The sequence below is a fragment of the Pseudonocardia kunmingensis genome, assembly GCF_006716445.1.
In the GTDB taxonomy this organism is placed as follows: domain Bacteria; phylum Actinomycetota; class Actinomycetes; order Mycobacteriales; family Pseudonocardiaceae; genus Pseudonocardia; species Pseudonocardia kunmingensis.
In genome coordinates this window covers 457,499-570,174 of the sequence record NZ_VFPA01000005.1, presented here as the reverse complement: position 1 = coordinate 570,174, position 112,676 = coordinate 457,499, and the positions used below count along the sequence as shown (strand labels likewise).

Annotated in this window: 109 protein-coding genes (2 of these 109 running past the window's edge); 50 read left to right on the top strand and 59 right to left on the bottom strand. The window is 74.6% G+C overall.

Translation table 11 applies throughout. The features are described 5' to 3' along the window. Positions 1-1,972, bottom strand: partial view of a xanthine dehydrogenase subunit D gene (gene pucD, locus FB558_RS36250; RefSeq protein ID WP_142061620.1) — the 5' portion only. The gene continues 386 nt to the left of window position 1, outside the view; the window shows 1,972 of its 2,358 coding nt (coding positions 1-1,972); the start codon lies at positions 1,970-1,972; its stop codon lies beyond the left edge, outside the window. A 259-nt stretch (positions 1,973-2,231) separates the two neighbouring features. Between pucD (FB558_RS36250) and FB558_RS36245 the strand changes: the two genes are divergently transcribed. Further along, positions 2,232-3,308: a LacI family DNA-binding transcriptional regulator gene (locus FB558_RS36245; protein ID WP_142061617.1), complete on the top strand. Its 1,077-nt coding sequence runs from the start codon at positions 2,232-2,234 to the stop codon at positions 3,306-3,308. 43 nt (positions 3,309-3,351) lie between these two features. Beyond that, complete coding sequence (locus FB558_RS36240) at positions 3,352-4,083, top strand: GntR family transcriptional regulator (RefSeq protein WP_142061614.1); 732 nt, start codon at positions 3,352-3,354, stop codon at positions 4,081-4,083. A gap of 41 nt (positions 4,084-4,124) precedes the next feature. On the opposite strand, the gene FB558_RS36235 is transcribed toward FB558_RS36240, so the two are convergent. After that, positions 4,125-5,111, bottom strand: coding sequence for an amidohydrolase family protein (locus FB558_RS36235; protein ID WP_142061611.1), 987 nt, complete (start codon positions 5,109-5,111; stop codon positions 4,125-4,127). Positions 5,112-5,492: 381 nt separating this feature from the next. On the opposite strand from FB558_RS36235, the gene FB558_RS36230 reads away from it, so the two are divergent. The 10 genes from FB558_RS36230 to pucL all read left to right on the top strand — a co-directional run bounded on the left by FB558_RS36230 (position 5,493) and on the right by pucL (position 16,620). Beyond that, positions 5,493-6,911, top strand: coding sequence for an amidohydrolase family protein (locus FB558_RS36230; protein ID WP_142061608.1), 1,419 nt, complete (start codon positions 5,493-5,495; stop codon positions 6,909-6,911). A gap of 37 nt (positions 6,912-6,948) precedes the next feature. Continuing rightward, on the top strand, positions 6,949-8,325 hold the full coding sequence (locus tag FB558_RS36225) for a nucleobase:cation symporter-2 family protein (RefSeq protein ID WP_142061606.1): 1,377 nt from the start codon (positions 6,949-6,951) through the stop codon (positions 8,323-8,325). A 37-nt stretch (positions 8,326-8,362) separates the two neighbouring features. Next, entirely contained in the window at positions 8,363-9,718 is a 1,356-nt protein-coding gene (locus FB558_RS36220) for a nucleobase:cation symporter-2 family protein (protein ID WP_170231703.1), read from the top strand. After that, positions 9,715-10,350 carry a UbiX family flavin prenyltransferase gene (locus tag FB558_RS36215; protein WP_142061600.1) on the top strand — a complete coding sequence of 212 codons (636 nt, stop codon included), beginning with the start codon at positions 9,715-9,717 and terminating at the stop codon, positions 10,348-10,350. Before FB558_RS36220 ends, FB558_RS36215 begins: the two co-directional genes overlap by 4 nt. Continuing rightward, positions 10,347-11,717, top strand: a complete 1,371-nt coding sequence (locus FB558_RS36210; RefSeq protein ID WP_142061597.1) for a UbiD family decarboxylase — start codon at positions 10,347-10,349, stop codon at positions 11,715-11,717. Before FB558_RS36215 ends, FB558_RS36210 begins: the two co-directional genes overlap by 4 nt. After that, positions 11,714-12,697, top strand: a complete 984-nt coding sequence (locus FB558_RS36205) for a CobW family GTP-binding protein (RefSeq protein ID WP_142061593.1) — start codon at positions 11,714-11,716, stop codon at positions 12,695-12,697. Before FB558_RS36210 ends, FB558_RS36205 begins: the two co-directional genes overlap by 4 nt. Positions 12,698-13,061: 364 nt before the next feature. Then, positions 13,062-14,984: a 2-oxo-4-hydroxy-4-carboxy-5-ureidoimidazoline decarboxylase gene (gene uraD / locus FB558_RS36200; RefSeq protein ID WP_142061589.1), complete on the top strand. Its 1,923-nt coding sequence runs from the start codon at positions 13,062-13,064 to the stop codon at positions 14,982-14,984. After that, entirely contained in the window at positions 14,981-15,454 is a 474-nt protein-coding gene (uraD, locus tag FB558_RS36195; protein ID WP_142061585.1) for a 2-oxo-4-hydroxy-4-carboxy-5-ureidoimidazoline decarboxylase, read from the top strand. The genes uraD (FB558_RS36200) and uraD (FB558_RS36195) overlap by 4 nt, the downstream gene beginning before the upstream one ends. After that, positions 15,451-15,771 carry a hydroxyisourate hydrolase gene (uraH, locus tag FB558_RS36190; protein ID WP_142061581.1) on the top strand — a complete coding sequence of 107 codons (321 nt, stop codon included), beginning with the start codon at positions 15,451-15,453 and terminating at the stop codon, positions 15,769-15,771. Before uraD (FB558_RS36195) ends, uraH begins: the two co-directional genes overlap by 4 nt. A 3-nt stretch (positions 15,772-15,774) precedes the next feature. Then, the gene (pucL, locus tag FB558_RS36185) at positions 15,775-16,620 is read left to right on the top strand and encodes a factor-independent urate hydroxylase (protein WP_142061578.1); all 846 of its coding nucleotides are present in this window, start codon (positions 15,775-15,777) and stop codon (positions 16,618-16,620) included. A gap of 16 nt (positions 16,621-16,636) precedes the next feature. Here the strand turns inward: pucL and FB558_RS36180 are convergent, their stop codons facing one another. Next, positions 16,637-17,245 (bottom strand): dihydrofolate reductase family protein, encoded by a 609-nt coding sequence (locus FB558_RS36180; RefSeq protein ID WP_142061575.1) that lies wholly within the window; start codon positions 17,243-17,245, stop codon positions 16,637-16,639. Between the two features lie 218 nt (positions 17,246-17,463). Between FB558_RS36180 and FB558_RS36175 the strand changes: the two genes are divergently transcribed. Further along, the gene (locus tag FB558_RS36175; protein WP_142061572.1) at positions 17,464-18,129 is read left to right on the top strand and encodes a TetR/AcrR family transcriptional regulator; all 666 of its coding nucleotides are present in this window, start codon (positions 17,464-17,466) and stop codon (positions 18,127-18,129) included. A 26-nt stretch (positions 18,130-18,155) separates the two neighbouring features. Here the strand turns inward: FB558_RS36175 and FB558_RS36170 are convergent, their stop codons facing one another. From FB558_RS36170 to FB558_RS36160, 3 genes are all read right to left on the bottom strand, one after another. Then, positions 18,156-18,659 (bottom strand): GNAT family N-acetyltransferase, encoded by a 504-nt coding sequence (locus FB558_RS36170; RefSeq protein ID WP_211367068.1) that lies wholly within the window; start codon positions 18,657-18,659, stop codon positions 18,156-18,158. A gap of 91 nt (positions 18,660-18,750) precedes the next feature. Then, positions 18,751-19,329, bottom strand: coding sequence for a TetR/AcrR family transcriptional regulator (locus FB558_RS36165; protein ID WP_142061566.1), 579 nt, complete (start codon positions 19,327-19,329; stop codon positions 18,751-18,753). A gap of 31 nt (positions 19,330-19,360) precedes the next feature. After that, entirely contained in the window at positions 19,361-20,980 is a 1,620-nt protein-coding gene (locus FB558_RS36160) for a PucR family transcriptional regulator (protein ID WP_142061563.1), read from the bottom strand. Between the two features lie 92 nt (positions 20,981-21,072). Between FB558_RS36160 and FB558_RS36155 the strand changes: the two genes are divergently transcribed. The 8 genes from FB558_RS36155 (at position 21,073) to FB558_RS36120 (ending at position 29,530) form a co-directional block, all read left to right on the top strand. Continuing rightward, on the top strand, positions 21,073-21,945 hold the full coding sequence (locus tag FB558_RS36155; RefSeq protein WP_142061560.1) for an FAD binding domain-containing protein: 873 nt from the start codon (positions 21,073-21,075) through the stop codon (positions 21,943-21,945). Then, a complete protein-coding gene (locus FB558_RS36150) occupies positions 21,945-22,409 on the top strand; it encodes a (2Fe-2S)-binding protein (RefSeq protein ID WP_142061557.1) in 465 nt (154 codons plus the stop codon). The genes FB558_RS36155 and FB558_RS36150 overlap by 1 nt, the downstream gene beginning before the upstream one ends. Then, a complete protein-coding gene (locus FB558_RS36145; protein ID WP_142061554.1) occupies positions 22,406-23,746 on the top strand; it encodes an 8-oxoguanine deaminase in 1,341 nt (446 codons plus the stop codon). The genes FB558_RS36150 and FB558_RS36145 overlap by 4 nt, the downstream gene beginning before the upstream one ends. Further along, positions 23,743-26,016 (top strand): xanthine dehydrogenase subunit D, encoded by a 2,274-nt coding sequence (gene pucD / locus FB558_RS36140; protein ID WP_142061551.1) that lies wholly within the window; start codon positions 23,743-23,745, stop codon positions 26,014-26,016. The genes FB558_RS36145 and pucD (FB558_RS36140) overlap by 4 nt, the downstream gene beginning before the upstream one ends. A gap of 69 nt (positions 26,017-26,085) precedes the next feature. Then, positions 26,086-26,463, top strand: coding sequence for an allophanate hydrolase-related protein (locus FB558_RS36135; protein WP_142061548.1), 378 nt, complete (start codon positions 26,086-26,088; stop codon positions 26,461-26,463). After that, positions 26,460-27,794: an allantoinase AllB gene (gene allB, locus FB558_RS36130; RefSeq protein WP_142061546.1), complete on the top strand. Its 1,335-nt coding sequence runs from the start codon at positions 26,460-26,462 to the stop codon at positions 27,792-27,794. The genes FB558_RS36135 and allB overlap by 4 nt, the downstream gene beginning before the upstream one ends. Before the next feature lie 54 nt (positions 27,795-27,848). Continuing rightward, on the top strand, positions 27,849-28,646 hold the full coding sequence (locus tag FB558_RS36125; RefSeq protein WP_142061544.1) for a hydroxypyruvate isomerase family protein: 798 nt from the start codon (positions 27,849-27,851) through the stop codon (positions 28,644-28,646). Continuing rightward, on the top strand, positions 28,643-29,530 hold the full coding sequence (locus FB558_RS36120; RefSeq protein WP_142061543.1) for a 2-hydroxy-3-oxopropionate reductase: 888 nt from the start codon (positions 28,643-28,645) through the stop codon (positions 29,528-29,530). The genes FB558_RS36125 and FB558_RS36120 overlap by 4 nt, the downstream gene beginning before the upstream one ends. A gap of 92 nt (positions 29,531-29,622) precedes the next feature. Here the strand turns inward: FB558_RS36120 and FB558_RS36115 are convergent, their stop codons facing one another. Both FB558_RS36115 and FB558_RS36110 read right to left on the bottom strand, forming a co-directional pair. Continuing rightward, positions 29,623-32,079 carry a putative bifunctional diguanylate cyclase/phosphodiesterase gene (locus FB558_RS36115; protein ID WP_142061541.1) on the bottom strand — a complete coding sequence of 819 codons (2,457 nt, stop codon included), beginning with the start codon at positions 32,077-32,079 and terminating at the stop codon, positions 29,623-29,625. A gap of 135 nt (positions 32,080-32,214) precedes the next feature. Next, positions 32,215-33,465 carry an ROK family protein gene (locus FB558_RS36110; protein WP_142061539.1) on the bottom strand — a complete coding sequence of 417 codons (1,251 nt, stop codon included), beginning with the start codon at positions 33,463-33,465 and terminating at the stop codon, positions 32,215-32,217. A gap of 266 nt (positions 33,466-33,731) precedes the next feature. Here FB558_RS36110 and FB558_RS36105 point away from each other — a divergent pair, with 266 nt between their 5' ends. From FB558_RS36105 to FB558_RS36085, 5 genes are read left to right on the top strand one after another with little or no spacing between them, the layout of a single operon-like run. Next, on the top strand, positions 33,732-35,237 hold the full coding sequence (locus FB558_RS36105; protein WP_211367067.1) for a sugar ABC transporter ATP-binding protein: 1,506 nt from the start codon (positions 33,732-33,734) through the stop codon (positions 35,235-35,237). Next, the gene (locus tag FB558_RS36100; protein WP_246107008.1) at positions 35,234-36,292 is read left to right on the top strand and encodes an ABC transporter permease; all 1,059 of its coding nucleotides are present in this window, start codon (positions 35,234-35,236) and stop codon (positions 36,290-36,292) included. The genes FB558_RS36105 and FB558_RS36100 overlap by 4 nt, the downstream gene beginning before the upstream one ends. Before the next feature lie 20 nt (positions 36,293-36,312). Next, entirely contained in the window at positions 36,313-37,380 is a 1,068-nt protein-coding gene (locus FB558_RS36095) for a substrate-binding domain-containing protein (RefSeq protein ID WP_142061537.1), read from the top strand. After that, positions 37,377-38,570, top strand: a complete 1,194-nt coding sequence (locus tag FB558_RS36090) for a Gfo/Idh/MocA family protein (protein WP_142061535.1) — start codon at positions 37,377-37,379, stop codon at positions 38,568-38,570. The genes FB558_RS36095 and FB558_RS36090 overlap by 4 nt, the downstream gene beginning before the upstream one ends. After that, on the top strand, positions 38,570-39,580 hold the full coding sequence (locus tag FB558_RS36085) for a sugar phosphate isomerase/epimerase family protein (protein ID WP_142061533.1): 1,011 nt from the start codon (positions 38,570-38,572) through the stop codon (positions 39,578-39,580). The genes FB558_RS36090 and FB558_RS36085 overlap by 1 nt, the downstream gene beginning before the upstream one ends. A gap of 147 nt (positions 39,581-39,727) precedes the next feature. Here the strand turns inward: FB558_RS36085 and FB558_RS36080 are convergent, their stop codons facing one another. Continuing rightward, entirely contained in the window at positions 39,728-40,432 is a 705-nt protein-coding gene (locus FB558_RS36080) for a MerR family transcriptional regulator (RefSeq protein WP_142061531.1), read from the bottom strand. A 170-nt stretch (positions 40,433-40,602) separates the two neighbouring features. Between FB558_RS36080 and FB558_RS36075 the strand changes: the two genes are divergently transcribed. The 4 genes from FB558_RS36075 to FB558_RS36060 all read left to right on the top strand — a co-directional run bounded on the left by FB558_RS36075 (position 40,603) and on the right by FB558_RS36060 (position 44,192). Beyond that, complete coding sequence (locus tag FB558_RS36075; RefSeq protein ID WP_246107007.1) at positions 40,603-41,430, top strand: SDR family oxidoreductase; 828 nt, start codon at positions 40,603-40,605, stop codon at positions 41,428-41,430. 82 nt (positions 41,431-41,512) lie between these two features. Beyond that, on the top strand, positions 41,513-42,325 hold the full coding sequence (locus tag FB558_RS36070) for a mycofactocin-coupled SDR family oxidoreductase (RefSeq protein WP_142061528.1): 813 nt from the start codon (positions 41,513-41,515) through the stop codon (positions 42,323-42,325). Beyond that, positions 42,322-43,212 (top strand): AAA family ATPase, encoded by an 891-nt coding sequence (locus FB558_RS36065; RefSeq protein ID WP_142061527.1) that lies wholly within the window; start codon positions 42,322-42,324, stop codon positions 43,210-43,212. Before FB558_RS36070 ends, FB558_RS36065 begins: the two co-directional genes overlap by 4 nt. Before the next feature lie 14 nt (positions 43,213-43,226). Beyond that, the gene (locus tag FB558_RS36060; RefSeq protein ID WP_246107006.1) at positions 43,227-44,192 is read left to right on the top strand and encodes a VWA domain-containing protein; all 966 of its coding nucleotides are present in this window, start codon (positions 43,227-43,229) and stop codon (positions 44,190-44,192) included. On the opposite strand, the gene FB558_RS36055 is transcribed toward FB558_RS36060, so the two are convergent. Then, positions 44,173-44,715: a GNAT family N-acetyltransferase gene (locus FB558_RS36055; protein ID WP_211367066.1), complete on the bottom strand. Its 543-nt coding sequence runs from the start codon at positions 44,713-44,715 to the stop codon at positions 44,173-44,175. The two genes, FB558_RS36060 and FB558_RS36055, sit on opposite strands and share 20 nt — an antisense overlap. 279 nt (positions 44,716-44,994) lie before the next feature. Between FB558_RS36055 and FB558_RS36050 the strand changes: the two genes are divergently transcribed. From FB558_RS36050 to FB558_RS36030, 5 genes are all read left to right on the top strand, one after another. Next, complete coding sequence (locus tag FB558_RS36050; RefSeq protein WP_142062060.1) at positions 44,995-46,002, top strand: sensor histidine kinase; 1,008 nt, start codon at positions 44,995-44,997, stop codon at positions 46,000-46,002. After that, complete coding sequence (locus tag FB558_RS36045) at positions 45,999-46,778, top strand: LytR/AlgR family response regulator transcription factor (RefSeq protein ID WP_142061525.1); 780 nt, start codon at positions 45,999-46,001, stop codon at positions 46,776-46,778. Before FB558_RS36050 ends, FB558_RS36045 begins: the two co-directional genes overlap by 4 nt. Next, positions 46,775-47,146 carry a hypothetical protein gene (locus FB558_RS36040; RefSeq protein WP_142061523.1) on the top strand — a complete coding sequence of 124 codons (372 nt, stop codon included), beginning with the start codon at positions 46,775-46,777 and terminating at the stop codon, positions 47,144-47,146. Before FB558_RS36045 ends, FB558_RS36040 begins: the two co-directional genes overlap by 4 nt. Beyond that, entirely contained in the window at positions 47,143-48,807 is a 1,665-nt protein-coding gene (locus FB558_RS36035; protein WP_246107005.1) for a sodium/solute symporter, read from the top strand. Before FB558_RS36040 ends, FB558_RS36035 begins: the two co-directional genes overlap by 4 nt. A 150-nt stretch (positions 48,808-48,957) precedes the next feature. Next, positions 48,958-49,278 (top strand): hypothetical protein, encoded by a 321-nt coding sequence (locus tag FB558_RS36030; RefSeq protein WP_142061521.1) that lies wholly within the window; start codon positions 48,958-48,960, stop codon positions 49,276-49,278. A 97-nt stretch (positions 49,279-49,375) separates the two neighbouring features. Here FB558_RS36030 and FB558_RS36025 read toward each other — a convergent pair whose 3' ends face one another. From FB558_RS36025 to FB558_RS35980, 10 genes are all read right to left on the bottom strand, one after another. Then, positions 49,376-51,397: a hypothetical protein gene (locus FB558_RS36025; RefSeq protein ID WP_142061519.1), complete on the bottom strand. Its 2,022-nt coding sequence runs from the start codon at positions 51,395-51,397 to the stop codon at positions 49,376-49,378. Between the two features lie 100 nt (positions 51,398-51,497). Continuing rightward, entirely contained in the window at positions 51,498-52,940 is a 1,443-nt protein-coding gene (locus FB558_RS36020) for a GH1 family beta-glucosidase (RefSeq protein WP_246107004.1), read from the bottom strand. A 39-nt stretch (positions 52,941-52,979) separates the two neighbouring features. Next, entirely contained in the window at positions 52,980-53,825 is an 846-nt protein-coding gene (locus tag FB558_RS36015; RefSeq protein WP_425468138.1) for a carbohydrate ABC transporter permease, read from the bottom strand. 50 nt (positions 53,826-53,875) lie between these two features. Further along, the gene (locus FB558_RS36010) at positions 53,876-54,865 is read right to left on the bottom strand and encodes a carbohydrate ABC transporter permease (RefSeq protein ID WP_142061517.1); all 990 of its coding nucleotides are present in this window, start codon (positions 54,863-54,865) and stop codon (positions 53,876-53,878) included. Continuing rightward, a complete protein-coding gene (locus tag FB558_RS36005) occupies positions 54,862-56,169 on the bottom strand; it encodes an extracellular solute-binding protein (RefSeq protein WP_142061515.1) in 1,308 nt (435 codons plus the stop codon). Before FB558_RS36005 ends, FB558_RS36010 begins: the two co-directional genes overlap by 4 nt. Before the next feature lie 176 nt (positions 56,170-56,345). Continuing rightward, positions 56,346-57,371: a LacI family DNA-binding transcriptional regulator gene (locus FB558_RS36000; RefSeq protein ID WP_142061513.1), complete on the bottom strand. Its 1,026-nt coding sequence runs from the start codon at positions 57,369-57,371 to the stop codon at positions 56,346-56,348. Between the two features lie 19 nt (positions 57,372-57,390). Then, positions 57,391-58,413 carry a LacI family DNA-binding transcriptional regulator gene (locus tag FB558_RS35995; RefSeq protein ID WP_142061511.1) on the bottom strand — a complete coding sequence of 341 codons (1,023 nt, stop codon included), beginning with the start codon at positions 58,411-58,413 and terminating at the stop codon, positions 57,391-57,393. A gap of 67 nt (positions 58,414-58,480) precedes the next feature. Further along, on the bottom strand, positions 58,481-59,434 hold the full coding sequence (locus tag FB558_RS35990; RefSeq protein ID WP_142061509.1) for a pseudouridine synthase: 954 nt from the start codon (positions 59,432-59,434) through the stop codon (positions 58,481-58,483). 9 nt (positions 59,435-59,443) lie between these two features. Beyond that, positions 59,444-60,373: a helix-turn-helix domain-containing protein gene (locus FB558_RS35985; RefSeq protein WP_142061507.1), complete on the bottom strand. Its 930-nt coding sequence runs from the start codon at positions 60,371-60,373 to the stop codon at positions 59,444-59,446. Between the two features lie 106 nt (positions 60,374-60,479). Further along, the gene (locus tag FB558_RS35980; protein ID WP_425468133.1) at positions 60,480-60,737 is read right to left on the bottom strand and encodes a DUF397 domain-containing protein; all 258 of its coding nucleotides are present in this window, start codon (positions 60,735-60,737) and stop codon (positions 60,480-60,482) included. Between the two features lie 108 nt (positions 60,738-60,845). Here FB558_RS35980 and FB558_RS35975 point away from each other — a divergent pair, with 108 nt between their 5' ends. Further along, positions 60,846-61,190 carry a hypothetical protein gene (locus tag FB558_RS35975; protein ID WP_142061506.1) on the top strand — a complete coding sequence of 115 codons (345 nt, stop codon included), beginning with the start codon at positions 60,846-60,848 and terminating at the stop codon, positions 61,188-61,190. A 215-nt stretch (positions 61,191-61,405) separates the two neighbouring features. Here FB558_RS35975 and FB558_RS35970 read toward each other — a convergent pair whose 3' ends face one another. The 3 genes from FB558_RS35970 to FB558_RS35960 all read right to left on the bottom strand — a co-directional run bounded on the left by FB558_RS35970 (position 61,406) and on the right by FB558_RS35960 (position 64,670). Next, a complete protein-coding gene (locus FB558_RS35970; protein ID WP_142061504.1) occupies positions 61,406-62,980 on the bottom strand; it encodes an AMP-binding protein in 1,575 nt (524 codons plus the stop codon). A gap of 83 nt (positions 62,981-63,063) precedes the next feature. After that, positions 63,064-64,014, bottom strand: a complete 951-nt coding sequence (locus FB558_RS35965; RefSeq protein WP_142061502.1) for an MBL fold metallo-hydrolase — start codon at positions 64,012-64,014, stop codon at positions 63,064-63,066. Continuing rightward, positions 64,011-64,670: a TetR/AcrR family transcriptional regulator gene (locus FB558_RS35960; protein WP_142061499.1), complete on the bottom strand. Its 660-nt coding sequence runs from the start codon at positions 64,668-64,670 to the stop codon at positions 64,011-64,013. The genes FB558_RS35965 and FB558_RS35960 overlap by 4 nt, the downstream gene beginning before the upstream one ends. 88 nt (positions 64,671-64,758) lie before the next feature. On the opposite strand from FB558_RS35960, the gene FB558_RS35955 reads away from it, so the two are divergent. After that, positions 64,759-65,433: an ArsR/SmtB family transcription factor gene (locus FB558_RS35955; protein WP_142061496.1), complete on the top strand. Its 675-nt coding sequence runs from the start codon at positions 64,759-64,761 to the stop codon at positions 65,431-65,433. 28 nt (positions 65,434-65,461) lie between these two features. On the opposite strand, the gene FB558_RS35950 is transcribed toward FB558_RS35955, so the two are convergent. The 7 genes from FB558_RS35950 to araB form a co-directional block, all read right to left on the bottom strand. Next, on the bottom strand, positions 65,462-66,286 hold the full coding sequence (locus FB558_RS35950; protein WP_142061493.1) for a sugar phosphate nucleotidyltransferase: 825 nt from the start codon (positions 66,284-66,286) through the stop codon (positions 65,462-65,464). A 92-nt stretch (positions 66,287-66,378) separates the two neighbouring features. Then, entirely contained in the window at positions 66,379-67,287 is a 909-nt protein-coding gene (locus tag FB558_RS35945) for a DMT family transporter (RefSeq protein WP_142061490.1), read from the bottom strand. 256 nt (positions 67,288-67,543) lie between these two features. After that, the gene (locus FB558_RS35940) at positions 67,544-69,319 is read right to left on the bottom strand and encodes a protein kinase domain-containing protein (protein WP_142061487.1); all 1,776 of its coding nucleotides are present in this window, start codon (positions 69,317-69,319) and stop codon (positions 67,544-67,546) included. A 71-nt stretch (positions 69,320-69,390) separates the two neighbouring features. Then, positions 69,391-70,386: an aldose epimerase family protein gene (locus FB558_RS35935; protein WP_142061484.1), complete on the bottom strand. Its 996-nt coding sequence runs from the start codon at positions 70,384-70,386 to the stop codon at positions 69,391-69,393. Between the two features lie 15 nt (positions 70,387-70,401). Then, positions 70,402-71,889, bottom strand: a complete 1,488-nt coding sequence (araA, locus tag FB558_RS35930) for an L-arabinose isomerase (RefSeq protein WP_142061480.1) — start codon at positions 71,887-71,889, stop codon at positions 70,402-70,404. After that, positions 71,886-72,575 (bottom strand): L-ribulose-5-phosphate 4-epimerase, encoded by a 690-nt coding sequence (locus FB558_RS35925; RefSeq protein WP_211367065.1) that lies wholly within the window; start codon positions 72,573-72,575, stop codon positions 71,886-71,888. Before FB558_RS35925 ends, araA begins: the two co-directional genes overlap by 4 nt. Further along, positions 72,572-74,248 carry a ribulokinase gene (gene araB, locus FB558_RS35920; RefSeq protein ID WP_142061477.1) on the bottom strand — a complete coding sequence of 559 codons (1,677 nt, stop codon included), beginning with the start codon at positions 74,246-74,248 and terminating at the stop codon, positions 72,572-72,574. Before araB ends, FB558_RS35925 begins: the two co-directional genes overlap by 4 nt. A 194-nt stretch (positions 74,249-74,442) precedes the next feature. On the opposite strand from araB, the gene FB558_RS35915 reads away from it, so the two are divergent. After that, entirely contained in the window at positions 74,443-74,676 is a 234-nt protein-coding gene (locus tag FB558_RS35915; protein ID WP_142061474.1) for a hypothetical protein, read from the top strand. Between the two features lie 62 nt (positions 74,677-74,738). Here the strand turns inward: FB558_RS35915 and FB558_RS35910 are convergent, their stop codons facing one another. Beyond that, the gene (locus tag FB558_RS35910) at positions 74,739-75,791 is read right to left on the bottom strand and encodes a LacI family DNA-binding transcriptional regulator (protein WP_142061471.1); all 1,053 of its coding nucleotides are present in this window, start codon (positions 75,789-75,791) and stop codon (positions 74,739-74,741) included. 63 nt (positions 75,792-75,854) lie between these two features. Between FB558_RS35910 and FB558_RS35905 the strand changes: the two genes are divergently transcribed. After that, complete coding sequence (locus FB558_RS35905) at positions 75,855-76,061, top strand: hypothetical protein (protein ID WP_142061468.1); 207 nt, start codon at positions 75,855-75,857, stop codon at positions 76,059-76,061. A 21-nt stretch (positions 76,062-76,082) separates the two neighbouring features. Here the strand turns inward: FB558_RS35905 and FB558_RS35900 are convergent, their stop codons facing one another. Genes FB558_RS35900 through FB558_RS35880 form a run of 5 tightly spaced genes read right to left on the bottom strand, consistent with a single transcriptional unit; the run spans position 76,083 to position 80,299 of the window. Next, entirely contained in the window at positions 76,083-76,442 is a 360-nt protein-coding gene (locus FB558_RS35900; RefSeq protein WP_142061465.1) for a DUF2784 domain-containing protein, read from the bottom strand. A gap of 23 nt (positions 76,443-76,465) precedes the next feature. Next, the gene (gene larA / locus FB558_RS35895) at positions 76,466-77,749 is read right to left on the bottom strand and encodes a nickel-dependent lactate racemase (protein WP_142061462.1); all 1,284 of its coding nucleotides are present in this window, start codon (positions 77,747-77,749) and stop codon (positions 76,466-76,468) included. Next, a complete protein-coding gene (locus tag FB558_RS35890; protein WP_142061459.1) occupies positions 77,746-78,531 on the bottom strand; it encodes a 5-formyltetrahydrofolate cyclo-ligase in 786 nt (261 codons plus the stop codon). Before FB558_RS35890 ends, larA begins: the two co-directional genes overlap by 4 nt. Next, entirely contained in the window at positions 78,528-79,328 is an 801-nt protein-coding gene (locus FB558_RS35885) for an SDR family oxidoreductase (RefSeq protein WP_142061456.1), read from the bottom strand. The genes FB558_RS35890 and FB558_RS35885 overlap by 4 nt, the downstream gene beginning before the upstream one ends. 50 nt (positions 79,329-79,378) lie before the next feature. Beyond that, entirely contained in the window at positions 79,379-80,299 is a 921-nt protein-coding gene (locus FB558_RS35880; RefSeq protein WP_142061453.1) for an NADP-dependent oxidoreductase, read from the bottom strand. Positions 80,300-80,407: 108 nt separating this feature from the next. Between FB558_RS35880 and FB558_RS35875 the strand changes: the two genes are divergently transcribed. Further along, positions 80,408-81,328 (top strand): AraC family transcriptional regulator, encoded by a 921-nt coding sequence (locus FB558_RS35875; RefSeq protein ID WP_170231702.1) that lies wholly within the window; start codon positions 80,408-80,410, stop codon positions 81,326-81,328. Between the two features lie 61 nt (positions 81,329-81,389). Further along, a complete protein-coding gene (locus tag FB558_RS35870) occupies positions 81,390-82,085 on the top strand; it encodes a nucleotidyltransferase domain-containing protein (protein ID WP_142061446.1) in 696 nt (231 codons plus the stop codon). Between the two features lie 1,070 nt (positions 82,086-83,155). On the opposite strand, the gene FB558_RS35865 is transcribed toward FB558_RS35870, so the two are convergent. The 7 genes from FB558_RS35865 to FB558_RS35835 form a co-directional block, all read right to left on the bottom strand. Then, positions 83,156-83,998 carry a transposase family protein gene (locus FB558_RS35865; protein WP_170231701.1) on the bottom strand — a complete coding sequence of 281 codons (843 nt, stop codon included), beginning with the start codon at positions 83,996-83,998 and terminating at the stop codon, positions 83,156-83,158. A gap of 463 nt (positions 83,999-84,461) precedes the next feature. Continuing rightward, positions 84,462-85,403, bottom strand: coding sequence for a phosphotransferase (locus tag FB558_RS35860; RefSeq protein ID WP_170231700.1), 942 nt, complete (start codon positions 85,401-85,403; stop codon positions 84,462-84,464). 43 nt (positions 85,404-85,446) lie between these two features. Then, the gene (locus FB558_RS35855; RefSeq protein ID WP_142061440.1) at positions 85,447-87,036 is read right to left on the bottom strand and encodes an alpha-amylase family protein; all 1,590 of its coding nucleotides are present in this window, start codon (positions 87,034-87,036) and stop codon (positions 85,447-85,449) included. Beyond that, on the bottom strand, positions 87,033-88,010 hold the full coding sequence (locus FB558_RS35850; RefSeq protein WP_142061437.1) for a TIGR03885 family FMN-dependent LLM class oxidoreductase: 978 nt from the start codon (positions 88,008-88,010) through the stop codon (positions 87,033-87,035). Before FB558_RS35850 ends, FB558_RS35855 begins: the two co-directional genes overlap by 4 nt. A gap of 51 nt (positions 88,011-88,061) precedes the next feature. After that, positions 88,062-88,508: a DUF2795 domain-containing protein gene (locus FB558_RS44150; protein WP_211367064.1), complete on the bottom strand. Its 447-nt coding sequence runs from the start codon at positions 88,506-88,508 to the stop codon at positions 88,062-88,064. Between the two features lie 43 nt (positions 88,509-88,551). Beyond that, entirely contained in the window at positions 88,552-89,781 is a 1,230-nt protein-coding gene (locus FB558_RS35840) for a GNAT family N-acetyltransferase (RefSeq protein WP_170231699.1), read from the bottom strand. Positions 89,782-89,851: 70 nt separating this feature from the next. Then, positions 89,852-90,976, bottom strand: a complete 1,125-nt coding sequence (locus tag FB558_RS35835) for a glycosyltransferase (protein ID WP_142061431.1) — start codon at positions 90,974-90,976, stop codon at positions 89,852-89,854. Positions 90,977-91,045: 69 nt separating this feature from the next. Here FB558_RS35835 and FB558_RS35830 point away from each other — a divergent pair, with 69 nt between their 5' ends. Continuing rightward, entirely contained in the window at positions 91,046-92,179 is a 1,134-nt protein-coding gene (locus FB558_RS35830) for a CaiB/BaiF CoA transferase family protein (RefSeq protein WP_246107002.1), read from the top strand. Positions 92,180-92,186: 7 nt separating this feature from the next. Here the strand turns inward: FB558_RS35830 and FB558_RS35825 are convergent, their stop codons facing one another. After that, complete coding sequence (locus FB558_RS35825; RefSeq protein ID WP_142061428.1) at positions 92,187-93,038, bottom strand: metallophosphoesterase; 852 nt, start codon at positions 93,036-93,038, stop codon at positions 92,187-92,189. A gap of 59 nt (positions 93,039-93,097) precedes the next feature. Between FB558_RS35825 and FB558_RS35820 the strand changes: the two genes are divergently transcribed. Beyond that, positions 93,098-94,387, top strand: a complete 1,290-nt coding sequence (locus FB558_RS35820) for an MFS transporter (RefSeq protein ID WP_246107001.1) — start codon at positions 93,098-93,100, stop codon at positions 94,385-94,387. 10 nt (positions 94,388-94,397) lie between these two features. On the opposite strand, the gene hrpB is transcribed toward FB558_RS35820, so the two are convergent. The 6 genes from hrpB to FB558_RS35790 all read right to left on the bottom strand — a co-directional run bounded on the left by hrpB (position 94,398) and on the right by FB558_RS35790 (position 100,858). Then, positions 94,398-96,866: an ATP-dependent helicase HrpB gene (gene hrpB / locus FB558_RS35815; protein WP_142061425.1), complete on the bottom strand. Its 2,469-nt coding sequence runs from the start codon at positions 96,864-96,866 to the stop codon at positions 94,398-94,400. 16 nt (positions 96,867-96,882) lie between these two features. Continuing rightward, a complete protein-coding gene (locus tag FB558_RS35810; RefSeq protein WP_170231698.1) occupies positions 96,883-97,932 on the bottom strand; it encodes an iron-containing redox enzyme family protein in 1,050 nt (349 codons plus the stop codon). Further along, positions 97,919-98,137, bottom strand: coding sequence for a CDGSH iron-sulfur domain-containing protein (locus FB558_RS35805; protein ID WP_142061422.1), 219 nt, complete (start codon positions 98,135-98,137; stop codon positions 97,919-97,921). The genes FB558_RS35810 and FB558_RS35805 overlap by 14 nt, the downstream gene beginning before the upstream one ends. Then, positions 98,130-98,789 (bottom strand): HemK2/MTQ2 family protein methyltransferase, encoded by a 660-nt coding sequence (locus tag FB558_RS35800; RefSeq protein ID WP_342787650.1) that lies wholly within the window; start codon positions 98,787-98,789, stop codon positions 98,130-98,132. Before FB558_RS35800 ends, FB558_RS35805 begins: the two co-directional genes overlap by 8 nt. 46 nt (positions 98,790-98,835) lie before the next feature. Next, positions 98,836-99,846 carry a ferritin-like domain-containing protein gene (locus FB558_RS35795; protein ID WP_142061420.1) on the bottom strand — a complete coding sequence of 337 codons (1,011 nt, stop codon included), beginning with the start codon at positions 99,844-99,846 and terminating at the stop codon, positions 98,836-98,838. Between the two features lie 73 nt (positions 99,847-99,919). After that, the gene (locus FB558_RS35790) at positions 99,920-100,858 is read right to left on the bottom strand and encodes a hypothetical protein (protein ID WP_142061417.1); all 939 of its coding nucleotides are present in this window, start codon (positions 100,856-100,858) and stop codon (positions 99,920-99,922) included. A gap of 169 nt (positions 100,859-101,027) precedes the next feature. Here FB558_RS35790 and ligD point away from each other — a divergent pair, with 169 nt between their 5' ends. Next, positions 101,028-102,044: a non-homologous end-joining DNA ligase gene (gene ligD, locus FB558_RS35785; RefSeq protein WP_342787649.1), complete on the top strand. Its 1,017-nt coding sequence runs from the start codon at positions 101,028-101,030 to the stop codon at positions 102,042-102,044. Positions 102,045-102,191: 147 nt separating this feature from the next. Here the strand turns inward: ligD and FB558_RS43590 are convergent, their stop codons facing one another. Genes FB558_RS43590 through FB558_RS35775 form a run of 3 tightly spaced genes read right to left on the bottom strand, consistent with a single transcriptional unit; the run spans position 102,192 to position 103,265 of the window. Then, positions 102,192-102,362, bottom strand: coding sequence for a hypothetical protein (locus tag FB558_RS43590; protein ID WP_170231697.1), 171 nt, complete (start codon positions 102,360-102,362; stop codon positions 102,192-102,194). Further along, positions 102,349-102,774 carry a DUF3618 domain-containing protein gene (locus tag FB558_RS35780; protein WP_142061414.1) on the bottom strand — a complete coding sequence of 142 codons (426 nt, stop codon included), beginning with the start codon at positions 102,772-102,774 and terminating at the stop codon, positions 102,349-102,351. Before FB558_RS35780 ends, FB558_RS43590 begins: the two co-directional genes overlap by 14 nt. Continuing rightward, positions 102,771-103,265 carry a phage holin family protein gene (locus FB558_RS35775; RefSeq protein WP_142061411.1) on the bottom strand — a complete coding sequence of 165 codons (495 nt, stop codon included), beginning with the start codon at positions 103,263-103,265 and terminating at the stop codon, positions 102,771-102,773. The genes FB558_RS35780 and FB558_RS35775 overlap by 4 nt, the downstream gene beginning before the upstream one ends. Before the next feature lie 164 nt (positions 103,266-103,429). On the opposite strand from FB558_RS35775, the gene FB558_RS35770 reads away from it, so the two are divergent. The 4 genes from FB558_RS35770 (at position 103,430) to FB558_RS35755 (ending at position 105,116) form a co-directional block, all read left to right on the top strand. After that, entirely contained in the window at positions 103,430-103,876 is a 447-nt protein-coding gene (locus tag FB558_RS35770; protein ID WP_142061407.1) for a DUF4383 domain-containing protein, read from the top strand. Between the two features lie 83 nt (positions 103,877-103,959). Continuing rightward, positions 103,960-104,175: a hypothetical protein gene (locus tag FB558_RS35765; RefSeq protein WP_142061404.1), complete on the top strand. Its 216-nt coding sequence runs from the start codon at positions 103,960-103,962 to the stop codon at positions 104,173-104,175. 162 nt (positions 104,176-104,337) lie between these two features. Further along, entirely contained in the window at positions 104,338-104,781 is a 444-nt protein-coding gene (locus FB558_RS35760) for an ATP-binding protein (protein WP_142061401.1), read from the top strand. A gap of 53 nt (positions 104,782-104,834) precedes the next feature. Beyond that, the gene (locus FB558_RS35755; protein ID WP_142061398.1) at positions 104,835-105,116 is read left to right on the top strand and encodes a hypothetical protein; all 282 of its coding nucleotides are present in this window, start codon (positions 104,835-104,837) and stop codon (positions 105,114-105,116) included. A 12-nt stretch (positions 105,117-105,128) separates the two neighbouring features. Here the strand turns inward: FB558_RS35755 and FB558_RS35750 are convergent, their stop codons facing one another. Continuing rightward, complete coding sequence (locus FB558_RS35750) at positions 105,129-106,601, bottom strand: pyridoxal-dependent decarboxylase (RefSeq protein ID WP_142061395.1); 1,473 nt, start codon at positions 106,599-106,601, stop codon at positions 105,129-105,131. A 94-nt stretch (positions 106,602-106,695) separates the two neighbouring features. Here FB558_RS35750 and FB558_RS35745 point away from each other — a divergent pair, with 94 nt between their 5' ends. Both FB558_RS35745 and FB558_RS35740 read left to right on the top strand, forming a co-directional pair. Continuing rightward, positions 106,696-107,898 (top strand): MFS transporter, encoded by a 1,203-nt coding sequence (locus FB558_RS35745; protein ID WP_142061392.1) that lies wholly within the window; start codon positions 106,696-106,698, stop codon positions 107,896-107,898. A gap of 54 nt (positions 107,899-107,952) precedes the next feature. Continuing rightward, complete coding sequence (locus tag FB558_RS35740; RefSeq protein WP_142061389.1) at positions 107,953-108,714, top strand: 3-hydroxyacyl-CoA dehydrogenase; 762 nt, start codon at positions 107,953-107,955, stop codon at positions 108,712-108,714. A 73-nt stretch (positions 108,715-108,787) separates the two neighbouring features. Here the strand turns inward: FB558_RS35740 and FB558_RS35735 are convergent, their stop codons facing one another. The 5 genes from FB558_RS35735 to folP all read right to left on the bottom strand — a co-directional run. Beyond that, complete coding sequence (locus tag FB558_RS35735; protein WP_142061386.1) at positions 108,788-109,123, bottom strand: histone-like nucleoid-structuring protein Lsr2; 336 nt, start codon at positions 109,121-109,123, stop codon at positions 108,788-108,790. A gap of 252 nt (positions 109,124-109,375) precedes the next feature. Further along, positions 109,376-110,695: an acyl-CoA dehydrogenase family protein gene (locus FB558_RS35730; protein ID WP_246107000.1), complete on the bottom strand. Its 1,320-nt coding sequence runs from the start codon at positions 110,693-110,695 to the stop codon at positions 109,376-109,378. A 97-nt stretch (positions 110,696-110,792) separates the two neighbouring features. Further along, the gene (locus FB558_RS35725; RefSeq protein WP_142061383.1) at positions 110,793-111,236 is read right to left on the bottom strand and encodes a GNAT family N-acetyltransferase; all 444 of its coding nucleotides are present in this window, start codon (positions 111,234-111,236) and stop codon (positions 110,793-110,795) included. A 1-nt stretch (position 111,237) separates the two neighbouring features. Continuing rightward, entirely contained in the window at positions 111,238-111,981 is a 744-nt protein-coding gene (locus FB558_RS35720; protein ID WP_142061380.1) for a dihydrofolate reductase family protein, read from the bottom strand. Further along, positions 111,981-112,676: the 3' portion of a dihydropteroate synthase gene (gene folP, locus FB558_RS35715; protein WP_142062017.1), read on the bottom strand. 114 nt of this gene lie beyond the right edge of the window; 696 of the gene's 810 nt are visible here — the last part of the coding sequence; the start codon falls outside the window, past its right edge; it ends in the stop codon at positions 111,981-111,983. The genes FB558_RS35720 and folP overlap by 1 nt, the downstream gene beginning before the upstream one ends.

Genomic DNA, 112,676 nt, shown 5'->3' with positions numbered 1-112,676 from the left:
CCCGGCCGACGTCCTGCGCGGTGGCGAGCTCCACCACCTTCACCAGGCCCAGCTCGACGTCGACGTCCACCACGGCGCGGTGGGCCGCGAACGCGAACGCGATGTGGGCGTCGCCCTGCCCGGTCTCCGGGTCGATGCCCTGCGTCGGGCGGTGGTGGTAGGTGAAGGTCTGCTCGACGGTGGTGTCGCCGACGAGCGCGGCCACCGTGGCCACCGGCGCGCCGGTGCGGTCCACCACGTGGCCGTCGCGCAGCGCAAGGGCGCTCGGCGACAGTCCGGTGGCGCTCGCGGCGCGGCGCAGGAGCTCCCGCGCCACCGCGCGGCACGCGCCCTGCACCGCGCCCCCGGACATCCACGTCATCCGCGACGCGGACGCGGACCCGGCGTCACCGATCCGCGTGTCCGCCGGCAGCACCACCACGCGTGACACCCCGAGCTCGGTGTGCGCGATCTGCGCCTGGACGGTGGTGACACCCTGCCCGCACTCGGCCGCCGCCGTGTGCACCGAGACGGACGGCTCCCCGCCGACGACGGTGAGCGACACCCGCGCGGTCGACGTGTCGTCGACGCCGCCGGAGTAGCCGATGGCCTTCACGCCGACGGCGTAGCCGACCCCGCGGCGCACGCCCTCGCCGTCGGTGGTGTTGCCGACGCCACCGGGAAGGTCACGCAGGTCCCGCTCGCCGTCCGGGGCCGGCGGGAGCGGCCGGTCGCGCAGGCTCGCCAGCAGCTCGCGCACCGGAGCCGGGCCGTCCACCGCCTGCCCGGTCGGCAGCACGGTGCCGGTCGTCATGGCGTTGCGCATGCGCAGCTCGAGGGGGTCCGTGCCCAGCGCCCGGGCGAGCTCGTCCATGTTGGACTCACAGCCGTACGTGGACTGCACGGCGCCGAACCCGCGCATCGCCCCGCACGGGGGGTTGTTGGTGAACACGGCGACGCCGTCGATCTCGGCGTGCGGCACGGCGTAGGCGCCGGCGACGAAGTAGGCGGCGTTGGCGATCACCACGGGCGAGGTCGAGGTGTAGGCGCCGCCGTCGAGCAGCAGGTGCGCCTTCACGTAGACGAGCGTGCCGTCCCGGCGTGCGCCGTGCTCGTAGCGCATCCGGGCCGGGTGCCGGTGCACGTGGCCGAAGAACGACTCGTAGCGGTTGTAGACCATCCGCACCGGCCTGCCCAGGCGCAGGGCGAGCATGCAGGCGTGCACGTGCACGGACAGGTCCTCGCGGCCGCCGAAGGCGCCCCCGACCCCGGCGAGCGTGAGCCGGACCTTCTCGGGAGGCAGACCGAGGCACGGCGCGATCTGCTCGAGGTCCTTGTGCAGCCACTGCGAGGACACGTACAGCTCGACGCCGCCGTCCTCGGCGGGGACGGCGAGGCCGGACTCCGGGCCGAGGAAGGCCTGGTCCTGCATCCCGACCTCGTACTCCCCGGTGACGACCACCTCCGCCTGCTCGCGCGCCAGCGCCATGTCGCCGTGGCGGATCTTCACGTGCCGGACGAGGTTGCCGTCCGGGTGGACGCCCCGGGTGCCGGTGTCGAGCGCCGTGGTGGGGTCGGTGACCGGGGTCAGGAGCTCGTACTCGACGCGCACCAGCTTCGCGGCCCGGCGCGCGGCCTCCGCGTCGTCGGCGGCCACGAGCGCGACGGGCTCGCCCTGGTAACGCACCTCGTCGACGGCGAGCACGGGCTGGTCGGCCACCTTCATGCCGTAGGTCGCGGCTCCCGGGACGTCCTCGTGCGTCAGCACGGCGTGCACGCCCGGGCGGGCGAGCGCCGCGGAGACGTCGATCGAGCGGATGCGGGCCGCCGCGTGCGGGCTGCGCACGGTCGTGGCGAACACCGTGCCGTCGAGCCAGAGGTCGGAGGAGTAGGCGAACTGGCCGGTCACCTTCAGGGTGCCGTCCGGGCGCGGGGCACTGCGGCCGACGGCGCCGGCCTGCCGGGTCTCGGCCCCGTTGGTCAACGGGCTCATCGCACGGCCTCGCTGGCGCTCGGCCGGCCCATCGGGGAACAACGCAGCGCGTGGGCGCTGTGCTGATGATTCGCTCGCTGACGCTCGCTCACTGCGACTCCTCGAGGTGCGACGGGGGGACACCGAGGCGACCCACCCCCCTCCCGGCTGCGACGCAGCCCATTCCCGGGCGGAAGCTCTCGCGGTGGTCAACACGTGTAGATGACCGGAGTCAACTCGTGTAGATGCGGCGCTGTCAAGGGACCGATAGCCTGCTCCCGTGGTGACCCGGGACGACGTCGCGCGCCGTGCGGGCACGTCCCCTGCGGTCGTCAGCTACGTCGTCAACGACGGCCCGCGCCCGGTCGCCGCGGCGACGAGGGCCCGCGTCGAGGCCGCGATGGTGGAGCTGGGCTACCGGCCGAACCTCGTGGCGAGGGCGCTGCGGTCCGCGCGCAGCCGCACGATCGGGCTCGTGGTGCCCGACAGCACGGAGGCGTTCTTCACCGAGCTCGTGCACGCCGTCGAGCGGGCCGCCCACGCCGAGGGCGTGCTCGTGCTGCTCGGCAACTCCGGATTCTCCCGCCGCCAGGAGCAGCGCTACGTGCAGGCGCTCGCCGGGATGCAGGTCGACGGCCTGCTGCTCGTGCAGGCCGAGGTCGCCGATCCCGTGCCGCCGCTCGATCTCCCCGGCGTCCCGCTGGTGTACCTCAACCACCGCGCGCCCCGTGGTGTCGCGGCCCCGTCGGTCGTGCTGGCCAACCGCCGCGGCGGGGGACTGGCCGCCGAGCACCTCCTGGCACACGGCCACCGCCGGATCGGCTGCCTGACCGGCGACGCGCGCTCCGGCCCGGTCGCCGACCGGGCCCGCGGCTGCGCCGCGGCACTGCACCGGGCCGGGCTCGAGCCGGGGGCCGTGCTGCGCACCGGGCTGGACCGCCACACCACCCGGGCGCAGGTCCGCGACTGGCTCGCGGGGCCGGACCGGCCGGAGGCGGTCGTGGCCACAGCCGACGGCCTGGCGGTGGACGTGCTGAGCGTCGCCCAGGAGCTGTGGATCCGGGTGCCGGACGACCTGGCCGTGACGGGTTTCGGTGCCACCGCGGCGGGCGCCCACACCTGGCCGCCGCTCAGCACCGTCGGGCATCCGCTGGAGGACGTGGGACGGGCCGCCGTGGCGACGCTGGCCGCCGTCCGGCAGGGGGCGGAGCCGGTGCCGGACCGCGTGCTGGACGTCGCGTTCGTGGCGCGTCGCAGCTGCGGGTGTCGACCCCGACCGGACGAACGGCACATTCGTCGGCTAGGAAGCGACGAAAGTGCCGTTCGTTCGTCAGGCGGAGCGAACGGACAGCGCTGAGCGGTATCCTCCGCCCGTCCAGCCGAGTTGATCGAGGTCCGTCATGTCCGTGCCCCGCGCGCTCGACCGGTTGGAGCAGGGCGGGCAGCTGGCCGAGCGCACCTACGAGGCGGTCAAGTCGGCCATCCTGGTCAACCGGCTGCCTCCGGGCACCCCGCTGAGCGTCCCCGAGCTCGCGCGCCAGCTCGGGGTGAGCCGCAGCCCCGTCCGCGAGGCCGTGCAGCGGCTGATCTACGACGGGCTCGCCACGCACGCCCCGAACCGGGGCGCGGAGGTCAGCCGCGTCGACATCGACGACCTGCGGCAGCTCTACCTGGTGCGGGAGCAGCTCGAAGGGCTCGCGGCCCGGCTGGCCACCGAGCACCTCGACGCCGACTCGCTGGCCGGCCTGCGTGAGATCCTCGCCGAGCACGAGGCGGCGCTCGCGACGTCGTCGGGGGAGGACATCCTGGCGCACATCGACCTCGACCGGCGCTTCCACCGCACGTTGCGCGAGCTCGCCGCCAACCCGCACCTCACGGCGGCCCTGGAACCGATGGCCGGGCGCTCGCACTTCGCCCTGCACTCGCTGTGGCGCAGCCCCGACGCGCCGCGACTCGCGCTGGACGAGCACCGGCAGATCGTCGAGGCGATGGTGGCGGGCGACCCGGAGCTGGCCGCCGAAGCGGCCCGGCGGCACATCGCCCGCCTGCGCACCCGCCTGTCGCAGGCCAAACCGCTGAGCCCGGACCCGGTTGGGCGCCGCCGTCGTACGAACGGCCCGTCCGTCCGATAGAGCGGGACGGACGGGCCGTTCGTGCGGTGCGGGCCGCCGGGTCAGCGCGCGGCCGCCGCCTCCGCCCAGGCCGACGGGGTGTAGCCGGAGTACGCGTCGGCGTGCGTGTTCGCCGCCGAGGCCTGCACCACCTCGCCGCGCAGGTAGGCCTCGGCCTCGGCGACGTCCTTCGGCGGCGGGGTGGGCGCCAGGCCCAGCAGCTTCGCCATGTTGTTGCCGAGGTAGCCCTCGAGGTCGTCCTCGGAGAGCGCGAGGCCCTGCGGGGGCTCGTGGCAGAGCACCTCCAGCTCGCGGGCCCACATCCACGGCTCGTTCGGCGGCGAGTCCGTGCCGAACACGAGGTCGCTCTTCTTCATCTCCTTGGCGAACTCCACGATCCGCGACTGCAGCAGCCAACCGGACTCGCCGATCACGTTGGGCGTGTCCTGGATCATCCAGAACGCCTCGAAGCAGTACACGCCGCCGGTCTGGATGCCGAAGTGGCCGATGATGAACGTGACGTCCGGGAACTCGCGGATGATCGGGTAGAACTGCGTGGGGATCGAGTAGGGCCCGTCGCCGGTGTGCAGCAGCACGATCACGCCGAGCTCGTCGCACACCCGCAGGGCCGGCCGCAGCCAGTCCAGCGCCCGGTCCGGGCGGTAGGAGTGCATGTTGGCGTGCAGCTTCATCATCTTGTAGCCGTGCTCCTTCACGTGGAAGGCCAGCTCGGCCGCGCCGTTCTCGGGCCCGAAGCGCGGGTTGTAGATGAAGTTGCCGACGAACCGGTCGGGGTAGGCCTGCACCAGCGACGTGACGTAGGCCTGGTAGTCGCGGATGCCCTCGCGGCCGGTCCGGTTGCCCTCGCGCCACTGGGTGTTGCCGGGCGGGGGCATGATGCAGGAGACGTCGACGCGGCGCGGCTTGCCGTTGATCGGGAACGGGCCGTCCATCATCGCGAGCGTGCGCTCGCCGGTGAACGGTGTGCCGGTGTGGCGCCACGCCTCGTCGACCAGGTCGGTCGGGTGCACGTGCGTATCGATGATCACGAGAGGCTCCTCGGGCATCTGGTCGTCGGACTTCCCCGGCCGCGACTCATCGCACCTACGGGCCGCCGCGTCGTCCGCGGCTCGCCCGATTCGACCACCGCCCGGTGCACGTGTCAACGATCTGCATGTAATTTGCGGCGGTCCGGTCCGGCCGCGATCCCGGAAGCGCCCGGGTCCCGGAGCGGGATCGGATCGGCGGTCCTGTGACGTGCAGGTTCGCGACGCGTTCTTGACACCCGCCGCCGAGTGTCGTTACATGCGTTCACGCCGGTGACCTCCCTTCCGGGTTAAACCGTTCGGCGCCCCACCGCCCCCTCACGGGGCGGCGCAGGAGTGCGCTACGGGAATCAGGGCGGTCGCACCGCCCGGGAAGCGGGCGTGATGACCGACGGGATCACCGGGCCGACGACCGTGCACTGCGACCTCCTCCTCACCGGGGGAGCCGTCGTGACCGTCGACGACGACCGCACCGTCCACGACTCCGGCGCGGTCGCGGTCCGCGGCGACCGCATCGTCGCGGTCGGCCCGGACGCGCGGATGGCGCACTGGCGCGCGGAGACCGTGGTCGACTGCCGCGGCAAGGCGGTGCTCCCGGGCTTCGTCGACGGCCACAACCACCTCTACCAGGCACTGGCCCGCGGACTGGGCGAAGGCATGTCGATCGTGCCGTGGCTGTGCGGGTTCATGTGGCCGTACTCGATCGCGATCACCGGCGCGGAGGCCGTGGCGGGCGCCCGGCTCGGAGCGGTGGAGGCCCTGCGGTCCGGGATCACGACGGTGGTCGACAACCACTACGCCCCGAGCGATCTCGCCACCACCCTCGCCGTGGCCGACGTGATCGAGCAGGCCGGGCTGCGCGGCGCGGTCGCCCGCGGCGTGGTCGGGCAGCCCAGCGAGATCGCCCGCAGGCGCGGCCAGCCCGAGGAGCTGTTCCGGTACTCGGCCGCGGACGAGCTCGCGATCACCCGGGAGGCGGTGGGGCAGCGCCCGCCCGGGTCGAGGGTCGAGGTCTGGCCGGCCCCGCTGAACCTCACCTACGTCGACCAGCACCTGCTGCGGGCCGCGATCGAGCTGGCCCGCGAGCTCGGCACCCGCTGGCACACGCACTGCTGCGAGGGCAGCGGCGACCCGGCGAGCTACCGCGAGGCCTACGGCGCGACGCCCGTCCAGTGGCTCGCGGCCGAGGGCCTGCTCGACGGGCGCGCGACGCTCGCGCACGCGGTCTGGCTCGACGACAAGGACGTCGATCTGATCGGCGAGGCCGGGGCGGGCGTCGCGCACAACCCCACCTCGAACGCCTACCTGGCCTCGGGCACCCTGCGGCTGCGCGACCTGCGGGACCGGGGCGTCGCCGTCGCCCTCGGCACCGACGGCCCGAGCTGCGGGCACCGGCAGGACGCCTTCGAGTGCATGAAGCAGGCGGTCTTCGCCCAGCGGCTCGCCACGCTCGACCCGACGAGCGCCCGCGCCGAGGACGCCATCGAGCTGGCCACCCGGGACGGTGCGCGCTACGCCGGTGTCGACGCCGGCGTGCTGGAGCCCGGGCGGCTGGCCGACATCGTCGTCGTCGACCTCGACCGGCCCCACCTGCGCCCGCTGCACCGCGTCGTGAGCCAGCTCGTGTACTCCGCCCGTGGCGGCGACGTGCACATGACCATCGCGGGCGGCGAGATCGTCTACGCCGACGGCCGGTGCCTGCGCCTCGACGAGGACGAGGTCATGGCCGACGCCCAGCGCCACGCCGACGCCCTGCTCGCGCGGGCGGGCATGGCCGGCCTGCGCACCCCCTGGATCTCCTGACCCAGTCCACGACCGCCGGCGTTCCAATGGAGGAACGATGCGCTTCCGTGCCCGATCCACCGCCCGCACGTCTGCTGCGAACCCCCACCCCGTCGACGCGGTCCCGCCGATCCGGCAGCTCGTGCCGCTGGGACTGCAGCACGTCCTCGTCGCCTACTCCGGGATGGTCACCACGCCCCTGCTGATCGGGCTCGGGCTCGGGCTGCCGACCGACCGGATCGCCCTGCTCGTGAGCGCGAACGTGCTGGTGAGCGGGGTGGCGACGCTCCTGCAGACCATCGGCGTGCTGAACATCGGAGCCCGGCTGCCGATGGTCATGGGCTCGACGTTCACCGGGATAGCGCCCGCGATCACCGTCGGCGCGGAGGGCGGGCTGGGCGCGGTGTTCGGTGCCACCATCGTCGCCGGCCTCGTCGGCTGGCTGGTGGCGCCGTGGTTCTCCCGGCTGCTGCCGTTCTTCCCGCCGATCGTCACCGGCACGATCATCGCCATCATCGGCTTCTCCCTGCTGCCGAAGACGTCGAACCTCATCGCGGGATCCGATCCCACCGCCCCCGGGTACGGGTCGGCCGACAAGCTGCTGCTGGCCCTGGGGACGATCGGGTTGGTGCTGGCGATCGAGCGGTTCGGGCCCGCGGCCCTGCGCCGGTTCGGCATCCTGATCGCGCTGCTGGTCGGCACCGTCGTGGCGGTCCCGCTCGGCATGGCCGACTTCTCGGCGGTGGCCGAGGCCGACGTGTTCGGCATGGTCACGCCGTTCGCGTTCGGGCCGCCGACGTTCCTGCTCGCCGCGATCGTGCCGATGCTGATCGTCCAGGCCGTCAACATGGTCGAGACCACCGGCCACACGCTCGCGATCGGCGAGATCACCGACCGCCGGATCGACCAGCGGACGATGGCGGGTGCGCTGCGCGCCGACGGCGTCTCGGCCGCGCTGGCGGGTGTGTTCAACTCGTTCACGATCGTGACGTTCGGCAACAACGTCGGGGTCGTGAGCATCACCCGGGTCGTGAGCCGCTTCGTCGTGGCCACCGCGGGCGTGATCCTCATCGTCATGGGCCTGATGCCCCAGCTCGGGGCGGTCATCGCGTCCCTGCCCGGCCCGGTGCTGGGCGGCGTCGGGGTGGTCATGTTCGGCACGGTGGGCGTGATCGGCCTGAAGATCGCCGCCCAGGCGGACCTGGGCAACGCGCGCAACATGATGATCGTGGCGATCTCCTTCGGCTTCGGGATGATGCCCGGCGGCGCCCCGGAGTTCTACGCAGGCCTGCCCGCCTCGGTGGAGACCGTGCTCGGCAGCGGCATCGCCGCGGGCGGCCTCTGCGCGATCGCGCTCAACCTGCTGCTGAACCACCGGCGGCCGAAGGAGCACACGTGCCCGGCCCCCGTGGGCGAGCCCTGTACGTGTTCGTGACCCCCCGCTCCCGATGACCGACGAGGTGAGGGATCCCATGGCTCAGCACGACGCACACTCCTCCGCCACTCCCGGGTCCGGCGCGTCCGCGGTCGACGAGCGCCTTCCGGTGGGCCCGACCGTCCTGCTGGGCCTCCAGCACGTGCTGGTGATGTACGCCGGCGTCGTGGTCGTGCCGATCGTCGTCGGCGCGGGCCTCGGCCTCTCCGGGGAGCAGATCGCCGCGCTGGTCAGCATCGACCTGGTGCTGGCCGGCATCGGCACCCTGCTGCAGGCTCTGGGCCTGTGGCGCTTCGGCATCCGGATGCCGCTCGTGGTCGGTGCCGCGTCGAACGGCATCGTGCCGATGATCCTCATCGGGCAGAGCCACGGCCTCGGCACCGTCTACGGCTCGCTGCTGGTGGCCGGGATCGTCTGGATCCTGGTCGCCCCGTACTTCAGCAGGGTCCTCGCGTTCTTCCCGCCGGTGGTCACCGGCACCGTGATCGCGCTGATCGGGTTGACCCTGATCCCGGTGGGCCTCGAGCTCATCGCGGGCGACCCGGGCGAGGCAGGCCACGGCGACCTCGGCAGGCTCGGCCTGGCGGCGTTCACGGTCGCGCTGATGGTGGTGTTCTACCGCTTCCTGCGCGGCCTGCTCGGCCAGCTGTCGATCCTGCTCGCCATCGTCCTCGGCGCGGTCACCGGATGGGTCGCCGGGTTCGGGGACCTGAGCGCGGTCGGCGCGGGACCGGTGGTCGGCATGGTCGCCCCGTTCCACTTCGGCGCGCTGGCCTTCCACGTCCCGTCGATCCTCCTGGTGCTGATCATCGTCTTCGTCCTCATGGTCGAGGGGTCGGGGCAGGGCCTCGCGGTCGGTGAGGTCGTCGGCAAGCCGGTCGGGCCCCGCGACATCGCGGCCCTGCTCCGGGTGGACGGCCTGCTGACGGCCGTCAGCGGGGTGTTCAGCGGTTTCGTCTACACCACGTTCGGGCAGAACATCGGGCTGATCGCGCTGACCGGGGTGCGCAGCCGCTACCCGGTGGCCGTCGGCGGCGTGATCCTGATCGTGCTCGGTGTCGTCCAGCCGGTCGGCCGGGTGGTCGCCGCGATCCCGGAACCGGTGGTCGGCGCGGCAGCGCTCGTGACGTTCGGCGCGCTGGCCGTCTCGGGGATCCAGCTGCTGTCACGGGTGGACTTCTCCGCGCCCGGCAACCTGCTGATCGTGATGCTCGCCCTCGGGCTCGGGCTGGTGCCGGCGACCGTGCCGGAGTTCTTCGCGCAGATGCCCGAGGTCCTGCAGACGGTCCTGCACAGCGGCGTGGCCATCGGCACGATCGTCGCCGTCGGGCTCAACCTGGTCTTCCACGTGCGGGCCCGCTCCCGGGACGCCGAGGGGGCCCGGCCGGCATGACCAGGTTCTCGCCCGCCCGGCCCCGCCTGGTCGTCGGGATCACCGGCGCCAGCGCCCCGCACCTGGGCATCCACCTGCTGCGGTGCCTGCGCGACCTCGGCACCGTCGAGACCCACCTGGTGATCTCGCAGGCCGCGCACCGCACCATCGAGCTCGAGACGACCATGTGCCCGTCCGAGGTGGCCGCGCTCGCCGACGTCGTGCACCGCAGGGGCGACATCGCCGCGTCGATCGCCTCCGGCTCGTTCCCGACGCTGGGCATGGCCGTGGCGCCATGCTCGATGAGGACCCTCGCCGGCATCGCCCACGGCTACGGCGACGACCTGCTCACGCGCGCCGCCGACGTCTGCCTCAAGGAGCGCCGCCCGCTGGTCCTCGTGGCCCGCGAGACGCCGCTCAGCCTCGTGCACCTGCGCAACATGGTGGCGGTGACCGAGGCAGGCGCGACGGTGCTGCCGCCGATGCCCGCGTTCTACCAGCGGCCGTCCTCCGTCGAGGACGTGCTCGCCCACCTGTCCGGAAAGGTGCTCGACCAGTTCGGGATCGAGCACGACGTCTACCCGCGTTGGCACGGCCCCGTCCCCCCGCGCCCCGGGATCACGGTGCAGCCCGTGGAAGGAGCGGTGTCATGACCCAGGATCCCCACGAGTTCCTCGCGTCCTACCTCGCCGACCATCCCGACGACGTCCTCGTCGTCGACGACGCCGTGTCCGCCGACGAGGGCGTCACGGGGCTGATCTACGAGCTCACGGCCGCGGGGCGCGACGAGATGGTGCTGTGCCGCAAGGTCGACGGGCTGGACGTCCCGGTGCTCAGCAACGTGTTCGCCTCACGGCGGCGCATCGCGCGGTTGCTCGGCTGCACGCCGGAGCGGCTGCACGCGACCTACCAGGAGCGCACCGCGACGCCGCTGCCGCCGCGGGTGGTGGACGACGGCCCGGTGTGCGAGGTGGTGCGGCGCGGCGACGAGGTCGACCTCGCCACGGTGCCGATGCTGCGCCACTTCGCCTCGGACCGGGCGCCCTACGTCACGAGCGGGATCATCGTCGCGGAAGACCCGGACTCGGGGGTGGGCAACCTGAGCTACCACCGCTCGATGGTGCACTCGCGCACCGAGCTCGCCACGAGCCTGCACTCCCGCGGGGACCTGTGGCGGATGCTCGGCCGCTACGCCGAGCGCGGCGAGCCGATGCCGGTGGCGATGGTGATCGGCGGGCACCCGCTGTTCATGCTCGCCGCCTCCGCCCGGGTCGGCTACGACGTGGACGAGCGGGCGCTGGCCGGTGCGCTGTTCGGCGAACCGCTCGAGGTGGTGCGCACCCCCCGGCACGGGATCGGCGTGCCCGCGTGGGCCGACATCGTCCTCGAGGGCACCGTCGACCCGGCCGCGCGGGCGGAGGAGGGCCCGTTCGGCGAGTTCTCCGGCTACTCGTCGAACCGGTCGACGAACAACGTGCTGCGCGTCGACACGATCCTGCGCCGCGCCGAGCCGCTGCTGATCGACGTCGAGGGCGGCAACACGGCCGAGCACCTCAACCTCGCCCGGATCCCGCGCGAGGCCGAGATGGCCGCGCAGCTCATGGCGCGCTTCCCCGACGTCACCGCGTTGCACTACCCGACGTCGGGCACCCACTTCCACTGCTACGTGGCGCTGCGGCAGCGCCGGCCCGGGCAGGCGCGGCAGGTCATGCTGGGCCTGCTCGGCTGGGACCCCTACCTCAAGACCGTGATCGCCGTGGACGAGGACGTCGACGTCACCGACGACGCCGAGGTCCTCTGGGCGCTCGCCACGCACTTCCAGCCCCATCGCGATCTGTTCGTCGTCGACGGCCTGCCCGGCTCGCCGCTGGATCCCTCGTCGGGCAGCGACGGCACCACGTCGCGGATGGGCCTGGACGCCACCCGCGGCCCGGACTTCCACGGCGACCGCATCGTCGTCTCCGACCACGCCCGCGCCGCCGCGCGGCGGCTGCTCGCTCCCACCGGAGGAACCGCATGATCCCCGTCACCGTCCTGACCGGCTTCCTCGGCTCGGGCAAGACCACGTTGGTCAACCACATCCTCACCGCGAACCACGGCCACCGGATCGCAGTGATCGAGAACGAGTTCGGCGAGATCGGGATCGACAACGACCTCGTCATCGGCGGGGACGAGAAGATCATCGAGATGAGCAACGGCTGCTGCCTGTGCTGCACCGCCCGCACCGACCTCATCGAGATCCTGCGTTCGCTGCTGGAGCGGCGCGAGCGGTTCGACCGGATCCTCATCGAGACCTCCGGCATGGCCGACCCGAACCCGGTGGCCCAGACGTTCTTCGTCGACGACGAGATCGCCCGCCACTTCCAGCTGGACGCGATCGTGACACTGGTGGATGCCCAGCACGTCGGCCGCCACCTCGACGAGGTGGACCCCGACGGCGTCGGCGACCACGTGGTCGACCAGATCGCGTTCGCCGACCGGCTCGTGGTCAACAAGGTCGACCTGGTCACGCCCGGCGAGCTGCAGGCCGTGCAGCGGCGGCTGCGCGGCATCAACGCCACCGCGGAGGTGCTGACGTCCAGCCACGCGCGGGTCGACCTGTCCCGGATCCTCGGGATCGCCGCCTTCGACCTGAACCGCGAGCTGCAGAACCGCCCCGGCTGGCTCGACGAGCCCGAGCACCTGCACGACCCGGCGCTGGACTCGGTGGGCATCGAGGTCGGCGGCGAGCTGGACCGCGTGGCGTTCGAGGGGTGGCTGCGGCGGCTCGTCGACGCGCGCGGCGACGACTTCTACCGGTTCAAGGGCATGATCGCGGTGTCCGGCGACGAGCGCCGGCTCGTCGTCCAGGGGGTGCACCGGCTCTACGACGTGCAGCCGGGCGCGCCGTGGGGCAGCGACCCGCGCCGCAGCCGGATGGTGGTCATCGGGCGCGGGCTCGACCGCGAGGAGCTGACCCGCGGGCTGGCGGCCTGCGCGCCCGCCGGGGCGGCGCCGTGACCCGGATCGGCATGATCACCCGTCCTCGAACACCGGTTCCCTGATCACGCGCGCGACGGCTGCGGGGGGACGGCGCAGGCTCCGTTCGCGCAGATCTCGAAGGCCGGGTCCTTCGTCGCCCAGCCCCGCCGGACCAGCCGGGCGTCTCGGGAAGCAGCCCGCAGGTGGGAGCGTATCGGCGGGGGCGCGGCGTGCAACCACGTCGACGCACCCGCGGACCGTTCCCCGTGGAGGGCGCCCTGTCGGATCACACAGGGCCACCGCACCCCGCGCCGGACGGTTTGTGGGTTCGGAGGGTGTCGGGCGCCACTCGCGGCCGGTCATCGTTCTTCCCGTCCCCGCCGCCTGCACAGCGAGGTGTCCTGTGAGCGGAACTGCCGTGAAGCGCCGTCCCCATCCCGTCGACGAGGTGCTGCCCCCGGGCAAGCTCGCGGTCTACGGGTTCCAGCACGTGCTCGCGTTCTACGCGGGCGCCGTCATCGTCCCGATCCTGCTGGCCGGCGCGATCGGCCTGTCGGACCGCGAGCTCATCCACCTGATCAACGCCGACCTGTTCACCTGCGGGATCGCGTCGATCATCCAGGCCGCCGGGTTCTGGAAGGTCGGGGTGCGCCTGCCGTTGCTGCAGGGCGTCACGTTCACCGCCGTCTCGCCCATGATCGCCATCGGGTTGGCGGCCGGGGGCGGCACGGACGGGTTGCTCGTGATCTACGGGGCGGTGATCGTCGCCGGGCTCGCCACGTTCCTCGTCGCCCCGTTCTTCGGCCGCCTGATCCGGTTCTTCCCGCCGGTCGTCACCGGGTCGGTCATCCTGATCATCGGGCTGGCGCTGCTCCCGGTGGCCGCGCTGGACTCCGTCGGAGGCGGCTCCGACCCGCAGCCGGGCAACCCGCGCCACCTCGCCTACGCGCTCGGCACCCTCGCGGTCATCGTGGCGATCCAGCGGCTGTTCCGCGGGTTCATGGCCACGGTCGCGGTGCTGGTCGGGCTCGTGCTCGGCACGGGCGTCGCGTGGCTGCTGGGTGACGCCCACTTCGACCAGGTGGGGGAGTCGGCCTGGGTCGGCGTCACGACCCCGTTCCACTTCGGGTGGCCGCAGTTCAGCATCGCGGCGATCGTGTCCATGATCGTGGTCATGCTCATCACCGCGGTGGAGACCACCGGGGACGTCTTCGCGACCGGCGAGATCGTGGACAAGCGGGTCGGGCGCGAGGACGTCACGCGGGCGCTGCGCGCGGACGGGCTCTCCACCACGATCGGTGGCGTCCTCAACTCCTTCCCCTACACGTGCTTCGCCGAGAACGTCGGGCTCGTGCGGCTGACGCAGGTCAAGAGCAGGTGGGTGGTCGTCGCCGCCGGCGGGTTCATGATCGTGCTGGGGCTGCTGCCCAAGGCGGGGGCGATCGTGGCCGGCATCCCGCACCCGGTGCTGGGCGGCGCGGCGCTGGCGATGTTCGCGACGGTCGCCGTGGTCGGCATCCAGACGCTCGCCCGCGTGGACTTCCACGACCACCGCAACGTCGTGATCGTGGGTTCCAGCGTGGGGCTCGCGATGCTGGTGACCGCACAGCCGGACGTCGCGACCGCCGTGCCGGGGTGGGCGCAGATCGTGTTCGGCTCGGGCATCACGCTGGGCAGCATCACCGCGATCGGGCTCAACGTCGTGTTCCACCACGTCGGACGGGGACGCGGCCCGGCGGTCGCCGGCACGCCGGGCGCGGGCACCGTGCGGCTGGAGCAGGTCAACCGCATGACCCGCGAGGAGTTCGTCGCGACGTTCGGGCGGCTGTTCCAGGGCCCGACGGACGTGGTCGCGCGCGCCTACGACCACCGGCCCTTCGGCGACACCGCGAACCTGCGCGCGGCGTTCCAGGAGGCGTTGTTCGCCGCTCCCGCCGACGCGCAGCGCGCACTGATGTCGGCCTACCCGGACCTGGGCGGTGACCGCGTGGCCGACGGCGACGAGGGCGAGGACTCCGCACGCGACCAGTCGTGCGCGGGCCTCACCCGGCTCGCCGACGACGACCGGGAGGAGTTCGCGGCACTGGCCGCGGCCTACCGGGAGCGCTTCGGCATCCCGCTGATCGTGTGCGTGCGCGAGGCCGCCACCCGGGACCGGATACTGGCCGAGGGGCAGCGGCGCCTGGGGAACTCCCCGGCCCAGGAGCACGCCGCCGCACTGATCGAGATCGCCAAGGTCGCCAACCACCGCTTCGCCGACCTCGTGGCCGGCGCGAACCCGATCGCGACGGCCCGGGCGCGGGCCTTCGGGAGAGGAGACACATGAAGATCGCGCAGTTCGACGCGCTGGATGCCGGCGAGGCCGAGCGGGAGCTGCTCGGCGTGTGCCGGGCGCCCCGCTGGGCGCGGCAGGTCGCGGCCGGGCGGCCGTACCGGTCGGTCGCAGCGCTGCAGGAGACCGCCGCGGCCGCCCTCACCGACGCCGACCTGGACGAGGCGATGGCCGGCCACCCGCGCATCGGCGACCGGGTGGCGGCCGGGGCGTCGCGGCGCGAGCAGAGCGCGGTCGCCACGGCCGAGGCCGGCGTGCGCACCGCGCTCGCCGAGGGCAACCGCGCCTACGAGGAGCGGTTCGGGCACGTCTACCTGGTCTGCGCCTCCGGGCGCAGCGCCGAGGACCTGCTCACGACCCTGCACGCCCGGTTGGGCAACGACCCGGCCACCGAGCGCGCCGTGGCGCTGCGCGAGCTGGCGGCGATCAACCGGCTGCGGATCGAACGGCTGGTGGCCCCATGAGTCTCTCGACGCACATCCTCGACGCCACCCGCGGTGCGCCCGCCGCCGGGGTCCGCGTCCGGCTCGCCGCCGTCGACGGGACCGAGCTCGCCGCCGGCGTCACCGACGACGACGGCCGGATCGCCCGGCTCGCCGCGACGCTGGCCGAGGGCGACTACCGGATCACGTTCGACACGGCGGCCTACTTCGCAGCCACCGGGCAGCAGGGGTTCTACCCCGAGGTCACCGTCACCTTCACCGTCACCGACGCGGGGCGCCACCACCACGTGCCGCTGCTGCTGTCGCCGTTCGCCTACTCGACCTACCGCGGGAGCTGAGGGATGGGCATCACGCTGGGCGCCAACCAGTACGGCAAGGCGGAGAACCGCCTCGTGCGGATCTACCGCGACACCCCGCGCCACGAGATCCGCGACGTCACCGTGTCGACCTCGCTGCGCGGCGACTTCGCGGCCGCGCACCTGGCGGGCGACCAGTCCGCCGTGCTGCCGACCGACACCCAGAAGAACACCGCCTACGCGTTCGCGAAGGAGCACGGGCTGCGCGCGATCGAGGACTACGCGATCACGCTGGCCCGCCACTTCGTCGACGACGTGGAGCCGGTGCGCGGCGCGCGGATCGGCGTGGAGGAGCACGCGTGGGACCGCGTGCCGGTCGGCCCCCAGGAGCACGACCACACGTGGGTGCGGCGCGGCCAGGACGTCCGCACGACGGTGGTGGACGTGTCCGACGCCGGGACGGAGGTCGTCTCGGGCCTGCGCGACCTCGTGCTGCTGAAGTCGACGGGGTCGGAGTTCCGCGGGTTCCTCACCGACGGCTACACCACGCTGCCCGAGACCGACGACCGCATCATGTCCACGGCGCTGGTGGCGCAGTGGCGCTACAGCGGCACGGCCGTGGACTGGGACGCGACGTGGGCCGACGTCCGGCGCATCCTGCTCGAGCAGTTCGCGGTCGTGCACTCCCGCGCCCTGCAGCAGACGCTCTGGGAGATGGGCCGCGCGGCGCTGGAGAAGCACCCGGAGATCGCCGAGATCAGCCTGCAGGCACCGAACAAGCACCACTTCGTCGTGGACCTGTCCCCGTTCGGGCTGGAGAACCCGAACGAGGTGTTCTACGCCGCCGACCGCCCGTACGGGTTGATCGAGGCGACGGTGACGCGGGACTGATCGGCAGGCGGCCGCCTCACGATCTCGTGGGCGCGTAGGTGACCAGCATCGCGCCGCCCGCGAACGTGTCGACGCCGACGAGCCGGAGATCCGTGCGGCCCTCGAGGTCGTCGAACAGCCGCCTGCCCTCGTTCACGAGTACCGGATGGACGATGATCCGGTACTCGTCGACCAGTCCGGCGTTCGTGAGGGACTGCACCAGGACGGGGCTGCCGAACGTGATGATGTCACCGCCGTCGCGCCTGCGGAGCTCCTCGATCTGCTCGGCGACGGCGGCACCGGTGATCTGGATCGGCGGCTCGAACCCGCCCCACGCGAGGGTGCCGAGCGGATGCCGCCCGGTCACGACGACCTTCTGAGTGGTGTTGATCTTCTCTCCGATGCGGAGGGCGACGTCGGACACGTCCGGCCATTCCCCGACGAGGGGCCACTTCCGCACCAGGTCCTCGTAGGTGCCGCGACCGAGCAGGATGGTGTCGACGCCGTCCAGGGACTCGAGGAACCTGTCCAGGGAGTCCTCGATGCCGGGGTGCGCCCACTGCATGAAGTCGGTCTCGTCGCCCGACGGTGGCCCGGTGACGATGTTGTTGGCCGTGCTGTGGATGGAGACGACGAGCTTGCGCATGGTCCTGGCCCTTCGCGTCGCAGGTGGGGGGAAGGTCCGGTCGGGGCGGCGCGTGGTTCTCGAGCGCCAGGACGAGCGGCCGCGGCAGGCGCCTCTCGCCGACAGATGCCGGTGTCGCTTCGGGTCAACGCTTCTCCCCGATCAACTCGTACTTCCGTGTACGGCTTGCAGGATCGGCACTGTAGCTCGTACGAACTCGTACGAGCTAGGGTGTTCTCGTGGGATCTGCACCGAGCGACGGTCCAGCGGCACGCTCGGCCGCGCCGCCGCGGCCACGACGGGCCGACGCGCAGCGCAGCATCGCCCGGATCGTGGCCGCGGCCCGACGCGAGCTGGGCCGGGATCCGGCCGCGACCGTGGACGACGTCGCCCGCGCGGCCGGGGTCGGCCGGATGACGCTCTACGGCCACTTCCCGACCCGCGCCGCTCTGGTCGAGGCCGCTCTGGTCGACGCCTTGCTCGCGGGCGAGCAGGTCCTGTCCGGGGTCGACCTGTCCGGTGATGCTCGGCAGGCCGTGCACCGGCTGCTCACTGCGTCCTGGTCGCTGGTCGCCGAGTCCGTCGGGCTGCTGGCTGCCGCGGAGGGGACCGTGCCTGCCGAGCGCCTGCACCGGCTGCACGGCCCGCACGCCCGTCGTGTCGAGACCCTGATCCGCCGCGGTCAGCGCGAGGGCGTGTTCCGCACCGACCTGCCGTTGGCGTGGCTGACGAATGCGGCGCACCTGCTGGTGCACGGCGCTGCAGGCGAGGTCCTCGCCGGACGCCTCGCCGGCGCCGACGCCTCACGCGTGGTCAGCGCCTCCGTTCTCGGCGTCCTGGCGCCACCCGATCCGTTCCGGGTGCCGGAGACCGCCCCGAGCCGGCAGCCCGGTGATCCCGGATGAGCTGATGCCCGTCGTCCGGTCCCGCGTCAGCGCACGAGGTCGGCGATCAGGTCCTCGTGCGTCACCGTCCACGCGGCTGGTCCGATCGGGGCGGCGAACTGCACCGTGTCGCCGTCGAACCAGGGCCGGGCCCAGGGCAGGACCCGGGCGGCGAGGCCGCGCATGGCGATGTTCTCCGGCAGGATGCTGCCGCGCAGCTCGCTGTAGCCGATCTCCTCGGCGCGGGCCGCCAGTGCGGTGAGCAGTTCGCGGCCGACGCCACGCCGCTGCCAGGCGTCCACCACGGCGACGGCGACCTCGCCCGCGCCGGTGCCGTCGCCGATCACCCGGGCGATGCCGATCGGCCTGCCGCAGGCGGACGCCACCACTGCGGCCTGGCGCCGGCCGTCGACGTCGCCGAGCCGGTCCCGCACGGCCGCGGGCAGGCGCGGGATCGGCGAGTGGAAGCGCAGGTAGCGGCTGCGTGGGGAGAGGCCGGCGAAGACGGTGTCGACGGCGGCCGCGGCGTCCGCGCGGTCGAGCGGCCGCACGATCGGCGTCCGAGCAGGCGGCATAGCAGTACGAACGATCGTGCTATTTCGGGACGGTAGGACGATCACGGAAGGCCTCCGGGGTGTGGGGTCAGGCGGCGGCGTCGAGGAGCGCGGCGAGGGCGCGGCGGGCGCGGTCGGCGGCGGCGGGATCGGCGAGCAGGCGGCTCGCCAGGTGGTAGGCGAGCATCACGCCCTGCACGTCCTGCGAGAACTGGTGCGGGTCGGCGTCGGGCCGGAAGTGGCCCTCGGAGATCCCGCTGGTGAAGACCATGGTGAGGGTCTCGGTCCAGTCGCGTTGCACCCGCACGAGGCGCTCGCGGACGGGCCCGGGCTGGTCGTCCAGCTCGAACGAGGCGGCGACGAGCGGGCAGCCGCCCTCCGCCGAGTCCCACTCGAGCCAGCGCTCGAACAGGTCGCGCACGCGGGGGATGCCGCGCGGGGACCGGAGCGCGGGCCGGATGACCTCGTCGACGAACCGTTCGGTGCTGTGCTCGAGCACCTGCAGCTGCAGTGACTCCTTCGAGCCGAAGTGGGCGAACAGCCCGCTCTTGCTCATCCCCGTCTGGGTGGCGAGCGAGCCGATCGTGAGGCCGCCGAGGCCGACGCGGCGTGCCAGCCGGCCTGCCTCGTCGAGGATGACCCCGCGGGTCGCCTGCCCCTTGCTCATGGGACCAGTTATAGCACGATCGTTCGTCTCGCTACAGCGAGCGGAGCGCCAGGTACACGTCCACGCGGTCGCCGAACTCGCCCAGGTCGCGGCCGGTGAGCTCCTCGACCCGGCCGATCCGGTACCGGACCGTGTTGACGTGCAGGTGCAGCCGCTGCGCCGCCCGGCTCCACGAACCGGAGCAGTCGAGGAACGCCTCGAGGGTCTCGCGCAGCCCGGCGCCGGTGCGGGAGTCGTAGGCGAGCACCGGCTCCAGCACGCGGACGGCGAACGCGCGCCGCACCTCGTCGGGCACGGCGGCGAGCAGCGCGACGTGCGAGGTGACCTCGGCGCCGGTGACGACGTGCACCGGACCGGGGCGCAGCGCGGCGAGGTCGCGCGCGTGCCGGGCCTCCTGCAGCGCTCCGGACAGGGCGTCGGCGGTGGCGGGCCTGCTGACCCCGACCGTGAGGCGCTCGGCGCCGAGACCCGGACCGAGGCGACCCAGCGCGGTGCGCAGCGCTACGTCGACCGGGGCCACATCGACCGGGGCCACATCGACCGGGGCCACATCGACCGGGGCCGCATCGGTGGAGGTGTCCGCCGGGCCCGCGGGCAGCAGCGCGACCGCCAGACCGTCGTGCACCCCGACGACGGGCGGGCCGACGTGCGCCGCCGCGTCGGCGAGCACCGCACGAGCGGTCTCCACCGACCCGCCGTCGCGGAAGCCGGCCACCGCCACCACGAGCGGGTGCGCCGCGTCGAGGCCGGCCTGGCGCAGCCGGACCGCCGTCTCCGGGCGATCCCCCGCGCCACCGGCGACCAGCGCGACCGCGTCCTCGGCGATGTCGCGTGCCACCCGCAGGCCCTCGCTGCGGCGGGCCCGGTCGAGCGCCGCGATCGCGACGAGCTCGCCGACGGTGTCGCCGGTCTCGGCGTCCCAGCGGGTGCAGTCGCCGTCGACGGTGACGAACCAGGACGTGATCCGCGGCTCGGAGGCCGGCCCCACCGGGAACACCGACCGGGCCGTCCCGGGCACCACGGCCGGGAGCCGGTCGGCGGAGAGGAAGGTGGTGACGGCCGCGTCGAGCGCGTCGGCCGGCAGCGGGGCAGGCCCGGGGACGAGGGCGCGGCCGGTGGCGCTGAGCACGCGGATCGCCGCGCCGGTGGTGGCCGACACGTCGGCGGCGAGCTCGTCGAGCCCGAGCCCGCCCGCGACGGCCGACAGCAGCCGCCGCTGGCGGCCGAGGGTGTGCGCGAGCCGCTCCCCCCGGGCGGCGCTCAGCGCGCCGACGACCACCTCGGTGACCGCGGCGAACGACACGTGCTCCGGCACGGCGAGCAGCGGCAGGTCGTGGCGGCGGCACGCGGCGACGAGGTCGTCGGGGATCCCGTGGAACACCGCGGCCCCCGCCGCGAGCGCCACGGCGCCCGCGTCGGCGACGGCCGCCACGAACCGCTCGCTGTCGGCCTCTTCGCGCCGCCACACGAGCCCGCTGATCACCAGCTCGCCGCCGCCGAGGTAGCGGGCCGGGTCGAGGAGGTCGGTGGTGTAGACCCAGCGCACCGGCCGTTCCAGCGCCGCCTCCGGGTCCCGCCCGGCGTGCAGCAGCTGCAGGCCCAGGTCGGGCCGGGCGAGGAGGTCGCGCAGCAACAACAACGGCGGCCGCATTGGAGGAACCTACAACCCGATGCGGTGACGCGGTGGGTGATTCGTCACCTCGGCGACTTCAGCGCCACCAGTCGGCACGCTGTACTTCTCGCATGGACTTCCTCGCCCCGACGACGTGGCCCGACGCCCTCGCGGCGAAGGCCGAGCAGCCGGACGCCGTGCCGGTGGCGGGGGGCACCGACGTCATGGTCGAGATCAACTTCGACCACCGGCGCCCGCCCGCCCTGCTCGACCTCACCCGCGTGCCCGACCTGCGGGAGTGGGGCACCGAGACCGACGGGCGCGTGCGGCTCGGCGCCGGTGTCACCTACACCCGCGTCATCGACGAGCTCGGTGCGCTGCTGCCGGGCCTCGCGATGGCCGCGCGGACGGTCGGGTCGCCGCAGATCCGCAACCGCGGCACCGTGGGCGGGAACCTCGGTGCGGCCTCGCCGGCAGGCGACAGCCACCCGCCGCTGCTCGCCGCCGACGCGGAGGTGGAGGTGGCCTCGGTGCGGGGCGTGCGGCGCATCCCCGCCGCGGAGTTCTACACCGGCGTGAAGCGCACCGCCCTCGCTCCGGACGAGCTGATCGCGGCGGTGCTGGTCGCCCCGGCCGCCGGGCCGCAGCAGTTCTGCAAGATCGGCACCCGCAACGCCATGGTGATCGCGGTGTCGGCGTTCGGGCTGGCCCTGCACCCGCAGCGGAGGGCCGTCGGCACCGGCATCGGCTCGGCCGCGCCGACCCCGCGCCGGGCGGACGCGGCGGCGGAGTTCCTGGCAGGCGAGCTGGACGCGGCCGGGCTGTGGGAGTCCCGCGGCGCGCTCCCCGAAGCGCTCGCCGTGGAGTTCGGGCGGAAGGTGCGCGACGCCGCCGCCCCCATCGACGACGTGCGCGGCACCGCCGCGTACCGGCTCCACTCCCTGTCGGTGATGGCGCGCCGCGCCGCCACCTGGGCGTGGGACGACTACCGGAAGGCGGCCTGATGAGGATCGAGCTGACGGTCAACGGCGAGCGCCGCGAGGCCGACGACGTGTGGGAGGGCGAGAGCCTGCTCTACGCCCTGCGCGAGCGGCTCGGCCTGCCCGGGTCGAAGAACGCGTGCGAGCAGGGCGAGTGCGGCTCCTGCACCGTCTACCTCGACGGCACCCCGGTGTGCGCGTGCCTGGTGGCCGCGGGCCAGGCGCAGGGACGGGAGGTCACCACCGTCGAGGGGCTCGGGTCGGCGGAATCGCTGGACCCGGTGCAGCAGGCGTTCCTGGAACGCGGCGCCGTGCAGTGCGGGTTCTGCACGCCCGGCTTGATCGTCTCCACCCACGACCTGCTGCAGCGCAACCCGAACCCGTCGGACCCGGAGATCCGGGAGGCCCTGGCGGGGAACCTGTGCCGCTGCACGGGCTACGAGAAGATCATGGATGCGGTCAGGACCGCGGCGGAGGCCACCCGATGATCATCGAGGGCGCGCACGTCGTCACCGTCTCCGGCGACGAGTTCGCGGGCGGGCACGTCGTCGTCGAGGGCAACCGGATCACGGCCGTCGGCGCCGGTCCGGCCCCGGACCGCGCGGGCAACGAGGTCGTCGACGGGCGCGGCTGCCTGCTCACCCCGGGCTTCGTCAACACCCACCACCACCTCTACCAGTGGGTCACGCGCGGCCTCGCCGTCGACGCCACGCTCTTCGAGTGGCTCACCACGCTCTACCCGGTGTGGGCGGGCATCGACGAGCACGCCGTGCACACCGGCGCCCGCGGCGCGCTGGCCCAGCTCGCGCGCACCGGCTGCACGACCACCACCGACCACCACTACGTCTTCCCCCGCGAGGGCGGCGACCTGCTGGGCGCCGAGATCCGCGCCGCGGCCGAGGTGGGCCTGCGGTTCCACCCGACGCGCGGGTCGATGGACCTCGGGCAGCGCGACGGCGGCCTGCCACCCGACCACGTCGTGGAGGACCGCGACGCGATCCTCGCCGCCTCGCAGGACGCGATCGACCGCTGGCACGACCCGTCCGCCGGCTCGATGCTGCGGATCGCGCTCGCGCCGTGCTCGCCGTTCTCCGTGACGGGCGAGCTGATGCGGGAGTCGGCCGAGCTGGCCCGGCGGCGCGGCGTGCGGCTGCACACCCACCTCGCCGAGACCGTCGACGAGGAGGACTTCTGCCGCGAGCGGTTCGGCTGCTCGCCGCTGGAGTACGTCGAGGGGCTCGGCTGGACCGGTGACGACGTGTGGTTCGCCCACGCCGTCCACCTCGACGACGCCGCCGTGAAGAAGGTGGCCGCCACCGGCACCGGGGTGGCGCACTGCCCCTCGTCCAACGCGCGCCTGGGCGCCGGGATCGCCCGCACCCGGGACCTGCGCGACGCCGGCGCCCGCGTCGGCCTCGGCGTCGACGGCGCCGCCAGCAACGAGGCCGCGAGCCTGCTCGAGGAGGTGCGGCACGCGCTGCTGTTCGCCCGCGCCGTCGGCGGGCCCACGGCGCTCGGCGTCCGGGACGCACTGGAGCTGGCCACCGCAGGCGGCGCGGCCGTGCTCGGGCGCGGGGACGAGATCGGCACGATCGAGGCGGGCAAGCTCGCCGACCTCGCCCTGTGGCGCATCGACGGCCCGGAGCACGTCGACGTCGCCGACCCGGTCGCCGCGCTCGTGCTCGGCTCGCCGCCGCCGCTGGAGCTGCTGCTCGTGAACGGCCGAGCCGTCGTCGAGCGTGGCCGGGTGCTCACCGTCGACGAGGAGGCCGTCGGGCGCGAGTGCGCCGCGGTCCACCGGAACCTCCTGGAGAAAGCCTCATGACCAGTACCGAAGCGAGGACGCAGGGCCGCATCGGCGACAGCCCGCTGCGCCCGGACGGCACGCTCAAGGTCACCGGCGAGTTCGCCTACGCCAGCGACCTGTGGCACGACGACATGGTCTGGGGCGTCACGCTGCGCAGCCCGCACCCGCACGCCCGGATCGTCGCGATCGACATCACCGAGGCGCTGCGGGTCCCGGGCGTGTGCGCGGTGCTCACCGCCGACGACGTGCCGGGCGAGAACGCCGTGGGCCTCGAGCACCTCGACCAGCCCGCCCTCGCGACCGGCGTGGTGCGCTACCAGGGCGAGCCGGTCGCGCTGGTGGCCGCGGACCACCCGGAGACCGCGCGCCGGGCCGCGAAGCGGATCGTGGTGACCTACGAGGAACTGCCCGCCGTCACCGACCCCCGCCGCGCGCTCGACCCGGACGCGCCGCTGGTGCAGGAAGGCGGGAACCTCGTCCGCGAGGTGCGCATCCGCCGTGGCGAGGAGGAGCCGACCGCACCGGTGGTCGTGGCGCTGGACTTCGAGGTCGGCATGCAGGACCAGGCCTTCCTCGGGCCGGAGTCCGGGCTCGCGGTGCCGGCCGAGGACGGCGGCGTCGACCTGTACGTGGCCACCCAGTGGCTGCACGTCGACCAGGCGCAGGTCTGCCGCGTGCTCGGGATGCCCGAGGAGAAGGTGCGGTTGCACCTGGCCGGCGTCGGCGGTGCGTTCGGCGGGCGCGAGGACCTGTCGATGCACGTCCACGCCTGCCTGCTCGCGCTGCACACCGGGAAGCCGGTGAAGATGAGCTACAACCGCGAGGAGTCGTTCTTCGGCCACGTGCACCGCCACCCGGCGTGGCTGCGCTACGAGTTCGGCGCCGAGCGCGACGGCACGCTCGTCTACGCGGCGGCCGACATCCTGTTCGACGGCGGCGCCTACGCGTCCTCGACCGGGGCCGTGGTGGGCAACGGGGGCACCCTCGGCCTGGGTCCCTACCGCATCCCGAACGTCCGCGTCGACGCGCGCGGCGTGTACACGCACAACCCGCCGTGCGGGGCGATGCGCGGGTTCGGCTGCGTGCAGGCCGCGTTCGCGCACGAGGCGCTGATGGACTCACTCGCCGACACCGTGGGCGTCGACCGGGTGGAGATCCGCGCCCGCAACGGCATGCGCGAGGGCGATGTCAACATCACCGGCCAGCTGATCGACTCGGCCGCCCCGGTGGCGGAGCTGATCCGGATCGTGCGCGACCTGCCGCTGCCGCCCGAGCCCGCCGAGGCGCGCGACCTGCGCGAGCTGCCGGGCGGAGTCTCCAACACCACGCACGGCGAGGGCGTCGTGCGCGGGGTCGGCTACGCGGTGACCTACAAGAACGTCGGGTTCTCCGAGGGCTTCGACGACTACTCGACCGCGCGGGTGCGGCTGCAGATCACCGGCGGCGAGCCGGTGGCCACCGTGCAGACGGCCGCCGCCGAGGTGGGCCAGGGGCTCATCACGGTCGAGCAGCAGATCGTGCGCACCGAGCTGGGCGTCGAGCGGGTCGTGGTGGCGCCGAAGGACACCTCCGTCGGCTCCGGTGGGTCGACCTCGGCGTCGCGGCAGACCTACGTCACCGGTGGCGCGGTCAAGGCGGCCTGCGAGGCGGTGCGCGCGGCCGTGCTCCGGCGGGCCGCCGCGCAGCTGGAGCGCTCCGACCTGCGACTGGACGGCGACAAGCTCGTCTCCGACGGCGGCGAGGTGCTCGCGGGCCTCGCGGAGGTCCTCGGCGACGACGTCGTCGAGGAGACCGTCGAGTGGCGCCACCGCCCCACGCACCCGATCGACCCGGAGACCGGCCAGGGTGACGCCCACGTGCAGTACGCGTTCTCCGCGCACCGCGCCGTGGTGGACGTCGACGTGGAGCTGGGGCTGGTGAAGGTCGTCGCCCTGGACACCGCGCAGGACGTCGGCAAGGCGATCAACCCGGACGCCGTGGTCGGCCAGATCCAGGGCGGCAGCGCACAGGGCATGGGGCTGGCGTTGATGGAGGAGGTCGTGGTCACCGACGGGGCCGTGCGGAACCCGTCCTTCACCGACTACCTGATCCCCACGATCCTCGACATGCCGCCGATGAAGATCGAGGTCCTCGAGTACGCCGACCCGCACGCGCCCTACGGTGTGCGGGGGGTCGGCGAACCGCCGACGATCTCCAGCGGCCCGGCCGTGGCCGCCGCGATCCGGGCGGCGACGGGACGCGCGCTGCGGCGGGTCCCGATCCGGCCGGAACACATCGTCGGCGCCTGACGGCGCCCCGTGAGTGGATACGGGTGCTCCGGCACCCGTATCCACTCACGACCTTGGGAGGAGCTCTCGATGCCGCGCATGTTCCTGAACGGCACCGCCATGTCCGGCGGCGCCGACCACCACCTCGTGGGCGGCGCCCCGCTCGTCGCGCGCACCAGCACCGCGCCGCGCTACCGCTTCCACGCCGTCGGCGGCCGCTACCCGGCCCTCGAGGACGTCGGCGAGGGTGGCGCCGCCGTCGAGGGCGAGGTCTACGACCTGTCCTACGAGCAGCTGCGCGAGGTGCTGCTGCCCGGCGAGCCGGACGGCCTGGAGCTGGGCGTCATCGAGCTGGCCGACGGCAGCGGGTCGCTGGCCATGGTGCTGCGGCGCGAGTACCCGGCCCTGCCGGAGCTCACCGACATCTCCGGGCTGGCGAGCTGGCGGGCCTACCAGGAGCGGTCGTGATCGTCGTCCGGGCGCAGCGGGCCGTCGTCGACGGCACCGAGCGGCCGGCGGCGGTGCTCGTGGCCGGGGAGCGGATCGAGGCGGTGCTACCCGTCGACCTCCCGGTGGAGGCGGCCGAGGAGGTGGTCCTCGCCGACGACGAGGTGCTGCTGCCGGGGCTGGTCGACACGCACGTGCACGTCAACGAGCCCGGCCGCACCGAGTGGGAGGGCTTCGCCACGGCCACCCGGGCGGCGGCGGCCGGTGGCGTCACGACGATCGTGGACATGCCGCTCAACGCGCTGCCGCCCACCGTCGACGTGGCGGCCCTGCAGACCAAGCGGGCGGCCGCCGCGGGGCAGTGCGCGGTGGACGTCGGGTTCTGGGGCGGGGCGGTGCCCGGCAACGCGGGCGAGCTGGCCGCGCTGCACGCCGAGGGCGTGTTCGGCGTCAAGTGCTTCCTGCTCGACAGCGGTGTGCCGGAGTTCCCGCCGCTGTCGGTCGACGACCTGGTGACGGCGTGCACGGCGGTGGCGGCCCACGGCGGACTCCTGATCGCGCACGCCGAGGACGGCGAGCTCGTCCGGGCCGCGGCAGGCCGGCGCTACGCCGACTTCGTGGCGTCCCGCCCGCCCGAGGCCGAGGACGGCGCGATCGCGACGCTGCTGCGGGTCGCCCGCGAGACCGGGGCGCGGGTGCACGTGGTGCACCTGTCGGCGGCCTCCGCGCTGCCGCGGCTCGCCGCCGCCCGCGCCGAAGGCCTGCCGGTGACGGTCGAGACCTGCCCGCACTACCTGGCCCTCACCGCCGAGGAGGTGCCCGACGGCGACACCCGGTTCAAGTGCTGCCCGCCCGTGCGCGAGGCCGCGAACCGGGACGCGCTCTGGCAGGGGCTGGCCGACGGCGTGATCGACATGGTGGTCTCGGACCACTCGCCGTCACCGCCCGCGCTCAAGCACCTGGAGACCGGCGACTTCGGCACGGCCTGGGGCGGCATCGCGTCGCTGCAGGTCGGGCTCCCGGTCGTGTGGACCGAGGCCCGCCGGCGCGGCCACGGGCTCGCCGACGTCGTCCGGTGGATGGCGGAGCGGCCCGCCGCGCTCGTCGGGCTGCCGCACAAGGGCCGGATCGCCGCGGGCGGCGACGCCGACCTCGTCGTCTTCGCGCCGGACGCGCCGTTCGCGGTGGGGGACCTGCACCACCGCCACCCCGTCACCCCGTACGCCGGACGGGAGCTCGCGGGCGTGGTGCGGAGGACGTGGCTGCGCGGCAGGCCGGTCGACGCCACGCCCCGCGGCCGGCTCCTGCGGCGCGAGGGGGCTTCCCGAAGTCCGGGAAAGCCACTTTCATGAACGTGCAGGACAGCGATGTGGCTTTCCTGAACCCCCCACCGACCCGAGGATGCGATGACCCGCACGACCCGCTCGACACCACGCTGGACCGTCAACTGCTCCATCCTGTTCACCGAGCTCCCCCTGCTCGAGCGCCCCGCCGCGGCCCGCGCGGCCGGCTTCGAGGCCGTCGAGTTCTGGTGGCCGTTCCCCACCGCGGCCCCCGCTGACGCCGAGGTCGAGCGCTTCGTCCGGGCCGTCGAGGACGCCGGTGTGCAGCTGACCGGCCTCAACCTCGCCGCGGGCGACATGCCCGCCGGTGACCGCGGGCTCGCCTCGTGGCCGGGGCGCGAGACCGAGTTCCGCGACAGCATCGACATCGCCGCCGCCGTCGGGAAGCGGCTGGGCACGCGCGTGTTCAACGCCCTCTACGGCAACCGCGTCGACGGCGCCGACCCGCGCGACCAGGACGAGCTCGCCACGCAGAACCTCGCGCGTGCCGCCGCGCTGCTGGAGGGCACCGTGGTGCTGGAGCCGCTGAGCGGGCCCCAGCCCTACCCCCTGCGCACCGCCGCCGACGCCCTCGCCGTGGCCGACCGGGTCGGCTCCGCGAACATCGCCCTGCTCGCCGACCTCTACCACCTCACCGTGAACGGCGACGATGTCGCCGCCGTGATCCGCGAGCACGGCGCCCGCATCGGGCACGTCCAGATCGCCGACGCCCCCGGCCGGCACGAGCCGGGCACCGGCGAGATCCCGTTCGACGCGCACCTGGCCGCCCTGCACGACGCCGGGTACGACGGCTGGATCGGGCTGGAGTACGCGCCGACCACCACCACCGAGCAGGCATTCGACTGGCTGGAGCAGAAGTGAGCACGATCGCGTTCATCGGCCTCGGGATCATGGGTGCCCCGATGGCGGGCCACCTGATCGACGCCGGGCACGACGTCGTCGGTCACAACCGCTCGCGTCCCGCGGTCGACGCACTGGTGGAGCGGGGCGGGCGGGGCGCGGACAGCACCGCCGACGCCGTCCGCGACGCCGACGTCGTGATCACGATGGTGCCCGACGGCCCGGACGTCGAGGCCGTCGCGCTGGGCGACGACGGGATCTACTCCTGCGCCAAGCCCGGCACGCTGCACGTCGACTGCTCGACGATCCGCCCCGACGTCACCCGTGCGCTCGCCGAGGCGGGGGCGGAGCGCGGCATCCGGGTCGTCGACGCGCCCGTGAGCGGTGGCGAGGCCGGCGCGAAGGAGGGCACGCTGTCGATCATGGTCGGCGGCGCGGAGGACGACGTGGCGGCCGCGCGCCCGTACCTGGAGGTCGTCGGCGGCACGGTCGTGCACGTCGGCCCCGCCGGTGCGGGCCAGACGGTCAAGGCGGCCAACCAGCTCATCGTCGCCGGCAACATCCAACTGCTCGCCGAGGCGCTGGTGCTGCTGGAGGCGCAGGGCGTGGACACCGCGGCCGCCACCGAGGTGCTGGGCGGCGGGCTGGCCGGCAGCACCGTGCTGCAGCGCAAGGCGGCCGGGATGCGGGCGCGGGAGTTCGCGCCCGGCTTCCGGATCGACCTGCACCACAAGGACATGGGCATCGTCACCGCCGCCGCCCGCGAGGCCGGCGTGGCCATCCCGCTCGGTGCGCACGTCGCGCAGCTCGTCGGTGCGCTGCGCGCGATGGGGCACGGCGACCTCGACCACAGCGCCCTGCTGCTGCTCGTCGAGCAGCTCTCGGGGCGCGGCGAGCGCGCCTGACCGGGACGCCCCAGGCTCCCACCCGGACGAACGGCACTTTCGTCGGTTCCTAGCCGACGAAAGTGCCGTTCGTCATGCGGATCCCGTTGTCGTCAGCCGGGCTCGGAGGCGGGGCGGAACCAGCGGCCCGCGCCGAGCGGCTGGTCGCTCGCCCGGATGCCGCGCAGGTGCGGGGGCAGGACGGGCAGGTCGGCCAGCACCGCGGGAGTCAGCCGTGCGCCGGTGGCCGGGCGGGCGACGAAGTGGCCCTGCACCAGGTCGCAGCCCTGGCGGCGCAGCTCGTGCAGCTGCCCGGCGCGCTCGACGCCCTCGGCCACCGTGCGCAGTCCGAGGTGGCGGGCCAGGTCGAGGATGCCGCGCAGGAACCAGCGTTGCTGCTCGTCGTGGTCGATGTGCGCCACGAACGACCGGTCGATCTTGACGGTGTCCGCGGGGGTGCGGGCCAGGCGGGAGAGCGTGCTGTAGCCGGTGCCGAAGTCGTCGAGCGCGACCCGGACGCCGAGCGCCCGCAGCCGGCGCATCACGTCGACGGCGCTGCCGGGGCGGTTGTTCACCGCGGTCTCGGTCATCTCGAGCGCGAGCTGCCCGGGGGACAGGCCGTGGCGGCGCAGGACGCCCGCGACCCGGTCGGGCAGCCCCTCGTCGCCGAACTCGGTGGGGTCGACGTTGACCGCGATGCGCAGCCGCCGGTGCGCGAGCCCCGCGGTCCACGCGGCGAGCTGGGCGCACCCCTGCTCGAGCATGAGCGCCGTCAGCTGCCCGGACAGGCCGGCCTCGGCGCACGCGGGCATGAACTCCGACGGCGGGACGGCGACCCCCTCGTGCGTCCACCGCGCCAGCACCTCGAGCGCGGAGATCCGCCCCGAGACGGGGTCGACGACGGGCTGGTAGATCGCGTGCACCTCGTGGCGCTGCAGCGCGGTGGCGAACGCCGCGGACAGACCCGGCCCCCGGCGCAGGGTGCCGCGCCGGGCGGCCGGGTGCACCGGGTCGGGGCGCCGCCCCGCGGGCAGGTCGGCGGAGTGCGCCGCGACGTCGCCCTTCCCGGACGCCTTCACCGCGTACATCGCCACGTCGGCGCGGTGCAGGAGGGTGGCGGCGCGGGTGGCGGCGTGGGTGCCGGGGCCGGTGTCCTGGTCGGCGTCGAGGCCGGCCACCCCGATGCTCGCCGACACCTCCACGGACCGCCCGTGGACGTGGAAGGGCGTGCCGAGCGCGGCGAGCAGCCTGCGGGCGACCACCGTGGCGTCGTCGCCCTGCTCGACGAGCACCGCGAACTCGTCACCGCCGAGCCGGGCGAGGGTGTCGGAGCTGCGCAGCGCACCGCGCAGCCGGGTGGCGACGCCGGTGAGCAGGGCGTCGCCCGCGGCGTGGCCCAGCGTGTCGTTGACGGCCTTGAAGCCGTCGAGGTCGACGAACGCGACCGACACCGACTGCCCCGAGCGCTCGGCCCGCTCGAGGGCGTGCTCGAGCCGGTCGAGGAACAGCGCGCGGTTGGCGAGGCCGGTGAGGGGGTCGTGGAAGGCGAGGTGGTGCAGCTGCACCTCGCGTTCCTGCACGGCGCGGGTGAGCTCCTGGTTCTCCCGCACGGTGACGTACTGGCGCGCGAGCACCAGCAGCACCAGCCCGACGACCAGCGCGACCTCGAGCATGTCGGGTCCGGCGTCGACGAGCGAGTCGAGGGCGGCGAACACGGCCGCGGCGGTGAGCGGCACGTAGGGCAGCAGGAGTGCGGCCCGCCCGGACTCGCGGGGCGGGGGAGCGGCCGAGGTGAAGGGCGAGGAGTCGCGCTGCACGAGGGCACCGGCGATCGCGAGCAGGCAGAACGCGGCCCGCCAGCCCCACTCGCCGATCGTGCCGACGGTGTGGCCGCCCGCGGCGATCTGGTAGGCGAACGCGGCGTCGGACGCGGTCATGGCGAGCAGCGCTCCGCCGAGCAGGCCCCAGCGCAGCGGCGCGTCGCGCGTCTGCGCGACGGTGAGCACGGCGACGGTGAGCAGGACGGCGTCGGCGACGGGGTAGACGAGCGACGGCGCGACCTCGTGCACCGCGGTGCCGGAGCGGGCGACGACGGTGTCGAGCACGCTGACCCAGGCCACGAGCCCGATCGCGCAGCCGAACACGAGCGCGTCCAGCAGCCGGCGCGGCGTGGCCATTCCCGCGCCCGGCGGCGCGAGCCGGGCCAGGCCGACGAGCGCCGCGGCGGGGAAGACGAGGAAACCGACGTCGGCCGCCGACGGGTACGCGGTGCCCGGCCCCGCCATGCTCTCGTGGACGGTCCACACCGCCTGCCCCGCGGCCCACGACCAGCACGCCACGGTGAGCGCAGCCCAGCCGCGCCGCGCCTGCGCGCGGCTGCGGCGCGCCGCGCGCAGGCAGCACGCCCCGCCCGCGGCGGCGAGCAGCAGGACCCCGAGGTTGGCCGCCAGCCGTTGCGCGTCGCCGTCGAGGGCGAGGTCGAGCCCGCCGAGGACGACGAGGGCCGCGGCGGCACCGGCTGCGGCACTCGCGCCCGGGCGGGGGGTCCGCGCCGGAGGGGCTGCGGTCATCGAGCTCCGTTCTCCCGGGACGGGTGCAGGTGGACAGTGAATCGGCCTCCGTGCCCGGCGCGTCGTCCGGGTCCCCGGTTCCACCCGATCCGGTGCATCCCGGCCGGCTGCATCCCGATCAGTCGCACATCCCGGTCAGTGCCCCCGCGCGAGGAGCAGTCCGATCGACTCGGTCGACAGCACCCGCTCGATCCCCAGCACGGTCGCACCGGCCAGCCCGGCGTACTCGCCGAGGACGCTGTTGGTGAGGACCAGGTTGCGGGTGGCCAGTGGCAGGGCGCGCTGGTAGGCGACGCTGCGCACGCCGGCCAGCAGCTCGTCGCTCGCGGCGGACAGGCCGCCGCCGATCGTCACGCGCGCCGGGTTGTAGAAGTGCACGAGCGTGGCGACGAGCTCGCCGATCAGCCCGGCCGCCTCCCGCACCGCCGCGACGGCGGCCGGGTCGCCGCGGGCGAGCAGCGCGCGGACCTCCTCGATCGGGACCGGCGGGCCGGGCTCGCCGAGCCGGCGCGCGATCGCCCCCGCGGACGCGACCGCCTCGATGCAGCCCACGTTGCCGCAGACGCAGGCGTCGTCGGGGGCCCCGCGCACCCGGACGTGCCCGATGTCGCCCGCCGCGCCGTCGGCGCCGTGGTGCAGCACGCCCTCGCGCCCGACGAGGCCGCCGCCGATGCCGGTGCCGACCTTGACGAACAGCAGCGGCGTCTGGTCGGCGGGCAGTGCGCGGGCCTCCCCGAGCGCGCGGAGGTTGACGTCGTTCTCCAGCACGGCCGGGCAGCCGAAGGTCCGCGACAGCCGCGCGGCGACGGGGTAGGCGTGCCAGCCGGGCATGATCGGTGGCCGCACCGGCACCCCGCGGGTGCCGTCGACCGGCCCGGGCAGGCCGATCACGACCGCACGCACCGGGACCCCGGCCGCCCCTGCCTCGGGTGCCAACCCGCGCAGCGCGGTGAGCTCGGTCTCCACCGTCCGGAGCACGGCGTCGGGGCCGTCGCGGACGTCCACCGCCACGTGCGTGCGGGCGAGAACCCGCTGGGACAGGTCGACGACGGCGAGGTGCGCGCTGCTCGCCCCGACGTCGGCGAGCAGGACGTGGCCGCCGCGCGGGGAGAGCGCGAGCCGGTCCGCCGGCCTGCCGCGCCCCGCCGTCGGCCGGGTGCCGTCGACGTGCAGCAGGCCCCGGTCGAGCAGCTCGTCGACCGCGGTGCTCACGGTGGTGCGCGCCAGGCCGGCCGCGGGCACGAGGTCGGCCTTGCTCACGGCCGCGCCGGAGGCGACCAACCGGGCCACCGTGCTGAGCGTGACGGCGGCCTCGATGCGCCCGGACAGCGGGGGCGCGGACAGCCGCAGCGGCGGCAGCGGCTCCTGCGGGGTCGGTGGGAGCATCACGGTCCGATATCGACGGAAATCTGACGGAAAGAGGCATTATTCCGTCGTTGCACGGCACTGGTCAATGCTCCTAGCGTTCCCGGCGCCACGAGCGCAGTTCTGATGCTCGCTCCGCAAGCTCCGCAGGGCGCAGATGCTCGCTCCGCAAGCTCCGCAGGGCGCAGATGCTCGCTCCGCAAGCTCCGCAGGGCGCAGATGCTCGCTCCGCAAGCTCCGCAGGGCCCAGATGCTCGCTCCGCAAGCTCCGCTCGGTGAGGTGCCACATGACAGCAGACCCGCTGCTCGCGATGCGCGGCATCGTGAAGCAGTTCCCCGGCGTGCGCGCTCTCGACGGCGTCGACCTGGATGTCGCTGCGGGCGAGGTGCACTGCCTGCTGGGGCAGAACGGCGCGGGCAAGTCCACGCTGATCAAGGTGCTCGCCGGGGCGCACCGCCCGGACGCGGGCGAGATCGTCTGGGCGGGCGACCCGGTGTCCTTCGGGGCGCCGCAGGCCGCCGACGCCGCCGGGATCGCGACGATCTACCAGGAGCTGGACCTGGTGCCCGGCCTGTCGGTCGCGGAGAACATCGTGCTCGGCCACGAGCCCTCGCGCATGGGCTTCAGCCGGTTGCGGGCCGCCGAGGACACCGCACGGGAGCTGCTGCGCCGCCTCGGGCACCCCGAGATCCCCCCGCGGCGCGAGCTGGGCCGGCTGTCGGCCGCCGGGCAGCAGGTGGTGAGCATGGCGCGGGCACTCGCCCGCGACGCCCGGCTGATCGTCATGGACGAGCCGTCGGCCGTGCTGGACCCGGAGGAGGTCCAGAACCTGTTCCGGGTGATCCGCGAGCTCACCGCGGACGGCGTCGCCGTCGTCTACATCTCCCACCGGCTCGAGGAGATCCGCGAGATCGGCGACCGCGTCACCGTGCTGAAGGACGGCCGCACCGTCGCCCGCAACCTGCCGGCCCGCGACACCCCGACCGCCGACGTCATCCGCCTGATGACCGGCCGGACCATCGAGTACGTCTTCCCCGAGCGCGCGGCCGCGCCGTCCGACGAGGTCGTGCTGGAGGTCGAGGGCCTCTCGCGCACCGGCGAGTTCGCCGACGTCTCCTTCCGCGTGCGCGCGGGCGAGGTCCTCGGGCTCGCCGGCCTGGTGGGCTCCGGGCGCTCGGAGATCCTGGAGACCGTCTACGGCGCGCGCAAGGCGAGCGCGGGCACCGTCCGGGTCGCGGGCAAGGCGCTGCGCGCGGGCTCGGTGCCCGCCGCCGTCCGCGCGGGGATGGGCCTGGCCCCCGAGGAGCGCAAGAGCCAGGGCCTGCTGCTGGGCGAGCCGGTGTTCCGCAACGTGACGCTGTCGGCTCTCGCGCGCTTCGCGCGCGGCGGCTTCCTGGGTCCGCAGGCCGACCTCGGCCCGGCGGCGCAGGTCACCGCCCAGCTCGACGTGCGCCCGGCCGACGCCACCCGGCCCGTGCGCACGCTCTCCGGCGGCAACCAGCAGAAGGTCGTGCTCGCCCGCTGGCTCCTGCAGGGCTGTTCGGTCCTGCTGCTGGACGAGCCGACCCGCGGCGTCGACGTGGGCGCGCGCAGCGAGATCTACGCGCTCGTCCGGCGGCTCGCGGCGGAGGGAGCGGCGATCGTGCTGGTGTCCAGCGAGGTGCCCGAGGTGCTGGGCCTGGCCGACCGCGTGCTGGTGGTGCGGGAGGGCCGGGTGGTCCACGAGGCCCCGGCCGGCGAGCTCGACGAGGGTCGCGTGCTCGACCTGGTCATGGAAGGGAGCAGGACATGACGAAACCGGACATGACGAAACCGACCACCGGGCAGGCCGCCGCCCCCGCGGTCGACGAGCACGGGCGCGTGGAGCAGGCCGCCCGCGAGGCGGAGCCGCCCCCCTCGCCGCTGCGGCGGGTGCTCGACAGCGGCGCGGGGCGCAACCTCGGCCTCGTCGCCGTGCTGGTGCTGCTGGCGCTGGTCGGCGCCGCCACCGCCGACACGTTCCTCACGGCGTCGAACCTGCTGACGGTCCTGACCCAGGCCTCGATCATCGGCGTGCTCACCGTCGGCGTCACCTTCGTGATCATCGGCGGCGGGATCGACCTGTCGGTCGGCAAGGTGATGGCGCTGGCCTCGGTGTGGGCCACGACCGTGGCGACGCAGTCGTTCGGCCCGCTCGTGATGATCTTCTGCGCGATCGCCGTCGGCGTCGGCGCCGGGATGGTCAACGGCCTGCTCATCGCCTACGGGCGGATCGTGCCGTTCATCGTCACGCTGGCCATGCTGATCTCGGCGCAGGGCCTCGCGGAGCAGATCTCGGGCCGGCGCAGCCAGATCGTCACCGACCCGGTGATCGCCGGCATCGCGAACACCCGGCTGCTGGGCATCCCGCTGCTGGTCTACATCTTCGCGGCGGTGGTGGCCGTCGGGTGGGTGGTGCTCAACCGCACCACCTTCGGCCGCCGCACGTTCGCCATCGGGGGCAACCCGGAGGCCGCGCGGCTGGCCGGCCTCGACGTCAAGCGGCACACGATCCTGCTCTACATGGTGTCCGGGCTGTGCTGCGGCATCGCCGCGATCATGATCGCGTCGCTGACCACCACCGGCTCGAGCACCCACGGCACGCTCTACGAGCTCGACGCCATCGCCGCGGTGATCATCGGCGGCACGCTGCTGTCCGGCGGTCGCGGCACGCTGGTCGGCTCGATCCTGGGTGTGCTCGTGTTCACCACCATCACGAACCTGTTCGTGCTCAACAACCTGGCGACCGAGGTCCAGAACATCGCGAAGGGCGCGATCATCGTCGTCGCCGTGCTGATCCAGGCCCGCGCCCAGCGCTCGTCCGGTTGAACTCACCAAAGGAGTGGACAATGTCGGATCCCACCCGGGGCCTGCATCGGCGCAGGTTCCTCACCGGCGCGCTCGGAGTCGGTGCCGGCGCGGCGCTCACCGCGTGCACCAGCAACGAGGCCCCGGCCCCCGCCGGCGGCGCCCCCGTCGCCCCGGCACCCGCCGCGGGCAGCGCCGCCGAGCCCGGTCCCCCCGTCACCATCGGCTTCTCCGCTCCCGCCGCCGACCACGGCTGGATCGCCGCCATCGCGAACAACGCGCAGGCGCAGGCCGACCAGTACCCGGACGTGACGTTCGAGCCGGTCAACCCGACCAACGACATCGCCCAGCAGATCGCCGCCATCGAGACACTGATCAACCAGGGCGTCAACGCGCTGGTGATCCTGCCCAACGACGGCAGCCAGCTCACCCGCGTGGGGCAGCAGGCGATGGACGCCGGCATCCCGGTGATCAACCTCGACCGGATCTTCGACTCGCCGCTGGCCTACCGGACGTGGATCGGCGGCGACAACTACGGCATGGGCGTCAGCGCCGGCCACTACATCGGGCAGCGGCTGCGCGACGCGGGCGTCGCGAGCCCGATCATCGGCGAGATCGCGGGCATCGACAACCTCCCGCTCACCGCCGCGCGCAGCCAGGGCTTCGCCGACGCGCTCGCCACCTTCGGCTTCTCCGTCGGGCCGCGCCAGGCGGCCGACTTCACCGCCCAGGGCGGCCAGCGGGTCACCGCGAACCTGCTGCAGGCCGCGCCGCGCCTGGACGCCCTCTGGAACCACGACGACGACCAGGGCGTCGGCGTGCTGGCCGCGATCAACCAGGCCGGTCGCAGCGAGTTCTTCATGGTCGGCGGGGCCGGCTCGGCCAACGCGATGCGTGAGATCCAGGCCGACACCGGTGTCCTGAAGGCCACCGTGACCTACAGCCCGTCGATGGCGTCCTCGGCCGTTGCGCTCGCGCGGCTCGTGGCGCAGGGTCGGGGTATGAGCGATCTTGCGGAACGGGAGGTGCCGGCGTCGATCACGCTGGCCTCGGCGACCATCACGCGGGAGAACGTGGCCGACTACCTGCCCCTCGGTTTCGAGTCATGACCGACGGCTCGACGCACGGCTCGACGCTCGGCGTCGGGATGGTCGGCTACGCCTTCATGGGTGCCGCCCACTCCCAGGCGTGGCGCACGGCGGGACGGTTCTTCGACCTGCCGATGCAGCCGGACATGGCGGTGCTCTGCGGCCGCAGCGCCGAGGCCACCGCGGCCGCGGCGCAGCGCATGGGCTGGCGGCACACCGAGACCGACTGGAAGGCGCTGCTCGGGCGCGACGACGTGCAGCTGATCGACATCTGCACGCCGGGCGACACCCACGCCGAGATCGCGATCGCCGCGCTGGAGGCCGGCAAGCACGTGCTGTGCGAGAAGCCGCTCGCCAACACCGTCGACGAGGCCAGGGCCATGGTCGCCGCGGCGGAGAAGGCGAAGGCGCAGGGCGTGCGCAGCATGGTGGCGTTCAACTACCGGCGGGTGCCCGCGGTCGCGCTCGCGCGGCAGCTGGTGGAGCAGGGGCGGATCGGCCAGATCCGCCACGTCCGCGCCACCTACCTGCAGGACTGGATCACCGATCCGGAGTTCCCGCTGGTCTGGCGCCTGCAGAAGGACAAGGCCGGCTCCGGCGCGCTGGGCGACATCGGCGCGCACATCGTCGACATGGCCCAGTTCGTCACCGGCGACCGCATCAGCGGCGTCTCGGCGCTCACCGAGACGTTCATCAAGGAGCGGCCGCTGCCCGAGTCGTCCAGCGGGCTGTCGGCCTCCGGGTCGAGCGAGCGCGGGGAGGTGACCGTCGACGACACCGCGCTGTTCCTGGCCCGGTTCGGCGGCGGCGCCGTGGCCACGTTCGAGGCCACCCGGTTCGCCACCGGCCGCAAGAACGGGCTGCGGCTGGAGATCAACGGCAGCGCGGGGTCGCTCGCGTTCGACTTCGAGTCGATGAACGAGCTGTCCTTCTACGACGCGGGGGAGGACCCCGACACCGCCGGGTTCCGCCGGATCTACGTCACCGAGCCGACCCACCCCTACGTCGGCGCATGGTGGCCGCCGGGCCACGGGCTCGGCTACGAGCACTCGTTCACCCACGAGGTCGTCGACCTGGTCCGCGACCTCGCCGCGGGCACCGACCCGGCCCCGTCGTTCGCCGACGGGCTGCAGGTCCAGCAGGTGCTCGACGCCGTGAGCCGCTCGGCGCAGGCCGGCAGCGGCTGGGAACCGATCGCAGGAGAGGACTGATGGCGCGACCGATCACGCTGTTCACCGGGCAGTGGGCCGACCTGCCGTTCGAGGAGGTCGCCCGGCTCGCGGGGGAGTGGGGCTACGACGGGCTGGAGATCGCCTGCTGGGGCGACCACTTCGACGTGCGGGCCGCGGTCGAGGACGACTCGTACGTCCAGGGCCGCCGCGACATCCTGGAGAAGCACGGGCTGCAGGTGTTCGCCATCTCCAACCACCTCAACGGCCAGGCCGTCTGCGACGACCCGATCGACGAGCGGCACCACGCCATCGTGCACCCGCGCGTCTGGGGCGACGGTGACCCCGAGGGCGTGCGGCAGCGGGCGGCGGAGGAGATGAAGTACACGGCGCGGGCCGCCGCGAAGCTCGGCGTGGACACCGTCGTCGGGTTCACCGGGTCGAAGATCTGGAAGACCGTGGCGATGTTCCCGCCCACGCCGCAGTCCATGGTCGACGACGGCTACCGCGACTTCGCCGACCGCTGGAACCCGATCCTCGACGTGTTCGACGAGGTCGGCGTCCGGTTCGCCCACGAGGTGCACCCGAGCGAGATCGCCTACGACTACTGGACGGCCGTTGCCGCGCTGGAGGCCGTCGGGCACCGCGAGGCGTTCGGCCTCAACTGGGACCCGAGCCACTTCGTGTGGCAGGACCTCGACCCGGTCGGCTTCCTCTGGGACTTCAAGGACCGGATCTACCACGTCGACTGCAAGGACGCGAAGCGCCAGGTCGGCAACGGCCGCAACGGCCGGATGGGCTCCCACCTGCCGTGGGCCGACCCGCGCCGCGGCTGGGACTTCGTCTCCACCGGGCACGGCGACGTGCCGTGGGAGGCGTGCTTCCGGATGCTCAACACCATCGGCTACACCGGCCCCATCTCGATCGAGTGGGAGGACGCCGGGATGGACCGCCTGGTGGGCGCCCCGGACGCGCTGGAGTTCGTGAAGCGCACCGTGTTCGAGGCGCCGACGGCGGCGTTCGACTCCGCCTTCAGCAGCGGAGGCGAATGAGCGAGGCCCGCGCCGCGAGCCGGGCGCCGTGACGAACGGCACTTTCGTCGGCTAGGTACCGACGAGAGTGCCGTTCGTCCGGGAGCGGCTGGGAGTACGACAGCCGCCGCCCGGCACGCGCAGCCCGTCCGGCCCCGGCGGCGCCGTTCAGGACGGCGCGCTGAGCGCGGCGATCCGGGCGAGCCTGCCCTCCAGGGCCGCGATCCGGCCCCGGTCCTGCACGAGCAGCGCGAGCACCTCGCCGAACGCCTCGACGACGCGGACCTCGCCCGCGAGCAGGTCCCGGCGCGTGACGACGAACAGCACGCCCAGCGGGCCCGTCTCGCCCGGCAGGGCGACCGCGACACCCTGCCCGGTGGCCCGCGGCTCGGGGAACCCCTCCTCGGCGGGGTCGAACAGGCTCGGCCGCGCGGTCGTGAGCGCGCGGGTGACCGGTGCCGGTGCGGGGTCGGCCGTGAGCCGCTCGGCCAGCCAGCGCGGGACGCCGAACGCCGCGGCGAACCGGGGCGTGCCGGCGTGGCGCAGGTAGAGCCCGGCGCTGTCGGCGTCGAGCGCGCCGGCCGGCGCCCTGACGGCGGGGCGGACCGCCGCGACGATCGCGGCCCACTCGGCTCCCGTGGTTCCCGGGTCGGTCGCGCCGCCCGGCGTTGCGGACCCGGCCTCCTCCCACGGCCCGTCGCCACCGGTGCGCCCCGCGTAGCGGCGCAGCTCGTCGGGGTCGTAGCGGCGGTGCCCGCCCGGGGTGCGCTGTGGACGCAGCAGGCCCGCCTCCTCCGCGGCGAGGAGCGTGGTGCGGCTCAGCCCCAGCGCGCGGCTCGCCTCGCTCACCGTGAGCCGGTGCCCCACTGCCACGGGTCCCTCCCGCCGGATCCGACCGAGATGATTTGAACCGTCCCCCGATCGAGTGGTACACCCCACACGGCGGGCGGTCAACGGCGGCGCCCGCCACCTCAGGCGCGACGGTTCCGCCGGTTCGGACGGTTCGGACGGGGTTCGACGTGGGTTCGATGGCGGGAGGTGCCGTGCCCGACGTGCGCGCCGCGGTCCTGCCCGACCTCACCGGGCAGGTCGCGCTCGTCACCGGGGCCGCGCGCGGCCAGGGCCGGTCCCACTGCCTGGCGCTCGCCGAGGCGGGCGCCGACGTCGCCGCCCTCGACGTCTGCCGCGACCTCGAGGTCCCCCGCTACCCGCTCGGCACGCGGGCCGAGCTGGACGAGGTGGTGGCCGAGGTCGAGCGCCGCGGGCGCCGGGCCGTGCCGCTGGTCGCCGACGTCCGGGACCCCGACGAGGTCGCCGCGGCCCTCGCGGCGGTGGAGGCGGAGCTCGGGCGACTGGACGTGCTGGTGAACAACGCGGCGGTCGTGACGAGCGCGCCGTTCTGGGAGCTGAGCGAGCAGCAGTGGTCGGCGGTCGTCGACACCAACCTGTCCGGCGTCTGGCGCACCACGCGCGCGGCGGTGGGACTGCTGCGCCGGGCGCCGCGGGGCCGCATCGTGAACATCGCCTCCACCGGCGGGGTGCGGGCCCTGCCCGAGTTCGCGCACTACGTGGCGGCCAAGCACGGCGTCGTCGGGCTCACCCGGGCGATGGCGATCGAGCTGGCCAGCGGGGGCGTCACCGTCAACGCGATCCTGCCCGGCGCCGTGGACTCGCCGATGCTCGCGGGCCTCGCCGACGAGCTCGGGCTCACGCCGCAGGACGTGCACAAGCGCTGGCTGCACGACCAGCTGCTGGTCGAGGTGATCCCGCCCGAGGAGGTCACCGGGGCGCTGCTGTGGCTGCTCAGCGACGCCGCCCGGCACGTCACCGGCCACTGCCTGGCCGTCGACGGAGGTGCGCTGGCCCGCTAGCACCCGCGACACCACCGGCGCGACCCTCGCGGTCGCCGTCGGGCAGAACGCCGCGAACGCCGGACAGGACAGGAGAGGGTTCATGGCAGGACGTCTCGAAGGCAAGGTCGTGCTGGTCTCGGGGGCGGCCCGGGGGCAGGGCCGCTCGCACGCGGTGCGCCTGGCGCAGGAGGGCGCCGACATCATCGCGTTCGACGTGTGCCGGCAGCTGGACAGCGTGCCGTACCCGATGGCGGTGCCCGAGGACCTCGAGGAGACCGTGAAGCTGGTCGAGGACCTCGACCGGCGCATCGTCGCCCGGGAGGCCGACGTGCGGGACGCGGGGGCCGTGCAGGCCGTGGTCGACGAGGGCGTGCGCGAGTTCGGCCGCCTCGACGTCGTCTGCGCCAACGCCGGCATCGTCTCGTTCGCCGAGAACGCGTGGAGCCTCTCCGACGCGCAGTGGGACGAGATGCTCGCGGTCAACCTCACCGGGGTGTGGAAGACCGTGCGGGCCGCCGTCCCGGCGATGATCGACGCGGGGAACGGCGGGTGCATCGTGCTCACCAGCTCGACGGCGGGTGTGAAGGGCATGGCCGGCATCGGCCACTACGTCTCGGCCAAGCACGGCGTGGTCGGGTTGATGCGCACGCTGGCCGTGGAGCTCGCCCCGCACTCGATCCGCGTGAACACCGTGCACCCCACCGGCGTGAACACGCCGATGGTGGTCAACGACCACACCGCGCAGTTCCTGTCGGCCGAGCCGGCCGACCAGGGCAACATGGACAACCTGCTGCCGGTCGAGATGGTCGAGGCGGTGGACATCTCCCACGCCATCCTGTGGCTCGCCTCCGACGAGGCCCGCTACGTCACCGGGGTGTCGCTGCCCGTCGACGCCGGGATGCTGCAGAAGTGACCGCTGCCGCCCGCCGTGACGCGATCGCCGCGGGGGTCGTCGGCAGGCGGCGCGAGCTCGACCTCGTGCTCGCCGCCGTCTCGGCCGGGCGCGACATCCTGCTGGAGGGCCCGCCCGGCACGTCGAAGTCGACGATGCTGCGCGCCATCACCGCGCACTGGGGCGTGCCGTTCCTGCTGGTGGAGGGCAACGCCGAGCTCACGCCCGCGCGGCTGGTCGGGCACCACAACCCCGCGCGGGTGCTGCGCGAGGACTACTCGGCGGAGAACTTCGTGGCCGGCCCGCTCGTCGAGGCGATGCGGTCGGGCGGCTTCCTCTACATCGAGGAGCTCAACCGGGCGCCGGAGGACACCCTCAACGTCCTGCTCGCCGCGATGGCCGAGCGGGAGGTCGCGGTGCCGCGCGTCGGGCTGGTGGCGGCCCGGGCGACGTTCCGGGTGCTCGCGTCGATGAACCCGTTCGACGACGTCGGCACCGCGCGCATCTCCGACTCCGTCTACGACCGCTGGTGCCGCCTCGCCGTCGGCTACCAGGACGCGGCCGAGGAACGGGCCATCGTCGTGGCCCGCACCGGGAGCGCGGACGCCGCGCTCGTGGACGACGCGGTGGCGATCACGCGCGCCACCCGCGGGCACCCCGACCTGCGGCGGGGCTCCAGCGTGCGCGGCGCGATCGACCTCGTCGCAGTCGCCGCGGAGCTCGCGGAGCTGGGCAGCCACGGGCCCGACCGGCCGCGCCTGGTGCTGGACGCCGCGCTGCTGGCGCTGTCGGGCCGCATCGGGGTGGACGAGACCAGCGACCTCACCCCGGAGGAGGTGATCACCCGGATCTGGGAGGACCGTTTTTTCTCGCGCCCCGGCGTGCGGCGCCGGGTCCCCACCGGGTAGCGGTCGAGAACGCGGTGCGGCTGCCCGGAGCGGGCTCCGGCCCGCGCATGGCCCCGCTGCGCAGGCGGCCCAAGCAGCTGACCGAACCGCCCGCGCTCTTCCGGGCGGGCACCGGCCCGCCGGTCGTGACCGACGGCGCGGCGGACCGCGGTGCCGGTGCCGCGGACGGCGCGGCCGGCGGTCAGGGCACGCTCGTCACGGGCCGGCGCGCCCGCCTGCGCGACGTCGCCGAGCTGCTGGAGGATCGCCCCGCCGATCCCGAGGTCGCGGCGATGGCCCAGCGGATCGCCCGCAGGCTCGCGATCCGCAGGCGGTCGCGGGAGCACCGCGGGGAGCGCGGCGCAGGCCGGATCGCCTCGATGCCCTACCGCTACCGCTCCGACGACATCGACCTGGACCGCACCCTCGAGGTGCTCACCGAGCGGCCGGTCCCCGAGGACACCGACATCGTCGTGCGGGAGCGGGTGCGCACACGGCGCGACGTCGTCCTCGTCGTCGACGTGTCCGGATCGATGCGCGGGGAGAAGGTGCGCATCGCCGCGGCGACGGTGGCCGCGCTGTCGGCGGACCTCGCCGGGGGCGGCGACCGGCTCGCGCTCGTGGCGTTCTGGTCCGACGCCGCGCTGCTCGCCCCGCTGGACGCGCCGGTGCCCGCGGACCGGCTGCTCGCGCAGCTGCTGCGCATCCCCGCGCGGGGGCTCACCGACGTCGGGTTCGCGCTCGCCGCCGCCCACGCCGAGCTTGCCCGCTCCACCGCGCGCCGCCGCACCACCGTGCTGCTCAGCGACGCCGTGCACAACGCGGGACCCGACCCCCGCCTGATCGCCCGCCGGCTGCCCGAGCTGCACGTGCTGCTCGAGGCCGACGGCGAGCACGACGCGCCGCTGGCCGCCGACCTGGCCCGGCTGGGCCGCGGCCGCCTGGCGCCGATCAGGACCCACCGCGACGTGGCACCCGCGCTCAACCGGCTCCTGGCCTGAGGTCGGCGGCGTAGAGGGCGAAGGGGGCGTCGTCGTGCACGCCCTCCTTCCCCGCGATCAGGCCGGGACGGCGGATCTCGCGGGTGTACACCATGCCGAGGCGCTCCATCACCGCGCGGGAACGGGTGTTGTGCACCTCGGTGAACGCGACGACACGCGCCGCGCCCAGGGCGTCGGCGGCGAACCGAAGAGATTCGGCCCCGATCTCGGTGGCGTACCCGCATCCCCACAGCGCCCGCCGCACGACCCAGCCGACCTCCAGAACGGGTGCGCCCGCGACCTCCGTCCACGACAGACCGCCGCGCCCGACGAGCTCGCCCGTGGCGCGATCGTGGGCGATCCACTTGTGCACGCCCTCGACCCGCCACCCCTCGCTCATCCGGGCGGCCACCGCGCGCGCCTCATCGGGGGAGAGCGGGTCGGCCCAGTGGGCGACCTCGGGGTCCTGGTGCAGCAGCCAGAGCTGCTCGGCGTGCTCGGGGCCGATGGGCGTCATGTCGAGCCGTTCGGTGAACCGTCGCACCGCGCTCCTCACTGTGGGTACGGTATCGATTCCGATTCGTTGCTCCTGCGGCTGGCACCGACCGGTCCGGGTGACCTAACGTCACCCTGTTCGGCGACGGAGGCGGCGATGGTTGCAGTGGACGCGGATCCCGCGCCAGAGGATTCCCGCCGCAGGTGGCGCTGGGGGCGCCGCGGGGCGGCGGGCGAGCCCGCGGACGGGACCACGCAGGGGGCGGCGGGCGGCGCGGTCGTGCGCCCGCGCGCGGTGAGACCGGCGGAGCGCCGGAAGGGCGGCGCGATGAGCACGCTGGCCGAAGGGCGCCGGATCGCGGCGAACCTGCGCGGTGGGATCGGCGGCCCGGACGCCGCGGCGGCGGCGCGCGGCCTGCGCCGCCTCCTCGACGCCGACGCGGTGGCGCTCGGTGGCCTGCACGACGGGCTGTTGTGGGCGGGGCGCCCGGCCGACGTCGAGGCCGCCGAGCAGCTCGCGGACGACGTCCTGCGCACCGACGCCCGGGCGTCCGCGGCCGCCACGGTCGCGCTGCCGGTGCACGCGCGCGACGAGCTCGCGGGGGTGCTCGTGGTGGCGGGCGCGGTCCCGGCGTCCGCCGCGCGGGAGGCGGCGCTGTGGGTGGGCGAGGCCCTCGAGCGGGCCCGGCTGGAGGAGTCGGCCGCCGTCGCCGAGCAGGCCGAGCTGCGGGCGCTGCGCGCGGAGATCTCGCCGCACTTCGTCTACAACAGCCTCACCGCGATCGCGTCGTTCGTGGAGTCCGACCCGGAGCGCTCGCGGGACCTGATGCTGGACTTCGCCGAGTACACCCGCCACAGCCTGGCCCGCCACGGCGAGTACACCACGGTCGCGGGCGAGTTCCGGGCGATCGAGGCCTACCTCGCGCTGGCCAGGGCGGTGCTCGGCGAGCGGCTGAAGGTGCAGGTGCGGATCGCGCCGGAGATCCTGCCGGTCGCACTGCCCTACCTGGCACTGCAACCGCTGGTGGAGAACGCGGTGCGGCACGGGGTGGAGCTGCCCGGCGGCAGCGGGTTGGTCCAGGTGAGCGGTGAGGCGGACGGCACGGAGTGCGTCATCGCGGTCGAGGACGACGGCCCCGGCATGTCGCCGGGGTACGCCGCGGCCGTCCTCGCGGGCCGCGGGTCGGGGGCCGGGCTCGGGTTGGTGAACGTCGACCGGCGGCTGCGTACCGTCTACGGAGCCGGGTACGGCCTCGTCATCGAGACCGCGGAGGGCGCGGGCACCCGGGTGCTGCTGCGGCTGCCGCGCTTCCAACCCGGGGTGGTGGTGGCATGACGCGCCCGTTGCGGGTGCTCGCCGTCGACGACGTCGCGCCGGCGCTGGCGGAGCTCGTCCGGTTGCTGCGCGAGTCGCCCGAGGTCGGGGACGTCGCCCGCGCGGGCGACCCGATCACCGCACTGCGCCTGATCCAGGCGGGCCCGCTCGACGTGGTGTTCCTCGACATCTCGATGCCGGGGATGAACGGGCTCGAGCTGGCCTCCCTGCTGGCCCGGATGACCGACCCGCCGATGATCGTGTTCGTCACGGCCTACGAGGAGCACGCGGCGTCCGCGTACGGGATCGGTGCGGTGGACTACCTGCTCAAGCCGGTGAGCGCGGAGCGGCTCGCCGCGGCGCTCACCCGCGTGCGGCGCTTCTCCGCCCCGGACACCGCGCCGGCCCCGGCCCCGGTCGACGCGCTCGCCGCGGTGCCGGTCGAGCTGGCCGGGCGCACCCGGTTCGTGCGGCGCGACGACGTGCGCTTCGTCGAGGCGCAGGGTGACTACGTGCGGCTGCACACGCCCACCGGTGCGCACCTGGTGCGGATCCCGATCTCGCGGCTGGAGGAGCACTGGCAGCACGCCGGGTTCAGCCGCGTGCACCGCAGCTACCTGCTGGCGGTGCCCGCGGTCCGGGAGCTGCGCAGCGACCTGTCCGGAGGGCTGCTCGCCCACACCGACGTCGGCGACGTGCCGGTGAGCCGCCGCCACGCCCGCGAGCTGCGCGAGCACCTGCTCGAGGCCGCCACGCGCGGGGCCTTCGAACCCCCGGACCGGCGGGCCGCCCGGTGAGGCACCAGCGCCGCGTCGCGGTCACCAGCCCGCAGACCCGGGTGGCGCTCGCCGGGCGGCGGAGCGGCGCCCCGGCCGCTCCACCGCACCTCGCGCCTGCCGACGCGGAGCGCGCCCGCGGGATCCACCGCGTGCAGCTGCGGTACGCGCTCGTCGTGCTCGGGCTGCTCGGGGCGTTGCTGCTCGGGCTGCCGCTGCTGCTCGCCGCCCTCCCCGGCCTCGACGACGTGCGCGTGGCCGGGGTTCCGGTCTCCTGGCTCGCGGTCGCCGTGCTGCCCTTCCCCCTGCTCGCACTGCTCGCGACCTGGCAGCTGCGCACGGCCGAGCGCATCGAGCGGCCTCGCCGCCGGCCCCGGACGCGCCGGTGATCCTCGCGATCGTCCCGGTACTGCTGATCACCCTGCTGATCGGCGCGCGCGGGGTCGCCGCCATGCGAACGACCTCGGACTTCCTGGTGGCGTCGCGGCGGATCTCGCCGGCCGTGAACGCGGCCGCCGTGTCCGGTGAGTACCTGTCGGCGGCGTCGTTCCTGGGGATCGCGGGCCTCGTCCTGAAGGACGGGGTCGGTTCGCTCTGGTACGCGGTCGGCTTCGCGGCGGGCTACGTCGCGATGCTCGCGCTCGTGGCCGCGCCGATGCGCCGCACCGGCGCCCTGACCGTGCCCGACTTCGCCGAGGCCCGGTTGGGCTCGCCGGGGCTGCGGAAGCTGTCGGCCGTGGTCGTGCTGGTGATCGGCTACCTCTACCTGGTGCCGCAGTTCACCGCCGCGGGACAGGTGCTCGGGGCGGTCAGCGGCAGCCCGTACTGGGTGGGCGTGGTGATCGCCGGGGCCGCGGTGAGCGTCACGCTGGCCCTGGGCGGCATGCGCGCGGCCACCTACGTGCAGGCGTTCCAGTTCGTGCTCAAGCTGGTGCTGTTCATCGTGCCGGCGGTCTGGCTGGTGCTGCACGTCGGACCGGACACCCGCCGCGACGCGCTCACCCCGGTGGAGTTCAGCCGCTTCGAGGCCGACACGCCGGTGCAGTTCCAGCTGGACCTGGACCTCACGATCACCGAGCCCACGCGCGTGACGCTGCCCGGGCACCCCGAGCGGGAGCTGGCGCCGGGGGAGTACCCGGTGGAGGCGGGGCAGACGTGGGTGTTCGGCGCGGGCAGTGCCGTGCCGCACGTCGGCGCGGGCCCGCCGGGCGGCGCGGACTGGTCGCGCCCGCTGCTCGACCCGGGCGGGTACCCGGTGCTCGCCACGTGGTCGGTGCTGGTCGCCACCGTGCTCGGGACGATGGGGTTGCCGCACATCCTCATCCGCTTCCACACCAGCCCGGACGGGCGCGGCGCCCGGCGCACCGCTGCGATCACCGTCGGCATGCTGGGCGTGTTCTACCTGTTCCCCGCCGTGTACGGGCTGCTCGGCGCGGCGCTGCTGCCGGAGCTGTACCTCTCGGGCGCCACGGACACCGTGGTCGTCGCGCTCCCGGCCCGGGTCGACTCCGGCCCGGTGGGCACGACCTTCACCGCGCTGCTCACCGCCGGCGCCTTCGCGGCCTTCCTCGCCACCTCGCTCGGGCTGCTGCTCGCGGTGTCCGGCGCGCTGTCGCACGACCTGGTGCCGAGCACGCTGCGCCGGCTGCGGTTCACCCCGCTCGTCGCGGCGCTCGGCGTCGTCCTGCTCGCGCTGCCCGCGGGCCGCGTGGACGTCGGCGTGCTGGTCACCTCCGCGTTCGCCGTGGCGGCCTCCACGTTCTGCCCGCTGCTCGTGCTCGGGATCTGGTGGCGGCGGCTCACGGCGCAGGGCGCGGTCGTGGGGATGGTCACCGGGCTGCTCGCGTCCGCGGGCGTGATCGGGGTCGACCTGTTCCTGGGCGCCCCGCCCGGGCTCGCCGGGATCCTGCTCGGCCAGCCCGCCCTGTGGTCGGTGCCGCTGGCGTTCGCCACGATGGTGCTCGTGTCCCTGCGTGGCCGCCCGCCCGCCTGGGCGGCGGCGGCCATGCTGCGCCTGCACCTGGACGAGAGCGAGCCGGGACGGCGCTGAGTGCGAACCCGCGGCCGGGCGCCGGGCGATGAGTTCCGGGCCCGCCGCCGGTCAGATCCCGCATGACGACAGCGACGGGCGCGGCGGGGCGGGGTGGTGACCGGGCGGCCTCCGCCGGGCCGGTCGAGGTGCACCGGCGGGGAGCCGACGGTGGACGCTGACGATGCGGTCACCTTCCTCGGCAGGCCGCTGGGCCCGTCGTTCGCGGGACGGGTCGTCACGATCGCGCCCGGCGCCTCCCGGCCCTACGACGAGGCCGAGTGGCGCGATGCGCTCGTGGTGGTCGAGCACGGCGAGCTCGCCCTGGAGTGCCCGGCCGGCGGGCGGCGCAGCTTCGGGACCGGAGCCGTGCTCTGGCTCGTCGGCGTGGACGTCGTGACGCTGCACAACCACTCACCCACGGAGACCACCGTGCTCGTGGCCGTGTCCCGGCGACGCCCCACGACCGCGGAGGACCGGCCGCCGCCCTGACCGCGCGCCAGGCTCCCACCCGGACGAACACTCTCGTCGCTACCTAGCCGACGAAAGTGCCGTTCGTCACGCGAATCCCGCTTCGGAGCCGTGCGGGTCAGCCGCCGGTGATGGCCCTCACGGCGGACGTCAGCGCGTCCGTGAGGGGGCGGAGCAGCGAACCGCCGGAGTCGCCGGAGTCGCCGGAGTCGTCGCCGGAGCTGCCGTCGTCCGAGTCGCCGTCCGCGTTGTCGTCCGCGTTGTCGTCGGAGCTGCGCTCGTCGGAGCTGCCGGAGCTGTCGTTCTCCTCGGGGTCGCTGCCGGAGTCGCTCTCGCCGGAATCGTCGCTGCCGGATTCGCCCGAACCGTCGTCGGAATCGTCTTCGCCGGAGCTGCTGTCGCCGGATTCGCCGCCGGAGGAGGTGTTCTCGTCGGACCCGCCCTCCTCGGAGCCCTCGTCCGAGTCGCCCGAGCTCGGGGACTGCTCGTCGGAGTCGCCCGCGGTGTCGTCGGCCGCGTCCTCCGCCGCGTCCTCCGCCGCGTCGTCGGTGGCCGGCTCGTCGCCGCCGGCCTCAGGGACCGACCGGGCGCTGCTCGCACCGCCACCGCTGCCGCTCTCGTCGGCCGACTCCGCGGACCCGCCGTCGGATCCGGCCCCGTCGCCCCCTGCGTCGCCCTCCGTGTCGCCACCGTCGGGCTGCGACTCCGCGTCGGGCTCGCCGGAGTCGTCACCCGCGTCCTGCGAGTCGGAGCCTTCGGAGTCGGAGCCTTCGGAGTCGGACCCCTCGGAGTCGGAACCGTCGGAGCTGGAGCCTTCGGAGCCGGAGTCCCAGGAGCCTTCGGAGTCGGAGTCCTCGGATCCGCTGTCAGACGTGGGTGCCCCGTCCTCCGCCTCGGTCGGCTCCGCGGGGTCCTCGTCGCCCTCGTCCTGCGCGGGTGTCCCGTCGCCGGGGACGGGGGTGTTCCCCTCGTCGCCGTCCGCGCCCTCGGAGCCCGACGGGGGAGCGGGATCATCCGCGGCCGGCGGCTGGTCGGGCGCGGGCTCGCCGGTCGGGCCGGCACCGGGGTCGGCGCCGGTGGCGGCGTCGGGCTCGCCGGGGACCTCGGGGGCGTTCTGGACGTCCGGTCCGGGCTGGGCGTCGGGCGCGGCCTGGGCGTCCGGCGACGCGGGGACGCCGGGGGGCAGGTCGCCCTCGGGGCCGGGTGCGGCCAGCGCACTCTCGTCATCGGTCGGCGACGACGGGGTGTCGGGGGTGTCGGGGGTGTCCGGGTCGCCTGCCTCGTCGCCGAGGGGTGCACCGTCGATGACGTCCAGGAGCTGCTGCTGGGCCTGGGCGAGCTCGTCGCGGCCTTCGTCCGGGCGCACGACGGGCAGCTGCGACGCGGCTCCCGCGATCTCGCGGGCGGCGTCGTCGGCGCGCCCCTCGCGCAGGGCGGTGCGCGCCTGCTCGAGGTGCGTGCTCACCTGGATCGCGGCCTCGACCGAGCGGGCGCGTTCGGCGTAGAACACCTTCGAGACCGGCCACAGCACCCCGCCCGGCTCGGCGTCCGACGCGGCGGCGGCCACGCCCGAAGAGGCCAGCACGACGAGGGCGGCCGCGACGGCGAGGCGGCGGGTGTAGGGGCTGGTGACGACGCGGTGCCTGCCCCGCAGCGGGGTGACGGCCGCCGGGGCGTGGCTGCCGGTGCGCTCCTCCGTGCCCTCGCTTGCGCCCTCGCCTGCGCCCTCCGGCGTGTCGTCCTCCGCGCGGTCGCCCCGCGGACCGGCGACGGCGGCCGGCCCGGCGGTTCCCGCGACCGCGGCACCGGACGCACCGGCGGCGATCACGGCCGTGTCGTCGGTGCCGGTCGCTGCGGTGCCTGCGGACGGGGCACCGATCGACGGGGCGCCGGAGGCCGCGGCATCGGGACGGACCTCGGCCACCCATGCGGCGAGCATCGCGACGAGCTCGTCGTCGGTGCCGCGGGCGGTGCCGGGCACGGAGCGGGGGGCGACGAGCCCGGCGCCGAGCCGCTCGACGAACTCGTCGTCGGCTCGCAGCGCCGCGAGGTCGAGGGGGCCCTCGGTCTCGCGGGGCGAGGCGTCGTGGTTGTCGGCTGCGCCCTCGTCGGGGAGATCGTTCTCGTCTCCGAGCCGCACCCCGACCTCCGTTTCGGTATGGATCATGCCGGCCGGACGACCGGCGACAAGACTACCCCGGCCGTCGCCGCGGCCGGGGTCCGTCCGTGAAGGAGTCGTTCTACTGCGGCAGAGCGTTTCGCCGAATCACGTCGGCGTAGAACAAGGCGCTGTCCTTCAGCGTCCTGACCTGCGTCTCGTAGTCCACGTGGACGATCCCGAAGCGCCGCGCGTAGCCCCACGCCCACTCGAAGTTGTCCAGCAACGACCAGACGTAGTAGCCGGTCACCGGGGCCCCCGCCCCGATCGCCTCGTGCACGGCGGCGAGGTGGGTGCGCAGGTAGTCGATCCGCTCGGTGTCGACGATGCGGCCCTCGGCGTCGACGACGTCCGGGAACGCCGCGCCGTTCTCGGTGACCATGATCGCCAGGCCGGGCGCCTCCCGGGCCACCCGCAGCAGCAGCTCGGTGAGCCCGCGCGGGTCGATGCTCCAGCCCATGTCGGTCTTGCGACCGTGCTGGGTGGGGAACTCGACGTCGTCGCAGGCGATCCAGGGGCTGGCGGTGCCGTCGCCGTGACCGTCGGCGTTCTCCTTCGGGCGCTCGCGCGTCCAGTGCCGCACCGGGGTGGGGGAGTAGTAGTTGACGCCGAGCACGTCGATCGGGGCCGAGATCACGTCGAGGTCGCCGTCGTGCACGAACGACCAGTCCGTGACGGCGGCGGTGTCGGCCTGCACGTCGGCGGGGTAGCTGCCGTGCAGCACCGGGTCGAGGAAGACCCGGTTCTGCAGGCCGTCGACGCGGCGGGCGGCCTCGGCGTCGAGCACGGAGTCGGGCTTCTCCGGGCACACCCAGGCGAGGTTCAGCGTGATCGCGACCCGTGCCGCGGGGGCGGCGCGGCGGATCGCCGCGGTCGCGAGGCCGTGGGCGAGGTTGAGGTGGTGCACCGCGGCGAGGGCGGCGGCGGGCTCGGTGCGGCCCGGCGCGTGCACGCCGCTCGCGTAGCCGAGGTAGGCGCTGCACCACGGCTCGTTCAGGGTGATGAACAGCGGCACCTTCGCGCCCAGCGCCGCGGCGACGACCTCCGCGTACTCACCGAACCGCTCGGCGGTGCGCCGGTCGGCCCAGCCCCCGGCGTCCTCGAGCGCCTGGGGGAGGTCCCAGTGGTAGAGCGTGATCGACGGGCTGATCCCGTGGGCGAGCAGCTCGTCGACCAGTTCGGTGTAGAAGGCCACGCCCTCCGGGTTGACCGGCCCGAGGGCGTCGGGGGTGACCTGCGGCGTGATCCGCGGCCACGACACCGAGAACCGGTAGGAGGTCAGCCCCAGCTGCGCCATCAGCGCGACGTCCTCGCGGAACCGGTGGTAGTGGTCGTCGGCCACGTCGCCGGTGTCGCCGTTCAGCACCCGGCCCGGCGTGTGGGAGTAGGTGTCCCAGATCGACGGGGTGCGCCCGCCCTCCGCGGCGGCGCCCTCGATCTGGTAGGCCGCGGTGGCGGACCCCCAGAGGAATCCCGGGGGGAACTGCAGCACGTCGGTGTCCGGTGCTGCCTGGATGGTGGTCACTCTAGGTCCTTCCGTAGTCCGGCCGTCGGTGCGGCCGGTTCAGCCCTTCACCGCACCGGCCATGATGCCGCTCACGATCTGGCGGCCCAGCAGCAGGAACACCACGAGCACCGGCAGCGTGCCGACGAGGGTGCCTGCCATGATCACCGCGGTGTCGGGCACGTATCCGCTCCCGAGGTTGTTCAGCGCCACCTGAACGGTCGGGTTCGTCGAGTTCAGGGTGATGACCGGCCAGAAGAAGTCGTTCCAGGCCGTCATGAACGTCAGCATCGCGAGCACGGCGGCGCCCGGGCGGGCGATCGGCAGCACGACGCTCCAGAACGTGCGCAGCGACGTGGCCCCGTCCACGCGGGCGGCCTCGAGCAGCTCGTCGGGCAGCGCCTGCACCAGGTACTGGCGCATGAAGAACACGCCGAACGCGGTGCACAGCGACGGCAGGATCACCGAGGGCAGCGTGCCGGCCAGCCCCAGGTCGGCCATGATCGAGTACAGCGGCACCACCGCGAGGGTCGGCGGGATCATCATCGTGCCCAGCGTGATGCCGAACAGGACGTTCCGGCCCCGGAAGCGCAGCTTGCCGAACGCGAACCCGGCCAGCGTGCACAGCAGCACCGTGGCGACGGTGACGGTGGTCGAGACCACCAGCGAGTTCCACAGCGCGAGCCCGATGTTCTGCTGCTGGACCGCGGTGGCGATGTTGGCGAACAGGTCGTCACCGGGCAGCAGCGGCGGCGGGAAGACGTTCATCTCCGCCATCGGCCTGCTGGCCGCCACGAGCATGTAGTAGAAGGGCGCGATGAACACCAGCGTGGTGGTGCCGAGGATCGTGTAGACCACCCAGCCGGCACGCTCGTTGGCGCCGCCGGACTCGCGGGCGGGCCGCAGCTGAGGGCGCGGCGCGGCGGGTGCCGCGGCGGTGCGTTCGTCGACGATCGTCACGAGAGCAGGTCCTCTCCTGCGGCGCGGCGCCTGCGCGAGACCCGCGTGTTGACCAGGACGAGCCCGATGATCAGCACGAACATCACCCAGGCGACGGTGGCCGCGCGCCCGAGCTGCCCGTAGTGCCAGCCCTGCTCGTACATGAACAGCCCGAGCGTCTGGTACTGGTTCACCGAACCGCCGTTGGGGGTGCCGCCGCCGAACAGCAGCGGCTCGGCGAACAGCTGGCTGGCCCCGATCGTCGACACGATGATCGTGAACATGATCGTCGGGCGCAGGCCGGGGATCGTCACGTGCAGGAACTGGCGCCAGTGGCTGGCGCCGTCGATCGCCGCGGCCTCGTAGAGGTCCTTCGAGATCGACTGCATCCCGGCGAGGTAGATCAGCGCGTTGTACCCGGTCCAGTGCCAGATCACGATGGTGGAGATGGCGATCTGGGCGGTCCAGTCGCCGTTGCGCCAGTCGATCGGTTCGATCCCGACGAGCCCGATGAGCCCGTTCACGAGGCCCTGGTCGCGGCCGAAGATCAGCGCGAACACCAGCGTGGCCGCCGCGACCGACGTGGCGTAGGGCATGAGCATCGCGACGCGCAGGAACGTGCGGCCGCGCAGCTTGTAGTTGAGCAGGTGGGCCAGCCCGAGCGCCATCAGCAGCTGCGGCACGGTGGACAGCACGCCGATGGTGAACGTCTTCCACAGCGCGTTGTAGAAGTCGGGGTTGGCGAACAGCCAGCCGAAGTTGTCGAGCCCGTTCCAGCGCATCCGGCTGCCGAGCCGGTAGGAGTGCAGGCTGACCCACGCCGTGTAGAGCAGCGGGAAGAGCCCGAACGCGCCGAACGCCAGGAAGAAGGGGGCGACGTACACGTAGGGCGCCGACCGGCCCTCGAAGGCGTAGAGCCGCGAGCGCCAGTTCGACCGGGGCGTGGACCCGTCCCCCGGGGGCGGCGTCCGCTCCCCGGGGGACGGACGTTCGACCTGCAGGGTCATCCGATCTGGTTGGAGATCGTGTCGACGGCGTTGGTCCAGGCCTGCTCCGGGCTGGTGCCGGTGGTCTCGACCGACAGCAGGGCCTGCACGACGGCCTCCTCGATGGCGCCGTCGTTCGCACCCATGGTCTGCACCGGGGCGGACGTGGCGGACTGGGAGAAGATCTCGCCGATCGGCGCGTCGTTGAAGTACGGGTCGGTCGCGTCGGAGACCGCCTCGACCGCCGCGGTGCGCGACGGGAAGTTCGCCACCTCGCGGAAGACGCGCTCCTGCTGGTCGGGGGCGGTGAGCCAGGCGATCAGCCGGCCGGCCGCCTCCTTGTTCTCGCTCACGGCGGGGATGCCGAGGTAGGAGCCGCCCCAGTTGCCGCCGTCACCGCCGGGCAGCGTCGTGACGTTCCACTGGCCTGCGCCGGCGTCGCCCGCCTTGCCCTTGATGTAGCCGATCATCCAGGACGGGCAGGCGATCGTGGCGAAGGAACCGGAGGCGAAGCCCTGGTCCCAGGCCGGGTCGAGGAACTGCTCCAGCTTCGCGGTGAGGCCGGACTGCCCGGCGCGGGCGGCGGTGTCGAAGGCCGACCGGATCACCGGGTTGGTGTCGTGGACGGGCTCGCCCGCGGCGTTCGAGTAGAGCTCGCTCTCCTGCGAGATGATCGCGTTGAACAGCCCGCCCGCGGAGTCGTGCCAGGCCGAACCGGCGGGAGCCGCGGCCTGGTAGCGCTGGCCGAGCGCGAGGAACGCGTTCCAGTCCGGCATCTCGGCGGCCAGCGCGGCCGGGTCGGTGGGCAGGCCGGCCTGGCCGAGCAGGTCCTGGCGGTAGCAGATGCCCATCGGCCCGGTGTCGGTGCCGAGGCCGAGCACGGCACCGTCCTCGGTGGTGGCGGCGTCGCTCTTCCACTCGAGGTAGCCGTCGAGTGCCTCGCCCGCGGGGGTCTCGCGCAGGTCGGTCCACATGTCCGGCTGGTTGGTGGTGACGTCGGCGATGCGGGCCACCTCGATGCCCTGGACGTCGGCCACGCCCGTGCCCGAGGCGAGCCGGGTCTGCAGCGCGGGCCAGTAGTTCGTCTCGCCCTGGGTGGACTCGTACCGGATCGTGACGCCCGGGTTCTGCCGCTCGTACTCGTCGAACAGCCCGGCCTCGTCGAAGCCCATGGTGCCGAACAGGGCGACCGAGATCTCGACGGGCTCGCCGGGGGCCGGGCCGGTGTCACCGGAGCCGCTCGAACCGCCGCAGGCGGTCAGCAACAGCAGGCTGCTCGTGGCGAGGGCGGCCGTGACGACCGCCGTCCTGCGTGGGGTCTGCATTGATCCTCCGAAACGGTGAGAGCGCTCTCACGGGTCCGGTTGAGGGGCACGGATGAAGTGGGTGGCTGTCAAGAGAGCGCTCTCAGCGCCTGCGCCCGTTCCGGTGCACCAGCACGCCTGCCGATGTGAAGCGGGCACAGGGGCCCGCGAGCCCGCCGGGGCGAAGCGGAGGCCGTTTACACGGACTCGCGGAGCACGATCTCGGTGGGCATCACGAGGGGGTCCTGCGGCTCGCCGCTCTCGATGCCGGCGAGCAGCCGTTCGGCGAGCGCCTGGCCCATGGCGACGATCGGCTGGCGCACCGAGGTGATCGCCGGCCGGGCGGAGGCTCCCAGCGGCGAGTCGTCGAAGCCGACGACGGCGACGTCCTGCGGGACGCGGTGCCCCGCCTCGGCGAGCGCCTGCAGCGCGCCGAGCGCCATCAGGTCGTTGGCCACGAAGAGCCCGTCGATGCTGTTCTCGGCGGCGAGCAGCTGTTCCATCGCCCGGCGGCCACCCGCCACCGAGAAGTCGCCCTCCGCGACGCCGTGGCCGCGCAGGCCCTGCGCCGCGAGCTCCGCCTCGTAGCCGGCGAGCCGGTCGATCGAGGGGGTCATGTCCATCGGTCCGGCGATCGTCGCGAGCCGGCGCCGCCCCTTCCCGACGAGCAGCCGCACGGCCGAGCGGGCGCCCCCGACGTTGTCGGCCGACACGAAGGGGATCGTGCTGGTGGCCGCGAACGGGCGGCCCGCAAGGATCACCGGGATCCCGGCCGCCTGCAGCGCACCCGGGAGCGGGTCGTCGCCGTGCAGCGAGACGAAGATCACGCCGTCGAGGTGGCCGCCCCGGGCGAAGCGCTCGAAGCGCCTGCGCTCCTCCTCGCCGGCCAGGATGGTGAAGACCAGCTGCACGTCGTGCTCGGCGACGGTGGTGTGCGCGCCGCGCAGGACGAGCGCGAAGTACGGGTCGGCGAAGAAGCGCTCCTCGGTCTCGGCCACGACGAAGGCGATCGAGTCGCTGCGGCGCGTCATGAGGGAGCGGGCGGCGCGGTTGGTGACGTAGGACAGCTCGGCGGCGGCGCGCAGCACCGCGTCCCGGGCCTGCGCCCCGACGGTCGAGGAGCCGGCGAGCACCCGCCCCGCGGTCGCCCGGGACACGCCGGCGCGCGCGGCGACCGACTCGAGCGTCGGGGCCGGGCGTCCGGTGGGTCGCAGCGCGGTCATGCCGGCAAGCATCTCAAGATCAGGTGCTGGCGCGCACCACGATCTCGGTCTCCACCACCAGGGGGGCGAGCGGCTCGCCGTTCTCGATGACCTGCAGCAGCCGGGAGGTGACCGCCTCGCCCATCGCGACGATCGGCTGCCGGACCGTCGTCAGGGCCGGCTGCGCCGACGCGGCGAGCGGGGAGTCGTCGAACCCGACGACGGCGAGGTCGTCGGGCACCACCCGGCCGGAGTCGGCCAGCTCCGCCAGGGCGCCGAGCGCCATCAGGTCGTTGGCGACGAACACCCCGTCGAGCTCGGGGGCCGCCTCGAGCAGCTCCCGCATCGCCCGGCGCCCGCCCTCGAGCGAGAAGTCCCCGTCGACGGCACCGTGGCTCTCCAGCCCGTGCGCGGACAGGCGCGTCTCGAAGCCGTGGCGCCGGTCCGTCGCGACGGTCATGTCCTGCGGGCCGGTGATCGTCGCGAGACGGGTGCGCCCGCGTTCGACCAGCAGGTCCACCGCCGAACACGCGCCGCCGACGTTGTCGGCGTCGACGTGGGTGAGGCCGGGGACGGGGGAGAACGGCCTGCCGAGCAGGACGACGGGCACGCCTGCGGAGATCAACCGCTGCGGCAGCGGGTCGTCGCCGTGCAGCGACAGCAGGACCACCCCGTCGAGGTGCCCGCCCCGGGCGAAGCGCTCGAAGCGCTCCCGGTCCGCGGCGTCGGCGAGGATGCTGAACACCAGCTGCACGTCCTGGCCTGCGAGTGCCGCGTGCGCGCCGCGCAGCACCAGCGCGAAGTGGGGGTCGGCGAAGAACCGCTCCTCGGGCTCACCGACGACGAAGGCGATCGAGTCGCTGCGCCGCGTCATCAGGGAGCGCGCGGCGCGGTTGGTGACGTAGGACAGCTCGTCGGCGGCCTTCAGCACGGCTTCCCGTGCCTCGTCGCCCACGGTCGGGGAGCCGGCGAGCACCCGCCCGGCCGTGGCCCGCGACACACCTGCGCGCGCCGCCACCGACTCGAGTGTCGGCGCGTCGCGTCCGGTGTGTCGCGCGGCCATGGGCACAGGATGGCAGGGCGGCGAGCAGGCCGTGAGTGGATACGAGTGTCCTGGCACTCGTATCCACTCACGACCTCCGGTCGGCGGCCCAGTCGGTGTAGGAGTCCCAGGCCTGCAGCTGCTGTCCGGTGCGGAACCGGCGCTCCTGCCCGGTGACGGGGTCCCGGAACTCCAGCTCCGCGGCGAGCAGCTGCAGCGGGCGGCGGAAGTCGTCGAGCGCGCGGTCGGTGAGGACGGGGTAGAAGTCGTCACCCAGCAGGGGAACGCCGAGGCTGCTCATGTGCAGGCGCAGCTGGTGGGTGCGGCCCGTCTCGGGCGTCAGCCGGTAGCGCGCGAGGCCGGCGCGGTGCGCGAGCAGCTCGACGTGCGTGACGGCGTTGGGCGGGCCCGGCTCCTCGTAGGCGCGGATCACCCCGCGCTCCTTGACGATCCGGCTGCGCACCGTGCGCGGGAGGGACAGGTCGGGGTCGTGGCGGGCGATCGCCTCGTAGGTCTTGCGGACGCGCCGGTCGCGGAACATCGTCTGGTACGCGCCGCGCCGCTCCGGGCGCACGACGAACATCAGCAGGCCCGCGGTCACCCGGTCGAGCCGGTGCGCGGGGGAGAGCGCCGGCAGGTCCAGCTCGCGGCGCAGGCGCACGAGCGCGGTCTCGACGATGTGCCGCCCGCGCGGGATCGTCGCCATGAAGTGCGGCTTGTCGACGACGAGCAGCTCCTCGTCGCGGTGCACGACGCCGATCTCGAACGGGACGGGGACCTCGTCGGGCAGGTCCCGGTGGAACCACAGGAACGACTCCGCCACGTACGGCGCGTCCGGACCGATCGGCCCGTCGAGGCCCACGATCCGCTCCTCGCGCAGCATCGCGTCGATGCGGGCCGGCTCGACCCGGGGCAGCCGTTCGACCAGGTGGTCGCGCATGGTGGCCCACGGAGCACCCTCCGGCGGCGCCACGGGTGTGCGCAGCCGGACGGGGTCGAGGCCGTGCCGCTGGGGCAGCGGGGACTTCAGCTTGCGCCTCAGCGGGCGTTCCTAGATCTCGTCGCGGATCGCGGTGAGGATCTCGATGGTGCGGTCCGGCGGCTCCACCTGCGCGCACAGCCGGTCCATGACGGCGGCGTAGTGCTCGACGTCGGCGCGCTTGTCCAGGTACAGGGCGCTCGTGAGCTGCTCGAGGTAGACGATGTCGGGCAGGTCCGGCTCGGCGAAGCGCAGGATCGCGAACGGGCCGCCCGCCGCCGCGTGGCCGCCGTAGGAGAACGGCGCCACCTGCAGCGAGATCTGCGGCAGCTCGCTCATCTCGATGAGGTGGGTGATCTGGTCGCGGTACTGCGCGGGCCCGAGCAGCGAGCGGCGCAGGGCCGCCTCGTCGACCACGGCCCACAGCGTGGGCGGGTTGGGGCCGGTGAGCAGCTCCTGGCGCTGCATCCGCAGCTCGACGCGCCGTTCCACCTCCACCGGGTCGCTGTGGCCCAGCATCGTGACGGCGCGGGCGTAGTCGCGCGTCTGGAGGAGCCCGGGCACGAACTGGATCTCGTAGTTCCGGATCACCGACGAGGCCTGCTCGAGGCCGAGGTAGGTCTCGAACCAGCCGGGCAGCAGGTCCGAGTAGCGGTGCCACCAGCCGGGCGTGTTGGCCTGGCGCGCGAGGTCGAGGAACTCGGCCCGCTCCGCCGGGTCGTGCACGCCGTAGGCGGTGAGCAGGTCGGCGACGTCGCGTTCCTTGAACCCGACGCGCCCGAGCTCGAGCCGGCTGATCTTCGCGGGCGACGCGCGGATCGCCTCGCCCGCGCGCTCCCGTGTGACGCCCGCGGCCTCGCGGCGGCGCCGCAGCGCACCGCCGAGGCCGATGCGGAGCACCGTGGGCCCGGTGACGGGGCCCTTGACCGCCGGGGTGGTGACCGGGTCGAGGACGGACCGGCCGAACGGTTCGGCTTCCGCGTCGTCGGGCACGGCGATCATGGGCTCCCCCGGGCGTGTTCTGATGCCTGTCCTTCACAGCACAGCGTAGTGAGAACAGTCACTCTGCCGTGCATTCGCACGGACGGCAAGCGTGCGCAGATGGTCGTCAGCCTCCCAGATCGTCGAACTCTCCGCTACGGGCCGCGCGCAGGAACGCGGCCACGGCGTCGCGGGTCCCGACCAGCACCGGCCCCGCAGGGAACCGCGAGTTCCGCAGCGCGATCTGCCCACCGGCGAGTTCTGCCAGCTCAACGCAGTTGCCGCTGGGGTTGCTCGCCGTGCTCTTGCGCCAGGTGAGGGCCCACTGTGTGTCCTGGGCGTCCCGTGGGGCGTCCCTGCAGATGTTCCTTGAAGCGAGTTGCACGTGCAGATGCTCATGCACTGGCACTTGCGGATGCAAGGTAGGAAGGACACGATCAGGGTGCGACGAGCGCCACCCGTCCGGGTGGCACCGCAGCGAACGGGGGACGGCATGAGTTACTCCTGGGGGGCGAGCCGAGGTTCGGCACGCGTCAGCGGCCTCGCGCTCGACCGCACCGCAGCGCCACGCCCCGTCGACGGGCCGGCCGCCGCGGTGCGCGCCGAGCCCGACGGCCCGGTGCTCGAGCAGCAGCGCGTGGCCGCCGAGCTCGCGCCGATGGTCGAGGTCTGGCAGCGCCTGCTGGCCCAGCACGTGCCCGACCGCGCGGGCCGCTGCCGCACCTGCACCAAGGGCGGCACCGGGCTGCCCACCACACCGTGGCCGTGCGTGATCCACGGGATCGCCGACATGGCCCGCCGCACCTACGACGCCGAGCGCAGCCGCGCCGCGTCCTAGTGTCCCGCCGCCTGCTCCCCCCGGCCACCGGGTCCGGCCCGCACGCGCCGGGCCCCGCGTAACCCTGCTCGGCGGCGGCGTGCGGCGCCCGGTGCGGGCCGCCGAGGTGCGGCCGCCCCCAGCGCGCACAGGGCCGCACGCCCCGCCGGCAGGATCGGTCCCGTCGGGCCCCGAGGCGGGGGCGTCCCGGCTCGCCGCCGGCCGGCGCCACCCCGTCAGCGTCCCCCGGCCGCGCGCTCGCGCAGCACGTAGCGCTGCAGCTTCCCGGTGCTGGTGCGCGGCAGTTGCGCCACGAACTCCACCCGCCGCGGGTACTTGTAGGGCGCGATCACCTGCTTGACGTGATCCTGCAGGGCCGCGGGGTCGGGCACGGCGCCCTCGCGCAGCACCACGTAGGCGGTGACGAGCGCGCCGCGCTCCTCGTCGGGCGTGGCGACCACCGCGCAGTCGAGGACGTCCGGGTGCCCGAGCAACGCCTGCTCCACCTCCGGGCCGGAGATGTTGTAGCCGGAGGAGACGATCATGTCGTCGCTGCGGGCGAGGTAGGTGAAGTAGCCGTCGGCGTCGCGGACGTAGGTGTCACCGGTGAGGTTCCAGCCGTGCCGCACGTAGCTGCCCTGCCGGTCGCCGTCCAGGTAGCGGCACCCCGTCGGGCCCCGGACCGCCAGGTGCCCCGGCGTGCCGTCGGGCACCGGGTGCCCGTCGTCGTCGAGGACCGCGGCGCGGTAGCCGGGCACGGCGCGTCCGGTGCTGCCGGGGCGGATGTCGTCGTCGGCGGCCGAGATGAACACGTGCAGCATCTCGGTGGACCCGATGCCGTCGATGATCTTCAGGCCGGTGGCGTCGTGCACGGCGTGCCAGACGCTCGCCGGCAGCGTCTCGCCCGCGGAGACGGCGCGGCGCAGGCCGGCGAGCCGGTCCGCCTTCCCGGCCGCGATCATGGCGCGGTACGCGGTGGGCGCGGTGAACAGCACGGTGGCGCCGTGCGCGGCCACGGCGTCGGCCAGCTGGTCGGGGGTGACGCGATCCAGCAGCACCGTGCTCGCGCCCGCGCGCAGCGGGAACACCACGAGCCCGCCGAGCCCGAACGTGAACGCGATCGGCGGCGTTCCCGTGACGACGTCGGACGGCTGCATGCGCACCACGTGCCGGGAGAAGGTGTCGGCGATGGCCAGCACGTCGCGGTGCAGGTGCATGGTGGCCTTCGGCCGCCCGGTGGTGCCGGAGGTGAACGCCAGCAGCGCGACGTCGTCGGCCGCGGTGTCCACGGCGGTGAACACGCCGTCGTGGGCGGCGCACCGGTCGGTCAGCTCCGCGTCCGCCCCGTAGGCGACGGTCCGCAACCCGGCAGGCACCTCGTCGGTGAACCCGTGGTGGACCAGGGCCAGCGCAGGCCGGGAGAGCTCGGTGATCGCGGAGAGCTCGCTCGTGCGCAGCATCGGCATGGTCGAGACGGCGACACCACCGGCGAGCAGCACGCCCAGCCAGCACGCGACCTGCCACGGCTCGTTCGGGCCGCGCAGCAGCACCCGGTTGCCAGGGACGAGGCCGAGGTCGTCGGTGAGCACCGCGGCCACCTGTGCGGCCCGGTGGCGCAGCTCGCCGTAGGTCCACCGCTCACCGCCGCCCCGGACGCACGGCCGGTCCCCCGGCGGGCCGGCCAGCAGCTCGCGCGCGGCGTTGAGCTGCGCGGGGTACTGCAGCTCCGGTAGCTCGAACAGCAGTTGCGGCCACTGCTCGCGGGGCGGCAGGTGGTCGCGGCAGAACGGGTCCGTGTGGGCACTGGCCATGGCGAACCTCCCGGACCGAGTATGGCGTGATCCTGACGGTAGTCAAGGTCACGCAATGACACGGCGCCGTGGCACCGCGGTGATCAGCGGTCGAGCGCGGCCTGCGCCCACCGGTAGGTGAGCAGGATGTTCAGGTGGTGCAGGGAGCGCACGACGGCGCGGTACCGGGGCGGCAGGCCGGGCGGCGGCTCGACACCGGGCACCGTGTCGTACAGCGCCTCCACGGGGGTCCCGGCGGCCACGGCTGCCGGCACCCGGTCGGCGAGAACCTCCAGGTAGGCGAGGAACGCGCTGGTGCCGGGCTCGGCGGGGCCCAGCGGCCCGTGACCGGGGACGAGCGTCGCGACGTCGAGGGTTGCCCGCATGGCGAGCACGGAGCGCAGGTAGCCGACCGGGTCGCCGATCAGGAGCATGCCGGGGAAGCCGGCCGGGCCGAGGAAGTTGCCCGTCCAGGCGGTGCGGGCGTCCGGCACGACGACGATCGTGTCGCCGGGCCCGTTGCCCGGTCCGAAGTGCCACAGCTGCACGGTGCGCCCACCGAGGTCGATCTCGGTGAAGCGGTCGAAGACCACGTCGGGCATCCGCCACCGGGTGACCTCGTCGAGCACCTCCGGGCGGCCGTCCATGCTCTCGGCGCGGATCCGGCGCTCGCGGTCGATGTCGTCCATCGCGGCGCGGTTCAGCCGCGACGTCACCACGGTGACCTCGGGTCCGAACGCGGTGGCGCCGAACGTGTGGTCGCCGTGGTGGGTCGTGTGGACCAGGTAGCGCACGGGCACGTCGGTCAGCTCCGCGGCGACCCGCTGGATCTGCCGTCCCACGTCCGGGGTGACGCCGGCGTCGACGACCAGTGCGGCGCGCTCGCCGACGATCAGGCCGTTGTTGTCCTTCGGCGGCTGGTCGGCCATGAGCGCCCAGACCCCGCGGGCGAGCTCGTGGGGGAGCAGCCGCAGCCCGAGCGGGCTCAGGTTCGGGGCCACGAACCCCGGAGGTCGTTCGTCGCTCTCGCGGGGCAGGCAGGTGGGCAGGGTCATGACGGGCTCCTCTCCCGGGTGGTGACGCAGGTCAGGTAGAACGCGACGTGCGCGGCGGCGACGCGGCGCGCGGCCTCCACGTCGGCTGCGCCGGCACCGGCGCGCAGGTGGAGGAACCGGGCGATGTGCAGCGGGGCGAAGAGCTCCCACACCAGCTGTGGCACCGCCAGGTCGCCGCGCACCAGGCCGGACTCCTGCCAGTGCGCGAGCGGTGGGGCGAGGCGGGTCAGGGCCTCCTCGATCAGCTCGACCATGCCCCGCGGTCCCTGCTCGCCCGCCCCCTCCCGCAGCAGGACGCTGGTGAAGAGCAGGGCGCGCGGCTGCGCCCACGCGGTGAGCAGGCGGTCCACCAGCCCGGGCACGGCGTCGTGCGGGGTCGCCGCGGCCAGCTCCTCGACGTCGACGTCCAGTGCCTGCAGCGACACGGGTCCCATCTCGGCGAGCAGGGCGTCGTAGAGCGCCTGCTTGCCCGCGAAGTGGGCGTAGATCGCGGGGTCGCGCACGCCGACCGCCTCGGCGATCTGGCGGACCGTCGTGGCGGCGAAACCCTGCGTGGCGAACAGCTCCAGAGCGGCGTCCAGCAGGCGGGTGCGGGTGTCGGGGCCCTCCCGGCGGGGAGGGCGGCCGCGGCGCGGGCGGCGGGGCTCGTCGGGCACGGGAGCTAAATTAGCTGGCGCTCATTAATTTAGCAACGCCGCGCACGGTTCGGTGGGCGCCGCAACGTGGTTGCGGGAGGATCGGGTCGTGACCGCCGCCGCCCTCGCCGATCTCGCCGCCCTGCTCGCCGACCGGACGCGCGCGCGGTTCTGCGTCGCGCTGCTCGACGGCCGTGCCTGGACGGCGAGCGAGCTGGCCGGGCTGGCCGGGGTGGCCCCGTCGACGGCGAGCGAGCACCTCGGGCGGCTGGTGGCCGGCGGGCTGCTGGTCGAGCGGCGGCAGGGCAGGCACCGGTACGTGCAGCTGGCGTCACCGCAGGTGGCGCAGCTCGTCGAGGACATGGCCGCGCACGCGAACCCCGGTCAGGAGGCGCCCGTCGGGTTGCGCGCGGTGACGGCGGCCGCGGCGCTCGCGCAGGCCCGGACCTGCTACGACCACCTGGCCGGGCGGCTCGGTGTCGCGATCACCGACGCGCTCGGCGCTCGCGGGCTGCTCGACCGCGGGGGCGGGTTCGCCCTCACCGCGGCCGGGCTCGACTGGTTCGCCGCGGAGCTGGGGTTCGTGCCCGCGCGCTCCCGGCGCCCGGTGGCGCGGCCGTGCCTGGACTGGACCGAGCGCCGCTCCCACCTGGCGGGACAGGCGGGAGCGCACCTGTGTGCGCAGCTGGAACGCAACGGCTGGATCGCCCGTCGCCGCGGGGACCGCGCCGTGAAGGTGACGCCCGACGGCGCGGCGGCCCTGCACGAGCTGCTCGGTGTCTGACCGCGCAGCCCGTGCCGGGGCCGGCGCGTCAGCGGAAGGACGGGACGGCGGCTCGCAGCGGGTGCGGCTCGACGTCCTGCGCGTCGTTCTCCCAGACCATCCACGGCCGGTCGCCGGCCTGGTAGGCCGACTCGAGCGAGTTCCGTTCCTTCACCGTGTCGGCCGGCTGCCAGAACCCGCGGTGCCGGTAGCCCAGCAGGCGGCCCTCCTTCGCCAGCGGCCGGCACGCGTCCGCGATCAGGTCGCCGCCCGGGGGCAGGTAGTCGAAGATCTCCGGGCGCAGCACGAAGTAGCCGCCGTTCTCCCACAGCGGCATCTCCTGCAACGTCGAGATCCCGGACACGAGGCCGTCGTCGTCCACGTCCACGCAGTGGAAGGCCGACTGCGGCGGCACCGCCAGCAGCGCCCCGACCGCCGAGGAGCGGCGGAACCGGTCGATCATCGAGTCCAGCGGCAGGTCGGTGAGCACGTCGGCGTAGTTGGCCAGGAACATCTCCTCGCCCTCGACGTGGCGGCGCACCCGCCGCAGCCGCTCCCCGATCGGCGAGTCGACGCCGGTGTGCACGAACGTGATCGTCCAGTCCGAGATGTCGCTGCCCAGCAGCTGCACGTCCCCGCCGCGGAGCACGAAGTCGTTGGACGCGGTCTCGGAATAGGTCAGGAAGAAATCCTTGATGTGGTGCGCGCCGTACCCCAGGCACAGCACGAAGTCCTTGTGGCCGAAATGCGCGTAGTAGCGCATCACGTGCCAGATCAGCGGCCGCGGGCCGACCGGGTGCATCGGCTTGGGCAGGTCGGACACCCCGTCCCGCATCCGCATCCCGTACCCACCGCAGAACAGCACGACCTTCATCGAATCCCCACAACATCCGTCGTCGTGACGGAGCCCCCTCAGCCCCCTCGCTCCCACCCATAGTGCCCGATCCGCGAAGCGGGGAATTGTGATCAGTGCCGCTGGCTCGGCGCACGCGGGGCCAGGTGGACCCCGGTCAGCAGTCCCGCCACGACGATCGCCGTTCCCGCCCAGACCGCGGGCCCGGGCAGCGGGGCGCCGAGCAGCACGCCGACGACGGCCGCGGCCACCGGTGCCACCCCGGTGAGCAGACCGGCGAGCGCGGTGCCGAGCCGGCCCACCGCGGAGTACCAGAGCACGAACGCGATCGCGGTGAGCACGACCGCCAGGTAGGCGATCGCCAGCAGGTGCGGGGCGCGCAGCGCCGTCACGGCGGCGGGCCCCTCGGTGACCGTGCCCAGCACGACGAGCTGGGCCGTCGCGAGCCAGCAGGTGTGCACCGAGACGCTCCACGGCCCGAGGCGGCGCAGCACCGGCACCGCGAGCAGGGTGAACCCGACCTCGCAGGCCAGCACGGTCGCCGCCCAGCCGAGACCGGCGAGGTCGGTGCGCCCCCCGGTCTGCACGAGGACCGCACCCGCGGTGACGACGGCCGCGGCGAGCACGGCGCGCGCCGTCGGCCGGCCGCCTTCCAGCAGCGGTCCGACGAGCGCGAGGACGACGGGCACGCAGGCCACCGCGACCCCGAGCGCCGCAGGCTCCGCGTGCGCCGCACCGCGGACGAGCGCGACGTTGAACAGCACCAGCCCGACCGCGGCCACCGCGAGCAGCCAGAGCCACTCGGTGCCCCGCGGGCGCAGGACGCGGTTCCCGGTGACCCGGGCCAGCCCGACCAGCAGCAGGACGGCGACGGCGTAGCGCACGGCCTGGGCGGTGAACAGCGGCGCGTCACCCAGTTCGGCGGAGACGGCGACGCTCCCGCCGACGCTCGCCATCGCGACGGCACCGAGGGTGAGTGGGACCGAGTGGCCAGAGGTCCGCGTGGTGGGCACGATCGACATGGCCTCAGCGTGACGCGCGGTGGTCCTCCTGCGAGGACCAATCCGGCCGCCACCAAGGGGACCAATCTGCGCGCGGGCGAGCGTGCGGTGACGACCCGGCCGGCGTCGTGGTGCTCACCTACCGCCCGGTCGCCACCGGGAAGCGGGATTCGCATGACGAACGGCACTCTCGTCGGCTAGGAACCGACGAGAGTGCCGTTCGTCCGGGTTGGAGCCTGCAGCGGAGCCACGCGCGTTCCCCGGCGGCACGGGCCCGTCACGGCGCGGCGGGCAGGCGGTTCACCGCGACCTCGGCGACCGCGACGGCCTGCGCGCACGGGTCCGGGATCGGCGCGGGGTGGTCGACCTTCACGAGTAGCAGCTCGACCCGCGGCTTCCCGCCCGGCTCGGTATAGGGGCGGTGCAGGATCGTGACGTCGCACCCGGCGCGGTCCTCGTCCGGCCGGGTGGCGGCGTCGCGCCCGGCGAGCTCCATCCGGTTGCCGGCGTCCGGCGAGAGCCCCTCGTCCCGGTCGTAGTCGATCACGATGGACGCTCCGGTGGCCACGTTCTCCCAGTCGCAGTCCCACCCCGCGAAACCGGGGTCGGGGCTGACGGTCTCCAGGCCGGGCACCTTCGCGACGGCGGCCGGGTCGAGCAGCGCGCACGCGTCGACCACGGCCAGCGACCGGGCGTCGAACGGGGCCGAGCGCCGGGGCACCGGGCCGCGGACGAGGACCGCGAGTGCGGTGTCGGTGGCGACGTCCGCGACGGCGCACGGGTCGGGGGCGGCGCCCACCAGGAGCTGCCCCGTGATGCGGACGTCGTTGCCGTCGGACAGCCGCAGCGTGCGGACGCATTGCCCGTTGACGGGTGCGCCCCGCACGATCACCAGGCCGTCGCGCTCCTCGGGCACGCCCTCCGGCGGCACCTCGCTGGCCGGGGCGAGCTGCAGCCGCGCGACGGCGCGGTCCGGCCCGGACTCGAGGTACACGTCGCAGCGCTCGAAGCCCCCTCCGTCGGTCTCCAGGATCGTCTTGCCGAACCGCTCCAACGGCTCGGGGTTCAGCAGCGCACACGGCTCGGCCGTGGCGGGGTCGCCGAGCGTGGGAGGGGGCCCGCTCGCCCCGACCGTCGCCGGTCCGAGGCGCGGCCAGACCACCAGTCCCGCCGCGACGACCACCACCACCGCGGCGACCGCGACCCACAGCCACCGCCTGCCGCCGGCGCCCCCGCCCCGCGCGTCGGCGGGCGAGGTGCGCGCCACCTCCGCGAGCAGCTGCGCGGCCTCGGCCGCCGTGGGCCGCTCGCGCGGTCTGCTCTCCAGCATGCGCGCCAGCACGGGGCCGAGCGCCCCGGCCCGGCGCGGCGGCTCCACGATCCCCCGCTTCGCCGCCGTGCGGACCTGGTCGGGGTCGCCGTCACCCCACGGCGGACGCCCTTCCACCGCCTCGTAGAGCGCGGCCCCGAGCGAGAAGACGTCGGCCTGCGGTCCGGGCTCGAGCCCGTTCGCCACCTCGGGGGCGGCGTACGCCTGGAGGTCTGCCGGGGCGCGCTCGCCGGACCCGAAGCCGGTGAGCGTGACGCGGTCGCCCCCGCCGACGAGGATGGTGCGCGGCGCCACGGCCCGGTGCACGATCCGGAGCGCGGGCGAATGCGCGAACGCCAGCGCTCCGGCCGCCTGGGCGCCGATCCCGGCGGCCCGGTGCGGGGGCAGGGGGCCGGCCGTGAGCTCGGTCAGGTTCGGCGCCGCCACGTACCGCGTGACGAGCCACGGCTCGCCGTCGTGCTCCACCAGCCCGTGCACGGCGGCGATGTTCGGGTGGTCCAGCAGCGAGGCGAGCCCGGCCTCGGCGTGCAACCGCTCGCGGGCGCGGTCCCGCTCGGCGGACGCCGCCTGCGGCAGGTGGGCCCGCCGCAGCTCCACGGTGACGTTCGACCCCTGCTCGGTGGCGCGCCACCCGCCGCCCGTCCCGCCGGTGCCGATCTCGGCCTCGAGGCGGTATCGCCCGGCGATCAGGTCACCACGCTCCACGGTTCCCCCCACAGCCATCTGATCGGCGGAACGGTAGCGGACGCCGTGGCCTGCCCCCCGCGCGCATCCGTGCCGCCGCCGCGCCGCCGCTATTCGGCGCCGAACGTGAAGACCATCCGGGAGCGGAACTCCTCGCCAGGGCGCAGCACCGCGGACGGGTAGTCCGGGTGGTTGGGCGCGTCCGGGAAGTTCTGCGCCTCCAGGCAGAACGCGTCGCCTTGGCGGGCCGTGCGCCCGTCGCGCAGCACCAGCGTGCCGTTCAGCATGTTGCCGGCGTAGAACTGCACGCTGGGCTGGTCGGTGCGCAGCTCCATCGTGCGCCCGGTGCGCGGCTCCACCACGCGGGCGGCCGCCCGGAGCTCACCGGCGGTGCCCTCGAGGACGTACGCGTGGTCGTAGCCCCGCACGTTCACCAGCAGCGGGTGCCCGTCCCGGATCCGGGCGCCGAGGCGCGCGGGGGAGCGGAAGTCCAGGGGCGTGCCGTCCACCGGTACCGGCGGACCCGTGGGCAGCGAGTCACCGCCCACCGGCAGCACGTGCCCGGCGTGCAGCTGCACCTCGTGGTCCTCCGCGGTGCCGCCGCCTGCGAGGTTCCAGTAGGCGTGGTTGGTCAGGCTGAGCACCGTCGGGGCGTCGGTGGTGGCCGTGTACTCGATGGTGAGCTCCGGGCCCTCCACGCGGTAGGTGGCCGCGACCGCGAGCGTGCCGGGGAATCCGTTGTCGCCGTCGGGGCTGGTGTGCCGGAGCGTCACTTCTGCGCCGTCCGGCCCGTCGGTGGCCCAGTCGTAGGAGTCGAAGCCGCCCGGCCCGCCGTGCAGCGCGTTCTCGCCCTCGTTCGGCGGGATCCGGTACTCGGTGCCGTCGAGGGTGAAGCGCGCGCCGGCGATCCGGTTGGCGTAGCGGCCCACGCTCGCGCCGAGGTAGCCGGGCGCCTCCCGGTAGGCGTCGAGGTCGGACAGCCCGAGCGTCACCTCGCCCCACCGCCCGTCGCGGTCCGGGGTGCGGACCGAGACGATCCGCGCCCCGTAGGCGATCACGCCGACCTCGAGCGCACTGCTGCGCAACCACATGACGTCCATGGACATGTGTCTACAGGGTGTCTAGAGGCCCCCGGCCAGCCGGTAGTACGCCTGGTTCCAGCGCAGCTCCTGCTGGAACCGGCGCACCTGCGTGCCGGAGTCGATCACGACCAGCTCGGTGCGGGCGAACTCGGCGAGGTCGGCGACCTCCTCGGTGGTCAGTGCCGTCGAGAGCACCGTGTGGTGCGGGCCGCCCGCCATGATCCACGCCTCTGCGGAGGTCGCCAGGTCCGGCCGGGGCTCCCAGACCGCACGCGCGACCGGGAGGTTCGGCAGCGGCTCGTCCGCCGGAACGACGTCGACCTCGTTGAGCACCAGGCGGAACCGGTCGCCCATGTCCGACATGCCGACGACGAAGCCCGCCCCGGGGGCCGTGTCGAACACCATGCGCACCGGGTCCTCGCGGCCGCCGATGCCCAGCGGGTGGATCTCGACGCGCGGGGTGGCGGCCGCGATCGTCGGGCAGACCTCGAGCATGTGCGCGCCCAGGATCTTCGGGGTGCCCGGGCCGAGGTGGTAGGTGTAGTCCTCCATGAACGAGGTGCCACCGGGCAGGCCCTCCGCGGCGACCTTGAGCGTGCGCAGCAGGGCGGCGGTCTTCCAGTCGCCCTCGCCCGCGAAGCCGTAGCCGTCGGCCATCAGCCGCTGCACGGCGAGCCCGGGCAGCTGGCGCAGCGCGCCGAGGTCCTCGAAGTTGCTGGTGAACGCCTTCGCGCCGGTCTGCTCCAGCAGCGCGCGCAGGCCCAGCTCGATCCGGGCGCCGTAGCGCAGCGACTCGTGCCGCTCGCCGCCGCGGCGCAGCTCGGCGGCGACCTCGTAGCGCTCCTCGTACTCGGCGACCAGCCGGTCGACCTCGGCGTCCGGGCTCGCGTGCACGGCGTCGGCGAGGTCGGTGACGGCGTAGCCGTTCACGGTGACGCCCCAGCGCCACTGCGCCTCGGTGCGGTCCCCCTCGGTGACGGCGACGTCGCGCATGGTGTCGCCGAAGCGGGCGAGCTTCAGCGAGCGGATCTCCGCCCAGCCCTTCGCCGCGCGCGTCCACGTCGCGACCTTGCGCTGGACGTCCGCGTTCGCGACGTGCCCGGCAACGATCTTGCGGACGACGCCGAGGCGCGCCTGGATGTACCCGAACTCCCGGTCGCCGTGGGCGGCCTGGTTCAGGTTCATGAAGTCCATGTCGATCGTCGACCACGGCAGCGCCTGGTTGGCCTGCGTGTGCAGGTGCAGCAGCGGCTTCGCCAACGCGTCCAGGCCGTGGATCCACATCCGGGCCGGGGAGAACGTGTGCATCCAGGCGATCACGCCGATGCAGTCCGGGTCGGCGTTCGCGGCGAGCATCACGGCGTGGATGCCCTCGGAGGAGGTGAGCACCGGCTTCCAGGCGAGCTCGACCGGCAGCGCGGCGCCCAGCTCCTTGGCGATCTCCTGCGACTGCTGCGCGACCTGCTGCAGCGTCTCCTCGCCGTAGAGCCCCTGGCTGCCGGTCAGGAACCAGACCTGCGCGCTCACTTGCTGCCCCCCTGCTGGCCGTAGACGTTCTGGTAGCGGTCGTAGAGCGCGTCGACGTCGTCCTGCGGGATCGGGACGAGCGGGCCCATCTGGCGGGCGATGAACGTCGACTTCGCGACGTCCTCGCACATCGCGGCGGCCTTGACCGCGGCCTTCGCGTCGGGTCCGATCGAGAACACGCCGTGGTTCTTCATGATCACTGCGCGGGAGCGGTGGCCGGTGAGCGTGTCGACGATGCCGCGGCCGATCGCGTCGTCGCCGATGCGGGCGAACGGGCCGAGCGGGATCGGGCCGCCGAACTCGTCGGCCATCGCGGTGAGCACGCAGGGGATCGGCTCGCCGATCGCGGCCCATGCGCTCGCGTAGTTCGAGTGCGTGTGCACGACGCCGCCGACCTCGGGCATGTGCCGGTAGACGTGGGCGTGGGCCTCGGTGTCGCTGGAGGGGGAGTGCTCGCCCTCGACGAGGCGGCCGTGCAGGTCGCAGACCACCATGCGGTCGGCGGACAGGTCGTCGTAGGACACGCCGCTGGGCTTGATGACCATGAGGTCGTGGCCGGGGACGCGCGCCGAGACGTTGCCGGCCGTCCAGACGACGAGGTCGTAGCGGACCAGCTCGGCGTGCAGGTCGGAGACGTGCTCGCGCAGCTCGTCGACGGCCGCCTTCGCGGACTCGGGGATCGTCACTTCGTCACCGCCGCCCGTCGGATCGCGCGCAACCGGTGCAGTACATCGTTCTCTCCTCGTCCGAAGTGGTCGTGCAGGCGCCGGTACTCGGCGTAGAGCGCGTCGTAGGCGCGGGCGCGCCCGGGGTCGGGGGTGTAGGCGGCGGTGTCGACGCCGCCCATCGCGGCGGCGGCCGCGCGCACGTCCGGGTACGCGCCTGCGGCGACGGCGGCGTGGATGGCGGCGCCCAGGGCCGGGCCCTGCTCGGAGACGATCGTCGACAGCGGCATGTCGCAGACGTCGGCGTAGACCTGCATCAGGAACCGGTTCTTCAGCAGCCCGCCGGCCACCACGAGCTCGCGCACCGGCACGCCGGAGGCCTCGAAGGCCTCGATGATCGTGCGGGTGCCGAAGGCGGTGGCCTCCAGCAGGGCGCGGTAGGTGTCCTCGGGCCGGGTGGCCAGGGTCTGGCCGACGACCACGCCGGACAGCTCGTGGTCGACCAGGACCGAGCGGTTGCCGGAGTGCCAGTCCAGGGCGACGAGCCCGTGCTCGCCGACCTCCTGGGCGGCGGCGAGCTCCGTGAGCAGCTCGTGGACGTCGATCCCTCGCTCGGCCGCACGCCGGTGGTACTCCGGGGGCACGGAGGTCTCGACGAACCAGCCGAAGATGTCGCCGACGCCGCTCTGGCCCGCCTCGTAGCCCCACAGGCCGGTGACGACGCCGCCGTCGACGACGCCGCACATGCCGGGCACCTCGCCGAGCTGGTCGGAGACCATCACGTGGCAGGTGGACGTGCCCATGATCGCGACCATCTGGCCGGGGTCGAGCGCCTGCGCGGCCGGGACGGTGGCGTGCGCGTCGAGGTTGCCGACGGCCACGGCGATGCCCTCCGGGAGGCCGGTCCAGGCGGCCGCCTCGGCGGTGAGCCCGCCGGCGCGCTCGCCGAGCTGGGCGATCGGGTGCTCCAGCTTGTCGTCGACGAAGCCGGCGAACTCCGGGTTCAGCGCGGCGAGGTAGGACCGGTCGGGGTGGCGGCCGTCCTGGTAGATCCCCTTGTAGCCGACGACGCAGGCGTCGCGGACGTAGGTGCCGCACAGGCGCCAGACGATCCAGTCGGCGGCCTCGACCCACCGCTGCGTGCGGGCGTAGACCTCCGGGTCCTCCTCGAGCAGCTGCAGCGCCTTGGCGAACTCCCACTCGCTGGAGATGCGGCCGCCGTAGCGCGCGAGCCAGGTCTCCCCACGCTCCTGCGCGACCCGGTTGATCCGGTCGGCCTGGCCCTGCGCGGCGTGGTGCTTCCACAGCTTCGGGTAGGCGTGCGGGCGGTCGGCGAGCTCGGGGAGCTCGCACAGCGGCGTGCCGTCGGTGAGCGTCGGCAGCACGGTGGAGGCGGTGAAGTCGGTGGCGACGCCGATGACGTCACGCGGGTCGACGCCCGCGGCCGCGACGGCCTTGGGCACGGCGACCTTGAGCACCTCGATCCAGTCGCCGGGCAGCTGCAGCGCCCAGTCCGGTGGCAGCGCCACCCCGGTGGCGGGAAGGGTGCGGTCCACGACCCCGTGGGGGTAGGGGTGCACGGCGCTGGCGAGCTCGGCGCCGTCGGAGACCCGGACCACCACCGCCCGACCCGAGAGGGTGCCGAAGTCGATCCCGACGGTGACGGCGCTCTGCGGGGTGTGCGGAGTGGCCACGGTGCACTCTTTCCGTCGACGGCGTTGTTAGCGCTCACAATCTGGGTCGACGGGTGCTTTGTCAAGGCCGCGCGCGGGGTCGGCGGCCGCCCCGCAGACGTCGGTGCACCTCGTGCCGCTCCCCGGCGTCCGCTGTGGTCTCGCGCACGCGAGGGACTTCGTTCCGGCTCGCCCGGACCGGGTAGATGACCACCATGAGCCGATTCGACGGGTTCGCCCGGCGGTACCTCCCCGCGCGCGGCCCCCGCAGGAGGGAGGGCCGTCGCGGGCGGTTCGGCTTCTGGGGCCCCGTGCCCCACTACTCGACGCGCACGCGCCGCGGGTCCGAGGTCTCGGTGGGCGGCTGCGGCTGCTGCCTGCCGATCCCGCTCATCGCCGTCCTCGCTACGGCGGCGGGCCTGCGCGCGGTGTGGAGGCGCCTGCGCTGACGATCCGACGCCGGACGCGCCGGCGTCCCACGGCCCACGCAGGGCCGCGGGGCCTGCTGCTCTCAGGCCGGGCCCGTGCTGCGCCGGACCAGGAGCTCGGTGGGGACCAGGTCGAGCGCGCTGTCGGTGCCCGTGCCGGCGGCCTCGTCGGGGCGGATGATGTCGAGCAGCAGGCGGACGGCCCGGCGGCCCGCCTCCGGGAAGTGCTGGCGCACGGTCGTCAGCGGCGGCCGGAAGAACTCCGCCTCCGGCACGTCGTCGAAGCCGACCACGCTCACGTCCTCGGGCACGCGCCGGCCGGCCTCGTCGAGGGCGCGCAGGGCTCCGAGCGCCATGTGGTCGTTGGCGGCGAACACGGCGGTGAGGCCGGGGTCGGCGGCGAGCAGCCGCTGGGCCGCGGCGAACCCGGAGCGGGCGCTCCAGTCGCCGCGCTCCGGTTCGGGCACGGGTGCGCCGGCTGCGGTGAGCGCGGCCCGCCAGCCCTCGACGCGCCAGCGTGCGTCGAGCCAGTCGTCCGGGCCGGCGATGTGGTGCACCGTGCGGTGTCCCAGCCCGAGCAGGTGCTCGGTGGCGCGCCCCGCGCCGCCGCGCTGGTCGATGCCGATCGCCGGCACCGGTGCGACCTCGCCACCGCTGCCGCCGCCGAGGACGCCGCCGACGAAGACGGTGGGAACGGGGCGCAGCTCGGCCGTGAGCACGTCCACGGCGTCCTGCTGGGCGGCCAGCGCCACGACCCCTTCGACCGACTGGTCCTGCAGCCGGGCCAGCGCCCGCTCGACGGCGTCGGAGCTGATCTTCTCGACCACGGCGATGCTGACGCCCATGCCCACCGTGCTCGCCGCCTGCTCGACGCTGTAGAGCGTGCTGACCGGCCCGTACAGCACGGTGTCGAACGTGATCACGCCGAGGGCGCCGGACCGGCGGGTGGCGAGCGCGCGGGCGACGGCGTTGCGCCGGTAGCCGAGCTGCTCCATCGCCGCGAGCACCCGCGCCCGCGTGGGACCGCTGACGTGCGGCGAACCGTTCACCACCCGCGAGACGGTCTGGTGCGACACGCCCGCCACCCGCGCGACATCGGTCATCACGGGTGCGGGGGCGGGCGCGGGTTCCACCATGGGGCACATGCTCGCACGCGCTGCTCGTGCGGGAGCCCGCGCGAGCTGCCAGGCTCTCGCGGTATGGAGAACGAGCAGTGGTTCTACTGCCTCAAGCACGGCACGGTGGAGCCGGCCGAGGGCTGCCGGGCCGCCGACCGGCTCGGGCCCTACCCGGACCGGGAGACCGCGGGGCGGGCCCTGGACATCGCGCGCGAGCGCACCGAGGCGGCCGACCGGGCCGACCGGGAGTGGGCGGAGAAGGGCTCCGACCGCGATCCGAACCGCTGAGCCCCGGCCCCGACGCCGACGTCAGACGCGCTCGCGGCGCACCCGGACCACGAGGCCCGTCCATGACACCGCGACGAGGGCGGCCACCAGCAGCTGCGCCGTGAGCAGGTGCTCCTCGGGGTAGACGACGCCGGTCAGGTAGGTGTCGATGAACCCGCGGGCGAGGCCCTGCGCACCGGCGGCGCGGCGGGCGGCGTCCTCCCACGCCGTGAGCGGGCACGGGATGCCGACGGTGGCGCTGATCGCCCCCCAGACGGCGGCCGCGGCGTGCGGCACGACCAGCCACGGCCGGCGCCAGGCGAGGAACCCGCCCAGCGCGACGTAGGCGAGGAACCCGAAGTGCAGCAGCATCACGAGTTCCGCGAGCAGCCGGTACCCCACGTCACGAGGGTGCCAGCTGCGGGTCAGACCAGGTAGGGGATCGTCTGCGGTCCTTCGGGCAGCACGCAGACCCGCGCCTGCGGTCCCGCGGCGGCGAGCGCGTCCGCGACCGTGGCGGCGATGTCCGCGGTCTGCTCCAGGTGGGCGGCGGCCAGGGCGTGGTCGGACAGGTACGAGGTGTGCATCACGACCCTCGCCCGCGTCTGGACCTTGGCCTGGACCTGCACCTGCCACTGGTCGGGCAGCGTCTCCGGCCGCGCCTCGATCGCCTCCAGCAGCGCGCGCGGGGACGGCGCGGACTCCAGGACCTCGCGGTAGGAGCCGTGGTTGGGGAAGCCGTCGCGGCACTCGGCCGCGCAGACGATCGTGCCGCCTTCCCGGACGACCGTGGCGCCCGCGGACATGCCCTTCACCGACTGGTAGAGGTTCTGGTCCAGCGGGAAGCCCGCGTTGGTGGTGACGACCACGTCGAACAGCTCCGGCACCGGGCGCATCGCCAGCCGCTTCGCGCCCTCGCGCGCCGCGGCGTGCATCGCGAACAGCGAGCCGCCGAACGCCTCGACGATCTCCTGCTCGCGGTTGAGCACGACGTCCAGGCCGAAGTCCACCCCGCCGACGGCGCCGACGACGGCGCGGATGTCGTCGTGCACCGGGTTGCCCTCGCACACCGCCCACGTCGCGCTCGGGTGCCCGATGCGCCGCGCGTCGTGCAGGGTGAGCACGGTGTCCAGGCCGGCCAGGCCGGGCGCGACCAGCTTCGGTCCGCCGCTGAACCCGGCGAAGAAGTGCGGTTCGACGAACCCGGTGGTGATCCGCAGGTCCGCCTCGACCCAGTGCCGGTTGAGCCACACCGGCACCCCGTCGCCGTGCGTCCCCAGGTGCACCAGGGACGACGGCTCGCGCGCGTCGTGGTTGAGCACGTGCACCGCGTCGACGACCGCGCCGCCCAGCATCGAGCGGATCTCGGCCTCGGTGTTGCCGCGGTGCGTGCCGGTGGCCACGAGGATCACCACGTCGTCGAGGTCGATGATCCCGTCGAGCTCCTCGAGCACCGCCGGGATCATCAGGTGGCGCGGCTGGGCGCGGGTGCCGTCGCACATGGAGATCGCGACCTTCTGGCCCCGCCGGGCGAGCTCGCGCAGCGGGGGGCCCGCGACCGGGTGCCGCAGCGCCCGGCGCAGCGCCTCCCGCTGGTCGGCGGCGCCCTGCGCGTGGACCGGCTCCACCACGGTGGTGCGCGCGGCGGGCAGGTCCACGGGCAGGCCGGCCTCGCCGTAGGCGAGCTGCACGCGTGTCGTCCCGGTCATGGGACGGCCTCCTTCGCGAGGGTTCGGAGCAGGGGGATGGCGTCGATCTTCTCCGGCGTCAGCTCGGACCAGCGGATGCCGTCCGCGGGCCGGGGGCCGCGCCGGGACCGGCAGTCGATCACCCGCTCCGGGGTGACCACGAGGTCGACGGGCGCGTCGTGCGCCGCGGTGGGGACGGCCCCAGCCGGGCGCACCTGCAGCTCGTGCACCGTGGTGACGACCAGCGTGTCCGGCCCGACCAGGCCGGCCGCCGCGGCGAGCGCGAACTCCAGGTCGGCGAACCCGCCGCCCTTGCCCAGCCGGGCCCCGTCCTCGCCGACGGCGACGCAGCCGCTCACCACGACGTCGACCGGTTCCAGCTCGGCGACGGCCACCCGGCGGGCCGAGCGCGTGGCCCCGGCGATCGACGCGGCGCGCCGCGGCGGGTCGGCCAGGTGGGCGGGGTCGAGCAGGAAGAACGGCTCGGGCTCGGCCAGGCGCGGCACCGCCATGTAGACGGTCTTGCCGTCCTCCAGGGCGCGCTGGCGCACGGGCAGCTGCGCCGAGTCGGGGTTCGCCTTGACGGTCGCGGCCGCGCGCCAGGTGTCCGTGTCCGCCAGGCGCCGGGCCGCGGCCTCCGCGCCGGTGAAGTTGGAGATGCGGTTGCGGGCGCCGGGGAAGCGTGCGACCCCGGCCTGCGACAGCGCCGTCCACACCTCGTCGCGCAGCGCGGACTTGGCCGCGAGCACCTCGGGGTCGCCGCCGGCGTCGTGGTCGTGGCGCCGGCTCGGGCGGGGGCTCACGTGCCGGCCGTGCGGCGGCGCTCGCCCTGGGCACGCAGCCGGGCCAGCACCGGCAGGCCCAGCCGCGGCAGCGCGCCCGCGATCCGCATCGCCCCGGCGCGGTGGGCCGGCAGGGTGCGCACGATCCGCCGCCCGTCGAGCAGGCGGGTGGCCGCGTCGGCGACCGCAGCGGGCGTGAGCAGCCCGCGCTGGGAGAACAGGAGCGCGGTGTCGGGGCTCTCCTGCTCGTCGCGGACGAGGGCGGTGTCGGCGGCGTCGGGGCACAGGGCGTGCACCCGGATCGGCAGCCGGGCCAGGTCGAGCTCGCCCTGCAGGCTCGTGCTGAACGACAGCACCGCGGCCTTCGTGGCGGCGTACACGGCGAGGCCGGGCACCGGACCGTGCGCGGACATGGACGCGATGTTGAGCAGGTGCCCGCCGCGCTTGCGCATCACGCGCACGGCGGTCCGGGATCCGTGCACCACGCCGAGCAGGTTGACGTCGACCTGCAGCGCGATGTCCTCCTCCGGCTGCTCCCATGACTGGCCCGCCCGCAGCACCCCGGCGTTGTTCACCCAGACCCCGACGGGCCCGAGCTCCGCGGCCGCCGTCGCGACCCGGGCGTGGTCGCCGGGCACCCGCGCGTCCGCGGTGACGGCCGTGGCGCCCAGCTCGTCGGCCGCCGCGGCGACGGCGTCGGCGTCCAGGTCGGTGATCAGGACCCGGTGGCCGCGGGCGACGAGGCGGCGGGCGATCTCGCGGCCGAAGCCGCGAGCGGCGCCGGTGACGACGGCGACGGTCTGGTCGGGAGTGCTCACGACGCCACCCTGCCACCCCGCGGCCCGCCCGTCGCCGAGGGGGACTTCCCTCAGGGCCGCAGGACGATCTTGCCCCGGGTGCGGCGGCGCATCAGGTCCTCGTACGCCGCGCGCACGTCGGTCAGCGCGTAGGTCGCCGCCACCGGGACCTCCAGCTCACCCGCCGCGACCAGCTTCGCGAGCTCGCCCAGCACCTCGGCGGTCGCCGACCCGGACATCCCCTCGGCCTTCACCCCCGTCCGCGCCGCCGCGGCGAAGTCGATGATCGTGTTGGTGCGGTCCGGCGCGACGCCGAGCTCGAGCGCGAGGTCGACGTAGCCGCTGCCGAAGGTGTCCACGAACGCGTCGATCCCGGCGGGGGCGGCGGCGCGGACGCGGTCCGCGACGCCCTCGCCGTGGCTCACCGGGATGACCCCGTGCTCGGCCAGCCAGGCGTGGTTGCGCTCGCTCGCCAGGCCGATCACCGTCGCGCCGGCCCGGCGTGCGAGCTGCACGGCCAGCGACCCGACCCCGCCGGCCGCACCGGCGACGACGACCGTGTCGCCCGGACCGGCGCCGACCGCGGCCACCGCGGCGTGCGCGGTCGTGCCGGCGACGAACAGCGCCCCGCCCACCTCCCACGGCACGGCCGGGTCCCGGCGCACCAGGTGCTCGGCGGGCACCACGACCAGTTCGGCGTGGCTGGCGCGGGTGTCCACCCAGCCGATCACCTGGTCGCCCGCCGACCACGTGGGCACGTCCGGGCCGACCTCCTCGACCACGCCGGCGAGGTCGCTGCCCTGGCCGGAGGGGAACGTCGCCGGCCAGACGTCGCGGAAGACGCCGAGGCGGATCGCGTTCTCGCCGGGGTTGATGCCGGCCGCGCGCACGCGGACCAGGACCTCCCCGGGGCCGGGCTGCGGCCGGGCCACGTCCCGGACCTCGAGCACGTCGATCTCGCCGTACTCGTCGAACCGCACCGCACGAGCCATGGTGGCCACTCTCCTTCGTCCTGATCTGCTGTGCCACCCATGCAACCCGCACCGGGAGCGGGGTTCCATGCTGGATCCGGCCGAAGAGATGTGCGAGCGTCTCATCGCGTGGACGTGCTCACCGACATGCTCCAGCGTTCCCGGGCCCGCGGCGCGGCGTTCTCGCACTCGACGGCGCGCGGCGCCTGGGGCGTGCGGTTCCCGGAGGCGGCCCAGCTGGCCGTCCACGGGATCCTCGGCGGCGAGGCCTTCGCGTGGACCGAGCGGCCCGACGACGCGCGCCGCGTGCTGGCCGGCGACCTGGTGCTGGTCCGCGGGCCGTCGCCGCACCACATGGGCCACGCCCCCGCGGCCGACCTCGTGCCGTTCGCCGGACACCCGGCGTCCGTCCCGCCTGCCGGTGGCGCGCTCCGCATGGAGTTCGGCACGGGCTGCGGCGACCCGACCACGTTCTTCTGCGGCGCCTACCGGTTCGAGGGCGACCTCTGCGCGGGTCTGCTCGCCGGGCTGCCCGCACTGACCGTCGTGCGCCCGCGGGCCGGGGCCGGGCTGCGGGCCACGCTCGAGGTGTTCGCGGGGGAGCTGCTCCACGGCGGCCCCGGGCAGCAGGCACTGCTGGACAGCCTCCTGGACGTGATCCTCGTCCAGGTACTGCGCGAGCAGCTCGCGGCGGACGTGGAGGCCGCGCCCGGCTGGTTCCGCGCGATGTCCGACCCCGGGATCGGCGCGGCCCTGCGCGCCGTCCACGCCGAGCCGCAGCGCGACTGGACGGTGGCAGGCCTGGCGGCGGAGGCGTCGCTGTCCCGGGCGACCTTCGCCCGCCGCTTCAGCGCGGTGGTCGGGCTCGCCCCGCTGGCATATGTCACGGACTGGCGGATGGCGCTGGCCCGGGAACGGCTGCGGGCCGACGACGCGGGCCTGGCGGCGATCGCCCGCTCGCTCGGCTACGCCTCGGAGTTCTCGTTCGCGGCGGCCTTCAAGCGCCACCACGGCGTCGCCCCGGGCCGCTGGCGCGCCGAGGCGAGCTGATCCGCCGCCGGGTGGAAGGCCATCGTTGCGGCCCTCCTCCAGGTGTTCGAGGCTGCACGACGTGCTATGGCGAGAGATCCTCGATGCCCGGTTCCCCGACGCGCTGGGCGGGCTGGTCGCGGGCAGCACCGCGCGCGGCGAGGACACCGCGTCGTCGGATGTCGATCTGATCGTCCTGCTCTCCGGACGGCCGGCGCCGATGCGCCGCACGGAACGCGTCCGAGGACGTCTGGTCGAGTTCTTCGTCCACACCGAGGCCTCGTTCGTCGAGTTCGTCGACCGGGAACGTCAGTCGCGCAGATCACCCCTGCTGCACATGTGCGCACACGGGCTCATCGTCTGCGACCACGACCAGCGGCTCGCCCGGCTCCAGGGCCTCGCCCGCGACCGGTGGTCGGCCGGCCCGGCCCCGCTGAGCGTCGGTGAGCTCGACGACCGCCGCTACCGGCTGACCGCGCTCCTCGCCGACCTCGACGACCTCGCCGACGAGGTCGACCCCATCGACCGCACTGCTCTCGCTGCCGCTGTGTTCACCGAGGTGGCGGACCTCGCGCTCGTGAGCCGCGGCCGGTGGAGCGGCGCCGGGCGATGGCTCGGCCGCCGTCTTCGCGACACCGACGCCGACCTCGGCCGCAACCTGGCCTCGGGTGTGCGCGCCGCCGTCCTCGGCGACGCGACGATGCTGGTCACCTGCGGCAGAGCTGAACTCGATCGCCTCGGCGGTCCTCTCGACGCCGGCTACGAACGGCGCGCCTGACACGGATGGCGGCGCCGCCACCTGTCTCGGCTTCCACCGACTGCCATGGCCGTCGCGGACACGGCCTGTGCGAGATCCCGCTCGCGTCTCTCGATCGTCGTCTCGGTGGGCGCGCCGTGCCCGGCTCGCGCCACCCGGCCCCGCCCTCGCCCCGGGGCCTTCCGGGCGATCGCACCCGTCCGCCTCGACCCTTGCGGCAGCGGGGTGGCCGGCTCGGCGGAACCACCGAATATCGTGGTCGTCCGGGCGGCCGTTCCCGGCGCGGGCCCAGGCCGTTCAGGACGAGAACGTTCCCGCTCGGTGGGGGCGCACCTGGCTGTGGTCCCGATCCCGCCCCCCTATGATCGCCATTGCCGCGTTCCGCGGAACGCCGACGAGCCCATGATCACCGAAACTGGTGCCACGGCCGCACTCCTGCGGTCGAGATACCGTTCTTGACGATCACCGAAGCGAACCCGGCCACGAGAAGTACAGCGGCGCGGCCGAAAGAACACTCACGTGCGACTCACACCGATCATGCGGGCACGACCCGCGCCTTGTGCCAGTACGTGCCTTCGGTCGCGTTCCGCGGAACGCAGCCGAGGGCCCGGGAATTGTCCGACCCCGATGCCATCCTGAACCGGAGAACACCCGGTGTCGATCACCGCACTCCCCACCCCGCCGCAGACCACCGACATCCACGTCCTGGAAACAGAACTATTGAGTCTGGCCGGGCACATCGCCGCCGCCGAATGCCGGTTCCTACAAGTACTGGCCGAGTTCGACGACCGCGACGGCTGGGCCGGGGCCGGGATCCGCTCCTGTGCGCACTGGTTGTCCTGGCGGGCGGGCCGGGATGAGCCTGCGCACCGCCGCCGAATACCTCCGCGTCGCGTGCGCAACCCGCAGGGCGCACCGCCCGGAACGCGGGCCTCGAGCCGCTCGACGACGAGAGCGAGGCCACCCGATGAGCCGCCAGCCGGCGGGAGGTGGCGGTGCACGCGGGACCGCTGAGACTGCCGAACGACGAGAAGAACGGAAACGACATCGTCACCGTCTATACAAAGGGTCGCGTGAGCAATGAGGTGATCTCAGCGACTCGGCCGTAAGCGGCGGTGTTCGAAGTGGGTGAGCACGAGGGCGCCCTGGACGATGTCGCCGATTCTGCTCGGGCTGACGGTGATGTGTTGCAGTGCCCGCCAGCGGCCGACCAGAAGAGCGAAGCCCCGTTCGCCGATGCATCGTGTGGCGCGCAGGAGCACGTTGTAGGCCTGGTTGTCCGGGGCCAGGATCTGGCCGCGGCCGGGCTGCTTGATCGGGGTGTACACGCCCTGGCCAGCGCCTTCGTAGCCGGAGTCGGCGAGGGTCGGCAGCCCGAGTTGGGACGCGGCCCAGTACAGCGCGCCGAGAACACCGCCGTCGCGGGCGACGGCCATGTCGTGGCGGTGCCCGGGCGCGGCATCACCGACCCAGATCGGGAACCCGTCCGGCCGCATCAGCGCGGGCACCAGGCCGCCGGGCTGGTGGTGTTTCCCGGAGTACCAGGAGTTGATCGTTTTGCCTTTCTGGCTGGTGGTGGTCGCGGCGGCGCGGTCGGAGCGGAACAGCTTCCCGTCGAGCACAACGTGCGCCCAGCCCTGCTCGGTGACCCGCTCCAGTGCCTCGTGCAGACCTGGGGCGGCCGCGGCCAGGACGGTGATGGCCTCGTCGCGGTAGCGGTAGGCGGTCGCTCGAGAGATCCCGAACCCGGCCGCCAGCACCGTCATCTCCTCGCGCTTGCGATACCAGACCAGCACCATCAACGCCTGCTTCCAGCAGCTCAGCGCCCTGGCTCCGGTGCGGGTCCCGCGGGCGCGGCGCTCGGCGCGCAGCCGCCTGGCGAGCATGGCCACCAGTTCACGGGGGACGTCGAGCATGGCACGATACGTGATCACGTGGGGTCCTCTGGTGAAGATCGACTTTGGCGAGCGTTCTTCTACCAGCGGGCCCCACGCCCATCTCCGGGGCCATGCTCCGCGGCGCCAGCACACCCCATCGCGGGATCACGCAGTCGATCTTGCTGAGATCACCTCAATGATTGGCAGAGCTGTCGCGGGGCTTGAACAACTGATAATCTGGAAATCATGGTGAGCGCCGGGTCAGGCTCTGTTGCCCGCGGTTCTCCGGAATCGAGCGACCTTCCGGAGCTCGGGGTGGCACTCGAGTTCCGATACGGGTGGTGCACTCTCCGGCTGGCGTCCGGTCCGCACGAGGTGTCGATCAAGGCGACGACGATGCACGATGCGTTCGCCGACCGGGCGGACCACATGGAGCACTGGGGGTGGGACTTCCCGGTCGCTCAGTACGAGGTGCTCCTGCGGAACCGGGCGCTGTACTAGGCCGGCTGACGCCCCGGCGCTACGCCAGCCGCGCGGCCGCCACCGTCAGCCAGCGGTCGACGTCGTCGGGGCCGTGGTGGCGGATGGCCCAGTCCACCTGCCGCAGGCCCATGTGCGCCCAGTAGGCCCGCAGGGTGGCCGCGCCGTCGGGCGAGGCGCCGAACAGGTCGTCGATGCGGTTGTCCAGCCAGCGGGTGGCGGCCGCGCGCGCCGAGCGGTCGGCGGCGCCCGTGCCGGGGACCGCGAGGTCGAAGCGCAGGGTGACCAGGGCGAAGCGGTGGTCTCCGCGGCCGACCGAGTCCCAGTCGATGACGCCGGTGACCGTGCCGGTGCGGTCGACCAGGACGTTGCCGGGGTGGAAGTCGAGGTGCACGAGGTCGTCGCCCGCCATCCGCGACGCGTGGCCGGTGCCGATGCGGCGGACGAGGTCGAGCAGGCGGCGGGTGCGCTCGTCGTACTGCGCGAGCGACTCGTGCAGGCAGAAACCGGGGCCGCTGCGCAGCAGGTGCAGCTCGGCGGCCGGGACGTCGCGGCGTTCGCGCAGCAGCCCCGCCCCGCGCCCGGCGATCGCCACCATCTCCTGGACGAGCGCGAGGTCGACGCGGGTGGGCGGCTCCCCGGGCAGCCGCTCCTGCACGACCGCGATGCGCTCGGGCAGCCGGGCCACCAGCGCGTAGCGGGGCGCGGGGATCCCCGCGTCGCGGGCGCGTTCGAGCAGGGCGCCGGTGCGCGCGACGCGCGCCCACGTCGCGTCCGAGGCGCCGCCCCAGTGCGTGAGGACCTCCTCGCGACGGCCAGGGCGCCGCACGAGCGCGGCCCCCACCTGCCCGCCGGGCAGGGGCCCGACCAGCTCGAACTCCTCCCCGGTGTGCGCGCGCAGCGCGGCGACGAGCGCGGCGGCGTCGAGGCGGGGGACCGGTGCGAGCGGGGTGGCGGCGGGCGGCGGCGCGGCATCGGGCACAGCCCGCGAGCTTAGGGCGATCCGCGCCGCCCCGGGCCGGGTTTCAGCCGTCCGCCGCGCGCAGCCAGCGGCAGCCGTAGGGCGGCAGGGTCAGTGCCATGCGGCCGTCGGCGTCGACGGGCACGGGCTCGGCGCGCGGGTCGAGGACGTCGTGCAGGTGCGTGCCCGCGAGGCCGGTGAGCACGGGTGCGACCTCGACCTCGGCGTCGGCGAAGTGGTGCAGCACCACCACCGCGGCGCCCTCCGCGTCGCAGCGGTGCGCGAACACCCCGCGCGCATCCGGGCCGGGGTCGAGCACCGTGCACCGGCCCCAGGCCAGCTCCGGGCAGGCGCGGTAGCTCTCGACGAGCAGGCGCATCCAGTGCAGCAGCGAACCGGGGTCGGCCTGCTGGTCCCGCGTGGCGGCCCAGTCCATGTCCGAGCGCACCGCGAAGCGGCCGGGCAGGCTCAGGTCCTCGGCCATCCCGATCTCCTCGCCGTAGTAGAGCACCGGCGTGCCGGGCAGGCTGAACAACAAGCTGTAGACCATCCGGATGCGCCGCTGGTCGTCGCCGAGCATCGGGGGGAGGCGGCGGCGCAGACCGCGACCGTAGAGCTGCATGTCCTCGTCGGGGCCGAAGGCGGCGAACACCTCCTGGCGCTGGGCGTCGGTGAGCTTGTCCAGCGTCAGCTCGTCGTGGTTGCGCACGAACGTGGCCCACTGCCCGTCCTCGGGCGGGGCGGGGCGCCCCCGCAGGGTCTCGGCGAGGGGTTCGGCGTCGCCGCGGGCCAGCGACAGGTAGAGCTGCTGCATGCCGATGAAGTCGAAGCACATCGTCAGCTCCCGGGTGGCGCCCCCGCCGCCGTCGTGGCCGAAGAACGCCATCGTCTCGGGGTAGGACAGGTTCACCTCCCCGAGCAGCACGGCCTCACCGTTGCGCCGGCGCAGGAAGGCGCCGAGGTCGGCGAGGTAGTCGTGCGGGTCGGGCAGCGCGGTCGCGTCGTCCTGGCCCGAGGTCTCGAGCAGGAACGGCACCGCGTCGACGCGGAACCCCGACAGGCCCAGCTGCATCCAGAAACCCATGACCCGGGCGATCTCGTCGCGGACCGCCGGGTTGGCGACGTTCAGGTCGGGCTGGTGGGAGTAGAACCGGTGCAGGTAGTACTGGCCCGCTTCCTCGTCGTAGTTCCAGACGCTGGTCTCCTGGTCGGGGAACACGATCCCCTGCGGGCCGTCGGCGGGCGGCTCGTCCTGCCAGACGTACCAGTCGCGGTAGCGCGAGTCGCGGCTGCGGCGCGCGTCCTGGAACCAGGGGTGCTGGGCCGACGTGTGGTTGACGACGAGGTCCGCGATCACCCGCATCCCGCGGTCCCGGGCGGTGCGGACCAGCTCGACCATGTCGCCGAGGGATCCCAGGCGCGGGTCCACGCCGTAGAAGTCGACGATGTCGTAGCCGTCGTCGCGGTCGGGGGTGGGGAAGAACGGCATCAGCCACAGGCACGTGACGCCCAGCCGGTCGAGGTGGTCGATCTGCTGGATGAGGCCGCGGATGTCGCCGCGGCCGTCGCCGTCGCCGTCGGCGAACGTCTCGATGTCGAGGCAGTAGACGACGGCGTTCTTCCACCACAGGTCCCCGGTCTGCGTGAGCCTCACGCCGCCGCCCCCCGCAGCTGGGGCAGGACCTTCGCCCCGAACGCGTCGACGAACGCCTCCTGGTCGGCGAGCTCCTTGCCGACGTGGTGCAGGGCGATCTCGTCGAAGCCCAGCGACGCGTACTCGGCGAGCTGCGCGGTGTGCGCACCGAGGTCGTGGGAGATCAGCACGGGGCCGTGCAGCGCGCTGCGGGGGACGTGCGCCGAGACCGCGTCGAACACCGCGGCCGAGTCGATGTCCCAGCAGGCGGGCGGGGGGAAGACGTTGCTGCGCCACTGGTCGTGGGCGAGCGCCTCGGCCCGGTCGGCGTCCGGGTCCCAGGACAGGTGCACCTGCAGGTGCAGCCGGCCGCGCCCGCCCGCGTCCCGGTACGCCGACACGATCTCGCGGAGCGTCTCGACGGGCTGGTTGATCGTGATCAGCCCGTCGGCCCACTCCGCGCACCACCGTGCTGTCGCGGCGCTCACGGCCGCGCCGACCAGTGGTGGGGGCTCCTCGGGCAGGGTCCAGATCCGGGCGCGGTCGACGCGGACGAGCCCGTCGTGGCTGACCTCCTCGCCGCGCAGCAGCGCCCGGATCACCTCGACGCACTCCCGCAACCGGGCGTTGCGGACGTCCTTGCGCGGCCACGGATCGCCCGTGACGTGCTCGTTGCTCGCCTCGCCGGTGCCCAGCGCGGCCCAGAACCGGCCCGGGTACATCGCGGCGAGCGTGCCGATGGCGTGGGCGACGATCGCCGGGTGGTAGCGCTGGCCCGGCGCTGTGACCACGCCGAACGGCAGCGCCGTCACCTGCAGCGCGGCGCCCAGCCACGACCAGGCGAACGCCGACTGGCCCTGGCGTTCGCTCCACGGGGAGATGTGGTCCGACGACATGGCCGCGTCGAACCCGGCGTCCTCGGCGCGGCGCACCGCCGCCAGCAGCGCGCTCGGGTGGACCTGCTCGTGGGAGGCGTGGAAGCCGAAGAGCACCATGGCCGCTTCTACCCCGTCCGGGTGATCGGGAATCCGCCCCCGGGCCCCGCCTCAGGCGTCGGGGCGCCCGCCGAGGTGGTCCTTGAGCTGCTTCATGACCTCGTTGGGGCCGTTGGCGGTGCCGACGCCCTTCAGCGCGTCGACGAGGTCGTCGCCGGCGCCGTTCTTCTTCGCGAGCGCGGCGAGCTGCGTGCCGCTCATCGGGTAGTCGGCGCCCTTGAGGTGCTTCTGCACCTCGTTGACCTGGAACGACGGGCCCTCGACGTCCTTGTACCGCCGCTCGTCGGCGTCGTTGCCGCCCGGGGTGGAGCCCCCGAGGTCGCCCTTGAGCTGCTTCATGACCTCGTTGGGGCCGTTGGCCGTGCCGACGCCCTTCAGCGCGTCGACCAGGTCGCCGCCGCCGCCGTTCTTCTTCGCGAGCGCGGCGAGCTCCTTGCCGTCCATCGGGTAGTCCGCGCCCTTGAGGACGCGCTGCACCTCGGTCACCTGGAAAGCCATGGGCCGGGGCTACCCGGTGCCGGCACGGCTATGCGGCCTGGTGTCAGAACTCGGTCCCGTGCTGGGGGGTGCGATCGGCGCGGAACGCGGCGTCGAGGCGGCGCAGCGCGGCCGGATCGTCCGCCGCGAGCAGGCCCGCGCGGGCCAGCGCGCCCGCGTGCCCGCCGCCGAGCAGGAGCGTGCCCAGCGCCGCCATCCCGACGCCGACGACCGGAGCGCCGCCGTCGGCCGGCACGCACTCCGCGCCGTCGGGGCCGCCGCGCAGGCGGAACCGGCCGCCCCGGTCCAGGAAGGGGTCGTGGACGTCGAGCACCACGTCGACCTCGACCGCGTAGCGGCGCGCGGCCAGGGCGGCGGGCACGTCGAGCACCCGGGCCCACATGCCGTCGCGCTGTTCGACCGTGCGCAGCTGCCGGGGGTCGGCCAGCAGGTGCGCCAGCGGCTCGGCGGTGGCCATCTTGCGGTAGGAGACGGTGTCGACCAGGTCGAGGGCCAGCACCGTGGACCACAGGGCCACGTACGCCTCGTCGCTCGCGGTGATCACCTCGACGATGCGGCAGGTCCGGGTGGCGTTGTCGCGCCGGTAGGAGACGTACCCGTCGGGGTGGACGAGGTGGAACAGCGGTGTGGCGCCGTGGCGCTGGTGCTCGCGGTCGGCGAGCAGGGTGTCCCACCAGCCGTCGCTGCGCGAGAGCGCGCCGGGGGTGAGCGCCACCCACCGGCGGTGGATGTCCGGGGCGAGCCGGCGCAGCTCGGCGGTGCCGACCTCGCGCACCCCGCCCGGATCCACGACGTCCGCGCGGAGCGCGGCGCGCCGCCGGTCGATCTCGACCGCGCGGTGCTCGGTGGCGATCCCGTAGCCGAACCGGCCGTAGATGCCGCCCTCACTGGCGGTCAGCAGGGAGAGCGCCAGCCCGTCGGCGACGAAGCCGCGGTGCTGCGCGGTGAGCATCGCCCGCAGGATCCCGCGACGGCGGTGCGTCACCGCCACGGACACCCACGTGACGCCCGCGGCCGCGACGCTCCCGCCCCCGGGGAGGGTCACGTCGAAGAGGAAGGAGCCGGTGACGCCGACGACGGTGTCGTCCCCGTCCCGGGCCAGGAGGAACCGGTCGGGCTCGAACAGCAGCCGGACGTCGTCGAGGTCGGTCTCGGAGTAGTGCATCCCGAAGGCGCGGCCGTCGACCTCGGCGATCACCGGGAGGTCCGCGGCGACCGCCGGGCGCAGGTCGACGGGAGCGGGGGCGGGGCGCAGCGCGTCGGTGTGCAGCACGGGACCCGAGTCTGCCGCGTCCGCGGGGCGGGCGTCGACCGGAATCGCCGACCGGGCCGCGGCCCCGTGCTCAGGCGGGAGCGGCGACGCCGGCCAGCACGTTCTCGTACACGCCCCGCAGCCGCTGCGCCCAGGCGGTCGCGTCGTACTCGGCGAGGAACCGCGCGCGCGACGCCTCGGCCATCCGCAGGCGGCGTCGCGGGTCCTCGGCGAGGTCGACCAGGGCGTCGGCGAGCGCGCCCGCGTCCCGGGGGACCAGGGCGCCGGTCGCGGCCGTCACGATCTCGGGGACGCCGCCGACCCGGGTGGCCACCTGCGGCACCCCGGCCGCCATCGCCCGCAGCAGCGCGGTCGGTGCGGCGCCGGAGCGCGCTGTGTGCACCACCAGGTCGGCCGCGGCGAGCAGGCCCGACAGGTCCTGGCGGCGGTGCACGAACCGGACGCGCGCCGCGAGGTCGTCGCTGGTGTCGACGCGCGACTCCAGCCACGGGAGCAGCGGCCCGTCACCCGCGAGCGCGACCGCGAGCGGCAGCCGGTCGGGGAGCGCCTCGACCGCGTCGAGGAGGAGCTCGTGGCCCTGGCCGCGCCGCATCGGCGCGCCGCTGACGACCAGCACCTCCTTCTCGTCGACCTCGAGCGCAGCCCGCCGGTCGCGGCGCCGCTCGGGATCGGCCGGGCCGGGGTCGGTGACGCCGTTCGGGACGACGACGAGGTTGCGGCCCGAGCCGGACAGCCCGCGGTACCACTCGCGCTGCACCTGCGAGATCGCGATCGTGCGCGCCATGAACCGCTGCCGGGCGAGGATCCGCGCGGACCGCTTGAGGCGGTCGCCGCGATCCGCAGGCAGGTTCTCGATGCGGTGCAAGGTGGACACCGCGGGCACCCGGGCGCGCAGGGCCGCGGCCGCGCCCACGACGTCCGCGGGGGGCAGGTGGGTGTGGACGAGCTGCGCGCCGTGGCGGCGCAGCTGCGCGGCCGTGCGCGGCACGGAGCGGGGGTCGAAGCGTGCGAGGCCGAGCTCGACGACGGGCACGTCGAGCCGGCGCAGGGCGCTGACCTGCGTGGTGTCCGAGGTGGCGGCGAGGGCGACGACCACGAGCTCCAGGCCGGCCTCCCGTGCCGCGCCCGCCAGGTCGACCAGCCCGATCTCCGGCCCGTCCGGGTGCAGGGTCGGCACGAGGTGCGCGATCTTCAACAGGCTCTCCCTTGGGGTGAGGGCAGCGCTCGACCCTACTCACCTCCGCGGGAGGGCATGATGCGCGGCGTGCTGCCCCTGGAAGGAATCGTCGTCGTCTCCTGCGAGCAGGCCGTCGCCGCGCCGTTCGCCACCCGCCAGCTCGCCGAGCTCGGCGCCCGGGTGATCAAGGTCGAGAGGCCGGGCCGCGGGGACTTCGCCCGCGACTACGACACCACCGTGCGCGGGCTGTCGAGCCACTTCGTCTGGCTCAACCGGTCCAAGGAGAGCCTGGCGCTGGACCTCAAGGCGGACGACGGGGTGATGGCCCGGCTGCTGGAGCGGGCCGACGTGTTCGTGCAGAACTTCGCGCCCGGTGCGGCGGAGCGGCTCGGGCTCGGGCACGAGGAGCTGCGGGCCCGCCACCCGCGGCTGATCACCTGCTCGATCTCCGGCTACGGCCCGGACGGGCCCTACCGCGACGCGAAGGCCTACGACCTGCTGATCCAGTCCGAGGCCGGACTCGTCTCGGTCACCGGCAGCGCCGACGAGCCGGCCAAGAGCGGCATCCCCGCCGCCGACATCGGCGCCGGGATGTACGCGTTCTCCGGCGTCCTCACCGCGCTCTACGACCGGGAGCGCACCGGCACCGGCTCGCACGTCGAGGTCAGCCTGTTCGACGCGCTCGTGGAGTGGATGGGCTTCCCGCTGCAGTACACGGCCGGGAGCGGGGCGCCGCCGCCGCGCACCGGCACCAGCCACGCGGCGATCGCGCCCTACGGCACGTTCGCGGCCGGCGACGGCACCGAGGTCGTGCTGGGGATCCAGAACGAGCGCGAGTGGCAGGCGTTCTGCACCACGGTGCTGCGCCGGCCCGACCTGGCCGACGACGCGCGGTTCCGCACCGGCGCGCTGCGGGTGGCGCACCGCCCGGACCTGCACGCCGAGATCGACGACGTGTTCGGGCGCCTCACCGGACCCGAGGTGGTGGACCGGCTGGCGCGGGCCCGCATCGCCGCCGCCCGCCGCCGGGAGGTGGCCGAGGTGCTGGAGCACCCGCAGCTGGCGGCACGGCGGCGCTGGGCCGAGGTCGGCTCGCCCGCCGGCCCGATCCGCACGCTGCTGCCGCCGCTGACGTGGGAGAGCGACCCGCCGAAGCTGACCCCGATCCCGGAGGTGGGCGAACACACCGAGCAGATCCTGCGCTGGCTCGACACCCCCTGAGCACCGGTCAGGTGGCGAGGGCGGCGCGGAAGGCCTCCAGGGCCGGTTCCATCTCCTCCGACCCCACGTCGCTCATGCGCCGGGCATCGATCGGCACGCTCGTGGTGATCAGGTCGGTGCCGAACAGGTCGATGCGGCTCAGCGACGGCGCCGCCAGTCCGCGCAGGGCGGCGCCGGGTGCCAGCCCGTCGAGGACGGTGGCGAGCGGCCCGCCGGTCCACACCGGGACGGCGCCGAGCGTCCCCGCGCTCACCACGTGCGTGTGCCCGGCCAGCACCAGCCGCACGTCGGTGCCCGCGATGGCGGCCGCGAGGTCCTCCCGGCGCAGCAGCGGGATGCTGGCGGCGAGCGGCGCGGCGCTGGGCAGCGGCGGGTGGTGCAGCGCGAGCACCGTGCCCGCGGGCGCGGGCTCGGCCAGCTCGGCCCGCAGCCGTTCCAGCTGAGCGGGCCGCAGCGCGCCGTGGGGGTGGCCCGGGACCGTGCTGTCGAGCACGACGATCCGCAGGTCGCCCACGCGCACCACGGAGTCGAGGGGTTCGGCGGAGGGCGGTTCCCCGAGCAGGTGCTCGCGCAGCGCGGCGCGGTCGTCGTGGTTGCCGGCAGCCCAGACGAGCGGTGCCCCGAGCCGTCGCGCGGCGGGCTCGACGATCTCCCGCAGCCGCCGGTACTCCCGCGGGCGGCCGTGCTCGGTGAGGTCGCCGGTGAGCACGAGGGCGTCCGGGGCGAACCCCGCCTCCTCGACGGCGCGCAGCGCCCGCTCGAGCAGCGCGGCCGTGTCGACGCCGTGGGGGAGCTCCTCGCCGTCGGCGACGAGGTGCAGGTCGGTGAGCTGGACCAGGGTGTGCGTGGGTGACGTCACGGCCCCATTCTCCAGATCGTCGACGGAAGTACTTAGCAACGCTATCTATACTCGCCGTCGTGACCTCCGAGCCGAGCACCGGGACCAGCCCGTTCCGCCAACCCAGGGCCGTGTGGGCCGTCGCCTTCGCGTGCGTCATCTCGTTCATGGGCATCGGCCTCGTCGACCCGATCCTCCCGGCGCTCGCCACGCAGCTGCACGCGAGCCACACCCAGGTGGAGCTGCTCTTCACGAGCTACCTGATCGTCACCGCCGTGGCGATGCTCGTCACCGGCGTGGTGTCGAGCCGGATCGGCGCGAAGCGCACGCTGATCGTCGGGCTCGCGCTCATCGTGGTCTTCGCGACGGCGGCCGGGCTGGCCGGCGACATCGCCGGGATCGTCGGGTTCCGCGCGGGGTGGGGCCTGGGCAACGCCCTGTTCATCGCCACCTCGCTCGCCGTGATCGTCGGCTCGGCGAGCGGCGGCTTCGCCGGGGCGATCGTGCTCTACGAGACGGCGCTGGGCATCGGCATCGCCTCCGGTCCGCTGCTCGGCGGGCTGCTGGGCGACATCAGCTGGCGCGGCCCCTTCCTCGGCGTCGGGGTGCTGATGCTGGTCGCGCTGGTGGCCACCGTGGTGCTGGTGCCGCCGACGCCCACGCCCGAGCGCCGCTCCACGCTGCGCGAACCGCTGGCCGCGCTGCGCCACCGCAGCCTGCGCAACACCAGCCTCACCGGGCTGCTCTACAACTGGGGCTTCTTCACCCTGCTGGGGTACGCCCCGTTCCTGATGGACCTCTCGGCGCTGCAGCTGGGCGGGGTCTTCTTCGCATGGGGCCTGCTCGTGGCGCTTTTCGCGGTGTTCGGCGCGCCGCGCCTCGGTGGCCGGTTCGGCACCGCCCGCACGCTCACCGCGGCGCTCGTGGTCGTCGCGGTGCTGCTGGCGCTGATCGGGACCTTCCCCGGGACGCGCTGGGTCGTGATCGTCGCGGTGATCCTCTCCGGCGCGGTCGTCGGCCTGAACAACACGCTGGTCACGACGGCCGTCATGAGCATCTCGCCGGTGCCGCGCAACGTGGCGTCGGCGACGTACGGGTTCGTGCGCTTCATCGGCGGCGGGCTGGCCCCGTTCGCCGCGGGGCTGCTGGCCGAGGGCTTCAGCGCGCACGTGCCGTTCCTGCTGGGCGCCGCCGTCGTCCTGGCGGGCGCGGTCCTGCTGCAGACGGTCCGGACCGACCTGGACCGCGCCGACGCCGAGGTGCCGGCGCCGGAGGAGGAAGCGGTGCCGGCCGAGCAGGCACTGGCCCACGACCGCGCCCACGACCGCGCCCACGACCGCGCCCACGACCGCGCCCGCGAGCGCCACTGACCCAGCGGGGTCAGCGCTTCGTGCGGCGGGTGGGGGTGGCCTGGCGCGGGTCCTCCGGCCACGCGTGTTTCGGGTAGCGGCCCCTGAGGTCGGCTCGGACGTGCTTGTAGCCCACGTCCCAGAACGAGTCGAGGTCGTCCGTGACCGCCGCGGGACGGCCCGCCGGGGAGAGCAGGTGCAGCTGCACGGGGAGCCGGCCGCCGGCGACGGCGGGCGGGTCGGTCCAGCCGAACACCTCCTGGACGCGCACCGCGAGCACCGGGCGCTCCCCGGAGTAGTCCAGAGCCACGCGCGACCCCGACGGCACGGTGACGCGCTCGGGCGCCAGCTCGTCGAGCAGGGCGGCCTCCCGCCAGCCCAGGACCGCGCGCAGCACCGTGGTGGCGTCGACGCGGGCCAGGTCGGCCCGGCCGCGGGCGGTGGCCACCGGGCCGCTCCACCAGCGGCCCGGATCGGCCAGCAGCGCGGCGTCGGACACGTCCGGCCACGACGGGCCGAGTGTGCGGTGCAGCGTGGCGAGCCGGTCGCGCAGCCGCCGCGCCCCGTCGGTCCAGCGCAGCAGTCCGGTGCCCTCGGTGCGGAGCCCGTCGAGCAGGGCGGCGCGCCGCGCGTCCGGGTCGGGGTCGGCGAGCCGGTGCTCGGCCAGGACGATCGCCCCGAGGCGCCGCACGTGCCGTGCGACGACGCCGGCGGGGTCGTCGCGCACCCACGCCACCTCGTCGGCCTCGGTCAGCAGCGCAGGCGCCGCGCGGACGGCGAGCTCCGCGTCGGCCGCGGCGGCCAGCCGCACCCGGCCGTGCTCGGCGCCGGGCGTGCGGTCGGCGACCGCGACCGCGAGCCACTCCGAGGCCGCCAGCGCGGAACCCGGCGGCAGCTCCACGGCGGTGCCGCCGGCCATCAGGTACCGCGGTGAGCCGGGGGAGCGGCGCCGCGCGAGCCGCTCCGGGTGGGCGAGCGCGACGACGAGGGCGGCGTCGGCGCGGTCGGTGCGCGGGCGCCGGCCGCCGGGGGTGGCGCCGCGCCCGTCGGGCAGCAGGCGGCGCAGCCGGCCCACCTCGCCCCGCCACCGGCCTGCACCGGGCGCGTCCCCGGAGCGCAGGCGGCGCAGCGCGTCGTCGACGTCCGGGCCGGTCGCGACGGTGTCGTCGTCGAGGAGCGCCACGACCTCGGCGGCCGTCCGCGGCCCGGTCGCCGCCGCGCCGTCCAGCAGCGCCCGCGCCAGGCGCGGGTGCAGCCCGAGCTCGGCCATCCGGGCGCCGCGCTCGGTCACCGCGCCGCCGGGGGAGGCCAGAGCGCCCAGCGCGTGCAGGACCGCCTGCCCGGCCTTCAACGGGCCGTCGGGCGGCGGGTCCCACCAGCGCAGGCCGCCGCCGTCAGGGGTGCCCCAGCAGGCGAGGTCGAGCGCGAGCCGCGTGAGGTCGGCGGTGCGGATCTCCGGTTCGGGTGCGCGGGCGAGCAGCTCACCCTCCGGCCAGCAGCGCAGCACCCGGCCCGGCCCCTCCCGCCCGGCGCGCCCCGCCCGCTGGGTGGCGACCGCGGCCGAGACGCGCACGGTCACCAGCCCCGCGAGGCCGCGGCGGTGGTCGGTGCGCGGCACCCGGGCCAGGCCGGCGTCGACCACGGCCCGCACGCCGGGGACGGTGAGGCTGGACTCGGCGACGGCGGTGGCGAGCACCACGCGGCGCCGGATGCCCGGGCGCAGCGCCCGGTCCTGCTCGGCGGCCGGCAGGCGGCCGTGCAGGGGGAGCACGTCGGCCCCGACGTCCAGCGCGGCGAGCGCGGCGGAAGTGCGCCGGATCTCGGCGACACCGGGGAGGAAGGCGAGCACGTCCCCGTCGCCCTCGTCCAGCGCGGTCCGCACGGCGCGGGCGACGCAGGCCTCGATCCGCTCGCCGCGCGCCGGTGGCAGGTGGCCGACGGCGACCGGGAACGCGGCTCCCGCGACCTCGAGCACGGGGCCCTCGAGCAGCCCGGCGAGCCGCTCCGTCGCCACGGTCGCCGACGTCGCGAGCAGGCGCAGGTCCGGGCGCAGCCCGTCGCGGGCGTCGAGCAGCAGCGACAGCAGCAGGTCCGCGTCCAGGTGCCGCTCGTGGCACTCGTCGAGCACGACCGCGGTGGTGCCGGCCAGCTCGGGGTCGGCCACCAGCCGGCGCAGCAGCAGCCCCGACGTCACCACCTCGACGCGCGTGCGGGCCGACCGGCGCGCCTCCCCGCGCACCGCGTAGCCGACGGTGCCCCCGACGTCCTCGCCCAGCAGCGCCGCCATCCGGGCCGCGGCCGCGCGGGTGGCGAGCCTGCGCGGCTCGGCGACCACGACCCGGCCCCCGTCGAGGGTGGCGGCCAGCGCGAGCGGCACCAGCGTCGTCTTGCCCGTGCCGGGCGGTGCGACGAGCACCGCGGACCCGCGGGCCGCGAGCGTGCCGGTGATGTCGTCGAGCGCGGCGCGGACCGGCAGGTCGGGCAGCTCCGGCAGGTTCATCGCCTGCCAGTGTGCGCTACGCCGAGCGGGGCCTCGGCGCAGCGGCAGGATGGTCGGGAAGGGGGCGCAGCAGCGACGAGCGGTCCTGCGTCCAGCAGCCGAGCAGGTGGTCGGCGAACCGGTCGGCGAGGAAGCCGCTCGCCCGGATGCCGAACACGACGTCCGGGGCGAGCGCGGGCTCGCCCGCCAGCAGCGGCGCGATCACGCCGCGCCGGACCAGCTGCTCGTGCACGGCGTCCGCCTCGACGTGCTCGGCGTAGAACTCCACGGCCGCCTCGGGCAGGTCGAGCCGGCGCATGGCCCGCACCAGCCGCTCCGAGCCGGGGGAGGAGGTGAGCTCCACGGTCGCGAACTGCCCGACCAGCGCGCCGCGCAGGCCGCGGTGCAGCCCGCACAACGACATCAGGTTGACCTCCGCGAGGGTCTGCGCGGGGGCGGCGTCCAGATAGGCGCCGTAGGTGTCGTCGAGACCGAGCGCACGCATCATGTCGGCGAACAGCTGCGCGTGCATGCGGTCCGGGTCGCCGGCCCCGTACTCGTCGTGCTCGACGGTGACGAGCGCCGCCTTCGCCGGTCCCTCGAGGCGGGCGATCACCCACGCCTGCGGGTCGGCCTCCTTCAGGTGGTAGAGCGAGCGGTGCGCGACGTACTCGCGCACCTGCCACGGCTCGCCCTCGTCCTTGAGGTACCACGACGGGCCCTGACCCTCGACCGGTTCGACGAGCAGGGCGTCCAGCTCCGCCTGCACGTCGTCGGACGGGGTGACGTCGGCGCGGAGGGCGTCGAGGAACCGGCGCTCGAGCGCGGCGCGCACGGTGAGCAGCGCCGGGTCCCACTCCCGCTCGTCCGGCACGCCGGCGAACCCGCGGTAGTGCAGCTCGTAGAGGCAGTACAGGGCGAGCTGCAGGTCGGCGCCGTAGGGGTCGGCGCCGCCGGGGTCGACCCCGGGTGGCGCCGTGACCTCGCGGGCGTCGCGCAGCGCGCCGATCACGGCGGCCGACAGCGGGCCCCGCGGCGCCGGCAGGGGCGGCGCCGCGACCGGACGGATGGCGTTACGGCTGAGCACGGTCCTCCCCTTCGCCGCCGCGGACCTTGCGGCGGTGGCTGGTGTCGCAGAACGGCTGGCGGCGGCTGCGCCTGCAGGTGCACAGCGCGCTGACCGGGCGGTCGGAGCGGACCCGCCGCCCGTCGGGCAGCACGATGTCCACCGGCCCGGACACCAGCAGCGGCCCGTCGTCGGTGATCACCACCTGCGGCACGCGGTCAGCCACGACGCGCCCCCACGACGACCAGCTCCTCCTCGCGCTGCCCCGGTCCGATCAGGCCGCGGGCCTCGAGCAGCGCGGCGCGGGCCCGCATGACCGGGCCGAACGGGACGGTCGCCTTGGCGAGCACCTGCGGGACCAGCCCGGCGCGGTCGAGCGCGTCGAGGGTGAGGTCGGTGTCGCACACCGCCGAGTGCACGAGCAGCACCTCGCCGTCGGGGGCGAGGACGCCGGGGACGCCCGCGCAGACCCGGTCCAGCAGCGCCCGGCCGTCCGGACCGGCGTCCCAGCAGCGCGCCTTGCGGTGGCGGGGGAGCCGGCCGGTCTCGGCGGGCACGTACGGCGGGTTGGCCACGACGAGCCCGAAGCGCCGATCGGCGACGGGGCCGAACACGTCGCCGCGGTGCACCGTGACCGGCACCCGGTGCAGCTTGCTGTTCAGCCAGGTCGCGGCCACGGAGCGCAGCGACAGGTCCACGGCGGTGACGGTGGCCGCGCCGGCCCGGGCGGCGGCCAGCGCGAGCGCGCCGGTCCCCGTTCCGACGTCGAGCACGTCGCGGCCCGTGGCGTAACCGCCCCGTCCCATCACCTCGGTCAGCAACTCGGTGTCACCCTCGGCCCGGTACACCCCGGGTGGGCGCAGCAACATCACGAGCATCTTTCTGCCCCGCCCGGAGCGCGCCAAACGCGGCTCAGCGCATGCGTCAGCGCTCACTGCGCGCCTTGGCCACCGCGGCGTAGTGGGTCTGCGCGGCGTTGATCACGCCACTGCGGTTCTTGTGGCTCTCCTCGAACGCGATGAGGGTGCGCAGCGCGTCCGGGTCGGTGAGGTCGCGGATCGCGGCGATCGCGTTCTGCGCGGTCATCTCCTCGTAGTGCTTGATGGGCAGCTCCGACGCGGCCAGCCCGCCCAGGTCGGCGCGGGTCTCGTGGACCGCGCCCGCCACGGTGTCGGCGCCGTCGCGGCGGGCCACCCGCTCGGCCTGGCGCAGCGCGGCGTCGCGGCCCGCCGTGGCGACCTCGCGCGTGCCGAGGCCGAGCTGGGTCGCCTTGCCCGCGACGTCACCGACGACCCCCCGCGCCTGCTCACCCGTGCGGTAGACGGTGTGCACCGCCCAGTTGAACTGCTGCACCGCGAAGCGGGTCGGCAGGCCGACGGCGTGGGCCACGCCGCCCGCGACCCGCTGCAGCGGGGTGGGCGTCAGGGCGGCCGGGCCGCCGAGGGCCTCCTCGGCCAGCACCGTGGTGAGCCAGTCGACGGTGGCGGTGTGCGCGGTGACCAGGTCGTCGGCCAGCCGCTCGACCGAGGGCAGCCCGGCCCGCTGCGCGAGCACGCGCACGTACCGGGCGCGGTCGAGCAGCTGGTGCTCGAGGGTGAGGTCGGACAGCAGCGCCTCGTCGATGGGCTGCGCCTGCTCGAGCGTGCTCTTGACCAGGGCGAGGACGCGTCCGATCGCGGGCGTCACCACGTCGGGCACGGCGTCGAGGGAGTCGAGCGCCTCGGCGATGCGGCCGGCGCGGCGCACGGCGTCGTCGCCGTTCTGGCGCAGCTCGCGGCGCACCGCGTCGGTGCGGGCCTGGGTGGTGCGGAGGCGGGCGATCTGCGCCTCGGTCCGGGTGAGCTGCTCGAGGGCGCGCAGCTGGGTGACGACCGTGTCGGTCGCGACGGTCTCGTGGGCGGTCGGGACGGTCGTGGTGGTCGCGGTGTTCGCCATGCCCCTGGGGTGCCCCGGCGGGCGGGGACGCACGCGACCCGAGCCGTGTGAGCCGACTCTCGCACGCCGGGACCTACAGCTCCGCCTCGATCTCCTCCAGCCGGGCGCGGGCGCGGGCGGTGCGGGAGGCGGCCACCCCGACGGCGCGGGCCGCGGACTTCGCCGCCGTCTCCGCGTCCCGGGCGGCGGCCGCGGTGGTGCGCTCGCGCTCGCGGGCGGCCTCCAGCTCGGCGGTCAGCTCGGCCACCCGGTTGCGGGCCTCGTCGCGGGCGTCGACCGCGTCCTCGCGCGCCGCGTCGGCGTCGTCCTGTGTCGACCGCGCCTGCGACTCCTCGTCCTCCGCGGCCGCCAGCGCCTCCGCCCGCCGGTCGCGCTCGGCGCGCAGCCGCTCGCGCCGCGCGCGCTCGTCGGCCTCGGTGTCCCGGGTGTCCCGGGCGGGCCCGGGCTCCTCGGCGGCGGGCTCCTCGCGCGCGGGGCGCGGCGGGGGCGCGGGCACGGCGTCCGGATCGGTCTCGGGTCCGAAGCCGGTGTAGCTCAGCGTGCGCGTCAGCCGGCCCGAGCGCACCTGCTCGGCGATCTCCGGGCGCGCGAGCGCCGCGTCGAGGATGCCCTGCAGCTCGCGCAGGACGCTCTCCGCAGCCGGGTCGCCCGCCTCCTGCGCCAGCCGGCCTGCCTCGCGCGCCATCGCGGCGACGAGCTGGTGGCGCTTGCCGGACAACTGGCGAAGAGCCGCGCCGTCGAGCGTGCGCTGGGCGTCGGCCAGGCCCGCCGCGAGGCCGAGCAGCCCGTCCAGCTGGGCGGCGCGGTGGCGGGCGAGGAGGTTGGCCAGCCACGCCGCCTTCGTCGGCCTCCGCAGCCGCCCGATCGCCTTGGCCAGCTCCCGGTCCCCCCGCTCGCGCGCCTCGGCGACCGCCGCGTCCCGCGCGCCGATGAACTCGTCGGGCAGCACGCCGTACAGCTCGTCGGCGACGGCGTCCAGGTCCTTCTCGCTGGTCGGGCTGTGGTCGGCCACACATCGACCTTAGTGCGGCGAGCGGGCCCGAAGATCCCCCGGTTGCACGTGCAACAGTTACCGTGGAGTAGCACGGCTCTGGCGGAACCCCCGGCCGCCCCCGTGCTCCGGCGGCCGCTTCCCCACCCCTCGGGAAGCGGCCGCCGGTCCCCCCTTCGGTCGGTCGTGCGTGCGCAGCCGGCACGCGGCGGGCAGGCTGCGCGAGATGGACGCCGTCCCGCCGCTCCCGCCACCGGTGTCGCCGATGCTGGCGACGGCCGGGCAGCCCCCCGCCGGTGCGGGCTGGACCTTCGAGTTCAAGTGGGACGGGGTCCGCGCCGTCACCGCGGTGGCGGGAGATCGGCTCCGGGCCCAGAGCAGGCGGGGCAACGAGGTGACCGCCGGCTACCCCGAGCTCGCCGACCTCACCGCGCTGCTCGACGGGCGGCCGGTCCTGCTCGACGGCGAGGTCGTCGCCCTCGACGCCGGAGGCCGTCCCGACTTCGGGTTGCTGCAGCACCGGATGCACGTCCGCGCACCCGCGCCGGAGCTGCTCGAGCGCATCCCGGTGTCCTACGTCGTGTTCGACCTGCTCCACCTCGACGGCACCTCCCTGCTCGCCGAGCCCTACGACCGCCGCCGCGCCCTGCTGGAGGAGCTGGAGCTCGCCGCACCGCGCGTGCGGGTGCCCCCGGCCGCGCCGGGCGTGAGCGGCACCCAGCTGCTCGAGGTGGCCCGCGCGCACGGACTGGAGGGCGTGGTCGGCAAGCGTCGCAGCGCCCGGTACGAGCCGGGTCGCCGGTCGGCGGCCTGGGTCAAGACGGCGCTGCTGCACACCCAGGAGGTCGTGATCGGCGGCTGGACGGCGGGGGAGGGCAGGCGCGCCCAGAGCCTCGGCGCGCTGTTGCTGGGCGCGTACGACGACGCCGGGTCGCTGCGCTACCTCGGCCACGTCGGCACCGGGTTCACCGAGGCGGCGCTGCGATCGCTGCTCGGCGAGCTGCGGGCGCGCGAGCAGCCGGCGAGCCCCTTCGACGAGGAGGTGCCGCGCGACGAGGCGCGCAAGGCGCGCTGGGTGCGTCCGGAGCTGGTCGGCGAGGTCGTCTACCGCGTCCTCACCCGGGAGGGCCGGCTGCGGCACGCGGCGTGGCGCGGTCTGCGCAGCGACAAGGACCCGCAGGACGCGGTGATGCCCGCCCCCACCTGACGCCCGGCTCGCACACCGATCGCGGTGCTCGCACACCGACTGCAGTCGGTGCGGCAGCGCAACAGTCGGTGTGCGAGGGGGTGATCAGTGGATGTCGGTGCCCCCGAGGGCCGCGCCGAAGTGATCATCACGGCGGCGCGGGTGCCGTCACGTCCGGTCCGGGCCGGTGCCGGTGCGCTCCGGGGGATCGTCGTCGGCGGGCGGCTCGGCGGCGGCCCACTCCTCGCGGTTCGAGCCGCCGGGGCCCAGCTCGCCGGCCACCTCGTCGGCCAGCGCCTCGTCCTGACGAGGGCTGTGCTTGGAGCTACCGCGTTCCATCCGCGTCCTCCTTCCTGTTCCTGCGCCTGTTCCTGCGCCCGCGCAGGGCCCGCAGCAGCAGGTAGCCGAGCACGACGCCGACACCGGCGACGAGGGCGGGGCGCTCGCGCAGCGCTTCCTGCGCGGCGGGGGCCCGCTCGGCCACGACCTCGCGGGCGTGGGTCACCTGGGCCTGGACCCGTTCGGTGGTCTCGGCGCGCTTCTCGCGCAACCGGGCCGGGACGTCGACGCGGTGCGCGAGCTCCTCGACGGTGTCGCCGAGCTCGGACCGCAGCTCCTCGACCTCCCGGCGGGTGTCCTGCGGGGTGCCCGCCGCTCCGGTCGCGCCGGTCGGGGCCGTGGACGCGGGGGTGGCCGCCGGGGTGGCGGCCGGGGTCGTGCCGGTCGGGGTGCCCGGCTGCGGCGCGGTCATCGGTGCACCGCGCCCTTCACCGTGGCGACGTCCTCCTGGACGCCGTGCACCGCCTGCTCGGGCACCGGTGGGGTCGCCTGCCTGAGCTGGCTGCGCCCGGCGAGGGCCAGCACGCCGGCCACGAGCAGCAGCACGACGCCGATGATCAGCGCCGAGAGCCACACGGGGACGACCGTGGCGAGCCCGGCGATCGCGGCGGCGATGAGAGCGCCCACTCCGAACAGCGCGACCACTCCACCGGCGCCGGCGAGCCCGGCGCCCGCGCCCGCGCGCTTGCCCTTGGCGCCGAGCTCGGCGCGGGCCAGGTCCAGCTCCCGGCGGATCAGCTCGGAGACCTGGGTGGAGAGCCGCTGGACCAGCTCTCCGGTCGTCGCCGTGCTCAGGCTCTCGTGTGCACCGTGGGGACCGGGGCTCGAGCCGGCGCCGGCCACGGGCGCGCCCGATGCGCTCGTGGCCCGCTGGCTCGGCACGTCCGTCGTCTGCGGGGTCATGCCGCAGGCCTACCCCCGGCGTGCCGGGTCTAACACCGGTCACCCGGTTCCGGCGGGCGCTCCCGCCGGCAGGTCCATTCCGGTGGAAACCGCGGGTGATCGCTTGTTCGACTGCACCCGGGGTATGCCGGCATTCGTCCGATCGCCGCAGATGGGAGGACGCAATGTCCGGCTCGACCCTCTCCCCGCGCACCCACCACCCCCTCCAGACGACCGGGATGGTCGTGAGCGCGGTGTTCGTCCTCGTCGGCATCCTGGGGTTCATCCCGGGGGTGACGACCGGCTTCGACCAGCTGACGTTCGCGGGACACACGTCCGGGGCGCTGCTGCTGGGCCTGTTCGCGGTCTCCGTGCTGCACAACCTCGTGCACCTGGCGTTCGGCGTCGTGGGGTTCGCGATGTCGCGCACCGCATCCGGTGCGCGGGCGTTCCTGATCGGCGGCGGGATCGTCTACGCGGTCCTGTGGATCTACGGGCTGGTCATCGACTTCGACAGCGCCGCCAACTTCGTGCCGCTGAACACGGCCGACAACTGGCTGCACCTGGTGCTCGCCGTCGCCATGATCGGGCTGGGGCTGCTGCTCGGCCGCGACCTGCGCACCCGGGCCTGAGCGGGCGGCCACCCGGCACCCGGCCTCGCCGGCGTTTCGCCGTCGCCGCGGCGGGCAACCGATCACCCATGGAGCGCACCAGGATGAGGCGGTCGGTCCTCGCGGTCGTCACCGCCGGTGGACTGCTGCTCACCGCCGCGGGCGCCTGCGACGACGGCGGGCCGGGAGTCGGGGACAGCGGCGAGCAGGGCGACGTCGACGGCGAGTTCGGCACCGGTGGCGACAGCGGCGCCGGCGAGGAGGGAGCGGGCGAGCCCGGCGAGGGTGGCGCCGGTGACGAGCTCGGCGGGGGCGGCTGACCGGGCTGCACCGGCGCCCGGGGACAGCCGGGCCCGGAACCGGGCCCGATCGCGGACCGGGACCACGTCCGCCGGTCACGTCGGCGCGACGAGCGGGCCACCGGCCGCACCAGGGCGGCAGGTGACGTTTGCTCCTGCGGGCCGTGGTGGAAAGTGTGCGACATGGAGCATCCCGTCCGCCCCGGCCCCGGACACATCGAGTTCGTGCACCGCAGCTGGCCGGCCGATCCGGAACAGCTGGCGGTGATCCGGCGGGAGCTGGGCGGCTGGCTCGCTCCGCTCGCCCTGACCGAGGAGGAGACCGCGGACGTCGTGCTCGCGGTGGACGAGGCGGCGGCGAACGCCGTGCGCCACGCCTACGGCCCCGACGAGGCGGGCGTCGTGGAGCTGACGCTCTGGACGGAGTCCGAGACGCTGTGCATCGAGGTCGTGGACCACGGGAGCTGGCGGCCCCCGGTGGACCGGCCGCGCGAGGGCGGGCGCGGCATCCCGCTGATGAGCCACATGTCCGAGTCGGTGCTCATCCACTTCGACGACCGGGGCAGCCGGGTGCTCCTGCGCCACCGCATCCCGAGCCTGGAGGGCGAGCGCGAGCCCGAGCGCTGATCCGAGCGCCGATCGGAGGAGATCTGCGGGGCATTCCGGGGTACCCCGTGGTCATGGCGGAGCACGGACGGCGGACGCGGGCCGACTACGAGCGCGGCCTGCCCGACTACCACGACCCGACGGCCGGTATCGGCGGTGCTGCGCCCGCGCAGAGCGCCCTGACGCTGCGGGCGGTGCTCGCGGTGTTCGGGCTGGTGTTCGCGGTCGGAGCGGCGTGGATCGGCTTCGCCGCAGGCTTCGGGCTCCTCGGCTGGGTGATGGTGGCGGTGGCCGTGATCGCCCTGGGCGACCTGGCGTGGGTGCTGTACCGGAAGCGGCGTGGCGAGCCGGGCTGAGCAGGCGGGCCGTCAGGCCGCGTAGCGCTGCCGCACGCGCTCGGCCTCGGCGCGCAGCTGCTCCCACAGCTGGTCGACGTGCTCGGGGCCGGTGGTCACGGCGCCGATCGCCACCCGGATGACGTAGCGGCCCCCGACGACGGTGTGGGTGAGGAACGCCTCGCCCGAGGCGTTGACGCGCTCGAGCAGCTCGCGGGACGCGTCGTCGTCGGCGTCGGGGCCGGCGCCGGTGACGACCCGCAGGCACACCAGGGCGAGGGAGGGCTCGGCGGCCAGCTCGAACGCCGGGTCGGCGCGGACGCGCTCGGCCAGGCCCGCCGCGAGCGCGACGTGGCCCCGGATGTGCGCCCGCAGCCCCGAGAGCCCGACGCCGTGCAGCACCGTCCACAGCTTGAACGCGCGGAAGCGGCGCCCGAGCGGCACCTGCCAGTCGCGGTAGTCGACCACGGCCCCCGACTCGGACGCGGCGTTGCGCAGGTACTCCGGCGTGATCGAGAGCGCCGCGGGGAGCGCGTCGGCCTCGCGCACCCACAGCAGGGACGCGTCGAACGCGGTGAGCATCCACTTGTGCGCGTCGGTGCAGAACGAGTCGACGAGCTCGACCCCGTCGAGCAGGTGCCGGAACTCCGGTGCCAGCGCGGCCACCCCGGCCCATGCGGCGTCGACGTGCACCCACACGCCGTGCGGGCGGGCGACCTCGGCGATCGCGCGCACCGGGTCCACCGCGCCGGTGCCGGTCGTGCCGACGGTCGGGCAGACGAGCACCGGGACCAGTCCGGCCGCCACGTCCTCGGCCACGGCGGCGGCCAGTGCCTGCGGCGACATCGCCCGCGACCCGGGAACGGGTTCCACCGTGCGCAGCGCCCGCGCCCCCAGCCCGGCCACGCGCGCGGCCTTGGCCAGCGACGAGTGCGTCTCGGCGGTGACGTAGACGCGCTCGGTGCCGGTGACGCCGCGCTCGCGCCACCCCGGCTCCGCCCGGTGCAGGGCGGCCAGCAGCGCCACCAGCGCCGCGGACGAGGCGGAGTCCTGGATGCTGCCGCCCCCGCCGCCCGCGAAGGTGAAGCCGGGATCCAGGCCCAGCGCCGTCGCGAGGCCGTCGAGGAGCACCTGCTCCACCTCGGTGGCGGCCGGCGAGGTGGACCACAGCATCCCCTGCGCGCCGAGCCCGCCGGAGAGCATGTCGCCCAGCAGCGAGTGCAGCGAGGCGTTGGCCGGGAAGTAGGCGAAGAAGCGGGGGTGCTGCCAGTGCGTGCTGGCCGGCACCACGACGTCGTCCACCACGGAGAGCAGCGCGTCGAGCGGCGCGGGATCCTCGGGCAGCGCCGCGGGCAGCCGCTCGCGCACCCAGCCGGGCTCGACGTCGGCCCGCACCGGCAGCGCTTCCAGCCCGGCGCGGTGGTCGGCGATCCAGTCGACGACCGCGTGGCCGAGCCTGCGGAACTCCTCCGGGTCCAGATCGGCCGAAGCGCCGGTCGCGTCCATGGAGCAACGCTAACCAGTGGCCGTTCTCACGTCCCCGCGGGGCAGCGCGGAACGCCGCGGCGGCGCATGGTCGAGCGGTGACGACGGAGGAACGGTGACGACGGACACCGGCAAGGCCACGGGGGAGCGGGGCAGGCTGCGGCTGCTCCAGCTGACCGCGTTGACCAGCACCTGCGACCGGTTCGCGATCGCCCCGCTGCTCGTGGTCATCGGCCTGGACATGGGCGCGCCGCTCGCCGCGGTGGCCGCGGTGGCGAGCGCCTACTTCCTCGCCTACGGCCTGATGCAGCCGGTGTGGGGCCTGATCAGCGACCGGATCGGGCGCGTGCGCGTGATGCGGGTGTCGCTGCTGGGCGCCGCACTCGCGGGGGTGGCCTCGGTCGTCGCGCCGAACCTGCTGGTACTGGGCATCGCGCGGACGGTCGCGGGCGGCTGCTTCGCCGCGCTGATCCCGGCCACGCTCGTCTACGTCGGCGACATGTGGCCCCCGCAGGTGCGCCAGCGCCCGCTCTCCGACGTGCTCACCGCCTCCTCGCTCGGCACCGCCGTGGCGACGGCGGGTGCGGGCGTGCTGGCCGACGTCGTCGGGTGGCGCACCGTCCCGGCGGTCACCGGCCTGGCCGCGGCCGCGCTGTGGGTGGCGCTGCGGCGCCTGCCCGAGCCCGACCGGGCGCCGGTCACCGGCAGCCCGCTGCGCTCGATCGCGACGGTGCTGCGCCACCGGTGGGCGCTCGTCGTGCTCGCCCTCGTGCTCGTGGAGGGCGTGGTGGTGCTCGGCGTGCTGACCTACCTCGCGCCGGCCGTACAGGCGCTCGGCGCCACCGCGACGATCGCCGGGGTCGTGGCCGCCGCGTTCGGCGTCGGCTCGCTGGTCTGGTCGCGGGTGGTGCGCCGGCTGGTCGGCCGGATGTCGCCTGCGGGGCTGTCGGCCGTGGGGGCCGCGCTCCTCGTGGCGGCGTGGGCGGTGCCGGCCCTCGGCGTCACGGTGGTCACCGTCGTCGTCGCGGGGGTGCTGCTGGGCGGCTCGTGGGCGTTCCTGCACACCACGCTGCAGAGCTGGGTGACCGAGGTCGTGCCGGGCGAGCGGGCCACCGCGGTGGCGCTGTTCGCGGCCCTGCTGTTCCTCGGCGGCTCCGCCGGCACCGCGGTGGTCGCGCCGCTGGCCGACGCGGGCGCGTTCGAGGCGGTGTTCCGCGTGGCGCTGGTGGTGTCCGTGCCGCTGGCGGTGGCCGCCGTCGTGGCGCGCGGGCGTTACGGCGACCGGGGCGGCGTCGGCCCCGCGCCCGCGGCGGACTAGCAGTGGTATGACTGCGGCGACCGTGGATCACGACTGACACGAGGGGTTGCCACTGTGGACATCACCGACGGCGTTGCGCTGGTCACCGGCGGCGCGTCCGGGCTCGGGCTCGCCACGACGAAGGCGCTGCGCGCGGCCGGGGCGCGGGTCGTGATCCTCGACCTGCCGACGTCGGCCGGGGCCGAGCGCGCCACCGAGCTCGGTGACGGCGTGGTGTACGCGCCCGCCGACGTGCGCAGCGAGGCCGACGTCACCGCCGCGCTCGACGCCGCCGACGCCCTCGGCCCCCTGCGGGTGGCCGTCAACTGCGCCGGCACCGGCAACGCGATCCGGACGATCGGGCGCAAGGGCGTGTTCCCGCTGGCCGACTTCACCCGGATCATCGAGATCAACTTGATCGGCACGTTCAACGTGATCCGGCTGGCCGCCGAGCGGATGGTGCGCCACGACCCCGTCGGCGAGGAGCGCGGTGTGATCGTGAACACCGCGTCGGTGGCCGCGTTCGACGGCCAGATCGGCCAGGCCGCCTACTCGGCCTCGAAGGGCGGGGTGGTCGGGATGACGCTGCCGATCGCCCGCGACCTGGCCTCCGCGCAGATCCGGGTGGTCACGATCGCGCCGGGGCTGTTCGACACCCCGCTGCTCGCGGGGGCGTCGGACGAGGTGCGGGCCTCGCTGGGCGCGCAGGTGCCGCACCCCGCCCGGCTCGGGAACCCGACCGAGTTCGGTGCGCTGGCCGCGCACATCGTGGCCAACCCGATGCTGAACGGCGAGGTCATCCGCCTCGACGGCGCGATCCGGATGGCCCCGCGCTGACGCCGCAGGCGAGAACCGCGCGGAACGCCGGGCGCGGTCGCGTCCGGCGTTCCCGACGGTCGTTCGAGACGTTTCAGTGGCTCTTGTGGTAGGCCTCGAGCACGTTGGACGGGATGCGGCCGCGCTCCGAGATCTTCATCCCTTGCTGCTGGGCCCATTCGCGAATGGCCTGGTTCTGCTCGCGGTCGGTGCTGGGCCGCGCCGCGGCGGTGCTGGCGGTGGAACGCCGGCGACCGCCGGTGCGGCGCGCCGCCGAAACGAAGGGCGCCAGGGCCTCGCGCAACTTCGCGCTATTGGCCGCGGACAGGTCGATCTCGTAGGACTTGCCGTCCATCGCGAACTCGACCTGCTCGTCGGCCGTGCTGCCGTCCAGGTCGTCGACCAGGGTGACGGTCGTCTGCTTTGCCACGTGCGCTGCCTTTCGAAGTTGCTCCGGGTACGCCGACGAACCTCGGGTGTGACGAGCGGTCGCCCGAGGGCTGCGGCGGTGCGAGAACAAGGTGGTCGTTAATTGCGAGAACGATGATAAAGGAGGCGGGCGCGCATTGTCGATCCGGGGCCGGATCTGCGGAGTGTCGCGGCCGCCCCGAATGGATCGGGCGGCGGCTGCGAAAGGCACCGGCCGGTCCCGCGTGGCGTCGGAACCGGCCGGTGGAGGCGCTCAGAGGTCGGCGGTGGCCGCTTCCAGGTGGTCCGCGAACCTGCGCCGCGCCGCCTCGGCCCGCGTGGGGATGTGCTCGGTGGGCGTCTCGACCGGTTGGTACCCGCGCAGGATCCGGCGCGCGACCGTGGCCTTGTGCACCTCGTCGGGCCCGTCGTAGATCCGGGCGGCGCGGGCGGCGCGGTACATCTCCTCCAGCGGCAGGTCGCCGGAGAAGCCGAGTGAGCCGTGCACCTGGATCGCCCGGTCGATCACGTCGTGCAGCACCCGGGCGCCCCAGTACTTGATCATCGCGATCTCGACGCGGGCGTTCGACGCGCCGACCTGGTCCATCGTCCAGGCCGCGTGCAGCGTGAGCAGCCGGGCGGCCTGCATCTCCGCCGCCGAGGACGCCACCCAGTCCTGGACCATCTGCTTGTCGGCCAGCACGGAACCGTGGGTGTAGCGGCTCACCGCGCGCTCGCACAGCATGTCGAAGGCCCGTTTCGACTGGCCCAGCCAGCGCATGGCGTGGTGGATGCGGCCGGGCCCGAGGCGTTGCTGGGCCAGGCGGAAACCGTCGCCGGGATTGCCGATGAGGTTCTCCACCGGAACCCGCACATCGGTGTAGAGCACCTCGGCGTGCCCGCCGTAGAGCTTCCCGGTGATGGTGGGGTGGTCCATCACCGGGATGTCGCGCACGATCTGCACCCCGGGCGTCTCGACCGGCACGACGAACATCGACGAGCCCTGGTAGGCCGACACGTCGGGATCGGTCACCGCCATGACGATGAGGAAGTCGGCGTGCGAGGCGTTGGAGGAGAACCACTTGTGCCCGTTGATGACGTACTCGTCGCCGTCGCGGACGGCGCGGGTGGACAGCAGCGTGGGGTCGGCCCCCGCACCCGGCTCGGTCATCGAGAAGCAACTGCGCAGCTCTCCGCGCAGCAGCGGGTGCATCCAGCGTTCCTTCTGCTCCGGGGAGCCGCCGATCGCGAGCAGCTCGGCGTTACCGGAGTCGGGCGCCTGGTTGCCGAAGATCCCCGGCGCGAAGCGGCACTGGCCCAGGATCTCGTGCATCAGCCCGAGCCGGACCTGGCCGAACCCGCCGCCGCCCAGCTCGGGGGGCAGGTGCGCGGCCCACAGCCCGCGTTCCTTGACCTGCTCCTTGAGCGGCGCGGTGATGCGCGCGAATGTCTCGCGGTCCAGGTCGAGCGTCTCCAACGGGATGATCTCGTCGCGGACGAACCGGCGCATCCATTCCAGCTGCGCCTCGAACTCGGGTTCGGTGGAGAAGTCCCACGCCATCGTGCCGGCCTCCTGGTCGCGCCGTTGAGTCATCGCCGTTCACCGTCGGGCCCATCGTGCCCCGCGGGAGGCGCCGGCGACAGCCCGTACTAGAGCACGGCTCTAGAGGCGCGTTCGGGAATCGCGCCTCTCACCGCTCGCCCGGGGCGGGCGGTGCGGCGTAGGGGTCCGCGACCGTGCGCTGCATCAGCAGCCCGGCGGGCGGTTCGGTGAAGCCGAAGGGCCGGTAGACCTCGTGGGCGTCGCGGGTGGCGAGCATGACCCGGCGCAGCCCGTAGTGCCGCGCCCGCTCGACGACGGCCGCCACGAGCGCGCGTCCGACACCGGCGCCCCGGGCCTGCTCCACCACGAACACGTCGGAGACCCAGCCGAACGTGGCCCCGTCGGTGACGAGCCGCGCGAACCCGACCTGCCGCCCGTCGCGGTGGGCGCTGAAGCACTCCGATCCCGCGATGGCGGCCTCGACGACGGCCAGCGGCACGCCGGGTGACCAGTAGCTGGCGGCGAGCTCCCGGTGCACGAGGTCAACGTCGATGCGTGCGGGGTCGTCGGTGATCTCGACGGCGGGCGGCACGTCAGGCGTCCCGCTGCACGAGGTAGCGCACCAGCAGGGTGTCGGCCTCGGCCACCACGGACGCCAGCTCCAGCCGTGCCGGCTCGACGCCGGCGCCGGTGGCGATGCGCTCGGCGGCGCCTGCGACCAGCAGCGGGGACACGGTCAGGCGCAGCTCGTCGACGACGCCCGCGGCGAGCAGCGCGCCGAACAGGCGCGGGCCGCCCTCGCAGTCGATGCGCCCCAGCCCGCGCTCGGCCAGCGCCGCCACACCCGCGCGCAGGTCCACGGCGCGTTCTCCGGTGACGAGCACCGTGGCGCCCGCCTCGGTCCACGCCCGGCGCTTGTCCTCGGGCGCCTCCGCGGTGGTGAGGACGATGCTCGGAACGAGCGCCTCGGTGACGACCGGTGCGTCCGCGGGGAGCGACCGCCCGGTCGTGACGACCGCCGTGGGCGGGATCGGGGCAAGCCCGTGCCGCGCGCGCCGACGCGCGGTCTCCGCGTCCGGGTGCACGCCGCGGAACTCCTCCACCACGGCGGTGGTGGCGCCGACCAGCAGCACGTCGGCGAGGTCGCTGCCCAGCCGCAGGACCCGCCGGTCCGGTGCGTTCGACAGGGCCGCGGCCCGCCCGCCCAGCTCCACCGCACCGTCGGCGCTGGCCACGAAGTTGACCACGAGCCAGGGCGGTGCGGGATAGGTGTAGAGCCGCTCGAGCGCGCCGTCCTCCAGCGGGCCCGCCGCGTGCGGCGGCCAGATCCGGTGCATCAGGCGATCCACTCCGACGCCCGGCGCGGCGGGCGGGCGCCGAACACGCTGGCGACCATCTCGAGCGCGTGCCGGGTGGGGGCCACCTCGTGCGCGCGGAAGACCTGGGCGCCGGCCTGCGCCGCGATGGTCGTGGCCGCGAGGGTGCCCGCGAGCCGGTCGGACAGGCCCACCCCGAGCGTCTCGCCCACGAAGGTCTTGTTCGACATCGCCATCAGCACCGGCCACCCGGTCGCCACGAACCGCGGGACCTCCCGCAGCAGCGCCAGGTGGTCCGCCGTGTTCTTGCCGAACCCGGTGGCGTCGATCAGGATCCCCTCGCGCGGCACCCCCCGCGCCAGCGCCCGCTCGGCGAGCTCCACCGTGGCCTCGAGCACCTCGGACACCACGTCGGTGTAGGCGGGCCGGAACGGCTCGGCGCGCGGCGCACGCCCCCCGGTGTGCGTGCACACGTAGCCCGCCCCGAACTCGGCGGCCACGTCGATCAGCTCCGGGTCCGCCGCCGCCCACGCGTCGTTGAGCAGGTCCGCGCCCGCCCGGCAGGCCGCCGCCCCGACCTCGCCGCGCCAGGTGTCGATGCTGATCACGACGTCGGGGTGGCGCTCCCGGATCCACTCGACCGTCGGCACGACGCGGCGGATCTCCTCCTCGGTCGTCACGGTCTCGCCGGGACTGGCCGCGACTCCGCCGATGTC

Bases quoted from the DNA above. Each gene is read 5' to 3' on its own strand.
- FB558_RS36110 (WP_142061539.1), bottom strand. From the start codon at position 33,465: ATGCTCCCACCGACCCCGCAGGAGCCGCTGCCGCCGCTGCGGCTGTCC.
- uraD (WP_142061585.1), top strand. From the start codon at position 14,981: ATGAAGATCGCGCAGTTCGACGCGCTGGATGCCGGCGAGGCCGAGCGG.
- FB558_RS36090 (WP_142061535.1), top strand. From the start codon at position 37,377: ATGACCGACGGCTCGACGCACGGCTCGACGCTCGGCGTCGGGATGGTC.
- FB558_RS36085 (WP_142061533.1), top strand. From the start codon at position 38,570: ATGGCGCGACCGATCACGCTGTTCACCGGGCAGTGGGCCGACCTGCCG.
- uraH (WP_142061581.1), top strand. From the start codon at position 15,451: ATGAGTCTCTCGACGCACATCCTCGACGCCACCCGCGGTGCGCCCGCC.
- FB558_RS44150 (WP_211367064.1), bottom strand. From the start codon at position 88,508: ATGGCTTTCCAGGTGACCGAGGTGCAGCGCGTCCTCAAGGGCGCGGAC.
- pucD (WP_142061551.1), top strand. From the start codon at position 23,743: ATGACCAGTACCGAAGCGAGGACGCAGGGCCGCATCGGCGACAGCCCG.
- FB558_RS35775 (WP_142061411.1), bottom strand. From the start codon at position 103,265: ATGACCCCGCAGACGACGGACGTGCCGAGCCAGCGGGCCACGAGCGCA.
- FB558_RS35850 (WP_142061437.1), bottom strand. From the start codon at position 88,010: ATGGTGCTCTTCGGCTTCCACGCCTCCCACGAGCAGGTCCACCCGAGC.
- FB558_RS35765 (WP_142061404.1), top strand. From the start codon at position 103,960: ATGAGGCGGTCGGTCCTCGCGGTCGTCACCGCCGGTGGACTGCTGCTC.
- FB558_RS36050 (WP_142062060.1), top strand. From the start codon at position 44,995: ATGAGCACGCTGGCCGAAGGGCGCCGGATCGCGGCGAACCTGCGCGGT.
- FB558_RS36155 (WP_142061560.1), top strand. From the start codon at position 21,073: ATGGACTTCCTCGCCCCGACGACGTGGCCCGACGCCCTCGCGGCGAAG.
- FB558_RS35730 (WP_246107000.1), bottom strand. From the start codon at position 110,695: ATGACTCAACGGCGCGACCAGGAGGCCGGCACGATGGCGTGGGACTTC.
- FB558_RS35915 (WP_142061474.1), top strand. From the start codon at position 74,443: ATGAGCCGATTCGACGGGTTCGCCCGGCGGTACCTCCCCGCGCGCGGC.
- FB558_RS36225 (WP_142061606.1), top strand. From the start codon at position 6,949: ATGCGCTTCCGTGCCCGATCCACCGCCCGCACGTCTGCTGCGAACCCC.
- FB558_RS35970 (WP_142061504.1), bottom strand. From the start codon at position 62,980: ATGGCCAGTGCCCACACGGACCCGTTCTGCCGCGACCACCTGCCGCCC.
- FB558_RS36150 (WP_142061557.1), top strand. From the start codon at position 21,945: ATGAGGATCGAGCTGACGGTCAACGGCGAGCGCCGCGAGGCCGACGAC.
- FB558_RS35800 (WP_342787650.1), bottom strand. From the start codon at position 98,789: ATGCTCGTGATGTTGCTGCGCCCACCCGGGGTGTACCGGGCCGAGGGT.
- FB558_RS35795 (WP_142061420.1), bottom strand. From the start codon at position 99,846: ATGGCGAACACCGCGACCACCACGACCGTCCCGACCGCCCACGAGACC.
- FB558_RS43590 (WP_170231697.1), bottom strand. From the start codon at position 102,362: ATGGAACGCGGTAGCTCCAAGCACAGCCCTCGTCAGGACGAGGCGCTG.
- FB558_RS36165 (WP_142061566.1), bottom strand. From the start codon at position 19,329: ATGAGCAAGGGGCAGGCGACCCGCGGGGTCATCCTCGACGAGGCAGGC.
- FB558_RS36180 (WP_142061575.1), bottom strand. From the start codon at position 17,245: ATGCGCAAGCTCGTCGTCTCCATCCACAGCACGGCCAACAACATCGTC.
- FB558_RS35935 (WP_142061484.1), bottom strand. From the start codon at position 70,386: ATGTCCATGGACGTCATGTGGTTGCGCAGCAGTGCGCTCGAGGTCGGC.
- FB558_RS36005 (WP_142061515.1), bottom strand. From the start codon at position 56,169: ATGCAGACCCCACGCAGGACGGCGGTCGTCACGGCCGCCCTCGCCACG.
- FB558_RS36205 (WP_142061593.1), top strand. From the start codon at position 11,714: ATGATCCCCGTCACCGTCCTGACCGGCTTCCTCGGCTCGGGCAAGACC.
- FB558_RS35950 (WP_142061493.1), bottom strand. From the start codon at position 66,286: ATGAAGGTCGTGCTGTTCTGCGGTGGGTACGGGATGCGGATGCGGGAC.
- FB558_RS35940 (WP_142061487.1), bottom strand. From the start codon at position 69,319: ATGGCTGTGGGGGGAACCGTGGAGCGTGGTGACCTGATCGCCGGGCGA.
- FB558_RS35905 (WP_142061468.1), top strand. From the start codon at position 75,855: ATGGAGAACGAGCAGTGGTTCTACTGCCTCAAGCACGGCACGGTGGAG.
- hrpB (WP_142061425.1), bottom strand. From the start codon at position 96,866: ATGAACCTGCCGGAGCTGCCCGACCTGCCGGTCCGCGCCGCGCTCGAC.
- FB558_RS36210 (WP_142061597.1), top strand. From the start codon at position 10,347: ATGACCCAGGATCCCCACGAGTTCCTCGCGTCCTACCTCGCCGACCAT.
- FB558_RS36010 (WP_142061517.1), bottom strand. From the start codon at position 54,865: ATGACCCTGCAGGTCGAACGTCCGTCCCCCGGGGAGCGGACGCCGCCC.
- FB558_RS36160 (WP_142061563.1), bottom strand. From the start codon at position 20,980: ATGCGGCCGCCGTTGTTGTTGCTGCGCGACCTCCTCGCCCGGCCCGAC.
- FB558_RS36105 (WP_211367067.1), top strand. From the start codon at position 33,732: ATGACAGCAGACCCGCTGCTCGCGATGCGCGGCATCGTGAAGCAGTTC.
- pucL (WP_142061578.1), top strand. From the start codon at position 15,775: ATGGGCATCACGCTGGGCGCCAACCAGTACGGCAAGGCGGAGAACCGC.
- FB558_RS36125 (WP_142061544.1), top strand. From the start codon at position 27,849: ATGACCCGCACGACCCGCTCGACACCACGCTGGACCGTCAACTGCTCC.
- FB558_RS35945 (WP_142061490.1), bottom strand. From the start codon at position 67,287: ATGTCGATCGTGCCCACCACGCGGACCTCTGGCCACTCGGTCCCACTC.
- FB558_RS36070 (WP_142061528.1), top strand. From the start codon at position 41,513: ATGGCAGGACGTCTCGAAGGCAAGGTCGTGCTGGTCTCGGGGGCGGCC.
- FB558_RS35965 (WP_142061502.1), bottom strand. From the start codon at position 64,014: ATGACCCTGCCCACCTGCCTGCCCCGCGAGAGCGACGAACGACCTCCG.
- FB558_RS36100 (WP_246107008.1), top strand. From the start codon at position 35,234: ATGACGAAACCGGACATGACGAAACCGACCACCGGGCAGGCCGCCGCC.
- FB558_RS36220 (WP_170231703.1), top strand. From the start codon at position 8,363: ATGGCTCAGCACGACGCACACTCCTCCGCCACTCCCGGGTCCGGCGCG.
- FB558_RS35910 (WP_142061471.1), bottom strand. From the start codon at position 75,791: ATGGTGGAACCCGCGCCCGCCCCCGCACCCGTGATGACCGATGTCGCG.
- FB558_RS36240 (WP_142061614.1), top strand. From the start codon at position 3,352: ATGTCCGTGCCCCGCGCGCTCGACCGGTTGGAGCAGGGCGGGCAGCTG.
- FB558_RS35755 (WP_142061398.1), top strand. From the start codon at position 104,835: ATGGCGGAGCACGGACGGCGGACGCGGGCCGACTACGAGCGCGGCCTG.
- FB558_RS36145 (WP_142061554.1), top strand. From the start codon at position 22,406: ATGATCATCGAGGGCGCGCACGTCGTCACCGTCTCCGGCGACGAGTTC.
- FB558_RS35985 (WP_142061507.1), bottom strand. From the start codon at position 60,373: ATGATCGCCGTGCCCGACGACGCGGAAGCCGAACCGTTCGGCCGGTCC.
- FB558_RS35750 (WP_142061395.1), bottom strand. From the start codon at position 106,601: ATGGACGCGACCGGCGCTTCGGCCGATCTGGACCCGGAGGAGTTCCGC.
- FB558_RS36095 (WP_142061537.1), top strand. From the start codon at position 36,313: ATGTCGGATCCCACCCGGGGCCTGCATCGGCGCAGGTTCCTCACCGGC.
- FB558_RS36135 (WP_142061548.1), top strand. From the start codon at position 26,086: ATGCCGCGCATGTTCCTGAACGGCACCGCCATGTCCGGCGGCGCCGAC.
- FB558_RS35995 (WP_142061511.1), bottom strand. From the start codon at position 58,413: ATGGCCGCGCGACACACCGGACGCGACGCGCCGACACTCGAGTCGGTG.
- FB558_RS35770 (WP_142061407.1), top strand. From the start codon at position 103,430: ATGTCCGGCTCGACCCTCTCCCCGCGCACCCACCACCCCCTCCAGACG.
- FB558_RS35975 (WP_142061506.1), top strand. From the start codon at position 60,846: ATGAGTTACTCCTGGGGGGCGAGCCGAGGTTCGGCACGCGTCAGCGGC.
- FB558_RS35880 (WP_142061453.1), bottom strand. From the start codon at position 80,299: ATGGCTCGTGCGGTGCGGTTCGACGAGTACGGCGAGATCGACGTGCTC.
- FB558_RS35780 (WP_142061414.1), bottom strand. From the start codon at position 102,774: ATGACCGCGCCGCAGCCGGGCACCCCGACCGGCACGACCCCGGCCGCC.
- larA (WP_142061462.1), bottom strand. From the start codon at position 77,749: ATGACCGGGACGACACGCGTGCAGCTCGCCTACGGCGAGGCCGGCCTG.
- FB558_RS35720 (WP_142061380.1), bottom strand. From the start codon at position 111,981: ATGCACCGGATCTGGCCGCCGCACGCGGCGGGCCCGCTGGAGGACGGC.
- FB558_RS36230 (WP_142061608.1), top strand. From the start codon at position 5,493: ATGACCGACGGGATCACCGGGCCGACGACCGTGCACTGCGACCTCCTC.
- FB558_RS35760 (WP_142061401.1), top strand. From the start codon at position 104,338: ATGGAGCATCCCGTCCGCCCCGGCCCCGGACACATCGAGTTCGTGCAC.
- FB558_RS36000 (WP_142061513.1), bottom strand. From the start codon at position 57,371: ATGACCGCGCTGCGACCCACCGGACGCCCGGCCCCGACGCTCGAGTCG.
- FB558_RS36115 (WP_142061541.1), bottom strand. From the start codon at position 32,079: ATGACCGCAGCCCCTCCGGCGCGGACCCCCCGCCCGGGCGCGAGTGCC.
- FB558_RS36045 (WP_142061525.1), top strand. From the start codon at position 45,999: ATGACGCGCCCGTTGCGGGTGCTCGCCGTCGACGACGTCGCGCCGGCG.
- FB558_RS36215 (WP_142061600.1), top strand. From the start codon at position 9,715: ATGACCAGGTTCTCGCCCGCCCGGCCCCGCCTGGTCGTCGGGATCACC.